General features: G+C 43.7%; 86 protein-coding genes, 1 tRNA gene, 2 pseudogenes and 1 riboswitch. Of the genes and pseudogenes, 47 read left to right on the top strand and 42 right to left on the bottom strand.

Going from position 1 to position 96,739, the window contains the following annotated elements; translation table 11 throughout:
* Positions 1-493: 493 nt before the first annotated feature.
* Positions 494-1,003 (top strand): DUF4124 domain-containing protein, encoded by a 510-nt coding sequence (locus L2729_RS16355; protein ID WP_248989215.1) that lies wholly within the window; start codon positions 494-496, stop codon positions 1,001-1,003.
* 61 nt (positions 1,004-1,064) lie between these two features.
* Here L2729_RS16355 and L2729_RS16360 read toward each other — a convergent pair whose 3' ends face one another.
* The 4 genes from L2729_RS16360 to rluD all read right to left on the bottom strand — a co-directional run bounded on the left by L2729_RS16360 (position 1,065) and on the right by rluD (position 6,162).
* On the bottom strand, positions 1,065-1,388 hold the full coding sequence (locus L2729_RS16360) for a hypothetical protein (protein WP_248989216.1): 324 nt from the start codon (positions 1,386-1,388) through the stop codon (positions 1,065-1,067).
* 296 nt (positions 1,389-1,684) lie between these two features.
* Positions 1,685-4,258 (bottom strand): ATP-dependent chaperone ClpB, encoded by a 2,574-nt coding sequence (clpB, locus tag L2729_RS16365; protein ID WP_248989217.1) that lies wholly within the window; start codon positions 4,256-4,258, stop codon positions 1,685-1,687.
* Positions 4,259-4,444: 186 nt separating this feature from the next.
* On the bottom strand, positions 4,445-5,191 hold the full coding sequence (gene pgeF / locus L2729_RS16370) for a peptidoglycan editing factor PgeF (protein WP_248989218.1): 747 nt from the start codon (positions 5,189-5,191) through the stop codon (positions 4,445-4,447).
* A complete protein-coding gene (gene rluD / locus L2729_RS16375; protein WP_248989219.1) occupies positions 5,191-6,162 on the bottom strand; it encodes a 23S rRNA pseudouridine(1911/1915/1917) synthase RluD in 972 nt (323 codons plus the stop codon). The genes pgeF and rluD overlap by 1 nt, the downstream gene beginning before the upstream one ends.
* Before the next feature lie 122 nt (positions 6,163-6,284).
* On the opposite strand from rluD, the gene L2729_RS16380 reads away from it, so the two are divergent.
* A complete protein-coding gene (locus L2729_RS16380) occupies positions 6,285-7,049 on the top strand; it encodes an outer membrane protein assembly factor BamD (RefSeq protein WP_248989290.1) in 765 nt (254 codons plus the stop codon).
* A gap of 73 nt (positions 7,050-7,122) precedes the next feature.
* On the opposite strand, the gene L2729_RS16385 is transcribed toward L2729_RS16380, so the two are convergent.
* From L2729_RS16385 to L2729_RS16395, 3 genes are read right to left on the bottom strand one after another with little or no spacing between them, the layout of a single operon-like run.
* Complete coding sequence (locus L2729_RS16385) at positions 7,123-8,184, bottom strand: 3-oxoacyl-ACP synthase III family protein (RefSeq protein WP_248989220.1); 1,062 nt, start codon at positions 8,182-8,184, stop codon at positions 7,123-7,125.
* Entirely contained in the window at positions 8,175-8,894 is a 720-nt protein-coding gene (locus L2729_RS16390; RefSeq protein WP_248989221.1) for a hypothetical protein, read from the bottom strand. Before L2729_RS16390 ends, L2729_RS16385 begins: the two co-directional genes overlap by 10 nt.
* The gene (locus L2729_RS16395) at positions 8,884-11,061 is read right to left on the bottom strand and encodes an efflux RND transporter permease subunit (RefSeq protein ID WP_248989222.1); all 2,178 of its coding nucleotides are present in this window, start codon (positions 11,059-11,061) and stop codon (positions 8,884-8,886) included. The genes L2729_RS16390 and L2729_RS16395 overlap by 11 nt, the downstream gene beginning before the upstream one ends.
* 234 nt (positions 11,062-11,295) lie before the next feature.
* On the opposite strand from L2729_RS16395, the gene L2729_RS16400 reads away from it, so the two are divergent.
* Positions 11,296-11,371: transfer RNA gene (locus tag L2729_RS16400), tRNA-Phe, on the top strand.
* Between the two features lie 259 nt (positions 11,372-11,630).
* On the opposite strand, the gene L2729_RS16405 is transcribed toward L2729_RS16400, so the two are convergent.
* The 7 genes from L2729_RS16405 to L2729_RS16435 form a co-directional block, all read right to left on the bottom strand.
* A complete protein-coding gene (locus tag L2729_RS16405) occupies positions 11,631-13,481 on the bottom strand; it encodes a TonB-dependent receptor domain-containing protein (RefSeq protein WP_248989223.1) in 1,851 nt (616 codons plus the stop codon).
* A gap of 120 nt (positions 13,482-13,601) precedes the next feature.
* A riboswitch (cobalamin riboswitch) is annotated at positions 13,602-13,800 on the bottom strand.
* Positions 13,801-14,109: 309 nt separating this feature from the next.
* Positions 14,110-14,757 (bottom strand): hypothetical protein, encoded by a 648-nt coding sequence (locus tag L2729_RS16410; protein ID WP_248989224.1) that lies wholly within the window; start codon positions 14,755-14,757, stop codon positions 14,110-14,112.
* Between the two features lie 309 nt (positions 14,758-15,066).
* On the bottom strand, positions 15,067-16,116 hold the full coding sequence (aroG, locus tag L2729_RS16415) for a 3-deoxy-7-phosphoheptulonate synthase AroG (RefSeq protein WP_248989225.1): 1,050 nt from the start codon (positions 16,114-16,116) through the stop codon (positions 15,067-15,069).
* A 410-nt stretch (positions 16,117-16,526) separates the two neighbouring features.
* On the bottom strand, positions 16,527-17,696 hold the full coding sequence (locus tag L2729_RS16420; protein WP_248989226.1) for a tetratricopeptide repeat protein: 1,170 nt from the start codon (positions 17,694-17,696) through the stop codon (positions 16,527-16,529).
* 130 nt (positions 17,697-17,826) lie between these two features.
* Positions 17,827-18,150, bottom strand: a complete 324-nt coding sequence (locus L2729_RS16425; RefSeq protein WP_248989227.1) for a hypothetical protein — start codon at positions 18,148-18,150, stop codon at positions 17,827-17,829.
* A 178-nt stretch (positions 18,151-18,328) separates the two neighbouring features.
* Positions 18,329-19,579 (bottom strand): ammonium transporter, encoded by a 1,251-nt coding sequence (locus L2729_RS16430; protein ID WP_248989228.1) that lies wholly within the window; start codon positions 19,577-19,579, stop codon positions 18,329-18,331.
* A gap of 14 nt (positions 19,580-19,593) precedes the next feature.
* Positions 19,594-19,932, bottom strand: a complete 339-nt coding sequence (locus L2729_RS16435) for a P-II family nitrogen regulator (RefSeq protein ID WP_101091448.1) — start codon at positions 19,930-19,932, stop codon at positions 19,594-19,596.
* A gap of 260 nt (positions 19,933-20,192) precedes the next feature.
* Between L2729_RS16435 and L2729_RS16440 the strand changes: the two genes are divergently transcribed.
* Complete coding sequence (locus L2729_RS16440; RefSeq protein ID WP_101091447.1) at positions 20,193-20,735, top strand: isochorismatase family protein; 543 nt, start codon at positions 20,193-20,195, stop codon at positions 20,733-20,735.
* A 93-nt stretch (positions 20,736-20,828) separates the two neighbouring features.
* Here L2729_RS16440 and nrfA read toward each other — a convergent pair whose 3' ends face one another.
* Positions 20,829-22,232, bottom strand: a complete 1,404-nt coding sequence (gene nrfA / locus L2729_RS16445; RefSeq protein ID WP_248989229.1) for an ammonia-forming nitrite reductase cytochrome c552 subunit — start codon at positions 22,230-22,232, stop codon at positions 20,829-20,831.
* Between the two features lie 245 nt (positions 22,233-22,477).
* Here nrfA and narQ point away from each other — a divergent pair, with 245 nt between their 5' ends.
* Positions 22,478-24,181: a nitrate/nitrite two-component system sensor histidine kinase NarQ gene (narQ, locus tag L2729_RS16450; protein ID WP_248989230.1), complete on the top strand. Its 1,704-nt coding sequence runs from the start codon at positions 22,478-22,480 to the stop codon at positions 24,179-24,181.
* Between the two features lie 85 nt (positions 24,182-24,266).
* Positions 24,267-24,896, top strand: coding sequence for a response regulator (locus tag L2729_RS16455; RefSeq protein WP_101091444.1), 630 nt, complete (start codon positions 24,267-24,269; stop codon positions 24,894-24,896).
* A 91-nt stretch (positions 24,897-24,987) separates the two neighbouring features.
* On the opposite strand, the gene L2729_RS16460 is transcribed toward L2729_RS16455, so the two are convergent.
* Positions 24,988-25,365 carry a YacL family protein gene (locus L2729_RS16460; protein WP_101091443.1) on the bottom strand — a complete coding sequence of 126 codons (378 nt, stop codon included), beginning with the start codon at positions 25,363-25,365 and terminating at the stop codon, positions 24,988-24,990.
* A gap of 350 nt (positions 25,366-25,715) precedes the next feature.
* Here L2729_RS16460 and L2729_RS16465 point away from each other — a divergent pair, with 350 nt between their 5' ends.
* The 3 genes from L2729_RS16465 to L2729_RS16475 all read left to right on the top strand — a co-directional run bounded on the left by L2729_RS16465 (position 25,716) and on the right by L2729_RS16475 (position 30,626).
* Positions 25,716-27,176 (top strand): sigma-54 interaction domain-containing protein, encoded by a 1,461-nt coding sequence (locus L2729_RS16465; RefSeq protein ID WP_248989231.1) that lies wholly within the window; start codon positions 25,716-25,718, stop codon positions 27,174-27,176.
* Between the two features lie 168 nt (positions 27,177-27,344).
* Complete coding sequence (gene ccoG, locus L2729_RS16470; protein ID WP_248989232.1) at positions 27,345-28,763, top strand: cytochrome c oxidase accessory protein CcoG; 1,419 nt, start codon at positions 27,345-27,347, stop codon at positions 28,761-28,763.
* Between the two features lie 264 nt (positions 28,764-29,027).
* Positions 29,028-30,626, top strand: coding sequence for an AMP-binding protein (locus tag L2729_RS16475; RefSeq protein ID WP_248989233.1), 1,599 nt, complete (start codon positions 29,028-29,030; stop codon positions 30,624-30,626).
* A gap of 168 nt (positions 30,627-30,794) precedes the next feature.
* Here the strand turns inward: L2729_RS16475 and L2729_RS16480 are convergent, their stop codons facing one another.
* The 8 genes from L2729_RS16480 to L2729_RS16515 form a co-directional block, all read right to left on the bottom strand.
* A complete protein-coding gene (locus tag L2729_RS16480; protein ID WP_248989234.1) occupies positions 30,795-31,055 on the bottom strand; it encodes a hypothetical protein in 261 nt (86 codons plus the stop codon).
* 52 nt (positions 31,056-31,107) lie between these two features.
* Positions 31,108-31,560, bottom strand: a complete 453-nt coding sequence (locus L2729_RS16485) for a hypothetical protein (protein ID WP_248989235.1) — start codon at positions 31,558-31,560, stop codon at positions 31,108-31,110.
* A gap of 122 nt (positions 31,561-31,682) precedes the next feature.
* Positions 31,683-32,132 (bottom strand): hypothetical protein, encoded by a 450-nt coding sequence (locus tag L2729_RS16490; protein WP_248989236.1) that lies wholly within the window; start codon positions 32,130-32,132, stop codon positions 31,683-31,685.
* Between the two features lie 2,067 nt (positions 32,133-34,199).
* Positions 34,200-34,712, bottom strand: coding sequence for a lipocalin family protein (locus tag L2729_RS16495; protein WP_248989237.1), 513 nt, complete (start codon positions 34,710-34,712; stop codon positions 34,200-34,202).
* Positions 34,713-34,831: 119 nt separating this feature from the next.
* Positions 34,832-36,652 (bottom strand): ABC transporter transmembrane domain-containing protein, encoded by a 1,821-nt coding sequence (locus tag L2729_RS16500; RefSeq protein ID WP_248989291.1) that lies wholly within the window; start codon positions 36,650-36,652, stop codon positions 34,832-34,834.
* Between the two features lie 214 nt (positions 36,653-36,866).
* On the bottom strand, positions 36,867-37,415 hold the full coding sequence (gene hutZ / locus L2729_RS16505; RefSeq protein ID WP_248989238.1) for a heme utilization protein HutZ: 549 nt from the start codon (positions 37,413-37,415) through the stop codon (positions 36,867-36,869).
* Between the two features lie 90 nt (positions 37,416-37,505).
* Positions 37,506-38,018 carry a heme utilization cystosolic carrier protein HutX gene (gene hutX, locus L2729_RS16510; protein WP_248989239.1) on the bottom strand — a complete coding sequence of 171 codons (513 nt, stop codon included), beginning with the start codon at positions 38,016-38,018 and terminating at the stop codon, positions 37,506-37,508.
* A 79-nt stretch (positions 38,019-38,097) separates the two neighbouring features.
* Positions 38,098-40,149 (bottom strand): TonB-dependent hemoglobin/transferrin/lactoferrin family receptor, encoded by a 2,052-nt coding sequence (locus L2729_RS16515; RefSeq protein WP_248989240.1) that lies wholly within the window; start codon positions 40,147-40,149, stop codon positions 38,098-38,100.
* Between the two features lie 303 nt (positions 40,150-40,452).
* On the opposite strand from L2729_RS16515, the gene L2729_RS16520 reads away from it, so the two are divergent.
* The 7 genes from L2729_RS16520 to L2729_RS16550 all read left to right on the top strand — a co-directional run bounded on the left by L2729_RS16520 (position 40,453) and on the right by L2729_RS16550 (position 46,168).
* On the top strand, positions 40,453-41,157 hold the full coding sequence (locus tag L2729_RS16520) for an energy transducer TonB (RefSeq protein WP_248989241.1): 705 nt from the start codon (positions 40,453-40,455) through the stop codon (positions 41,155-41,157).
* Between the two features lie 186 nt (positions 41,158-41,343).
* Positions 41,344-42,117, top strand: a complete 774-nt coding sequence (locus tag L2729_RS16525; RefSeq protein WP_374702318.1) for a MotA/TolQ/ExbB proton channel family protein — start codon at positions 41,344-41,346, stop codon at positions 42,115-42,117.
* Positions 42,117-42,530 (top strand): ExbD/TolR family protein, encoded by a 414-nt coding sequence (locus L2729_RS16530; protein ID WP_248989242.1) that lies wholly within the window; start codon positions 42,117-42,119, stop codon positions 42,528-42,530. The genes L2729_RS16525 and L2729_RS16530 overlap by 1 nt, the downstream gene beginning before the upstream one ends.
* Before the next feature lie 64 nt (positions 42,531-42,594).
* A complete protein-coding gene (locus L2729_RS16535; protein ID WP_428848257.1) occupies positions 42,595-43,551 on the top strand; it encodes a heme/hemin ABC transporter substrate-binding protein in 957 nt (318 codons plus the stop codon).
* A gap of 37 nt (positions 43,552-43,588) precedes the next feature.
* Entirely contained in the window at positions 43,589-44,605 is a 1,017-nt protein-coding gene (locus L2729_RS16540; protein ID WP_248989243.1) for a FecCD family ABC transporter permease, read from the top strand.
* A 2-nt stretch (positions 44,606-44,607) separates the two neighbouring features.
* Complete coding sequence (locus L2729_RS16545; protein WP_248989244.1) at positions 44,608-45,441, top strand: heme ABC transporter ATP-binding protein; 834 nt, start codon at positions 44,608-44,610, stop codon at positions 45,439-45,441.
* A gap of 166 nt (positions 45,442-45,607) precedes the next feature.
* Positions 45,608-46,168 (top strand): GNAT family N-acetyltransferase, encoded by a 561-nt coding sequence (locus tag L2729_RS16550; RefSeq protein WP_248989245.1) that lies wholly within the window; start codon positions 45,608-45,610, stop codon positions 46,166-46,168.
* A 162-nt stretch (positions 46,169-46,330) separates the two neighbouring features.
* On the opposite strand, the gene L2729_RS16555 is transcribed toward L2729_RS16550, so the two are convergent.
* On the bottom strand, positions 46,331-47,275 hold the full coding sequence (locus tag L2729_RS16555) for a carbon-nitrogen hydrolase family protein (protein WP_248989246.1): 945 nt from the start codon (positions 47,273-47,275) through the stop codon (positions 46,331-46,333).
* A 363-nt stretch (positions 47,276-47,638) separates the two neighbouring features.
* Between L2729_RS16555 and L2729_RS16560 the strand changes: the two genes are divergently transcribed.
* The 14 genes from L2729_RS16560 to L2729_RS16625 all read left to right on the top strand — a co-directional run bounded on the left by L2729_RS16560 (position 47,639) and on the right by L2729_RS16625 (position 59,210).
* Positions 47,639-48,172 carry a dihydrofolate reductase family protein gene (locus L2729_RS16560; RefSeq protein ID WP_248989247.1) on the top strand — a complete coding sequence of 178 codons (534 nt, stop codon included), beginning with the start codon at positions 47,639-47,641 and terminating at the stop codon, positions 48,170-48,172.
* Between the two features lie 131 nt (positions 48,173-48,303).
* A complete protein-coding gene (gene hutW / locus L2729_RS16565; protein ID WP_248989248.1) occupies positions 48,304-49,671 on the top strand; it encodes a heme anaerobic degradation radical SAM methyltransferase ChuW/HutW in 1,368 nt (455 codons plus the stop codon).
* 45 nt (positions 49,672-49,716) lie between these two features.
* Positions 49,717-50,046 (top strand): DUF2956 domain-containing protein, encoded by a 330-nt coding sequence (locus tag L2729_RS16570; RefSeq protein WP_248989249.1) that lies wholly within the window; start codon positions 49,717-49,719, stop codon positions 50,044-50,046.
* Between the two features lie 309 nt (positions 50,047-50,355).
* Positions 50,356-50,526: a trimethylamine N-oxide reductase system protein TorE gene (torE, locus tag L2729_RS16575; RefSeq protein ID WP_248989250.1), complete on the top strand. Its 171-nt coding sequence runs from the start codon at positions 50,356-50,358 to the stop codon at positions 50,524-50,526.
* 41 nt (positions 50,527-50,567) lie between these two features.
* Positions 50,568-51,746 (top strand): pentaheme c-type cytochrome TorC, encoded by a 1,179-nt coding sequence (gene torC / locus L2729_RS16580; RefSeq protein ID WP_248989251.1) that lies wholly within the window; start codon positions 50,568-50,570, stop codon positions 51,744-51,746.
* A gap of 14 nt (positions 51,747-51,760) precedes the next feature.
* Positions 51,761-54,253, top strand: coding sequence for a trimethylamine-N-oxide reductase TorA (gene torA, locus L2729_RS16585; RefSeq protein ID WP_248989252.1), 2,493 nt, complete (start codon positions 51,761-51,763; stop codon positions 54,251-54,253).
* Positions 54,250-54,903 (top strand): molecular chaperone TorD, encoded by a 654-nt coding sequence (gene torD, locus L2729_RS16590; protein WP_248989253.1) that lies wholly within the window; start codon positions 54,250-54,252, stop codon positions 54,901-54,903. The genes torA and torD overlap by 4 nt, the downstream gene beginning before the upstream one ends.
* Positions 54,904-55,157: 254 nt before the next feature.
* Positions 55,158-55,463, top strand: a complete 306-nt coding sequence (locus L2729_RS16595; RefSeq protein WP_248989254.1) for a hypothetical protein — start codon at positions 55,158-55,160, stop codon at positions 55,461-55,463.
* A gap of 93 nt (positions 55,464-55,556) precedes the next feature.
* The gene (locus tag L2729_RS16600) at positions 55,557-56,096 is read left to right on the top strand and encodes a type II secretion system protein (RefSeq protein ID WP_283104262.1); all 540 of its coding nucleotides are present in this window, start codon (positions 55,557-55,559) and stop codon (positions 56,094-56,096) included.
* Positions 56,097-56,169: 73 nt separating this feature from the next.
* Positions 56,170-56,802: a type B chloramphenicol O-acetyltransferase gene (gene catB, locus L2729_RS16605; protein ID WP_248989255.1), complete on the top strand. Its 633-nt coding sequence runs from the start codon at positions 56,170-56,172 to the stop codon at positions 56,800-56,802.
* Between the two features lie 387 nt (positions 56,803-57,189).
* Positions 57,190-57,831, top strand: a complete 642-nt coding sequence (locus L2729_RS16610; protein WP_248989256.1) for a DUF1707 SHOCT-like domain-containing protein — start codon at positions 57,190-57,192, stop codon at positions 57,829-57,831.
* A 249-nt stretch (positions 57,832-58,080) separates the two neighbouring features.
* Complete coding sequence (locus tag L2729_RS16615) at positions 58,081-58,326, top strand: HP1242/YdcH family protein (protein ID WP_248989257.1); 246 nt, start codon at positions 58,081-58,083, stop codon at positions 58,324-58,326.
* A 378-nt stretch (positions 58,327-58,704) separates the two neighbouring features.
* Positions 58,705-59,049, top strand: coding sequence for a TM2 domain-containing protein (locus tag L2729_RS16620; RefSeq protein WP_248989258.1), 345 nt, complete (start codon positions 58,705-58,707; stop codon positions 59,047-59,049).
* Between the two features lie 14 nt (positions 59,050-59,063).
* A complete protein-coding gene (locus L2729_RS16625; RefSeq protein ID WP_248989259.1) occupies positions 59,064-59,210 on the top strand; it encodes a hypothetical protein in 147 nt (48 codons plus the stop codon).
* Positions 59,211-59,292: 82 nt separating this feature from the next.
* Here L2729_RS16625 and L2729_RS16630 read toward each other — a convergent pair whose 3' ends face one another.
* Entirely contained in the window at positions 59,293-59,670 is a 378-nt protein-coding gene (locus L2729_RS16630) for a 2OG-Fe(II) oxygenase (RefSeq protein ID WP_346347766.1), read from the bottom strand.
* A gap of 260 nt (positions 59,671-59,930) precedes the next feature.
* Between L2729_RS16630 and L2729_RS16635 the strand changes: the two genes are divergently transcribed.
* Positions 59,931-60,410 (top strand): aminoacyl-tRNA deacylase, encoded by a 480-nt coding sequence (locus tag L2729_RS16635; RefSeq protein WP_248989260.1) that lies wholly within the window; start codon positions 59,931-59,933, stop codon positions 60,408-60,410.
* Positions 60,411-60,510: 100 nt separating this feature from the next.
* On the opposite strand, the gene L2729_RS16640 is transcribed toward L2729_RS16635, so the two are convergent.
* Together L2729_RS16640 and L2729_RS16645 are read right to left on the bottom strand one after the other, a co-directional pair.
* On the bottom strand, positions 60,511-61,188 hold the full coding sequence (locus L2729_RS16640) for a 2OG-Fe(II) oxygenase (RefSeq protein ID WP_248989261.1): 678 nt from the start codon (positions 61,186-61,188) through the stop codon (positions 60,511-60,513).
* A 181-nt stretch (positions 61,189-61,369) separates the two neighbouring features.
* The gene (locus L2729_RS16645) at positions 61,370-62,596 is read right to left on the bottom strand and encodes a hypothetical protein (protein WP_248989262.1); all 1,227 of its coding nucleotides are present in this window, start codon (positions 62,594-62,596) and stop codon (positions 61,370-61,372) included.
* 203 nt (positions 62,597-62,799) lie between these two features.
* On the opposite strand from L2729_RS16645, the gene L2729_RS16650 reads away from it, so the two are divergent.
* Both L2729_RS16650 and L2729_RS16655 read left to right on the top strand, forming a co-directional pair.
* Positions 62,800-63,486, top strand: a complete 687-nt coding sequence (locus tag L2729_RS16650) for a response regulator (RefSeq protein ID WP_248989263.1) — start codon at positions 62,800-62,802, stop codon at positions 63,484-63,486.
* On the top strand, positions 63,479-64,879 hold the full coding sequence (locus L2729_RS16655; RefSeq protein WP_248989264.1) for an ATP-binding protein: 1,401 nt from the start codon (positions 63,479-63,481) through the stop codon (positions 64,877-64,879). Before L2729_RS16650 ends, L2729_RS16655 begins: the two co-directional genes overlap by 8 nt.
* Here L2729_RS16655 and L2729_RS16660 read toward each other — a convergent pair.
* A complete protein-coding gene (locus L2729_RS16660) occupies positions 64,876-65,082 on the bottom strand; it encodes an AbrB/MazE/SpoVT family DNA-binding domain-containing protein (protein WP_248989265.1) in 207 nt (68 codons plus the stop codon). The genes L2729_RS16655 and L2729_RS16660 overlap by 4 nt on opposite strands.
* Before the next feature lie 108 nt (positions 65,083-65,190).
* Here L2729_RS16660 and L2729_RS16665 point away from each other — a divergent pair, with 108 nt between their 5' ends.
* Positions 65,191-65,457, top strand: a complete 267-nt coding sequence (locus tag L2729_RS16665) for a hypothetical protein (RefSeq protein ID WP_248989266.1) — start codon at positions 65,191-65,193, stop codon at positions 65,455-65,457.
* Between the two features lie 90 nt (positions 65,458-65,547).
* On the opposite strand, the gene L2729_RS16670 is transcribed toward L2729_RS16665, so the two are convergent.
* Both L2729_RS16670 and L2729_RS16675 read right to left on the bottom strand, forming a co-directional pair.
* The gene (locus tag L2729_RS16670; protein ID WP_248989267.1) at positions 65,548-67,029 is read right to left on the bottom strand and encodes a protein adenylyltransferase SelO; all 1,482 of its coding nucleotides are present in this window, start codon (positions 67,027-67,029) and stop codon (positions 65,548-65,550) included.
* Positions 67,030-67,159: 130 nt separating this feature from the next.
* On the bottom strand, positions 67,160-68,461 hold the full coding sequence (locus tag L2729_RS16675; protein WP_346347765.1) for an NAD(P)/FAD-dependent oxidoreductase: 1,302 nt from the start codon (positions 68,459-68,461) through the stop codon (positions 67,160-67,162).
* Between the two features lie 291 nt (positions 68,462-68,752).
* Here L2729_RS16675 and L2729_RS16680 point away from each other — a divergent pair, with 291 nt between their 5' ends.
* Positions 68,753-69,046, top strand: a complete 294-nt coding sequence (locus L2729_RS16680) for a DUF6482 family protein (protein WP_248989269.1) — start codon at positions 68,753-68,755, stop codon at positions 69,044-69,046.
* 26 nt (positions 69,047-69,072) lie between these two features.
* Here L2729_RS16680 and L2729_RS16685 read toward each other — a convergent pair whose 3' ends face one another.
* Complete coding sequence (locus L2729_RS16685; protein WP_248989295.1) at positions 69,073-69,789, bottom strand: AraC family transcriptional regulator; 717 nt, start codon at positions 69,787-69,789, stop codon at positions 69,073-69,075.
* Between the two features lie 187 nt (positions 69,790-69,976).
* Here L2729_RS16685 and L2729_RS16690 point away from each other — a divergent pair, with 187 nt between their 5' ends.
* The 4 genes and pseudogenes from L2729_RS16690 (at position 69,977) to L2729_RS21840 (ending at position 73,640) form a co-directional block, all read left to right on the top strand.
* On the top strand, positions 69,977-71,221 hold the full coding sequence (locus L2729_RS16690) for an MFS transporter (protein ID WP_248989270.1): 1,245 nt from the start codon (positions 69,977-69,979) through the stop codon (positions 71,219-71,221).
* 139 nt (positions 71,222-71,360) lie between these two features.
* Complete coding sequence (locus L2729_RS16695) at positions 71,361-72,059, top strand: DUF3313 family protein (protein WP_248989271.1); 699 nt, start codon at positions 71,361-71,363, stop codon at positions 72,057-72,059.
* Between the two features lie 338 nt (positions 72,060-72,397).
* A complete protein-coding gene (locus tag L2729_RS16700) occupies positions 72,398-72,997 on the top strand; it encodes a Crp/Fnr family transcriptional regulator (protein WP_248989272.1) in 600 nt (199 codons plus the stop codon).
* A gap of 122 nt (positions 72,998-73,119) precedes the next feature.
* Positions 73,120-73,640 (top strand): annotated as a pseudogene (locus tag L2729_RS21840) (YgjV family protein).
* Between the two features lie 78 nt (positions 73,641-73,718).
* On the opposite strand, the gene L2729_RS16710 reads toward L2729_RS21840, so the two are convergent.
* From L2729_RS16710 to L2729_RS16720, 3 genes are all read right to left on the bottom strand, one after another.
* Complete coding sequence (locus tag L2729_RS16710) at positions 73,719-76,556, bottom strand: TonB-dependent receptor domain-containing protein (RefSeq protein ID WP_248989273.1); 2,838 nt, start codon at positions 76,554-76,556, stop codon at positions 73,719-73,721.
* Between the two features lie 590 nt (positions 76,557-77,146).
* Positions 77,147-78,529, bottom strand: a complete 1,383-nt coding sequence (locus L2729_RS16715) for a Na+/H+ antiporter NhaC family protein (protein ID WP_248989274.1) — start codon at positions 78,527-78,529, stop codon at positions 77,147-77,149.
* A 278-nt stretch (positions 78,530-78,807) separates the two neighbouring features.
* A complete protein-coding gene (locus tag L2729_RS16720; protein WP_248989275.1) occupies positions 78,808-79,740 on the bottom strand; it encodes a hypothetical protein in 933 nt (310 codons plus the stop codon).
* 457 nt (positions 79,741-80,197) lie between these two features.
* On the opposite strand from L2729_RS16720, the gene L2729_RS16725 reads away from it, so the two are divergent.
* The 3 genes from L2729_RS16725 (at position 80,198) to L2729_RS16735 (ending at position 83,057) form a co-directional block, all read left to right on the top strand.
* Entirely contained in the window at positions 80,198-81,313 is a 1,116-nt protein-coding gene (locus tag L2729_RS16725) for a permease (protein WP_248989276.1), read from the top strand.
* Between the two features lie 180 nt (positions 81,314-81,493).
* A complete protein-coding gene (locus tag L2729_RS16730; protein ID WP_248989277.1) occupies positions 81,494-81,727 on the top strand; it encodes a ribosome alternative rescue factor ArfA in 234 nt (77 codons plus the stop codon).
* 403 nt (positions 81,728-82,130) lie between these two features.
* Entirely contained in the window at positions 82,131-83,057 is a 927-nt protein-coding gene (locus L2729_RS16735; protein ID WP_248989278.1) for a DMT family transporter, read from the top strand.
* Positions 83,058-83,107: 50 nt separating this feature from the next.
* Here L2729_RS16735 and L2729_RS16740 read toward each other — a convergent pair whose 3' ends face one another.
* Positions 83,108-83,896: a DUF3465 domain-containing protein gene (locus L2729_RS16740; RefSeq protein WP_248989279.1), complete on the bottom strand. Its 789-nt coding sequence runs from the start codon at positions 83,894-83,896 to the stop codon at positions 83,108-83,110.
* 13 nt (positions 83,897-83,909) lie between these two features.
* Positions 83,910-84,776: a 3'-5' exonuclease gene (locus tag L2729_RS16745; RefSeq protein ID WP_248989280.1), complete on the bottom strand. Its 867-nt coding sequence runs from the start codon at positions 84,774-84,776 to the stop codon at positions 83,910-83,912.
* 145 nt (positions 84,777-84,921) lie between these two features.
* On the opposite strand from L2729_RS16745, the gene L2729_RS16750 reads away from it, so the two are divergent.
* Positions 84,922-86,589, top strand: coding sequence for an amidohydrolase (locus L2729_RS16750; protein ID WP_248989281.1), 1,668 nt, complete (start codon positions 84,922-84,924; stop codon positions 86,587-86,589).
* A 69-nt stretch (positions 86,590-86,658) separates the two neighbouring features.
* On the opposite strand, the gene L2729_RS16755 is transcribed toward L2729_RS16750, so the two are convergent.
* Both L2729_RS16755 and L2729_RS16760 read right to left on the bottom strand, forming a co-directional pair.
* Positions 86,659-87,513: a pirin family protein gene (locus L2729_RS16755; RefSeq protein ID WP_248989282.1), complete on the bottom strand. Its 855-nt coding sequence runs from the start codon at positions 87,511-87,513 to the stop codon at positions 86,659-86,661.
* Positions 87,514-87,647: 134 nt separating this feature from the next.
* Complete coding sequence (locus L2729_RS16760) at positions 87,648-88,976, bottom strand: BamA/TamA family outer membrane protein (RefSeq protein WP_248989283.1); 1,329 nt, start codon at positions 88,974-88,976, stop codon at positions 87,648-87,650.
* 342 nt (positions 88,977-89,318) lie between these two features.
* Between L2729_RS16760 and L2729_RS16765 the strand changes: the two genes are divergently transcribed.
* Both L2729_RS16765 and L2729_RS16770 read left to right on the top strand, forming a co-directional pair.
* Positions 89,319-89,717, top strand: coding sequence for a hypothetical protein (locus L2729_RS16765; protein ID WP_248989284.1), 399 nt, complete (start codon positions 89,319-89,321; stop codon positions 89,715-89,717).
* Between the two features lie 290 nt (positions 89,718-90,007).
* Positions 90,008-91,273 (top strand): MATE family efflux transporter, encoded by a 1,266-nt coding sequence (locus tag L2729_RS16770; protein WP_248989285.1) that lies wholly within the window; start codon positions 90,008-90,010, stop codon positions 91,271-91,273.
* 22 nt (positions 91,274-91,295) lie between these two features.
* Here the strand turns inward: L2729_RS16770 and L2729_RS16775 are convergent, their stop codons facing one another.
* Positions 91,296-92,174: a LysR family transcriptional regulator gene (locus L2729_RS16775; RefSeq protein ID WP_248989286.1), complete on the bottom strand. Its 879-nt coding sequence runs from the start codon at positions 92,172-92,174 to the stop codon at positions 91,296-91,298.
* Positions 92,175-92,315: 141 nt separating this feature from the next.
* On the opposite strand from L2729_RS16775, the pseudogene L2729_RS16780 reads away from it, so the two are divergent.
* Positions 92,316-92,877 (top strand): annotated as a pseudogene (locus L2729_RS16780) (lactoylglutathione lyase family protein).
* Between the two features lie 54 nt (positions 92,878-92,931).
* Here L2729_RS16780 and L2729_RS16785 read toward each other — a convergent pair.
* Positions 92,932-94,542 (bottom strand): diguanylate cyclase domain-containing protein, encoded by a 1,611-nt coding sequence (locus L2729_RS16785; RefSeq protein ID WP_248989287.1) that lies wholly within the window; start codon positions 94,540-94,542, stop codon positions 92,932-92,934.
* Between the two features lie 72 nt (positions 94,543-94,614).
* Positions 94,615-95,451 (bottom strand): hypothetical protein, encoded by an 837-nt coding sequence (locus L2729_RS16790; protein ID WP_428848258.1) that lies wholly within the window; start codon positions 95,449-95,451, stop codon positions 94,615-94,617.
* Between the two features lie 482 nt (positions 95,452-95,933).
* Between L2729_RS16790 and L2729_RS16795 the strand changes: the two genes are divergently transcribed.
* A complete protein-coding gene (locus L2729_RS16795) occupies positions 95,934-96,587 on the top strand; it encodes a thiol:disulfide interchange protein DsbA/DsbL (RefSeq protein ID WP_248989289.1) in 654 nt (217 codons plus the stop codon).
* Positions 96,588-96,739: the final 152 nt, after the last annotated feature.

Here is a 96,739-nt window from a genome sequence, read left to right on the forward strand (position 1 = left end):
TTCGAGTGATGATTTCTTAATCAGAAGTCAAACTCGAAGCCCTTAAAGCGCTTGTCACCTGAATCAAATCTCCGAAGAGTTTTAACTCTCTAACACTGCTGCAAGTCCCGTACTACCTAGCGTTTGCTAAGAGCGATTGGCCTGCTGTGCCGTGTCAGTGGATGCGTATTATAGGGAAATACTGATGGAGCACAAGAGGCTTTCTGCATAAAAAGTAAATAAACCTACTGCCCGTCCAAAATCCATTCAAAACGAGCATATATCATGCAAAACAGGTCGGGGATTAGCATTTACTTTAATACACAGCCTTATTACTGTGGTTGCTTTTCGTCTTGATAGGTATTTTAATGGCGAATATAGTAAGGAAGCATTAATTTCATCTATATAAAGGTAAAACTTGCTCAGTTGCTATTAATCTCGTTATCACGCTAGCATGAGTGATGCTGCTTGCATCGTCGACACTAATCATAGATAAAGCTATGGAAGGTAAAAAATGATATTAGATCCAACAAACGATCTTACTAGAGGCGGACATACTCAAGGTATATTCGCTCAATCGCTTTGGATAACACTTTGTGGTGTATTACTGTTCGCGAGCCTATTTAGCACTCATTCATATGCTAGCGAAATTTATACATGGGTTGATGAACAAGGCGTAACTCACTTTAGTCAGGAACCTCCCGAGCAAAAAGAAGCTAAAAAGATCTATAGCGAAGACATTCAGCCAGCTAAAATAGGCAGTGTCGCACCAACAGTCTCGGCCCCATTAGTAAAAGTCCCTACTGAGTTAGAGAAGTCGGCACTCGCAATAAAGAAATCAGATAAAGCACAAGCGAAAACAATTTGTGAAAGTGCTAAGCACAGCCTGAACGTATTAAGCAGTCATTCAAAACTTAATAGAAAGAGTGCAGATACAGGCAAAACGATAGCAATGACAGAAGAGCAGCGACAAGCCGCTATTACCGAACAAAAGGAACGTGTCTCTTTATTTTGCGAGAACTAACGAATATTGAATGAGCAAATATAGAAACAGACTCCGTTTGAGTCTGTTTCAAGTCCACTAGCTACTTGCTAGCCGTAAGGTTATACATTGAACGCGTCACACCATCTTCACATGCTTTAAGACCCGCTTTCCAACCATCATCAAATTTTTCAAGCCCATCAAGAGCTGTATCTTTCGCTACTGAGTCATAAAGTTCTGCTTGTTGTTTCTTCATTACATAAGCATTTTTACAACCACGATAATATCCATAATGATACAGGCTTTCATATTCTTGATTGCCTTCACCAATATAAGGTGCCGATGTTTGCTCTTTCTCATGGCTTGAGTCTGCACAACCTACGATTGTCATTGACGCTAAAACGATAATTGCTAACTGACGTTTCATATTATTGCTTCCCTGTAATCAAATTAAATGCCGCCAATAACCGTGGTACTTGAACACTGCTACTGACCGCTATTTATATTATTTTAATAACATTAAGTATTGTTGAATAATTGGATAATACAAACATATAGTCAATATGATGCTGAAGTCGCTCTATTCGGTAGGCTTAACACTACAAGGGGAGTAAAGGTGTCACTAGCGGTAGAATATAAATGGCTGGCGATACATAAAAAAGTGGCATCAACTTTCGTTGATGCCACTATAAAACGAACTGAATTACCGACTAAACGACAGCGCTACTGCGTAAAGCTGAGTTGTCCCGCGACAACTGAAACTAGGATCGGCGTTCCAGGCTGAAGTTGTCCACTTAAGATCTTTTGAGCGAGTGGATTTTCAACCTCTTGCTGTAGAGCTCGTTTTAGTGGCCTTGCACCATAAATAGGATCGTATCCCGCATCCGCAATAACGGCTAATGCTTCAGCACTGATCTTAAGCTCGTAGTCTTTTTCAGCCAACCTAAGCTGTAACGCCTCTATCTGAATCGCAGCAATATGGGCAATGTTAGCTTTATCCAGCGGATGAAAAACCACGGACTCGTCAATACGGTTTAAAAACTCCGGTCTAAAGTGCTGCGTCACGACCTCCATCACATTAGACTTCATCTCTTCATAGCTTTGTGCACCAAAGCCTGCTTGAATAACATCAGAACCGAGATTTGAGGTCATGATCACTACCGTATTACGAAAATCGACAGTTCGACCTTGGCCATCAGTTAAGCGGCCATCATCTAATACCTGCAATAAGATATTAAACACATCGGGATGTGCCTTTTCGACCTCATCAAGCAAAATAACTGAATAAGGTTTACGTCTTACCGCTTCAGTTAAATAGCCGCCTTCTTCATAACCTACATATCCAGGAGGCGCTCCAACCAAACGCGATACAGAGTGCTTCTCCATAAACTCAGACATATCAATTCGTACTAGTGAAGATTCAGTATCAAATAGAAACTTGGCCAGTGACTTACAAAGCTCTGTTTTCCCCACACCCGTCGGACCTAAAAATAGAAAAGAACCGATAGGGCGACTCGGATCGGAAAGGCCTGCTCTACTGCGACGAATCGCATTGGATACAGAATCAACTGCTTCGTTCTGACCGATGACGCGTTCATGTAACGCATCTTCCATCTGCAATAACTTTTCCCGCTCGCCTTCAAGCATCTTTGACACTGGGATCCCGGTCGCTTTAGATAACACTTCAGCGATCTCAACGTCTGTCACTTTATTACGCAGTAAGGTCATATCTTGCATTTCAGCTTGGGCTGCCAAGTCGAGCTGTTTTTCAAGCGCCGGGATACGGCCATACTGTAACTCTGACATGCGCGTTAAATCGCCGGCACGCCTCGCGACCTCTAAATCCATTCTAGCCTGCTCTAAATCAGCCTTGATATGCTGAGTCCCAGCAAGCGCGGCTTTTTCGGTGTGCCAAATCTCATTTAGCTCAGCCGCTTTTGCCTCAACCTCTTTAAGCTCAGTGCGAAGTACCTCTAAACGACGTAAACTCGCTTCATCTTCCTCTTTCCTTACCGCTTGCTCTTCAAGTTTTAACTGAATTGCACGACGTTCGAGTCGATCGAGAGATTCGGGCTTTGAATCTATTTGGATTCTGATGCTCGACGCGGCTTCATCAATCAGGTCGATCGCTTTGTCAGGTAGCTTTCGGTCTGAAATATAGCGATTAGACATGGTCGCAGCCGCGACAATTGCAGGGTCTGTAATTTCAACATGATGATGCAGCTCGTAACGCTCTTTGAGACCACGTAAAATAGCAATGGTATCTTCAACGTTAGGCTCATCCACCAGCACTTTTTGAAAACGCCGCTCTAACGCAGCATCCTTTTCAATATATTTTCTGTACTCATCTAATGTTGTCGCACCGACACAATGCAAATCACCACGTGCCAATGCTGGTTTAAGCATATTCCCCGCATCCATTGCACCATCGCCTTTACCAGCACCGACCATAGTGTGCAGTTCATCAATAAAGAGGATAACTTGACCCTCTTCTTGAGAAAGCTCATTAAGAACCGCTTTTAGACGTTCTTCAAATTCACCACGATATTTAGCGCCAGCAATCAATGCGCCCATATCCAAAGATAGTACCCGCTTATTTTTAATGCCTTCAGGTACTTCATTGTTAATAATCCGCTGCGCTAACCCTTCAACAATGGCCGTCTTACCGACCCCGGGATCACCAATCAATACAGGATTGTTTTTACTACGACGTTGCAATACTTGGATCGTACGACGAATTTCGTCATCACGACCAATAACGGGGTCTAACTTGCCCTGCTCTGCTCGCTCAGTGAGATCAACAGTGAACTTTTTCAACGCTTGACGCTGATCTTCAGCGTTAGGATCATCAACCTTTTGGCCATTACGCATCTGTTCTATGGTCGACTCCATTAACGCTTTTGTTGCACCAGACTTCTTTAACGCCTGTGCTAGGGCATCACTGCCTTCGAGCGCGGCTAATACAAATAGCTCACTTGAAATAAATTTGTCTTTGCGCTTTTGCGCTAATTTATCGCACAAATTCAGCACACGGATTAGCGCTTGAGATAACTGAACATCTCCGCCCGTGCCTTCAACTTGTGGTCGTTGTTCTAACTCTTGGCTCAATAACGAGCGCAGAGTACTCACCTTAATACCCGCTTGGGTCAATAATGGGTGAATGGAACCGCCGTCTTGATTCAGCAATGCCATCATCAAATGGGCTGGTTCTATAAATTGGTGGTCTCGGCCTAATGCCAATGATTGAGCATCCGAGATAGCAATTTGGAATTTATTTGTCATACGGTCGAGTCGCATCATTCCTCCGATAACTCAGTTAGATTTGTAGTTGGGACATGCATGGTGCACCGAGTTGGATACTCTTAATTGGAGTACTTAATCCATTCACGCTTTGATACAAACAAGAATAGGTTTGCTCTACAAGACAGTAAAGCTTCTGATAACTAAAATATGGGGGTTAATCAAGAAAATTCAAGTTATTTTTTAAGCATCAAGCCAAATAAATGATGCCATTCTGCCAGTAACACCGTCACGGCGATAAGAAAAAAATGATTCATTATCCGTTACCGTGCAACGCGTATCAGCAAAAAGGGTTTTCACCCCAGCTTTGGCTAATCTGAGTTTTGCCAATCCCTGAAGATCAGCTAGGTATTTATGGCTAAGATGTTCTCTTACGGGGACAAAAAAGTGCTGAGCCTCTGGGTGCTTTGCTTCGAATTGTTGTTTGACTTCAGAGCCAACTTCAAAAGCTTTAGGCCCAATTGCAGGTCCTAAGTAAGCCACGAGTTCTTGTGGAGAGTGAGAAAATTTGTTGATTGCCGCTTCAATAATACCGTCACACAACCCGCGCCACCCAGCATGAACCGCTGCGACCTCGGTTCCGTTTTTATCACACAGTAAAATAGGCAGACAATCAGCAGTCATCACCACACACACTTGGTTGCTGTTATTACAGTAGCTCCCATCTGCATGATGGACTTCGCTGTTATCGGCATTAACAAGCTTAATACTGTGAGTTTGCTCAAGCCAAGCAGGAGTTACAGGAAGGTTTAGGCGTTGCAAAATTATTTGCCGGTTACCGTTGACGCGAGTGATATTATCACCAACATGGGCACCGAGGTTGAGACTATCAAAAGGGGGTAAGCTTATGCCACCTTGTCGAGTCGAAAAAGCTAAGTTTACCCCCGGAGGAATAAACCAAGCTTGTTTCTCATCGAAAACATCTGTCATTAAATAACAGGTGGATTATCAATCGTATCTTGACGAAGAGCTTTAGTCAGCTTCACCATATCAGCAGGGATCGGCGCTCGCCAGCTCATCACTTCACAAGTGAAAGGATGTGCTAGTTCAAGTCGAACCGCATGCAATGCTTGTCGTCTGAAAGCCATATAGGTTTCAAAAAAGTCTGGCGCTGCCCCTTTTGGAGGACGCGGTCGACCTGCATAAACAGGATCACCGACCAATACATGGCCGATATAAGCCATATGCACACGAATTTGGTGTGTACGACCAGATTCTAGGCGAAGGCGTAAACGCGTATGCAGTCTGAACTTTTCAGCCACACGATAATGCGTCATCGCCGGCTTGCCATTGTGCACTACAGCCATATGTGTACGTTTGCTTGGGTGACGATCGATAGGCTCATCGACTGTACCGCCCGCAATAATCCCACCGAGAACAATCGCTTCGTATTCACGAGTGATCTCACGAGCTTGCAGTGCCGTAACCAAATGGGTTTGCGCTTCAACCGTTTTAGCCACAACCATTAAACCGGAGGTGTCTTTATCTAAACGATGCACAATACCTGCTCGCGGTACCAACTCGATACCAGGGCAATGATGCAGTAATGCATTCATTAGCGTACCGTCTTGATTACCAGCACCAGGATGTACTACTAGACCTGCTTGCTTATTGATAACCAAAATATGATCATCTTCATAAATAATATCAAGATCGATCGCTTCGGCTTTTGCGGATGTTTCCTCTTCCAGTGTTGCATCTACGACGACGTCCTGACCTTCCAGAACTTTCACTCTGGGTTTATCAGCAACTGTACCGTCGATGTATACTGCACCGGACAGAATCCACTCTTTAATGCGTGTTCGCGAGTAATCAGGGAACAAATCAGCCAGAGTCTGGTCCAATCTTTGGCCTGATTGTGTTGATGTTATCTCGCTTTTTAGTTTAATCTCTTGAGTCATATGAACCGTACCCACGTTTCGGGGTCCAAAAATGTTTACTATCTGTTACAATCGGATTGTTTCTATTTTATCGTGAAATGGAAAAATTCATAACTATAACTTTAAAAGAATCGAATTCAAGTATGCATAAATTTGCCAAAAGTGTTGCTGTAGTGCTAATTTCGCTTGCTGCTACGGCCTGTAGTAGTAAACAGGGCGAAGACCCTGCAATGATCAAAAGTTCACCTGAAGTGCTTTATTCTCAAGCAAGAACCTCTATGGAGCTGGGAAATTACAGCAAAGCAGTTCGTTCTTTAGAAGCTTTAGATTCCCGTTTCCCGTTTGGACCTCATAAAACACAAGTCCAACTCGATTTAATATTTGCTTACTACAAGCTTGATGACCCAGCTTCAGGCATTGCTAACATCGACCGTTTTATTAGATTAAATCCAACACATAAAGACATTGATTACGTTTATTATATGCGCGGTCTTGTCAATATGCAGTCTGATCGCTACCTGTTCCACGACATGTTAAATATCGATAGATCTGATCGTGATCCTAAAGCAGCACAAGATGCATTTAAGGATTTTGACAGACTGGTTAAGTCTTATCCAAACAGTAAGTATGCAGCAGATGCGCAAAAACGCATGCAACACTTAAAAAATAGACTAGCACTTTACTCGATCAAGGTAGCTGAATACTACATAAAAATGAATGCATGGAGTGCAGCAGCTATTCGCGCCCAGCTAGTTATGGAAGGTTATCCAGGTACACCGTCCACCGAAAGAGCATTAGAGATCATGTCTAAAGCATACGGTGAGTTAGGACAAGATAAGCTTAAAGAGCATGCACTTATGGTCATGCAAGCCAACTTCCCAAGCAATAAGTTAGTCGCAAAACAGTAATTAATAACCGTGTTTTATCACGGGTTATAAAAAATAAAGGCCTCAAATGAGGCCTTTATTTTTTTTAATAGATTTACGAATGTTGGTAAACAAATCCACCATATAAGTATTTAGTTGCCTCTGCGCCTAATATCATCACTTTGTCACCCGCTTCTAATACGCCAGAATTGATCAGTCTAGAGAGGCTGACCCATATTGCCGCTGAGCCTAAATTACCCAGCCATTTAGCATCGTTAATAACACAACTAGGTTCAATGCTCAGCGCTTCAGCTAACAGAGTATCAATATGACCGTTCGCTTGGTGAGGTAAAATAAAACGAAAGTCATCAAGATGGTGTCCATGAGACTGCAAAGCCGCTAATCCAAGTTCAAATAATTGGCTACCCTGCTTCCTGACGGCTGCCGTATTATGATGAAACCTCGCCATCTGCTTATTAGCAACATCATTAGAACCACCATCAAGATAAAAGCCAGCATCTTTACCAACGCCGATATGACCTAAATAGATATCAGAAATAATCCCAGAGGCACCGTTTGCTTGCTCAATAGGCGCTAACACTACCGCTGCAGCACCATCTCCCATTTGCACATAATTGACTAACTGCTCAGTATCGATAAATTGATTATCCATATCAAAGAAGACCGAACCGGTTTCACAACCCACTATTGCTACCGGCTGCTGATTAACAGCACAAAAGGCAGACGCTATCTGCAGACCATTGGCAAAACCGGTGCAGGCTTGGCGTAATTCTAAATAAGGACCATGGTATGCCTGTTTATCTGCTATCCACGCAGCATTTGGAGGCACCTGAGTATGGGGGGTGCATGTATGGGAAAGCAGATAGTCGAGCTGTTCCATTTCAACGTTTGCCGCGGCAAGTGCCGCCTTTAACGCTTGTACACTCAGCTCTATACTCGTCGGTGACGGTGTGCTGGTTGCCACATTAAGATTGCGAGTTAAATGCCGTCCCTGTATCCCCATTCTGCGAGCAATTGCTTTGGCTTTTCTCGCGGTCAGTGAGCCACATTGATGCTTGAGCTTTTCAAGCAGCAGTTCATTACTAATGTTGGTATGAGGCAAAGCGTGAGCGATCCCTTTTAAACAAAGCGAATGCTTTGCAAATTTTACCGCCATTTAGCCTCCAGTTTTTGATTAAGTCTATCCAAACAGACCCCCATTGACTCAAATGCATCGCCTTGAGTCTGCAGTAACGTCATCAAGTCACCCACGACATACTCATGCTGATGGGAAAATTGATTCAACGTTGCTCCTAGTGCTATCGCGTGTTTACGACTAACGTAGACGTGCTTTGCTTCATCTTTCTTAATGAGGCCACACAATTGAGAAAAACGATGTTCATCACCTAAATCACAATGCTCAAACGCTTGCATGATATGAGTAACACAGGTATCTAATATGGCAATTCTGACAAAATGTTCACTGTAGCTATCCACTCGGCCTAAGTGGGCATAAAAGCGTTTTGCTTTTCTCTGCACTTGAGTGAACTCAGGACGTGAGCTTAATGACAAAGCCACATGCTGCAGAGCAATGTCATGACGATGCTCATCGGCTTCTACAGCTTGCAAACAAGCCCGCAGCGAGTGTTGTTCTGTCGCTAAACGCTGGATCTCAGTATTAAAAACGAGTTGTGCTGATTGTTCGCCACATAACAACAGCGGTAATAAACGGCTCATGGCCTCCGTTTGAGTGTCGGTGAACTGCACTGGACGCTGTTGAGCCTCAGCGAGCCAATGCATGATACGTTGGCTATTAGCGGGCAATGCTGTTTGAGGCGCCGTTATGGTTTTAAGCGGAAAACAGCGAGTAAGCACTTTAGTCTGCATCTATTCTCCTTAACATCCAACGCTGATAAAGCACAGGTAACATCAATACATCAAAGCCCCAAGCAAATAGAACCACTAAGCAAGAGAGCAAACTCAATTGCGAGATAGGGGCAAAGTCGGACATTAATCCAATAGAAAAACCTAAAGAGATGGTCAGTGTGGTGAATGTAATCACAGGCAAAACCTGACTGAATGCATCCCACATACTAGTGGTATTGCTGTGACTGCAATCTTTGCTGGGCAATCTAAGCATCAAATGCAATGTATCATCAACAATAATGCCCAGCATCATCCCCAATACAACCGCGGTACCGAGGCTGATAAAGCCGCCATTGAGCTGCCATAAAGCAAATACCCACAACAGTGGTAAAAAATTAAGCAATAACCCCATAAAGCCAAAGGCTAATGAGCGTTTCAACATACTCAGTAGCACTGCTAACGCCAGTAACGCCACACCGAATGAAATCAGCATATTGTTAGCATTGTCGATACTGAGATGGGCAAACAATAAATTACTGCCAAGAGACGGGCTGACATCAATATTTTGGGCATTGCTTGCTAACCAAGTATTCACTTTCGTTTCAAATGCCACCAATTCCATCGCCGTCATTGGCACTAGGTACAAGGTCACTAAACTAGCATTCTTGTGCTTATTTAGTTCGCTTTGTAAGCGTAATTGCACGACTGATTTTTCAGTTAATAAACGCTTAAACTGGGTCTGCCCCATACCGGTACTTTTAATCCAATCGCCCAGATGCTGAACCTTATTAACCTCAGGTTGTACTTTTAGATAACGGGCGAATTTATATATAAAAGCCAATTCAACTTTATCAATCTGAGCACCTTTTTTACTACTAACAACATAGTGTTGTAAGTTAATCCCCGCAAAGTACTGTCGCATTTTTTGACTAGATACTGTGAAGGAGTTATTCGATTCGAAGTAACCTAAAGGGTCATCATTGAGGGTTAACTTGGATACGCTTATCAGCGAGAGAACACTAAGCAATACAATCCCAAGTATTACAGCATTGGGTCTTTTTACATTATATTTGGCGAATAAAAGCACTAAACCAAAGTGCATCCCCTGCTCTTTTATCGGCTTAGAAAATCCAGCAAAGTAGATTAATGTGGTCAAACTTAATAAGTAATTACATAAAACGGCAAATGCCACCAACAAACCAAAACTTTGGATTGGCGGCGAAGGGCTAAACATTAATAAGCTAAAACCCAATATGGTCGTCAGCGTCGAATAGAACAGCGGGGCTTGATTAACACTGACGCTATGCTCAAGCGCTTGGGTATTTGACTTACCTAAGTTGATTGCACGCCGCCAAGCAAAATAGAGATGAGATGCATACGCCAAAGCCAGTGTCACAATAATCACCGGTACAAAGGCGCTTATCGCGGCCAATGTCAGCTTTAACCAAGCCGCGATGCCTAAGGTTAAAATAAGGGTTACAACGCTATTAAGACATAACGCAGTGATCCACACTTTTTGCCTGATAAAAAGCGCTGCCATCAAAAAGATAATACCCAATAACGAGGGTGCAAACCAAAGTAAGTCATGACGTAGCACTTTGGCATATTGCCAATTTAAGGCATGCGTGCCATTGAGATAACTATTTACATTCATTGGCAGCCAGAAAGCACTTGTTGCAGCATCGATTTCATCGAGCGTGCTCATCAACCACACACTACGCGTCGCAAAGGATTTAGACTGTGCCTCGTTTAGTTTTAGCTGTAATAGTATGGCTTGGCCATTTTCCGATAAAACAGACGCTAGGCGTGGATGTTTTTTATAATTAAGTATCTTATCCGCGCTAACATCACCTTGAAGAAACTGATTATAGCCCTGAACACTTATTACATTTGGATTGCCTTTCAGCTGTTCTATAAAGGTGAGAAGAGGTTCAGCAAGCTCCGCTTCTCGCCAATGTTGCTTACTTTCAAGTAGTAGCCATAATTGGTCGTGGCGTTCGAAACTATCGTTCATCTGGTTAAACGCTACAAACCGAGGATCTGTTGGTGAGAAGTAATCACTAAAGTTAACATCGAGGTTGAGTCTATGCAGACCTAACAAAGAAAGCAGGATCAACAAAATGATACTGACAAACAGTCCTAAAGGATGGCGCTGAATAGTCCAAACAGTTCGAATGTGAAGCCCCAAGCAATTTCTCCTCGTCGATCTTTTTCTCTGTATAAAGACAAGACCGTGGAAAGGCCTAATAAATTCACACAACTTTAACATTACTCCATGGTAACGCTACCAAAGTGATCCATTGCAATGAATCGCTTAGTTCTGCAGCTAAACGCTGGATAATTCAACGTGCGAACAAAAGAAAGCACCATTTAGCAAAAAATAGTTGACTCAAATCAGTAAAAGCCTTTTAATAGCGCCGTTGCCCGAATAGCTCAGTCGGTAGAGCAGAGGATTGAAAATCCTCGTGTCCCTGGTTCGATTCCGGGTTCGGGCACCAATATTTAGTTTAGGTGTAGCAACATTTAAACCAGAGTCTAAGGCAAGTTAAGACCTTAAGCACTCAACATGAAACCTCGCCTAGCGAGGTTTTTTTGTATCTGCTATTTAAAACACTATCAACACAGCTTCGAACTCTGTATGCCGGACTCAGCAGGTACCGCTAGACTTACCACCAGCTGCAGATACAAAAAAGCCAATCACCTTAATGACTGGCTTTATTTTACTTAGCGTTGGCAGAGCTTCTACTGCACGCTCTATTACAGCGCGTTGTAGCTCACACTGAAGAAGACTTCTCTTCCAGGGCTGAAGTAGTTTGCCACTGAAATGATCTCTTCATCAAACACATTATTGGCTTTTAAGCGCAGCTGCCAATTGTCAGTCACCTTATATCCTAGTCCCAGATCTAACTGATGATATGCGTCTAAGTATTGGTCGTAACCTGCGTATCGTTTGCCTTGATAATGGTAGTTAGCCAACAGATCAAAATCTTGCCACTGATAACTCAACGAATAGTTAAACTCATTCTCGCTACGGCCAGTAAGTGCCTTTTCAGTCGCTTTATCTTCAGTATCTAAATAGGTATACGCTAACTGATGCTCTAGGCCAAACAAGCCAAACTTAGTAAAAAATTCAGCGCCGGTGATTTCGGCATTGTTAACATTAGCAGGTTTCCAAATCTCCCAACCATTATCGCCAATGATCCCCGTAGGAGCCCAAGCAATGAGATTATCGATGTCGTTCTTGAATAGGCTGACATAAGCTTGAACATCATTACGTCGATAGTTTAAGGTCATATCGTAACTTTCAGATGTTTCTGACAACAGTTCAGGATTACCTGAGCCTGGCCAGTACAAGTCATTAAAAGTTGGTACCTTAAACGCTGTACCGGTTGTCGCCGACAAACGCCATTGTTCATTGAACTGGTAAGCCAGACTTAGGTTATAAGTCGTTTCGCTATCAACATTTTCTACGTCGTCATAACGAACTGCGACTTCAGCAAGTAGCTTTTGCCATTGCTTCTCAACCAACAGATAAGCACCAACGATGTCACGGTCATTTTGCGCATAATCGCCAAGTACGGCTTCATTTGACCAATCAATACCACCGCTTAAGTTTAAGCCATTTCCAACGAGGTATTGATTGCTCCAATTCACTTGCTTACGCTTAGTTTCATATTTGGCAATTCCGGCTGCCGCGTTATCACCACGGAAGTTCTCGTTATAATCTCGAGACTGGCTATATGCCAATTTACTCGTGTATTTTCCGCCAGTATATTGCGTACCTAAATTCCAAAGGTAATTAGCATAATCAGACTCATCCACACCACCACTGCCATAAATATCATCAAATTGATTGTTGCCTCTGTCGTATTGACCACTCCAGAGTGCCTGCCACTGCTGGCTAAGTAACTGTGAACCTTTAAGTGATATAGAGGTACGGTCGTAACCATCAGCATCATTTTCAGATTCTGCACCGTCATAAACATCATAGCCATTTGATTGCTCACGACTTACAACGAGTGTACTACTGCCCTCTCCGTGCTCCATTCCAAAACCAGCAGAGCCACGAAGATAATCATTAGTACCGTACTCTGCACCAACAAAGCCTTCGCCGCTTTTAAGTTGGCGAGTAAATATTTGAATCACGCCGCCGATGGCATCACTGCCCCAAACAGAGGCTCTAGGACCTTTTAAGACCTCTATACGCTCAATATTTTCTGGCGATATGCTGTTGAAGCTAACCGAGCCAAGTGTCGCGGAGCCCACTTTTACGCCATCAACAATAACTAAGACATGACTTGAGTTACTACCACGAATGCTAACTGAAGTAGTTTGACCCGCCCCACCATTACGCGTGACGCTTACGCCAGGCAGAATTTCTAAAACGTCTGCAATGGATTTGGGATTCAGACGCTCTATCTCTTCACGTTCAATGGTGTTGATGACGGTAAGCTGCTGATCAGTCGTTCTGTCAAAACGTGCACCGGTAACAGTGATAGTTTCGTCAACGACAAGTTGTTGGCTGGATTCTGCGGCCAGTACAGGCAAAGCAGATAAGCTGAGCACGCTGCTGATAAGCAACGCGATTTTTGAAGGTTGTGTACCCATTTACCCTTGACTCCTGAAGGAAAACGGGGCAATGCGTCACGGAATGACAAATAGTTAAGCGCTAAAATTCCATCGCTACATTTGCACACTGCCGCACTTCGAGATCTGCCCGCCGAAATCATCGAAATCACTTTACGGGCCGGTCTCCGGACTTAGGTTCTATATCGATTTAAGTATCGATATGCGAATACAAGCTTTAATGCGCCTGTCTCTCACCATTCACCGTTGCGGGGGCAGTGTCAGAATTTAACTGACTTCCCGATTATCCTTACTCAACATTTAAGCTGAAAGTTAAGGCACCAATAAAGTTGACTAGTTTGTTATTGTTAATCGTTGTTACACTGCAATAACCTTAGGTTACCGCTTTGTGCGCGCATTATAGGCGTCTATACGGTTAAATGTCTAACTTATCAAAAAGCGATTTGTTCTAGCTTAGATTACAAATATTCAACAGAGGATATCTGCAGATAACGAAAAGGGGCGGGCTTAACCAGAAATGTTCACTAATACTTTAGTCAGAGCCATTCATACTGAAGTCGAAAAGCGACAAATGGCTCAAACATCAGGTGGGACCTGATAATTGAAAAGCTAACCCCCAGCACAAAAGTACTACTGAGCACCTAATGCGTTAGTTTAACTTGAAAGGCGTTATCGCAGACATAAACTCACGATAGTTAGCTCTTTCAACTGGTGCAGATTTTGAAGTGAACTCCTCCCCTCTCATCGACTTATGAATAAGGTACAGGTCATTTTCGCCTTTTACCGCAGTGTAATGGCCAATTTCACCTAAGTGTTCTAGCGCTTTATAAGCGTTAGCTTGTAACCCATTAAGATGCGTGTTGGGCATTCGAGTGCAGCCCATAATGGCACTTGCCGTCTGATGACCATCAATGAATTCGTCATCTACACGTTCATATAACACGTCACCATAGCAGTTATCTCGATAAGCCTCCGCCATCGTATCGAGAAAATCGCTAGGCTCAATATTGGCAGACAAATCTTTAAAACCTTGAATACATACCATAGATGACCAGTTTCGTAGCTGTTCATTTTTGGGTAAAAATTCAGCTGTAAACATGCCATCTTCTGACTGAGAAAAAGCTAATTTCCAATCGTGTGGTAGGTAAAAACTCAGTTTTTGGCTAAAAATAGGCAGGCGTTTGGCTATTTTGTCGATCGCCACATCCACATCGTCGGATGCATAAAGACTTTGCGAAAAACTGAAATAGAAAAGTACTGAATAGGAAACCCAGCACCGAAGCTGACTTGCTTTCATACCTTTACAATCCTTGTTTAGGGTATTAATTGCGCAACAGTCTATCGTTACTCAACGTAAAGTGGTACATAAAAGATGATTTTTCAACAAAAATAATCTATCGATAGCATCACCGTCAGTAACTCTGCCGTTATGAACACTGCTGGTTAAGCGCACTACAACCCATTATCAGCCTAAATAGCAACGTCACCCTCATAGCTAACATCGCCCAATAGCGATAAGCATGATTTAACCATGCCAAAAGCCAGCCATAAAAAAACCTAGTGCGAACACTAGGCTTATATCTGCGATAAAAAATTAACCCACACGTTATCGGCGGTTGATAACACTCTGATTCAATACACTGAGCATTTTTTCGGTATCATCCCAACCAATGCAAGCATCTGTGACGCTCTGACCATAACAAAGCGGTTGGCCTGCTACTGGATCTTGACGACCTTCAACCAAGTTACTTTCAACCATCACACCAAATATTGACGTTTCACCCGCACTGACTTGGCCGGCGACATCGTCAGCGACCGACATCTGCAATGCAAACTGCTTACAGCTATTAGCATGGCTAAAGTCGATCATTATATTGTTAGGTAGACCGGCTTTATCTAACTGCTTATTTATTTCAACCACATGTGCAGCACTATAATTTGGCTCTTTACCACCGCGCAAAATGATATGGCAATCTGGGTTACCCTTAGTTTCAACAATCGCTGAGTGACCGAATTTAGTCACCGATAAAAAATGGTGCGGAGCATTGGCTGCACCAATCGCATCAATAGCAACTTTAATCGTGCCATCGGTGCCATTTTTAAATCCAACAGGGCTTGAAAGACCAGAAGCTAGCTCTCTATGTACCTGTGATTCCGTGGTACGTGCGCCAATGGCGCCCCAACACATCAGATCTGCCACATACTGTGGCGTGATCATGTCAAGAAACTCACCCGCTGCAGGTAAGCCCATATCATTCAAGTCGAGCAATAACTTGCGTGCTGTGCGCAGGCCATCATTTAACTTAAAGCTGTTATCCATGTTTGGATCGTTGATGAGACCTTTCCAGCCGACGGTAGTACGAGGCTTTTCAAAATAGACTCGCATAACGATCTCTAATTGATCTTTATATTGCTTACGTAACTCCACAAGCCGTTTGCCATATTCAACCGCAGCAATAGGATCATGAATAGAGCACGGGCCAATAACCACAAGTAAGCGGTCATCTTTTTTAGCCAGAATATTGTGGATGCTTTCACGCGCATTAAATACGGTCGCTGATGCGTTCTCTGTTGCTGGAAATCGCTCCAAAATAGCAATTGGAGGTAACAACTCTTTAATCTTATTAATTCGAACATCATCATTTTTGTAATACATGGTAATACTGCGCTCCGTCTAGCGTGTGATATATGAAAACATAACTCTCAATTGCGATACTGAGTTCAATTTATCCCAGTATCTACTCACATTGCAATCAAGTTAGTAAAAATAACAATAAATAAATTTAAACTATTGTTTTAATTTAATTTATCAAAAATAATTCACACTAACTTCAGATGCGCAATCAGCATTTAACACTGAGTAAACATTATATAACTTATTCCTATTCGCAATAATGCATTCAAATGCAGCAGACCAACTCCACGGTCTGTAGAATGATGACATCGCTTAAAGTGCTATGATTGACAAAAGTAAGCAAAAAAAGCCCGTATGGTTGCGGCTGATAGCAGTTTGCATCGATAAATTTATAGCAATACGTTTATGTGCATGCATACAACGGGCTCAGTTTAGTCGTGCCCTTGAATAGCGTGCAGCTTTGATTGATAGCGGCGCTTATTATTACTGTCATTACTCAAGGCTAACGCTTTTTTCATGTTAGCTTCAGCTCTACGCTCGTCCCCCGTAGCCCAATAGGTTCTTGACAGTCCGAAGTAGAATTCATGGCGATAATCCGCTTTCTCAATCGCACGTTGATACCAGTTCAATGCCGCTTGATACTCTTTATCAAAATACGCTTGTTGCGCCATACCATAGTAATAATACGGGTTACGAATACGAGCAAGTTCCAAGACTTTGTGTACTCCAGCCCACTCATCAAGCCTGTCTTGCTCGGCCAAAATAATCGCGTAGTTATACAGCGCATTCATATCATCAGGGTTGATGTTCAACGCTAACTTATACAATGCTTCAGCTTGCGCATTTAACCCTTTATATCGGTACAAAACGGCCAAAGTGTTGATAGCAGGTAAAAACTGATTATCCTGCTGTAAGCTTAATTTAAGTAGGCCGTAAGCTTTGTCATAATCCCCTTGCACCAGCGCTTCAGCAGCCACATTATTATAAAACATTGAGGCGACCATAGATTGGCTCACTCGACGTTTATCGTAGCCTTGCATGGCACGTTCGGGTAAAAAATCTATCTGAATAGCACCTGCAGAAACATTCAGTACATTACCTCTTTCTTGCGGCAGCAGTTTCAAATTAATGTGTCCATTCACCAGATAGAATCCCCCTTGCTTATCCCAAACAGGCGGAATATCAATCTCCTGATATTCGACTCTAATATCCAGTTCCTGCGCAATCGCCGCGGTTAATAACACCAAAGATAAGCAGTTGCCCTCTCGGTCGCCAAATGTATCACTTGCTGAACGAGTCAGATTATCGGCATAACGAAAGCCACCATCTTGGGCATTAATATAATTAGCTAACCACTGGTGGCGCATGACATTGCTCGATTTTGACAATCTCGCCCTATTGAGGTCATTGCGTACACTGGTAATATCACTAACAGATAAGGCAAATAGGCTTTCTACAGCAGGAAGATCGTTAACTTGCGTAAAATGCTCATCATAATAATAGCTTTCAAGCGCATATTGATGGCTTGGCTCATTGGTCGAACTGCAACCTTGCAGCAACATCAGGAGGGAGAACAATAGTGCTAAAGAAATGAATTTCATAACGCTCTCAACGCAAAAAATCATACCTTTAAGCATAGTTGGAAAAAAGAGCCAGTTCGGCAAAAAACGTTACAAAGCGTAAATCAAAAGTACCACTCATTCAGTAAAGCAATCTACAGTCCCTGTAAGCTTAGGGGGTAACCTTTTGCGGCTGTTCTATTTCAATGTAGAGATGTTTATTTTGATATTCATAAGGCCTGTAGAACTGGCCACGACAAGTGAAATGACGATAAGGAATAGCCACAGGCAAGCACCCCATAGGCAGTGCTTGTAAGATTTGGATTTGCTGTTGAAATCTGAGCGCTTCTTGCCACTCATGGTCAGCCAGCACTTGATCGCGCACTGCAAATGCATCAAATGGCTCGCTAGATTTACGCACTACAACCTGTCCAGCTGCCGCTGGTAAGCTGGTGGTAAATAGTAGCAATAGACTAATGCTGAACACTTTATTCATCCGATAACGGCCCAATAATAGTAGAAACCAGTATTAGCTCATCGTATACCGTTAACCAGCCCAATTCCATTAAGTCTCAGACATTAATCGCAGAACATGAAATCGCTTAGGGGGTTCATGTTTATCTCAAATAAAAAACAGGGCATAAGCCCTGCTTGTTAGCAATTTCATCACTGCATTAGTTAGCACTTTTCACTGAGACAAATTCAGGGTACGCATCAATACCGCAATCTGATGCATCCATGCCGTTATACTCTTCCTCTTCAGTCACGCGGATCCCCATCGTCACTTTGAGTCCAAACCAAACAACTGAAGAGGCCGCAAATACCCAACCAAATATCACTGCAGCACCATAAAGCTGAGTGCCAAAAGACGCATCGGCATTAGACACTGGCACCAATATTAAGCCGAGGAGTCCGGCCACACCATGGACAGAGATTGCCCCAACGGGATCATCAATTTTGATTCGGTCAAATGCAACAATCGAGAATATAACCACGCCGCCAGCCACAAGACCAATCACACCAGCCATCGCTAAAGAGGGAGATAGAGGGTCAGCGGTAATCGCCACAAGCCCTGCTAATGCTCCATTTAAGATCATAGTTAAATCGGCTTTACCCCAAATCAATCGACATAGCATCAACGCAGAAAGCGCACCAAACGCCGCCGCAGAGTTGGTATTAACAAATATTTTGGCCACCGCGCTAGCATTTTCAACATCCGAGACTAAAAGCTGTGAACCACCGTTAAAACCAAACCAACCCATCCACAAGATGAACATACCCAATGTCGCCATCGGTAAGTTAGAACCTGGAATCGGGTTTACTTGTCCGTTAGCGCCATACTTTCCCTTTCTTGCCCCTAACAATAACACCCCAGAAACAGCCGCTGCAGCACCGGCCATATGTACAATGCCGCTGCCCGCAAAGTCAACGAAGCCAGCTTCAGATAAGAATCCACCACCCCATGTCCAGTAGCCTTCAACGGGGTATATCACCGCCGTCATAAACACTGAAAATGCCAAAAACGCCCATAATTTCATCCTTTCAGCGACGGCACCAGACACAATCGACATTGCCGTTGCAACGAACACCACTTGGAAAAAGAAGTCGGACTCAAGCGCATGGTCTGCTCCATCAGCTTGCGATCCAATCAATGATCCCAGCGAGGGTAACCAACCACCTTCGGCGTTATCAACGTACATAATGTTGTAACCAACGATTAGATACATGACACAGGCGATTGAATATAAGCAGACGTTTTTAGTTAAAATTTCAGTGGTGTTTTTTGAACGAACAAGGCCTGCTTCTAACATCGCAAATCCGGCGGCCATCCACATCACTAGCGCACCTGAGATAAGAAAATAAAACGTATCAAGGGCAAAGCGAAGCTCAGTGACCGTTAATCCTAGTTTGGTTAATTCATCCATTTTCCAATCCCCCTTTAAAGTGCTTCGTTGTCGAGTTCGCCAGTTCGTATTCTGGTGGCTTGTTCTAGGTTGGTAACAAATATCTTGCCATCACCAATCTTACCTGTACGCGCGGCACTCGTAATCGCCTCAACTAGCATCTCCACGTTTTCAGCTTTAGTTGCAATTTCAAGCTTCACCTTAGGTAAGAAATCAACCTGATACTCAGCACCTCGATAAAGTTCGGTATGGCCTTTTTGACGACCAAAGCCTTTTACTTCAGTCACCGTCATCCCCTCAATGCCCACATTGGCGATAGCTTCTCTTACATCATCTAACTTAAATGGCTTAATAATGGCACTGACCAATTTCATGGCGATCTCCTTGAAGACTATTTTTAATTCTAATAAAGACTCTTCAAGCATCAGGCCAACAAATTAAAAGTTATAAAAACAAATAGATAGGATAAAACAGGTGTTGTAAAGTGAATATAAACGCACCAAAAAAGTGCAGTTATTCAATAACTGCACACTCATAAGGCAAAGATGTCGCGACTTAGACTTATCGCCTATTGGTTAAAAGCGACTTTTGAGGTGTACTAGTAACCTTTGCAACAAGCACTAGGAACATTAAAATGTTGAAGCCAGAAGATTGCGTATTAGTCATTGTTGACGTGCAAGGGCAACTCGCACGAGTCATGCATCAAAGTGAAGAGTTACACCATAAATTAGCGCTATTAATTAAAGGCATTCAGTTATTCGACATTCCGATCCTATGGCTCGAGCAACTACCCGATAAGTTGGGTGCCACTAGTGACGTATTGGCCACAGAGCTAATCAAAACCACGGAGCCCATTGCAAAACAACATTTTAGCGGCTGGCAATGTCCTAAGTTCAGGGCTAAATTGTCAGCAATGGGGCAAAAAAATATCCTTGTCGCAGGCATTGAAACCCATGTTTGCGTGTACCAAACCTGTATGGATCTATTAGATAATGCTTACCCGACTTACCTCGTTGTAGATGCTATGTCTTCGCGAGATCCTGTTAATAAAAAACTCGGCATAGAGATGATGCAGGCCCATGGTGCATTACAAACCAATGTAGAGTCATTGCTGTTTGAACTGCAACATGAAGCGATAGGGGAAAGGTTTAAGGCCTTACTGGCACTGATTAAGTAGACCGACATTAAGTTCAAGCGAGTTAATTAAAGACAAAAAAAAGCCCTCATCAATGAGGGCTTTTCTATATAGAGCTAGGTAGAAACAATAGACTTACTTGTAAGTTGCTTCGCGCTTTTCAGCTTCAGCTTCCCACTGTGGTACTAAAGTTTTCTTGAATTCAGCTTTATCAGCATTCATCTTCTTCATATCCATACCTAGAGCAGCTTGTGCTTTAGCTTTGGTTGAAGTGTCAGGGTAAGCAATTGGTTGCTTAACACCTTTAACAGCAAGTAGTTGAGCTAGCTTGATACGAGCATCAGCCGCTTTGTCTACCGCAGTACCTAGTACACGAAGTGCTTCATCAGCTGCGTGAGCAGCAACACCATGTGATGCAGTTGCATAGTCCCAACGCCACTGTGAATGACGGATATCCATAAGGATAGGCTTCATTTCAGTTTCAGTTGCACCCGCATCCCAAGCAGCTTTTGCTTCGAAGTGAGCTTTCACTAGCTGAGCTTCAGCACGTGCTTTAAGATCAGCAACTTTATGCTTACGGTCTTCAGTTAAGTTAACCATGAACTCTTTGCTTTGCTCGTGACAACTTCCACAAGTTTCTTCAAAGCGATCGAATGGGTTACCGACTTTATGGTCAGTAAACTTACGACCTTTTTCGCTTTTCACTTTAGGCATGTGACAGTCAGTACAACTTACGTTGTTCTTACCATGAACACCTAGCTGCCAAGTTTCATAACCTGGGTGCTGTGCTTTAAGCATTGGAGTCTTAGAAACAGCGTGAGTCCAGTCAGAGAACTCGATGTTGTCATAGTAGACTTCCATCTGTTCAACTGTTGTACCGTTATCCCAAGGGAATTTAACAAAGCCTTTCTTATCTTTAGTCTTCTCGAAGTAGTACTCAACGTGACACTGACCACAAACCATTGATTGCTTGTCTTTCTTAGACGCTTTATCAAATGGTGTACCCAATGTTTCCATTGCACGTTCAGCAAATGGACGAGACATACGTAACTTAGAAGAACCTTTTACGTGACAATCAGCACAGCCAAGAGCGTTAACAATTTCTGGACCGCCTTTAGACCATTTACCTGCAAAATATCCGTCTTCACCCTGCTCTTCGATCATACGAGGTACATCTGGGCTCTTACAAGACCAACATGCCATTGGCATTGGACCGTCATCAGCAGACTTAGGGGCACCGGTACGTAAGGTGTTTCTTAAGTCAGTGATTACATACATGTGACCACGTGGAGCGTTATAATCTTTCGCAAAACCATAACCCGCCCAAAGCACAACTAAACTTGGAACCTGCTCAAGCATATCAACAACTTCTTTACTTTCTGAAGTTTCATGCCAAGTTTCATATTGATTCTTGAACTTATCTTTGTACACTTCGTTACGCGGTTCAGTTTTTTCACTTGCGAATGCGCTACCAGCAATTAAACTTGCTGCAACCATTGCACTCAGTGCAAAAGCCTTTTTAGTTAATGTTCTCACCATCTCATCTCCATTTTACTTTATAATATTTATAGTATAGTCCCACCTATTCCAAGGTCGAAGTTAGCCTCTTGCACCTAACAAAAACATACCCCATTAGGGGTATCCTACTTAAAACTTGCGTTAGATCAACTTGTAAACGTGTTGTTGCTCACACTTTATGTTTTTAGTAACATATTGCAGTATGCAATAATGAATAAATGCTATTAATAAAATAGTCTATAACCCCAATAAATGAGAACTCTTGAATGAAAAAAGGCAGACTTACATCAGCGATATGGGGATTCATGTTAACGCTGATATTGCTGTCCAGTGGACTGGCTATTTTTGCCATCGTTAACTTGTCCTATAGCTTAGGAGATGCCAGAGCAATTAATGCGTCAGGATCACTGAGAATGCAGAGTTATCGACTTATGTTTTATGCCAATTCAGGCAGTGAATCGGCGGCAGAAAAAATTGAAGAATTTGAAAACACCCTCAATTCTCAAGCGCTTAAAGCATCTCTAACCTGGTATACCCCACAGGAGATGAAGGATAAGTACTTTACCGTTATCGATAAGTGGCAAGTGATGCGTTATTACATTGAATCTGAGAACTCACGCCTGTATGCCGCAGCACTAAAAGATTTTGTCGATACCATTGATCTTTTCGTATTAGAAACAGAGCAACATGCCGCCTTTAAACTTAAGTTGCTGGCGATTAGTCAGATAGTCGGTTTGGGCATAATGCTGTTGATTGCCTTCGTCACGGTAAGAATCGCCAAACGTAAAGTTGTTAAACCATTGCAACAATTAATGCAGGCTGCTGATACAATTTCACAAGGCGACTTTAATGTAGTAATGCCTAAAACAGAGTATATCGAATTGAGTGCATTAAGCAGCGCTCTCGATAGTACAATAAAAAAACTGGCCAGCGTCTATCAAGGGTTAGAATCTCAGGTACAAGAAAAGACGATCGCATTAACTCGTGCCAATAATGAGCTAAAATTACTCTATGACAATGTCGTCATGCTGCACTCGAGTAAATTAGACATCAATACGCTGACCGACGCCATTAACCAGCTGCAAACCCATGAACCTAACATCAGCCTAAGATTAGTTGTAGTAGAAGATGAACAAGTCCAATACATCATCGATGGTCGAGGTGAGTGGCCGCATGACGTTAAGAATTCACAGAAATTTGCACTACAGTTTGAGCAAAATAACCTAGGTTATTTAGAAGTCATCTCAGAGCGACCTTACACAACTGCACTTTATAGTAACTTTGCCATCATGCTGGCACGCTCAATGGTGATCCACAACGCAGGTGAGCAACGACAGCAACTCGCACTTATGGAAGAGCGCGGGGTTATCGCGCGTGAATTGCATGACTCCTTGGGTCAATTACTGTCATTTTTAAAAATCCAAGTTAATTTGCTCTCCAAAGAGTTAGACAAAACATCAAAAAGTCCGCGAGCAGCAGAGCAGTTGCAAGAGATAAATGAAGGCGTCAATACCGCCTATGCGCAGCTCAGAGAGTTGCTATCTACCTTCAGACTGACAATTAAAGATCCCAACTTAGGACACGCTATAGAAGCAATGGTTGAGCAATTACGCAGTCAAAGTGATGCTAACATCACACTCGATTATAAACTGCCAGTACAACTACTCGGTGCCCACCAACATATCCATATTTTACAGCTCACTCGCGAAGCCACACTCAACGCGATTAAGCATGCTAGTGCCCAGCATATTCATATCAGCTGTCAAAAAATATCTGATGCAAAAGTGATTATTAGTATCAGTGACGATGGGCTCGGAATAGAAAAACTCAAAGAAAGAGATCAACATTTTGGTTTAGGGATCATGCATGAGCGCGCAAGTCGTCTATCAGGTGTGGTAGAATTTAGCCAAAATGAGGAAGGTGGTGCCACAGTGACGTTAACCTTCCCACCTCAACAAGAACCAGTGTGATTTTTGCTATATAAAACAGATATTAAAGCAAAAATGACATCTTTAACTTTTGAATTGCGAGTTAACCTCAGCAGGAGGCCATTAAATGGGTAAGCCTTATTCAGTACTAGTTATCGACGATCACCCGCTATTACGGCGCGGGATCTGTCAGCTTATTACCTCAGACTCCGATTTCACTCTTTTTGGTGAAGCGGGAAGTGGGCTAGACGCACTTTCTGCCGTCGCTGAAAATGAGCCTGATATAGTGTTACTTGATCTCAATATGAAAGGGATGACAGGCCTCGATACGCTCAATGCTTTACGACAAGAGGGCGTCACCTCCCGTATTGTTATTTTGACCGTTTCGGATGCTAAACAAGATGTGATTAGACTGGTTCGAGCGGGCGCTGATGGTTACCTACTTAAAGATACCGAGCCAGATCTGCTGCTAGAGATGCTAAAGAATGCCATGTTAGGACATCGTATTATTAGCGAGAATGTTAAAGACTACTTATCTGAGTTAAATACCTCAGTTAATGAGCAGGACTGGATTGAGAACCTAACACCAAGGGAGCTAGAGATATTAAAGCACCTTGCTGAAGGGCAAAGTAACCGCGTAGTCGCTGAGCAGTTACATATAAGCGAAGGCACCGTTAAAGTGCATGTGAAAAACCTACTTCGTAAAGCCAATGCTAAGTCACGTACAGAGATGGCTGTTAGATACCTAAACCAATAACTGATATCGCTTATCGCTTATCGCTTATCGTGGATAGTTAAACAGCAAAAAGGCAGCCTAGGCTGCCTTTTTTAATAGGGTCTATAGCGAACTAGTATTCATCCAAAAACTTACGCCAGTTAACCAATACCGCATAGAAATCCTCTAAACCACAAAACGCTTCAGACTCTCCATTATAGAATGACATCGATTCATCCATCTCAGCGTCCTCTTCCTCGCCCTCTTCAATATTATTGGCAAACACTCTGACCTGTTCACAATCAAACTCTATCGACAGTGCCTTACCAATTAAGCGCCAATCACTTAGCTGGCCAGTTTGTAGCTTTTCAAGCTGCTGACAGATCTCGACATGCTTCTCTGGATTGTCACCAAGCTCCTCCGACAACCAAAAACCCATCGCTTCATGATCCATACTGAACCGCGCAAATGCAGTACCGGTCATTGTATTGCGTAAAAAATCGTATTCCATAATCAGGCTCAAAATTCAGTAAGACTTCAACTAACCTCATTTTAACTTAATAAACGTCTACTTGCCCTATTCTGTTCATATACTGCAGCTTGGATGGATAACGAACTCTCCATTCAAATGTTCACCATTCAACCCAGAGTGGATTAAACATAAAAAAACCGAGTCATCAGAGCCATAAAAACGCGAGACCCATGTTCAAGACAAACAGCAGCCATGACTCGATGAGTTAAAAATATTGAGCGATTACTCTGCATATTTTAATTCACCACCAAGGCACGTTATATCGTGACCCTACTGTTTAACGTATACTTACGCTAGCTTTGTCACTTCATATCGCGACAGGAACCATCATGACAGCTATCAATCTTAAACAAATAACCGCTCATGCAGACTTTCTGCCAGAGAACCAATTGATACTAAATGCGGTCAGCGAAGGTATTTATGGATTTGATCTCGACGGCAATGCCGTGTTCATTAATCCAGCCGCTGAGAAGATGACGGGTTGGCAAACCCAAGAGTTGTTAGGCAAGAATATTCATGACTGCCATCACCATAGCCATAACGATGGTAGCCATTATCCTAAAGAGGACTGCCCCATCTACAACACGCTCAGAGATGGCACTGCAAGAGAGATCACCCATGAAGTGTTTTGGCGCAAAGATGGCTCTAGCTTTCCAGTGCATTACACCTCAACCCCGGTGTATAAAGATGGAGTGCTTATGGGCGTTGTCGCGATATTTCGTGATATAAGTATTCAAAAGCAAACAGAACAGTCACTCCGCCAAGCGTTAGAGCAAGTTCAAGCCCTGTCAGAGAAGCTATCATTCGAAAATCAGTATTTGCAATTAGAGCTTGCAGATCGTACAGGAGACGTTGGTATATCAGGTGGAAGCCAACAAATTAACCAGTTGATTCAGCAAATTAAACTCGTTGCCAATACAGAAAGCACGGTGTTAATTAGTGGCGAGAATGGCACGGGTAAAGAACTCGTCGCCCGTAACCTGCACCGCTTAAGTAACCGTGCAGATAAGCCATTAGTGAGTGTCAATTGCGCTGCATTTTCAACATCTTTACTTGAAAGTGAGTTGTTTGGCCATGAAAAAGGCGCGTACACTGGCGCGACAAACCGTCGAAAAGGCCGTTTCGAACTCGCAAATAATGGCACTCTATTTCTCGATGAGGTGGCTGAACTGAGTCTAGAAGCCCAGTCAAAACTGCTCAGAGTCATTCAAGAACAAGAGTTTGAGCGCGTTGGCAGTAGCCAAACAATTAAAGTTGATATCAGACTTATTACCGCTACCCATCACGATCTGTTAAAGCGGGTTGAACAAGGTCTATTTAGAATGGATCTCTATTATCGGCTTAATGTTTTTCCCATTATCGTGCCGCCATTGCGCAGTCGCCTGTCGGATATTCCAGAACTCGTGAGCCACCTTATTCAGGAGTTAAACCGTAAATTAGGTAAAAAAATCAGCAAGGTTAGCCAACGAGGTATGCAAAATTTAGCCAAGCATAGCTGGCCTGGTAATGTGCGTGAACTGCAGAACGTACTTGAAAGAGAGATGATCTTATCCACGGGGCCCGTGCTCGAGTTTGGCCAATTAGCATCAGAGCCTCAAGCTAGAACATCTACTGCGGCAACCAATGCTAAGCAGACATTAGCTGAAATAGAAAAAGCACATATTTTAAAAATATTAAAACAGAGTCAATGGCGGATCTCAGGGCCAATCGGTGCTGCAGCAATACTAGGAATGCCGCCCAGCACCTTGCGCTCCCGTATGAGTAAACTCGCTATTGCTCGGCCAATATAGCAAGCATTCATCAACGCCAAGACACGATATACGGTGGATTCGTGATATATCGCGATCTAAACCTATGATTAAAAAGTCAATACTACGTAAAAACAATAACTTAAAACATGGCCTAGAGCTTGCTATATAGGCACTGAGTGAACAATGTCAGTGCCTATAGAGAAGCCAATGTTAAATAAAAACAATAGCAACGTAATAGAAAACACCCATAGCCAACGACCGAATAATCGCATTCCCATTAAGCAGGTCGACAGCCCGCCTAGCGGTAAGATCCATATTCGAGAGCAAAAAGGATATTTTCAACGCATTCGAACTGGGATGAATAGCTTATTGGTTGCGCTATTTTTTCTACTACCGTTTGTCTCTTATCAAGGTCGACAAGCCATTCTGTTTAATATTAGCGACCAACAATTCATTTTCTTTGGCACCACGCTTTGGCCTCAAGATTTCACTATTCTTGCTTGGGTACTTATCGCCGCTGCGTTTTTACTGTTTTTTGCCACTGTATTTTGGGGCCGAGTTTGGTGTGGATACCTGTGCCCACAAACCGCTTGGACATTCATGTTCGTATGGGTTGAAGAGCAAATTGAAGGCAGCCGCAACAAGCGTATTGCCTTAGACAAAGCCCCCATGAGTTTAAATAAGATTTTAAAACGAACCAGCAAACATCTGGCGTGGGGCGCAATTGCCCTGCTCACTGGTTGTGGCTTTATCGCTTATTTTATTCCAGCCAGAGCGCTATATCTGGATATTTTCACTTTTGATGCCAGCTTTTGGATCAGCACCTGGGTCTGGTTCTTTGCCATCTGTACTTACCTTAATGCAGGTTGGATGCGTGAGCAGATGTGTTTACATTGCTGCCCTTATTCCCGCTTTCAGTCAGTGATGTTTGACGCCAATACCAAGACAGTGACCTATGACGCAACTCGTGGCGAAAGCCGTGGCCCTCGTAAACGCAAACAAGAAACCAGTTTAGGTGATTGCGTTGACTGCAACCTCTGTGTGGATGTTTGCCCCACGGGTATCGATATCCGTAACGGTTTGCAATATGAATGCATTAACTGCGGCGCGTGCGTCGATGCATGTAACCAGACCATGGCGCAGTTCGGCTACAAACCTGACTTAATTAGTTACAGCAGTGAGAATGAATTAGTCGACAAAGCCGTGCCTTTTTATGAATCGTACAAATTTCTTGGCTACGGTATTGCAGCCTTGATCATGCTCACCGTGATTGGGATTGATATCAGTAATCGTTCTGCTATTGAGCTAAACATCATTCGTGATAGACAAACGCTGTACCGTGAAACCTTAACCGATGAAGTTGAAAATAGCTTTACGCTAAAAATCCGTAATAAAACCCAGCAAGCTCGTCACTATCAAATCTATGTGTCAGGTAACAGTAGCTATCAACTCGAAGGAAATACCCGTTTGTTAATTAATGCGGGTGAGCTACTCGATTACCCGGTAACCGTCTCGGCAGATCTCAATGAACTTGAAAGTAGCCGCAGCGAAATAATCTTTACCGTGTCAGAGCAGCACAGCCACAACCAAGTGACGCAGCAATCTAATTTCTTTAGCCCGCTATAACCGTCATCAATCAAGCTTGAGTTAACAGGCAAAGCAACCGCTGCTTTGCCTGTTAATCTAAGGGGTTAATCTCGCCTGCAATAAGTAGAGTAAAAAATCTAATTGTTACAGACTGATAGCCATTACTCAGTTCTGCAGGTATGAAACAATTTATTTCATTGTTGACCATTGACCTAGAGGTGACAATCGCACTAATCTAAACGCCTGTTTGATTCACCAATCAACCCCAAAAACAATCAAAAACTGGCTAACGAAGGTATCTCCATGGCATATGATTCAGACTCAACACTCGATCTCTCCCGATACGCCTCACTCAATGATCTGATTGACCTTGCAAGTGCCCGATACGGTGATAAAGCCGCTTATTCCTGTTTAGGGAAAGAAACCACATTCAACGAGATTAACCATTCTTCACGCCAGTTTGCCGCTTACCTGCAACAAGAAACAAATTTAGTACAGGGCGATAGAATTGCGATTCAACTGCCCAATATCACTCAGTTTGTGATTGCCGCTTATGGCGCCATTAAAGCAGGTATGGTGTTAGTTAATACCAACCCTTTGTATACCCCACGGGAGCTAATCCACCAATTCAATGACTCAGGCGCAAAAGCCCTAGTGGTGCTATCGGATCTGTTGCCAACATTGACTGAAGTGATTGCCAAAACAAGTATTGAAACGGTTATCTCCACCCATGCAATGGACTTGATTGCACCGCAACCGCAACCAGAAGTCCCCTTTGCAACCATCGCCTTTTGCGATGTGCTAAAAGCGGGTGAGTTACTGACATATGTGCCAGTGATTAGCGTGCCAGAACAGATTGCCGCGCTGCAATATACCGGCGGGACCACCGGATTATCAAAAGGGGCAATGTTAACCCACGGTAATTTACTCGCCAACGCCATGCAGATAAAATCGCGTATTGGCAGTCGCCTAGTTGAAGGTGAAGAGATTTTTGTCGCGCCGCTACCTGTGTACCATATCTACGCCTTCATGGTGAATTTAGTGCTTTATTACGAGCGTGGCGGTTGTTCTATATTGATCCCAAATCCACGCGACATTTCAGGATTGATCTCAGCACTGGCACAATATCCATTCACTGGGTTTGCGGGGCTCAACACCCTGTTTGTTGGGCTATGTCACCAACCGGAATTTAGGGCATTGGATTTTAGCCACTTAAAAGTAACCATCTCAGGAGGCACTGCGTTAACTCAAGCAGCGGCTTCGGTTTGGCAGCAAACCACCGGCTGCACAATCTCTGAAGGTTACGGCTTATCGGAAACGTCACCGGTGGTGTCGCTCAATGCACCTGGACTCGAACAGCTCGGCACGATTGGCAAACCCGTCCTTGGCACCTTGGTAAAAATTCTCGACATGGATGATAACGAAGTCGCCACAGGAGAAACCGGCGAACTTGCCGTCTTTGGCCCACAGGTGATGTTAGGTTATTGGAATAACCCAGAGGAAACGGCAAAAGTCATGACCAGCGAGGGTTACTTTAAAACCGGTGACATCGCCATTGCCACTGAAGACGGCTTCCATAAAATTGTTGACCGTAAGAAAGACATGATTATCGTCTCTGGCTTTAACGTTTATCCAAACGAAGTCGAAGATGTACTGTCGAACCACGAAGCAATATTAGAATGCGCCGTGATTGGTATTGAAGACGATCATAGCGGTGAAGCGGTTAAAGCGGTTATCGTATTAAACGATATTCATGCCGATCATGAACAAGCTAAAGCCGCAATCGACAGTTACTGCCGCGAGCAGCTAACCGCCTATAAGATCCCAAAAGTGGTTATCTTTGTCGATGCACTGCCTAAATCTACAGTGGGTAAGATATTACGCAGAGAATTGCGTAAGTAATTCTGAGTTTGGTTCAGGTGATTTAAATTACAGTAGCGAGTGATACGAGGGAGCCGAAGGCTCCCTTTTTGTTATGATTGCTACTTGCAATTCTATAGTACCTAACCTCAGTAACAGTCGGCACACCCTCTGATAATTCTAGGTTCACTGACAACGCTGCCAATATATTTAGCTATCAATTTTCTCGCAACACACATAGCAGTTGTCAGTTGGTAAACGATACTTAAAAAAACCAAGCATTATTTGGTGCTTTCCACAGTTTGGGCAGGCATAAACAATCGCCTTTAATATCAAGTAAGCCCCTAGCGCCATGCCTACGATAAAAAATGAATTCATATAGTATGTGAGTTCGATAGGAATCATTTTGTACATTACAGTGACAATTAATTGAACAATCAGCAGTAACTTAAATTTTTTAGCTCTGGTCATTCCTTTGCCTTACTATGTAGAATTTACGCCAGTTAGGCTAAACTTATTGCTTCTAGCGGCAACTCCTTGCTTCTCTATTAGGATCATGTGGCCGACTATTGTTATATGCATATGCCACATGATGCTTACCATTATCATCTAAGATATCGCACTTTGCCTTATATGGTTTGCCCAGTCCGGAGCGCCAATAATGATGCTTCTTTTCATATTCAGTTTCAAATAGCACGGTGAGTTCCACAGAAACTAGCCAAGCTTTGGGGATAGAGCCAGTGGTTAGGTGTGAGTCCAATCTATCTCGATAGGACTCAATTAGTGAATCAAACTCGTCTGTTTGAGGACTGATATTCCCAGAAAGAAGATCAATCATAATCTCTTTTTTAGCATTATTCTCAACAAACCTGTGTAATGTTCCGATCCCCCAATAACCACCAATATCATTATTTCGGCTGCTAAATGAACCTATTAATCCACTAGCTATACTTCCTAGTTCATTTCTCCGAGCCATATTATCTAGAAGACCTTAACACCCATTTAAGAGGTTGATGACAGTTTGATAAAATGATGTGGCACTACTGCGAAACAACGTAAAATGTTCGCAGTCCCACTAGAAATTAGCCTTGGTGAATCTTAGTTCGGAGGCTCGTTTTGCATTTTAAGTAAAACCCACTTTATGGGGCTTCGAATAAATACCCAGCAGATAAATGCTACTAGTAGGCCAGAAAAGTAAGCACTTAGTGCTATCTGCTCATGGTAGTTAGCACCATCGACCTCAAGCTTTTTCAATAGGTTATTACCTTTAAGGTACTCCCCTTTTATTGATTTACCACGTATTTCATCACTGTACAATTCGCAAAAATTGTATTTTTTAGTCATTAAATAGTAAGTGCCATTTTTTGAAAATTGAACTGAATAGGTACTAAATTTTCCATTGAGTTCACATGATATAACGCTATTACTTAAATCTATTTCTTCGAAATTCTCACCTGACCAAATATGGACAAACCAAGCCGATACACTTAAAAGTATTACAGCTAAAATGACAATATCAATTTTATGAGTAAGCCAAAATTTGTTCATTTACCCACTCAGCATAACCGCTTATTCATTTATCGCTCGATAACGCACTCAGAAACAGTGTTAATTTCGTTCAACTTATCACTGCTAAGATATTGTTGTAAATATTTTATTTATGATGACACTCTCGATAACATAAGCTATTCCAGGCTAAAAAAGAGCTGGTTTTGAGTTATTTAGTGAGAACTACATTTATATGTAGTCTTTCAATAAACAACAAAATAATTGAATACATCACCTTCCTCGTTGGAAATGTCGCTTTCCAGAAATTTCGCCGGGGCACCGATGGTTTGACTCTAATGAAATCATGAGCAGGTACACGCGCTTTCCCCCTTGGCTCTATTCTTGATTACAAGAATGGGCGAAGCGCCACGACCTTGGTCAAGCGCAGCTTGATGCACTTTTGGTTCCAATTGCCTGCGGCAAGCGTATGTGCAGACACTACTGAGGCTCGCTTTTCGCCATCCATGGCCGCTCTGCGGTTTCATCCCTGAAATCGAAGGCCTCAGCCGTATCTACACTGGTTTATAAAAGCGTAAGCTCTCAGCATTTGAGTTTTCCATTTAAAACATAAAAGCCAACCGACTGCAGAAATAACAGAAAACACCAATTCCCCATCGAAGTTGCCGCAATGCGTTGGAAACTATTTATAAACCAGAGTCGCGTAAGTCCAGACATGGATGTCTGGCTAGCTTTCCGGGGCAGGCCGTTTCTTGGCATCCAGCCATCACGGCATTCTTAAATCCATATACATCAGATGTCCCATCGGAAGCGTTAGGCTATTTCAAATAAGTACGAGGAAGACAACTTCGTCGGGGCGTCATGGTGGATGCTAGGAGGATAGGACGAGCAGCCCTTCTTGCTCGACTCTTTACAACAGAATGGGCGAAGCGCCACGACCTTGGTCAAGCGCAGCTTGATGCACTTGTGGTTCCAATTGCCTGCGGCAAGCGTATGTGCAGACGCAACTGAGGCTCGCTGCTAGTACGTCCATGTAAGCTCAACGATGGCATCCATGCCATCGAAGGCCTCAGCCGTATCTACACCGGGTTAGAAAAGCACAATATTTCAGCTTCAATGCCCTTAATTTAAAAACACAAAAAGTCACAGTTCCGTAAAGCTAACAGAAAACACTAATCCCCATCGAAGTTGCCGAAATGCGTTGGAAACTCTTTATAAACCAGAGTCGTGTAAGTCCAGACATGGATGTCTGGCTAGCTTTCGGGGGGCAGGTCGTTCCTTGGCATCCATGCCACCACGACATTCGTAAGTCCATTTACATCAGATGCCCCATCGGAAGCGTTAGCGATTTATCCATAAGTATGAGGCCCGTATCTAATGCATGTAACTTCGTCGGGGCGTCATGGTGGATGCAAGGAGGATAGGACGAGCAGTCCTTCTTGCTCGACTCTTTACAACAGAATGGGCGAAGCGCCACGACCTTGGTCAAGTGCAGCTTGATGCACTTGTGGTTCCAATTGCCTGCGGCAGGCGTATGTACAGACGCAACGAAGGCTCGCTGGGACTATTTATCAAAGAAAGGGCCCATGTAAGCTCAACGAAGACATCTGACCTCCAAGGACGGAGGAAATGCCAAATTCTGTATGGAACAGAATTGGCACTGTTTTCGAAGGCCTCAGCCGCATCTACACTGGGTTATAAAAGCGCAAACTCTCAGCATTTGAGTTTTCAATATTCAGATACTAAAGCCAACAACCAATTCAGAGCTGATTGGTTACACCAACTCCCCATCGGAGTTGCCGAAGTACGTTGAAGAAATAGCCGTAATGCCCACACAGACGTGGGCATAGCTTTCGCGGGACAGGCCGTTCCTTGGCATCCATGCCATCACGGCATTCGTAAATCCATTTACATCAGATGTCCCATCGGAAGCATTAGGCTATTTCGAATAAGTATGAGGAAGACAACTTCGTCTGGGGCGCTGAGGGATTGACTCTTATGAAATCAAGAGCGGGGACAAGCGCTTGCCCCCTTGGCTCCGGTGTGGGCGAAGCGCCACGACTTTGACTTTTTTAAAAGCAGAGTAATTTCATGCACGCTTGCATAAACCTAAACCTGTTTAACCCAAATAATCTGCTCAACGCTAAACCCAAGCTGTTTAGCCTGCTCAGTAAACTGCTGTTTGAGCGCATCACTCACCTCTGGTGTACGTGACAGAAACCAAAGATAATCACGGTTATAACTGGTAATAAAGGCATATTGGTAACCCTCTTTATCAAGCTCATACACCACGTATGAACCATAAAATGGCCCAAAGAAAGACACTTTTAAATAACCAATACTCTCATCATCAACAAAGAATGCTTTACCGTCAGCGCTATTCCAAATCTGCTCTTCGGTTTTAAACCCTCGATTGGTGACTTTAACGCCACCATCTTCACGCATCTCGTAGTTAGCGGTAACTTGCTCCATACCACGCTCAAAACTATGGTCAAGCCGCGCGATCTCATACCAAGTGCCTAAGTATTTAGGCAGTTCAAACTCACCGACAGGCTCAATGCCTTTTGGCAGACTAGTACACGCAGATAATAAAAAGACCGTTAACACTAACCATAATCGCATAAATGAGTTCCTTTAAATTTGAGCAATAAACGCGTTAAAAACCAGTACGTTCATCGCTAGCGTAAAGTTCACTGTGATGGTAATAATCGGCCGCAATAGAAGATTAATGCTAGAGCGTATTAACTCGATAACCCCACAGCATCATCTGTAAGTAGCTGTAGACTGGCAAACTCACGATAAAGCTCACTGCTTTGCATTAACTCTTTATGGGTGCCACTTGCCACTACCAGTCCCTTCTCTAGCACTAAAATACGATCAGCATTGATAACCGTTGCCAATCGATGGGCAATAATCAAAGTGGTTTTATTCACCATTAGCCTGTCTAGCGCTTGTTTTACTTTTTGCTCACTGATGGCGTCGAGTGCACTCGTGGCTTCGTCCAGCAGTAAAATCGGTCGGTCAGCAAGAATAGCGCGAGCAATAGCGATGCGTTGCTTTTGTCCACCAGACAAACGAACACCCCGCTCACCTAAATAGGTTTGATAGCCGTCGGTAAACTCAGCTATAAACTCATCGGCTCTGGCGGCAATACAGGCTTGTTTCACTTCAGCTTCGGTGGCATCCAAACGTCCATAACGCACATTTTCCAGTACACTGCTGGCAAAAATAACCGACTCTTGTGGCACCAAGGCATATTGCTGGCGCAAGGATTGAGGGCTTAACTTAGCGATATCAACACCGTCTAATTCAATGCTACCGCTTTTTAACACATAGAAACGTTGCAGTAGTTCGAACAAAGTACTTTTACCGGCACCGCTCGCCCCGACCAATGCAACCCGTTCGGCTGGCTTGATGTGAATGTCTAAGCCTTGGATGACATCACTCTCTCCGTCTTGCTCAATGCCGCCCTCGCGAATATTGCTGTAAGCAAATCGCACTTGCTTTAACTGCAGTTCGCCGCGCACCAACGCTGGTAACGACAGCGGTTCGGCCACAGTCGGAATATCAATCGGAGTTTCCACTAACTCAATAAGGCGCTCAGTTGCACCTGCAGCGCGTTGAATTTCGCCGATCACTTCGCTAATGGTTGCCACAGAACCTGCCACCATCACCGCATAAAACATAAAGGCTGATAGCTCACCGCTGGTGATACTGCCATTCATCACATCGTGTGCGCCAACCCAGGTGACTAACGCTATCGCCAAGATGCTCAAAAACATCACTAACGAAATTAAAATAGAGCGATACTTTATTCGCCCTTTGGCGGCGTCCATAATCGCTTCGACCCGATCATTGAATAGCGCTCGATCTCTGTCTTCATGGGAATAGGCCTGCACGGTGTGGATCTCATGTAGCGTTTCATCGACATAAGCGCCTAAGTCACCCACTTTGTCTTGGCTTTTACGCGACAAGTCGCGCACCTTACGGCCGAAAAAGAAGATAGGGCCCAACACCATAGGGACTGCGAGTAGCACTAATCCTGTCATTTTAAGACTGGTTATTGCCATCATGACAATGCCACCAATCACAGTCACGCTGGCTCTCAGTGCCATCGACAAACTTTGACCGACCACCGATTGCAACAACGTAGAATCGGCCGTAAAGCGTGAAATAACCTCACCGGTGCGCAGTTTTGCGTAAAATCCAGGCGAGAGTTTGAGTAGATGGTCATACACTTTCAAACGAATATCGGCGCTAACGCGTTCACCTAACCAAGTCATTAAGTAGAAACGGCAAAAAATGGCGCTACTGCTGAGCGCGGTGATCCCAACCACCAGTAAAATAATTTCATTAAGGCGTGAACCATTGTCTTGCAAAAAGCCTTCATCGACCATTAAGCGCACGCCTTGTCCCAGCGACAGCCAAGCGAGTGAACCAATAAAGAGGAAGATAATGGCGGCTATCACCTTAACGCGATAGGGTTTTAAAAAAGCACCAATCCATGGCAAAACGGCGCGATGGCTAACATGTGGCTTATTCGTCGCAGTGTTTTCAAGCAGCGCTTTACTTGGCGCAGTGGTCTCGGCGGTCTTTGATGAGACAGAAGATACTGATTGGCTCAATGAAGTGTCCTAAATTTTAATGTAAACAACATTAGAATAACAAAACCCGCATGAGAGCGGGCAATGTTTATAGAAAAGCTTTGTATGAGAGTATGTTCCTCTAAACTTGCGCTTAAGGCTTATCTCTGCACGGCATTTGCCGCATTCGTCATTAACTTATCGTGTCAGCAAGTTCCGCTTTAGGCGTGCCATGGTGGCCGTCACGTTTCCAATTTACATCTAAAAGCTCTGAACCAGAAAGACTAAAGGCTTGGCCAAATCCCTTTACATATAATCCATGATGAGGGTTAAGTTTAAACAAGTTAAAGTCGGTCAGGGCCGCTAAATTATCAATCATCTCGCCAAAGCGGGCAGACAATGCCGCTACGCCTTTAGTAAAGGTCTCGCTATCTCGTGCAACAAGCTCTGCAGTGGCATCAAAGGTGAGTCGCTTACGGGCAAATACTGACTTTGCTTCTGATTCATCTTCAAGCAACATAACAGACAGCTTATTAGATGCTTTAAGGTTAGTGCCATGGCGTGCAAGTTCACTGACCAGAATATAAAAACCATCGTCAGCCAAGGCAAAAGGCGCATAGCTGGCATTGGGCACGCCATTGGCATCTTGGGTGGCTAGCTGCAGGGTTGAACGGGCAGCTTTAAACGCTTCTATTTCAGGTAATAGCTTCTCACGTAATCTTTGTTCTTTTACAGTCGTCATTGCTCGGCTCTCTTATTTTTTAAGTGGCTAGATGCCACATATCAGGTGCTAGGTCGTATTGACGACCAGCGAGGTTATAGGCATGAGTCGCTAGGCGGTCGCGGTTTGTAGCTCTGCTTTTAGCGCATTAAAACGGGCGACTTGCTCAGGTAGTAACACTCGCTTCTTATCTCGGCCTAAATACACCTTGAACACCACTTCGCCTTGTCCGCCGAAGAAGTTAATGGAATGGCTCTCGCTGCCTCTAAACGGTTTGCTTATCAGTGCTATTGCACTAATGTCATCCAGCTTTAAATGCCCGTGTAGTCCCTCGCCTTTAGTGATGAGATTATAATAACCATGGGCATACTTCCCTTTCGGGAAAGCACCTTTAAACTCAAAGATACTGCCAGAGACTGACACAATCGTGGTCATGTTGCCCCACTCTGGCAGCGACGTTAATAAGCTGTCTTTTTCAGTGATAGGCAGTAGCGCAAGCTGATCAACCGGCAATGCTGACACCACTTCAAACTCACTAATCTTGAGTTCTACGGCAATTTGGCTGGGCATTGCCGCGGGGTTATCGATTAAATGCTGGCGAATGGTTTCAATGGTCGTTGACATGGAATATCTCCAAAATATTAAAATGGCAAAGAGGCTAATCATTACTGACTTAGCCTCCGGGTTAATTGTTTAGCTTTGTTTAGAAGCTATAACGCGCCGACAATTTATAGTTCCGTCCCTGTTCATACAGAGTTTGCCACGCTTGTTGATATTCCTCATCACCGATATTTTCTACTGCAAAGTCGACTCTTAGCCCTTCAAAAGTGCCCATAGCAGGTTCCCATGCCACGTATAGATCCCACAGTTTGTAAGAATCGTATGACTCGGTGTAATCGCTAGGTAACTGATCTTGCTCTGCTACGTAGGTAAAACGAGTACCAAACTTCATGTCACCTTCCATGATGGCTTGCGACACATCGAAGCCGAGCTTTTTAGCTGGAACGTTGGTGAGGTAATCTCCTTCGGTCTTATCTTTGCCTTCTGTTTGGCCGTAATTAAAGCTAACTCGCGTCTGCTCATAGCGGTAACGAGTACTAAATTCAAAACCAGTGAGTTTAGCTTCATCAACGTTGTCCCATGAGGTTGTTTGCTCAAAGCCAGGAATGCCCATTAGTGGGTTAGAGACTGATTGTTCGATAAAATCATCAACATCATTTCTAAACACGTTTAAGGTAATCGCTAACTCATCATCACCGGCAAGTTCAGAGAAACGAAGATCAGCTTTAATCTCCTTGTTTTGGGCTTTTTCAGCTTGCAAATCTGGATTGATTTCAAAGGTATTACAGAGCCCACCGGGCAAGAATCCCGGAATAGGAGGAATACAGTAATGCGTACCTGTTGAGTACATCTCTTCAATGCTTGGGGCACGGAACGCTTGGTCAAATCGCGCGCTTAGGGTTAACCATTCCGTGGTGGTCCAAACCAATCCTATTGACGGCGAAAATGCATTGTCATCAGATTGCGCGTTAAGGTTGTTACTTTCATTTTTAAACGCGTCGTAACGCACAGCGGCGTCAACAGACCAGTTTTCACTTAAGCTGATATCGGCGCGGGTAAAGGCGCCCCAGACCGTGGTTTCGCCGTCAATATCGTCAGGGCGTTGGCCAGTTTGACCGCTGTCATCACGTACCGTTTTAATTGAATCTTTGTAGCCATCAATACCATAGGTCAGCACAGTATTGGAAAATTTAGAGCTATTATTGATACTAAATCCAAGCGTGTCGTATTCGGTGCTATCAACTTGGTTTTTAGTGACCCTGTCTTCATCGTAATCGGTACCATTCCAATAGAAGGTAGCATTAAGATCGAGATAGTGATTATCCGTTGGGTTTAAGCTGTAATCCAAGGTCACATTTTGATCATTGGTTTTGCGCTTAACCAAAGGCACTGAACTGCCAACATTAGTCGTCGGATTACTCGGTACCAGCTCATCAATTTTAGAAAAACGGGTAGACAGTTGCAGACGTTGATCATCTGTCGGTTGCCAACCAAATTTCGCTAAGCCGCTGGTTCCCTCTGAAGCACTGTTTTCAAGCGTCTGATCATTACCCACTTTGATGTTGTTACTGTCGTAATAACTACCGTTTAGCAGCCAATCAACGCTTCCAGCATCAGCGGTATCTGCTAAGCCGTAGATTGCACCACTGGTTTTAGCGCGATCGCCGTTGGTTTCGAAACCTTGCTTAATGTAGCCACCAAAGGTGTCTTCCTCTTCCAGAAAGTCCTGCGCAGATTTGGTGTTTTGCGCCACGACGCCGCCTATAGCGCCACTGCCCCAAAGGCTACTGGCTGGACCACGCACCACTTCAATAGAACTCAGTAGTTCAGGGTCCATAAAGTAAGTGCCGCGATGGCCAGAACTGGTATTTTGACGCGCGCCGTCAATCGTTTGCAATACTCGCTGACCGCCTAAACCACGAATTTCAACCCCTTGAGATGATGCGCGAGGGCCATTTGAGACATTAACATTGGCTACATTCTTAAGCGCCTGCGCAACCGATGCAGGTTGTTGTTCCTGCAACTGCTCTTCAGAGATCACTGCGACAGAGCGGCTGGTTTCAGACACTTTTTCACTCACGCGAGTGGCCGAGACCAATACTTCATCAAATTCGGTAACTTGCTTTACTGGCTCTGCATATACACTGGAGCTAAGAGCCATTGCCATAGCGACGACGAGCGGCTTCTTGTTCATGTTTCAATCCTCAAGGTAAGTTTATGGGGTAGCGACAACAACTCATTTAGTCCATTAATTGTGCAGATTCGAACACCCTATCTATTATTTTTGGCACTTTACCTGAGAAAAAAACATAGATCAAATGAAAATCATTATCATTTGCGATCCTCTTACGATTCGTATATCGTATTGGTAACTTGTTGAGACTATGACATGTAACCTTTTGTAAATTATGTATATTGTAAGCTTTGTAAAGTTTACTGCAGCATAAAAAAACACTTAGGGATATTGCTGTAGTGATGATTGAAAAAGAAAACGGCCATGACTCCTAAACGATATTTTGCTTTTGGTTGCTTAACCCTATTGATCCAAGGGGGGGTACTCGCCTCGCAAAATAGTGAAGCAACAATCCAGCTAAGCTCAGGCTCTGCTATGGGTTCCAATCAGGCGGTTAATCTGTCTATTGCGATGCAAGCCAGCCAAGCGCCAGCAAGTGAAACGGCTACACCTAAGGCTAAGGCGGTTAAAAAGCTTGAGCCAAAGCCCGTCGTAAAGAAGGCTGCAAAACCGATAGCAGAAATCGCGGCTAAGCCTAAACCCGTTGCCAAGCAACTGCCGACGGAGACCGCAAAAACGCTAGCCAGCAAGGTGGAAAAGGTTGTTGAAAAGCAGCCGCAAAAGCCGAGCAGCCAGCAATTGGCTCACAATCAAGCTCAAGCAAAAGCTAAGCAAGGGGTAAGTAAGCAATCCGTTGCGCTAAACCAGCCGACTTTTGCTGCCCCGCCCGCTCAGCCTCACTACCCTAAGAAAGCCCGTAAACGCGGTTTTCAAGGCACTGCGACTATCGAAGTGATGTTCAATCAGGTCGGCGAGCAAATATCACTCACCTTGGTGGATAGTTCAGGTTACCGATTACTCGATAAAGCTGCGCTTAACGCTGTAGAAAAGTGGCAGTTTTCTGCGCCCTCACCGCAAACCGCTTACGCCTATACCGTGCGAGTGCCGGTTAAATTTGAGCTGAACTAAATCTGAATTCAAGCCGAGCGTGTAAACCCATCGCGCTAGGCACAGCTTATTCCAACTGCCCTTCTAGGAGTGAGAGGCCGCTTAACTTCAATCGCAGTGTGATTAAAGTTAACCCGTGCGTTTTAGGGACATGCCACCAACACCGTTAATACCAGGCGATAAATGCTTATCGCAGAGGAAAAGTAAATGTCTCAACCGCTAACGCCATCACTATCTCAAGGGTTGTCTCAGCCTTTATACCAACAACTTTCAGAACAACTTGGCTACCTAACTTGGCCGCTGTTTATCTGCGCTTTTGTAGCCTTAATGATCATTCTCGAACGACTCGCGCTTGTGCTATATGAGTTGCCTAAACGGGATAGTTGGTTGACTCAACTACGCCAACAAGCTCGCAGTGCGACCCCAGAGCAGCGCCAACAATTAATGGCACAGATAAGCCAAGGCCGCAGCATGCTGGCTAAAGGCACCGCGCTACTGCTAAGCCATAGCGATCAAAACCGCCTAATGCGCGAAGAGATCGTCAGTCTCTGGCTCGTGAAGCAAAAAAGTAAACTATTGTCTGGCCTAAAAATATTACAGGTTATCGGAATTATCACCCCGCTACTTGGGCTGTTAGGGACGGTTCTCGGGCTGATTGAGATGTTCAACCAGCTTGGGTTATCGGACGGTCCAGTCACTCCATCGCAGCTTGCATCAGGTCTTGGCTTAGCGATGAACACCACCGCTGCTGGTCTTATTATTGCGGTTCCGGCGATCACTATGGCGCACCTATTGACCCTTTGGGCCGAGAGACGCTGCAATAAAATCACTCATGTATTGAACCTACTCAATTTGTGGCTTGAGGGCTTTGATCAAGCCTTAAGTATCGGCAGCGATACCGCCGCGCAGCTATGCAGCAAAGCGGCTACCTGTAAAGAAGCCAGCTGCCAATCAGCGACAACGCTGGCGGAGCCAAGCTGATGATGGGTTGTGACACGAATGACAGCGTTGCACTTTCTGGCCTAGATCTAACGCCGCTGATTGACATCATTTTTATCGTACTGGTATTTCTTTTACTCACCGCCAATACGCAATTATTGAGCCTGCCTGTGGATGTTCCCACCGAAGCAGATTCCAGTTTAAATGCCCTTTCGCAAGATAAACATGTCGCGATAAATATCATGACAGATCAGCCACACTGGGCGATTGATGGTGTGAGTTATCTGAAGTTTGATGATTTTGAGGTGGCATTTATTAGCGCCTTGAAAGCCAGCCCGAAAGCTAAAGTCATTGTTGCTGCCGACAAAGCCGCGCCAGTGCAACCGCTGATGAATGTGTTAGCGCTAATGCAACGACAACAGATCAGCAATACCCAGATTTTGATGGAACCCTAACAACCTTAAACGAGCAATATCGACTTGCTTACGGCATTCCTTTTTATTATTTTGGAGCTTTTTAATGTTCAACTGTACAACTCATTTAAAAACTAAATTATCAACCCGCTTTAAAACCACTTCTAAGATGGGCGCCACAGCCATCTTCAGTATCTTGGCGCTAATCAGTTCTTCGGCCTACGCCCATGATGGCGAGCACGTTAATGGGCATGAACAATCATCAACACCGCGGGTTATCAGCGCTGGCGCGGGTATGACCGAGCTGGTTTTTGCCCTCGATGCGGGTGACGAACTGGTGGCAGTCGATTCCACCAGCCAACTGCCTAAAGACAAAGAAGACATTGCCAAGCTTGGCTACCATCGCATGCTTTCAGCTGAAGGGATCTTAGCGCTTAGCCCAAGCCTAGTGCTGGGTTCTGACGCTATGGGGCCTAAAGCGACCTTAGATGTTTTAAGTTCAGCCAAGATTAATGTCGTGCAGCTGCCTCATGCCAATACTCAAACTCAACTGTTTAGCAATATCGATGCTATGGGCCAGCTACTACAGCGTGAAACACAAGCTAAGCAACTTAAAACCGAACTACAGCAATCATTTACCGACATTGAGCGCAAGCAACAACGGATTGCTAGCAAAGGCGATGCCCCTAAAGTGTTGTTTCTACTGTTACAGGCCGACAGACCAGCGCGTGTTGGTGGCGATGATACCGCCGCCGATATCATTATCAAATTGGCTGGTGGCAACAACATCGCTGGTTTCTCTGGCTATAAAAGTGTCTCTCAAGAGGGCATTCTTGCCCTACAACCAGACGTCATTTTGATCTCAAACCGCGCTGATAAAGCGACTGAAGACCCAGTGCGTTCGCTACTGAAGAAAATGCCACTGCTGGCACATACTCCCGCAGGCAAAAACGAGCAGATCCAAAACCTTAACCCGCAAGCGCTGATCGGCGGCCTTGGAATTAGTGCTATCGAAGCGGCTGATAAACTTGCTAGCGATTTTATTAGCGTAAAACGCTACTAAACCTTGTCCCTACGCCATTATTTAACAGGATTCGTAAATGGATAATCGTCGTTGGCTTTGGCCCTGTTTGTTGACCGCTTTGGTCATCACTAGCCTGATGTCTGTCAGCATAGGTCCACTGCAAATTAGCCCTAGCGTGAGTTTCAGTGCCGTCATTAACTGGGCGACTCAAATTGACATAGGCAGTGTTGCCCCACACGAACAGTTAGTGATCGACCAAGTCCGCCTACCGCGTACATTGTTGGCGTTAGCAGTGGGTGCGGTACTGGCTCAGTGTGGCGCGGTGATGCAGGGGTTGTTTAGAAACCCACTGGCAGATCCCGGTATCATTGGAGTGTCGTCAGGTGCCGCCTTTGGCGCCGCTATCTGCATTGTGCTGTTTCCTCAAGGCGGTGAATACGCCGTGGCAATCAGTGCCTTTCTAGCTGGGTTAGTAACCACCTTAGTGGTTTACCGTTTAGCCAGTAGCCCTAGCGGAACCTCGGTTGTATTACTGCTGCTATCTGGCGTAGCCGTGGCAGCGCTTGCAGGCGCGGGCATCGGTCTACTCACCTATATGGCCGACGATATGGCATTGAGGGATCTCACCCTGTGGCAGCTCGGTTCTATCGCCGGCGCGCAGTGGCATTACGTCATATTAAGCTTGATCGCCTTAGCGGTGGTTAGTTGGCAGTTTAACCGCTCAGCTAAGGCGCTTAATGCGTTATTACTGGGTGAAGCTGAAGCGCGTCACTTAGGCTTAGATGTTGATAAATTAAAACTCAAGCTCATCGTGCTTTGCGCTATTGGGGTGGGAATATCGGTTGCCGCCACTGGCATCATTGGTTTTATCGGCCTAGTCGTGCCGCATTTGGTACGGATGATGGTGGGGCCAGATCATAAACAGCTACTGCCACTCAGTGCCATACTCGGCGCTGCATTGCTTGCGCTGGCCGATATCGGTGCTCGCGCCATTGTTGCGCCATCAGAGCTACCCGTAGGGTTGGTCACAGCGCTTATCGGTGCGCCGTTCTTCATCGTGTTATTACTCAAACAACGCAGTAAGTTGGTCTAGCCATGAATAATTCAACCCAGTCACAGCCAGCGGCTATAGCGGCTCATCTATCGAATGTAAGTAGAACGACAGTCATAGAGCTAGAGCACCTTTCAGTGCGTATTGGTCAAAAACCAGTACTAACCGACATAAACCTCAAGTTAAAAGCCGGTGAAGTCACCGCACTTTTAGGGCCAAATGGGGCCGGTAAATCAACCTTGCTAAAAAGTTTATGTCAGGAAATCGAGCTTGAAGCAGGCCGGATTAACATTCACCAGCAACCACTGACGCAATGGGATAGGCAAAATCTAGCAAAATCGTTAGCGGTACTGCCACAACACGCCTCACTGACGTTTCCATTTCAAGTTCATCAAGTGGTCGAAATGGGGCTATATCCGTTAACGCTCAGCCAACAACAAGGTGAGCAGTTGATTGATTCGCAGTTAGAACAGGTGGCCTTAAGCCACTTAAAATACCGCAGCTACCCGACACTGTCTGGCGGCGAGAAACAGCGAGTGCAATTAGCCCGGGTATTAACCCAGCTAGCTCAATCGGATAAGCCACCAATATTACTGTTGGATGAACCCACCTCAGCACTGGATTTAGCCCAGCAGCACAGGGTATTAAAGCTGGTAAAATCCTTAGCTCATGAACAAAATTACGCCGTCGTAGTGGTACTTCATGACCTTAATCAAGCATCACGCTATGCCGACAGGTTGGTGATTTTACAACAAGGAGAAGTTGTCAGTGATGGGCCACCACACGAGGCGTTAACCCCTGCAACCATTAGGCAGGTTTGGCAATACGATCCTATTGTAGTGAATGAGCCTGGACAGCTGACACCACTATTGTTTTAAACTACGCTTCCTAAAAAGGTTAAAGTCGCTTTATAGCGTCGGTATTTTAAAACCTCTTTATAATCCGTATTTAAAGTATTGTTATCAACAATACTTCAGAGTTTGTTCTAGAATCAATATCAGCAACTTATAGGTCTTTATTGATATTGAACTAAATGGGTGGATGATGACGCTCTATAAATTTAATCGGACAACCAATAACATCAACGCTGAAAAGCTCATGCGGATCAATTATCGCAAAGAGTGCGAATCCGATATCGACGCCATTGATACGTTGACTCAGCTCGCTTTTGTCAATGTCGAGCATTCAACACATACCGAGCACTTTATTGTTCGCCGCCTAAGAGACGCAAGCGCATTAAGCGTGTCTTTGGTTGCAGAAACCAACGGCGAGATTATTGGTCATGTCGCGCTATCGCCAGTAACTATTTCCGACGGCAGCATAAACTGGTATGGTCTTGGCCCTATTTCGGTCAGGCCTGATTACCAAGATAAAGCCATCGGTTCAAGCTTGATAAGTGAAGCATTGAGCGAACTAAAAAAGCTCGGTGCTGCAGGCTGCGTATTGCTAGGCCAGCCCAGTTTTTACAGCCGTTTTGGCTTTACGGCAAATACTTCAATCGTACTTGAGGGCGTGCCAGCAGCCTATTTTCTGCAACTGACCTTCTCCGATAAAGCGCCTAGCGGCATCGTAAACTACCACAGCGCTTTCTCAGCAACTCGTTAGGCCGAGCTTAAAATGATAACAGTAGCCATAGATAAGCAAGGCTAGTTTTGAGCTGGTCAAACGCACCGACTCGGCGCGTTTGAGATTTAGCAAACGAGTAATAGATAAAACAGACGGAAGTATATGAAGTAGCAATAAGGCCAGTCCAGCTGCAGCACCTTGTTAACGATTGTTTTTAAAGTGAATGGGTGATTGCCTAGTCTTGTCTACTTGCAGTTTAAATACATCAGGCCTTGAGTAATGCCCAGCGACATCCAAAGCACGCTTAGAAGTTGAGGCCAAATCAACATCAATATCCAAAATGATATAGCCTTTCTCTTTAGATAATGGCCCTGACACTATTTCACCGCTAGGCGATACCACAAGCGAACCTCCGGGGTTAATCCATTCTTCATCAGCCGGGTAAATTTCATCTATATTTGGAAAGTCTTTAGGTAAATCTTTTCGCTCTAAAGCAACACCACAAGATAAAACCCAACACTTACCTTCCCGAGCAATGTGCTGCATAGTGCCAGTCCAAGCATCACCACTGTCATAGGTTGGTGCAATATATATTTCTATCCCTTGCGAATATAGAGAGTACCTTGCCAGAGGCATATAATTTTCCCAGCATATTAAGCTACCAATTCTACCGACTGGAGTATCAATAACATTTAAACCATGCCCATCTCCAAACCCCCATACCATTCGCTCTGGGTTTGTGGGCATGAGTTTTCGATGATGATTGATAATTTGACCTTGAGTATCAATGGTGATTACTGAGTTATATATTGTGGATTGGCTATTAGCATTATCTCGTTCGTTAATACCACATACGACTGTAACGCTGTTGTCTTTGGCTGCTTCGAGCATAGGGTTGAGATCGTCCGAACTTAAATCAATCGCATTTTTAAGTAATCTAACATGTAGCTCTTCACTGATCCCCCAGTCACCACCAGGTCTAAGCCGCCATATCCAGGCAGGGTATCCTGCTATGAATGCCTCTGGAAAAACAATCAGTTCAGCCCCTTTGGCGGAGACGGAATTAATGATCTCTACAGCTTTTTCTATGGTACGTTTTTTATCAAGAACGTAAGGAGACTCTTGAATAAGTGCGATTTTTTTCATCATTAACTCCCTTTCGATAAGTCGTTTAATTAGCGCTCAAAACTTCGAAAAAAGAGTAAGTCCAGAACGTTAGCTGGCAATGATTGTTAAATAACACCGCTGAGAATTGCCATTACAATCATTAAGTGCACTTAAATAATAGAAGCCTTTAAGTTTCTTTGGTGACTCATCTTAAAAAACAAATTAAGCTAAAAATCATCATCCATGACGATGAAGTACCAGGATAGGAAGTCTGAAAAATGAATTTGCCACGCATAAACCAGAACAACATCATTAATGGCACTCTCTTACAGCATCAATTTTTACCTTCATCTATAATACTTTTCAGCTCAAAGCGTTAGCTTTCTATACCGAGGACATACCATGACCAATATCGTTTTTATCGCCACCAGTCTCGATGGTTTCATTGCAGACAAAGACAATAAAGTCGATTGGCTCCATGAAACCCCAAACCCTGATAATTCTGATCTCGGTTACAACGCTTTTATCGAGCGAGTAGAGGCGTTAGTCATGGGCCGAAACACCCTAGAAATCGTTCTCAGCTTCGGTATTGACTGGCCCTATACTAAACCCGTATTTGTGCTCAGCAATACCATGAAGGCGGTACCTGCAGGACTCGAAGATAAAGTGTTTTTAGTGAAAGGCCCACTGACAGAGATCATGACAAAAATACACGGTCAAGGTTACAACAACCTCTATATTGATGGGGGTTTGACCATACAAAACTTCTTAAAAGAAGATTTGATTGATGAGCTGATTATCACCACTATTCCAGTACTCTTGGGCGGCGGGATCCCATTATTTGGCGGGTTGGTCGCACCACTTAAGTTTAAGCATGTAAAGTCAGAAAGCTTTATTGATTGCTTGGTACAAAATAGCTTTATTAGAGTTCGATAACTTCTACTCGCAAACACAATATCCAAAGCTTAGATTTACAATGCAAAGCAACAGATATTGATCCATCGCACCACAGCACTATTTGATAATGATTATCATTACCTTTGAATTGATTTTACTATTTGAGAGTAATGATGATCCTAACGCCAACCATGACTGGCATAGCAAGTCCTGAACCATTGCAAAATGCCTTTAAAGTTAAAAGTGCTCCCCATGCCGGTCGCAGTGGCAGTCGCCCAGTCAACTTAACAACGGCACTTTGGCATCAATGGTGGCAACAACCCAGCAAAAGTGACCAGCGGGCACTGTATATCCATATTCCCTTTTGCCGTAAGCGCTGTAGCTTCTGTAATTTCTTTGAAAATGGCACTAATCCTGAGCGAATTAGCCGCTATGTTAGCCGCCTATGCGAACAATTAAGGATTGCTGCAGACACGCCTTTCGCCCAAAGTCAGCCATTTGATACCGTCTATGTTGGCGGCGGTACGCCTACCGATATGCAGGCCGATGAGATCGCGATGTTAGGCGCAGCGATAAGCAAATTCCCATTGATAAAGAATGCCGAAGTGTCGCTCGAAGGCCGTCTCAATGGCTTTGATGATGACAAATGGCACAGTGCGTTAGATAACGGATTTAACCGCTTCTCGTTTGGAGTGCAAAGCTTCGATACTCATGTACGCCAAGCCGCCGGACGCTTTGATGATAAAGACACCTTACTCAGCCGCCTTAATGAGTTGAGCCAACATCCGAGCGCCAGTATCGTCATCGATCTTATTTTTGGCCTACCCGGTCAGACCTTAGATATTTGGCAACAAGATCTGCAAGCCGTTATCGACAGTGGTGTACATGGGGTCGATCTCTATCAATTGATAGGCCTCGGCGGCACGCGCATCGACCGGGCTAGCGAGAAAGGCAAAATACTTGGCACCGACGAAAGTGAATTTCAGGCCGATAGCCAAACGCGGGCACAGATGTACGCCTATGGCGCCAACTTACTCGAATCAAACCAGTGGCAACGGTTATCCAGCTGCCACTGGCGCCGCGACAATCGTGAACGCAGCCTCTATAACTCACTTGCCAAAAGCGGTATCGAAATACTGCCGTTTGGCGCTGGTGCTGGCGGCAGTATCCATGGCCATGGGGTAATGAATGCCCGCAGCTTAACCGACTGGCACCAAGCCCATTCACAACCCACTGACGTTATAGATGGGGCAACCCCCACTAAAGTGCCCGGAATGGCACTAAGCCCTAATCCATCGGCGGAACTCGATGCGATTTTTAAACGCGGCCTAGACGGCGGAACACTGCAATTTTCACAACTAGAGGCCAGCTTACTTCAGCAGTTACAGCCACTCTTTCATGCATGGCAAACCAATGGTCTGGCGCAGCTTAATAACCACGCCCTTACTTTGACCTTGGCTGGGCGCTTTTGGAACGTGAATATGCAAACGGGTTTGTTTGAATTTTTGGCTGAAAATAAGTCAGTAAATGATAAATGAGCTCATGTTATAGTGAGCTTATTCTTAGCTAAGCATTCATAAAATATGGCACAGCCAATCTCAGACGAAACTAAAAACGAAGCCGTAAAAGTGGCAAAATCAATTCAAAAACCAGGGCAAACTAAAGAGCAAACGAAGCTCATTGCGCTAGGGATTGAAAAAGGCATTGCGGAGTATAAAAAGCAGCAAAAAGGCAAAGCACGCATTCGCGACAAACAGAAAAAACAGCAAGTGCGTGCTAAAGCCCGTACCACTGAAAACGAACATGATCTCGAGGATAATATAGAAGATCGCGCTGCTAGTCCTTATCTACCCTGGGGATTATTAACCCTCAGCTGGATTGGCTTTATCAGCTATATCGTCATCAGCAAGTAGTCCACAATACTGTCGATTAATCATCACCGTTTAGCCGCGCACTTTTCAGCGCGGCGCTATTATTGAGCCATCATCCTGTTTTATACCCATCCTCGACATTCACGCCTAAAAACCGGATTTACACCAACCGACACAAACAGGTAAGCACCTGATATTAAGCAACAAAAACCCAAAACGATACTACGCCGCAATTCTATTCATATTTTGTCATAACTTGTCTTAACTTGTTCATTGTTACCCACATCGCTGTTCATAACCTCTCCCTATAATGGCCTCATCAAAGAAAGGGTTAGCTGGAGCTAAACGGTCATGACGAATCAACATCCCCAAAAAAAGCACACGAGTAACAAGAAGGATGAGCTTAAAGCCTTATGTTTTATCATCTTTATTCTATTCCCTGCGTTAAGTATCACTTTTGTTAGCATTTACGGCTTCATCATTTGGATGATCCAAGCATTTGGTGGCGTTGTCGCTCACTAATCCCCTTTTACACTTTTTAAACTTATTACGAGGATGCGATTATGAGATGGTTGCTTAACATCTGGCGCACATTAAACAAACCGACACAATACCTCACACTGGGCTCAGTCAGTGTTTCAGCCTTTATTATGGGCATTATCTTTTGGGGTGGTTTTAACACTGCACTTCAAGCAACAAATACTGAAGAGTTTTGTATTAGCTGCCACAGCATGGAAAGCATGCCTTATAAAGAGCTGCAAGAGACAGTGCATTGGTCAAATCATTCCGGCGTTCGCGCAACCTGCCCTGATTGCCACGTACCACATGATTGGAGCCGTAAAATTGGCCGTAAAATTGAAGCCTCTCACGATATGTGGGGCTGGTTACTACAAACCGTCAATACACCTGAAAAGTTCGAAGACAAACGTCTAGAGATGGCCAGCCGTGAGTGGAAACGATTCGACCGTGATAACTCTCTCGCGTGTAAAAACTGCCACAACTACGACTCAATGAAATGGGACAGCATGTCTAAGCTAGCGCAAAAGCAGATGAAACGCGCAGCTAAACTCGACCAGAGCTGTGTTGATTGTCATAAAGGTATCGCCCACAAGCTACCCGATATGGGCACCGCTCGAGCACCAGAATTGATTGCAGAAGTCGGTTCAGGCGTTAACGGCTTAGAGGTTGACCAAACCTATTTCTCAGCACTGACTAAACCTGTTTATTTCAACGAAAAAACCGATGTTGAAGCGGGCACATTAAACATCGCCACTAAAGTGAAAGTGTTAGCACTTAAAGGCAACCGCGCCAAGATTGGTATTAGCGGCTGGAGAAAGAAAATTGGTGCAGGTCGCGTTATCTACTACGATTTCGGCTTAAATATTCTATCGGCTCAACTAACCAAAGACGCTGCACTTGAAGAGGGTGTCATCAGCACCTTTGAAGAGAAAGAAGACCCAATGACAGGCCTTAAATGGCAACGTGTAGAAACCGTTATCTGGACAGATACCGACTACCTACTCAACGACTTACAGCCACTTTGGGATTATGCGCGTAGCACATATAGCACCAGCTGTAGCGTATGCCATACCCAACCGGACGAGAGTCACTTTGACGCCAACACATGGCCAGGTATGTTCCAAGGCATGATCGCCTTCGTCAACATGGACCAAGATACTCAAGCTTTAGTGCAAAAGTACTTACAAGAGCATTCATCAACTTTCAATAAGTCGGCTCACTAATAGGACATCACATTATGAAAAGAAGAGACTTTTTAAAAGGCTTAGTCGGCACATCTTATGTTGTACTTAGCGGGTCGTCAGTCCTTGCGCCATTGAATGCGTTAGCCGCCTCAGCAGCCAAAACTAACGAAGGTTGGCTCACCACAGGATCGCACTTTGGTGCTTTCAAAATGAAGCGCAAAAATGGCGTGATAGATCAAGTCATTCCATTTGAAAGAGACAAGTATCCAACTGACATGATTAACGGTGTCAAAGGCTTAGTCTACAACCCGTCACGTGTTCGCTATCCAATGGTGCGCTTAGACTTTTTACTCAAGGGTCATAAGAGCGACACCACCCAACGGGGCGACTTCCGCTTTGTGCGAGTGACTTGGGATAAAGCCCTGTCTTTGTTTAAAGATTCGCTTGATGAAGTACAAACAAAATATGGTCCGTCAGGACTACACGCTGGCCAAACGGGCTGGCGCGCTACTGGTCAGTTGCACTCAAGCACGAGCCATATGCAACGCGCTGTTGGCATGCACGGTAACTTCGTTAAAAAAGTCGGTGACTACTCAACGGGTGCAGGCCAAACCATTTTGCCTTACATCTTAGGTTCTACCGAAGTGTATGCCCAAGGCACTTCATGGCCGCTTATTCTTGAACATTCTAAGACCATTATTTTATGGTCAAACGATCCGTACAAGAACTTACAAGTGGGCTGGAACGCTGAAACTCATGAGTCATACGCTTACCTTGCGCAGCTAAAAGAGAAAGTGGCTAAGGGTGAAATACGCGTTATCAGTATCGATCCTGTGGTCACCAAGACGCAGCAGTATTTAGGCTGTGAGCAGCTTTACGTTAACCCGCAAACTGACGTGGCATTGATGCTCGGCATCGCCCACGAAATGGTCGCTAAAAACCTGCATTACACTCAGTTTATTGAAGGTTACAGCTTAGGTTTCGATAAATTCCTGCCTTATCTCCAAGGCGAAACAGACGGTGTTGAGAAGACACCTGAATGGGCTGCTGAGATCACTGGCGTATCGGCTGAGATCATCCGCGATCTCGCAAAAGTCATGACCAAAGGTCGTACTCAAATGCTCATGGGCTGGTGTATTCAACGTCAGCAGCACGGCGAACAACCTTATTGGATGGCGGCCGTACTTGCCACTATGACAGGCCAAATTGGTCTGCCTGGCGGCGGGATAAGCTACGGTCATCACTACTCAAGCATTGGTGTTCCATCATCGGGTGCCGCGGCGCCGGGCGCGTTCCCACGCAATTTAGATGAAGACCAAAAGCCGCTGTTTGATAACAACGACTTTAAAGGCACCAGCAGCACTATTCCGGTCGCGCGTTGGATTGATGCGATTCTTGAGCCGGGTAAAACCATTGATTCAAACGGTTCAAAAGTCACCTTCCCAGATATCAAGATGATGGTTTTTTCCGGCAATAACCCTTGGAACCATCACCAAGATCGTAACCGCATGAAGCAAGCGTTCCAAAAGCTTGAGTGTGTGGTCACCATCGATATGAACTGGACTGCGACCTGTCGCTTCTCAGATATCGTATTGCCAGCGTGTACCACTTTTGAGCGTAACGACATCGATGTATACGGCAGTTATGCTAACCGCGGTGTACTGGCGATGCAGAAGATGGTTGAACCGCTGTTTGATAGCTTGTCAGATTTCGAGATTTTTACCCGCTTCGCGCGTCTAATGGGTAAAGAGAAAGAGTACACTCGCGGCATGACTGAGCGTGACTGGCTCAATAAGCTCTACACCGATTGTAAGAATGCCAACGCGGGCAAGTTTGAAATGCCTGAATTCGATGAATTCTGGAAAGAGGGTTATGTTCATTTTGGTGAAGGGAAACCTTGGACTCGCCACGCGGCATTTAGAGAAGATCCTGAGATCAATCCATTGGGAACGCCTTCTGGCTTAATTGAGATATACAGCCGTAAAATAGCTCAGTACCAGTACGATGACTGTCCAGGTCACCCGACTTGGATGGAAAAATCAGAACGTAGCCATGGCGGTCCAGGTTCAGACAAGTTCCCCGTCTGGATGCAATCTTGTCACCCCGATAAGCGTTTGCATTCACAGATGTGTGAATCAGAAGAGTTCCGTGGCACTTACACCGTCAAAGACCGTGAGCCCGTCTACCTCAACCCTGAAGATGCTAAAGCGCGTGGCATTAACGCCGGTGATGTGGTGCGGGTGTTTAACGGCCGTGGTCAGTTACTTGCTGGCGCAGTGGTATCTGATAACTTCCCTAAAGGCGTTATCCGTATCCATGAAGGCGCTTGGTATGGTCCTGTCGGTGAAGACGGTAGCAAAGAGGGCGGTGCAGAAATCGGTGCACTATGCAGCTATGGCGACCCGAATACGCTAACGCAAGACATTGGTACTTCAAAGCTTGCTCAAGCTTGCTCGGCTTACACTTGTTTAGTTGAATTTGAGAAGTATAAAGGTAAAGTACCTGCTGTAAGTTCATTTAGCGGACCCGTTGAGATAACACTATGAGCGCAGCAACAACTAACCCCGTAAATCAAGTCAGAAGCACGATTTATCAGCTACTTTCATCATTGTTTGCGAAAGAGGTAGATCATAAAACATTGCATGAATTGACCTGTACTCAAGCACAAGAATTTTGGTCTCAACTTGCTAATGAGCCCGATTTTAAAGCAGATGTTGATGTGCTGGTAGCAGAGCTAGCAAAGCTTAATAGCGACAAAGCGCTGCTCGAGCTTGCGGCTGATTATTGTGGTTTGTTTTTAGTCGGCACCAAACACAGTGCCTCGCCATACGCTAGCCTCTATTTAAATAAAAGCTCGAGTGATAAAGCTGCCACAAAAGGCAATGAGCCATTACTGTTTGGTCAGCAGCACCAGCAGATGACGCAGTTTTTAAAACAGAGTCAGTTGCAGGTGCAAAGCGAGTTCCCTGAGCCCGCAGATCATCTCGCGGTGATATTGGCCTATGTAGCACATATCAGCATGCATAGCAGTCACCAAGAGCAACTGCTGTTTATCCGCGATTATCTTGCAAACTGGTTACCAAAGCTTGTCGCTAAAGTCGCCAAGGTCGATACCGGCAAGTTCTATATTGCGTTAGCGCAGCTCACATTAGCTTGGGTGGAGTCAGATATTGAATGGCTTGCAAGCGAAAGCTAATACAGACTGAACCACTGGCACTCTGAAAGACAACCGTAAAAAAGCCGATAATGATTATGTCATTATCGGCTTTTTTGTATCATGAATGTGAGACAACACACTTGTTGTAAACACATTACATTTGTAGACTCAATGAGTTAATATCAACCAATATAAGATGTTATATACACGGCTTATCAATAAGAATAAAAAGAGCACTTTACTGCTTTACTCTCTTTAACGAGAGTGCGATACCACAACGGAGATTTTCTATCATGGACGAATTATTCATTACAGTTGGCTTATTCATACTGATTGTTAGCATCCACACACAGAGGTCAACCGACAAACGGTTGAGAGTCATCGAACACAAAATTGACTCCTTGTTAAAAAACAACGGTATTTTTTTTCATAACAACATCAATGTATCTAAAGAAGTATTAACTGCCATTACTCTAGGTAAAAAACTAACCGCTATCAGGCTTTATCGCAAAGATACCGGTGCAAGCTTGAAAGAAGCGCACGGCATAATCAACAGACTCGTCGAAAAAACAGCGTCACCATTGAGACAAAGCGACTAATGCAGTATCGGCACTGCCACACTCTTTCAACATCAGGCGATAGCTATTCAGCTAATCGGCAAACGTGTAAATAATAACCAGGCATGACTCAAAATGAATATGAATAAACAAAATGCATCACTTTCCCACCATTCAGGCTTCACCCTCATAGAGTTGGTTGTCGTGATTATTATTTTAGGCATTTTGTCTGTTACGGCATTACCTAAATTTATTAATATGAAATCAGACGCAAACATTGCAGTGATAAAAGGCGCCAAAGGCTCGATAAAAACAGCTGTTTCACTCTTTAAAGCTAAAACCATGACTTCAGGTAATAGCTTGACTGATGTGGTCGAGTTTTCTGGTGTTAAAGGCAGTCATTACCAACCTTGGGCAGCGACAGCTACTGCAAATGGCTTTTCTGCAGATTACTCCTCTCCTCCTGAAATATTTGAGGCGGCAGGGCTAGATGTTAACGACTGGTCTTACAAAATTTATGTACCCACTAGCTATGCTGTGGTTGCTGCGCCCAAAAGCGTACTCGATAAAAGCCAGCCTAGCGCTACAGAGGTAAAAGCAACTAACTGCTATTTTGAATATCACTGGCAATCAGCTGGCGAGCCGACAATCACCACGGTGATGACCGACTGTTAGAAGGCTTAAATGCTGACAACAACTGATCATATCAGTCTTTAACTAGGCTAACTCTGCATAAAGGATATGTAGTTTGAACAATTATTTTGAGAGCCCTTTTGTTGGAAAGTCACTGCGAGAGCAAGTGACGAATCCTAATATTATTGTGGGTAAGAACAGCTATTACTCTGGTTATTACCACAATCATAGTTTCGATGATTGCGCTCGTTACCTACTTGCCGATAGAACCGATATTGATAAGCTCATTATTGGTAGCTACTGCTCCATTGGCTCTGGTGCTGTATTTATGATGGCGGGTAACCAAGGACACCAAAATAATTGGGTGAGCACTTTTCCGTTTTTCTACCAAGAAAACGAACACTTTACTGACGCTAAAGACGGTTTTAAGCGAGCTGGAGATACCGTTATAGGCAATGATGTATGGATTGGCACTGAAGCTATGATTATGAGTGGCGTTAAGGTTGGTGATGGCGCCATTATCGCCAGCCGTGCTGTGGTCACTAAAGATGTGGCACCCTACTCTATTGTCGGTTCAAATCCTGCAAAACATATTCGTTTTCGCTTTACTGAAACAGAAATAGCTCAGTTACTCAAGATGCAATGGTGGCTATGGAGTGATGAACAGCTCAAAGGTGCAATGGCATTAATGTGTTCATCTGATATCAATGGCCTATACCACTATTGGCTGCACTTGAATCAAGAATAAGTATTACTATATTAATTCGTTAGGGGGTTAAGTCGGCTTACTCATAAACAGCCGATCCTCTTTTTCCTCTCGCTTTACCTCACAAATTTAATTCTACTGGCTTCTCTTCCATATAATGAATCAACCAGCCTAAATCTTATCTTCGTGATTCGTATAATTCACTGTCCTTGCGGTTAAAGTCACCACATTTTGGTGCTATGTTTGACTATATATAGCGAGTGTTAAACAATCAGTCACTGTAACAAACCAGTAACAACCTGATTAGGCAGGTTTTTACTTAAGCGGCATAAAAAGTGCTTACTTTGTTGCTCATTAGTTTTCACTTAATCGCTTTAGCAAAACTAACTTACATTGCTAAACATTCAGATAAAGTCAAAGGAGCGACAGATGTCAGTCACGCTAGAAGATAGACCCATTGAGCAAGTTCGTGAGCAGGTTATCGATAAACTGATTGTTAACTATAGCCATGGGATAATATCAGCGGAGGCATTTGAGCGTCGCCTCGATGACGCCATGGCCAGTGAATCACATCAAGAGTTACTCGACCTCGTGGCCGATCTGTCGATATCCACTGATGATGAATATAGCAGTAAAAAAGATCAGCAATTTACGCCCAATTACGCCAGTAAGCAGGCTGAGGACACTCTCATCATCAGCTGCATTTTAGGTAACAATGAGCGTAGTGGTCAGTGGGTTGTGCCTAGCGAGATCAAGCTCAACAATGTGTTAGGTGAAACCACGCTCGATTTTACTGATGCTATTTTTCAGCATCAAGATATTACCATCAAGCTCAACTGCATTCTTGGCAGCTGTAAAATTTTTATCCCCGAAAACATCAATGTGATATGTAAAACTTACTGCGCTGGAAGCAGCATTGAAAACTGCGCCCCTTCGATGGCAAATCGCCAAGCACCAGTTATCACCATTGAGGGTAAAGTGGTACTCGGTAGCCTTTCGATATCGGTAAAGCGCACTGTTAAAGAAAAGTTTATCGCCTTCGCCAATCAGCTAAAAAACGCCTTTAACTAATCGATATTAACAAGGCAATGCAGCCCTATGGTGGCTGCCATTGCTGCGGTGTTAATTAAAAATGAAGCCTAGTCAGCTTAGTGCTTTACACGTTAACTCGGCTCTCAGCGCTTAAAACAAGTAGAATCTGCGATTTTTTGTTAACTAGATCGCTAAAATACCTAAATATACCCCTTTGTTAAAATCCATAATGCTGTAGTGTTGGTAGTACAAACATAATAAATTTCAGTTCACCATTCAGGGGTACCTATGCTAAATGAGAATCATGCACTTATTTTTGACTTCCCAGAATTTAAACAAGATATTGTTTATTTGAATCATAAAGACGAAGCATTCCAAGAGCTGTCCAAACAGTATCATTTATTAGATTATGAAATTCGTCAGCTAGAAATTGACGGTAGTCCCACCGACGACGAACACATGCATCAACTAAAAGTACAGCGCGCTAATCTAAAAGACGTCTTATTCCAAAAATTAAAAGAGCACCACGCCTAACAATCATGTGCTAAAAACTGGCCAGTCATGAGTATACTCAGTCTGGCCAACAGCTTGCAAAAGAGTTCAACAGGAGAACATCGCTCCTCCCCTTTTAGCTAACTCTTTTATAAAAAAGCAGAATATCTCGAACAAGATGGCTATTCCTGCACTTCATTAAGAATCATCTCACCGTTCAAATGGAAAACTATGCTTCCGTTAGCTTCACAGTGAAGCGAAATAATCTTACTCAGTACTGAGTATTCACCACACTTCCCATGATATGGCAGCCCTACTAACGTTTGGGTTTATTTTAATTATGTGAACTATGCACCTATGTTTCAGCGCACACTTGTACGCATAATGGCTCATTAGCAATATTGACTATTGGAGTTTGCGATGCAAGAAATAGATTGCCCACAGTGCAGCCTAAAAATCGACATTAATCTGGTGACCTGCCCCCAATGTCATGCCGCTCAAGGGTTAGAGGCACTCTCTGGTGTTGATCCCGATATTCGTATTAAAAATCAAAAGCTCGCAGTCTGGTTTAGCGTGTTATTTGGCGGATTAGGCTTACATAAGTTCTATTTAGGTCAACACTTAAAAGGCAGTTTGTACTTAGTCTTTAGCTGGACCTTAGTGCCAATGGTTGTTGGTTGGGTCGATGCGGTGCGTACCTTAAAAATGAGTCCTTTTAATTTTCAGCAACGTTATTGTCGAAAAGTGAATCACTACTACGTTTAAGGTTAGGCGGCTGTTTGAAGAGGGTGCTTGGTATAGAACGTTATACACTTTATTTTGCTCAGGCACCGTTTGATGCATTAGGGTCTGCACGCTTACAATGGCTCGCTGCAAACTCATCTATAGCGCTATCGGCAATGTCGAATGGTGTCGAACAGAATTAGCTATCTTTATGATGGCCTCTGCCGCATCTGTATCGGCTTATAAAAGCGGAGCAACTTGGTGCTCAAGCAAACCAAGATGACGTTAATAAAAAGCGGATAAAGGCATACCGCTAGAGTCAATGGGAGCCTCCACGTTAGCTTGGAGGGTCGATATTATTGGTAATACTGCTATTGAGCCTAAACCAACCCGCGATAGAAAAACGATAGGTTTTGCCGCTAACACTTCATGAGGAAACTCTTCATTTAAAAAGACCACTACGCTGCCAAAGTCTGGCGTAACGCTAATGGTATGGTCATCAATAACTGCGGAAGTTGATTGTTGATTGTTGTATATCACCAACTCCCCGCCATGCTCTTTAGACCGATATTGGTAGAGATAAACCACCACAGAAAGAATTCGGTTACTTTCACCGATAACAGCATCTTTGTGCTTTTTATAAAAGTCACCTCTGCATAATATGCAAAATGGCTTTCGAACGAAACCGTCCTAAAAAGAGTCTTCTATTCAAAAAATCTTGCAGTGCCTGCGTCCAAGCGAGCCAAGCTTTAGCTGCCAGATCCATACCGACTCCAGTCAACTCCGGTCAACTACAGGAGTAAAGTCTAGCGCTGCTTCAATCAATAAAATACAGCATATGACACGCTTAGCTGTTACCAACACAAATAAGGTGTTTGCACTATAATTAGTAGCACATCACATCAGTGGAAAGAGGTAGCACTATGACAATTTCAAACCGATTGAATCAGTATCTGCATGATAATAAGGTGAAATATGATCTGCTGGTCCATCCCCACAGATTAGATTCGCTTAGTTCAGCCATTGCAGCCCATGTATCACCAACACAACTCGCCAAAGCGGTGATATTAGAAGATCATGAAGGCCGTAAGATTATGGCTGTGTTACCTGCCGACCATAAAATTAGTTTACGGTCCCTCGGTGACAAACTAAATCGCGACCTGCACCTGCTCAAGGAACAAGCCGTGCACTCTATGTTTGATGACTGCGAGAATGGTGCGATCCCCTCCCTAGGTGGTGCTTATAACTTGGATGCTGTTTATGACGACTTGCTGGTCGAAGCCAAAGATATTTACCTCGAAGCGGGTGATCATAGTAGCCTAGTACATATAAGCCGAGATGATTTTTTCAGGCTAATTAAAGACGCGAAACACTTACGATTTAGCCATCAAAATGTCCATTAAAATACAATGGAAAGACAGTGATAAAAAAGACCCGTTATCACTTAGAGATGTTATTACTAGCGCCTCGCTAACAGTCTGTTTCAGCCAGTGCCCATTAAGGTTAGCTCGGCGGATCAATACTGTTAGCGATACTGCAGTTGAGCCTAAACCAACCCGCAATAGAAAAACGATCACGTTTTGCAGCTAACACTTCATGAGGAAACTCTTCACTTAAAAAGACCACTACGGTGCCAAAGCCTGGCGTAACGCTAATCGTATGCTCATCAATAACTGCGGAAGTTGATTGTTGATTGTTGTATATCACCAACCCACCACCATCGTCTTTAGACCAATATTGGTTGAGATAAACCACCACAGAAAGAATTCGATTACCTTCACCGATAAAAGCGTCTTTGTGCTTTTTATAAAAGTCACCTTCTGCATAATGTGCAAAGTGGCTTTCGAATGAAAACAGTCCTAAAAAGAGTCTTCTATTCAAAAATGCTTGCAGTGCCTGCGTCCAAGAAAGCCAAGCTTTACCCGCTTCAGTGTCGCCATTAATCCAGCTAATCACGTCTGTACGCACAGAGTCGTTGATCTTAAGATCAACCGAGCGACCAATGCCAGCACGCTTAAAATTGGCCTTGGGCATATTGGCAATGTGAGATGTTAATAAATGGGCTAAATCCTGTGGCAGTGCTGCAGAATTAATACTGTAGCCTTTGCTTGCGATGTCATTTGCAATTGAGGAAAAAAGCGAGGAATCGTCACCTGTTTGAGAGGTGCGAGATAAGATCAACTACATCCAGTCTTAGGGGTTAAAATTAACATTAGTGAGTTACTTTTATAAACAGAGACCACCAGCATACACCTATAGCAATCAATATAGTCATATATATAGGTTCACGACAAAAGCGGTGATAAGTGACAAAAAAGCCGCTTCGATAAGCAGCTTAAATGTTAAACGTATTGGTGACTATTTATAGTGTGACATTACTATCACTAAATAGCGCACTCTCAATCCCACTCAGAATGTTAACGCCATCTCGATTATTCACCATATCGGTAATGATAGTTGCACCATTGTCTTGATTTTCGATGCTGTACTCCGATGAGTTCCCAGTAAACTTCACCTCATTTTGACCACTATTCCCGGTAATATTATTATCAAGCTGATTAACCACCACATTGCTGTCGAGGCTACCCGTTAGCGTAATATCCTTAAGGTATTGAGAATGATGAGTGTAGCTAAGTTTAGGGTTGAATTTAAGGCTGAAGTCACCGGTAAATGTCGCATCGATGCGAGCATTATAAGTCAAGTACGAATGAAAGAACTTATTATCTAATAGCGCTGCACCTAAGGGATCTTCACTGCTCATTTCTGCACGTGTTTTTGCAATATAGCCTCCCCACATACTGTGAGTTGCACTGCCACTCCATGCGCCCCACAAACCATAATATGCATCGATAACTGACGCTAGGTATTCTTGAGTTAAACTATTCTCAGCCGTGAGTTCAGTGATCCAACTTGCATCACCTCCCCATAACTTATCATTCAGAGCCGTTATTTGAGCGCTCCTAATTTCAGCTTGATAGTCTGGTAAAGCACCTATGAACTCGCTGTTTTGGTCCACGCCTATACCATAGTCGTGCACCATATGTAGGATCTCTTCAAAACTAGCATCTCGATGATCATCAAAGTTCTGGCTGATATACCACGCCCCACCTTCAACTTGCATTTCGCCTCGATAAAGCGGCTGACCATTCAGGTTTGATGCTGGATTTGTACCATCATCACTGCCATTGAGGAGTAATAATATAGCCCCATTATCTGCCATCTTATTTGTGATTTGCGACTTATCGCTACCATATTCCGATCCGGGTAAATTAGTTAGGTAATGCTTCAAAATAGAGCGTGCACGAACGATCTGATTATCGCTAATTTTATCTTGAGCAAGAATATGGATAGGTTTGCCATTAGGTGCTTTTATTTGAGTGTAGCGATTAAATTTAAGTGCAGCGCTATACGTCGTTGACAGCGATGCAGGTACAGCCTCGATACTGAGTGCTTTTGTTGCTGCTGACAAGCCAGAGCTGGCATTATTGTTGTTACTGTCTGAAGATGTGCTTGAAGAGTCTGAATTACAGGCCGCTAAGGCCATTAAGCTTATTGTAACAACTCCAGCTAATACTACTTTTGCCACCATAGTTCACTCCTAATATTCCAACGATTTGAGCAATTAAATTAACATGATGATCGCGCTCATGGGGTAAGAGAAAGTAAGCAGTGTAGGCGCTATGTAAGCGCATGTAAGTGGGCTGTTATTAGCGCCAATTGTCTGTAGAATTAGACTAATCAAGTAGGGTTTTCTATTATGTATTGATAGACTTAACATTAAGGTAAATAGTTGTGAGTAAAGCAAATATACTCATTATTGAAGACGATAAAGAGATCTCACGTCTAACCGCTATGTATCTCGAAGCTGAAGATTACAACACGCATATTATTGCTGATGGCTTGCAAGCGTTAAGCGCTGTAAGGTTAGAGGAGCCCGACTTAATTACTCTTGATTTAATGCTACCAGGATTAGATGGAGTATCAGTTTGCAAGCAAGTACGCAAATTTTATCATGGCCCTATCTTGGTATTAACCGCCAGTGCCGATGATATCAGCGAGGTGAGCCTACTTAAACTAGGGGCTGACGATTACCTCACTAAACCAGTACGTCCACATGTGATGCTTGCCAGAATTGAAGCTTTACTGAGGCGCAGCCGACCGGCAAAGCTTGGCCATAATCAATTGCAAGTTGGACAACTCAATATTGATACCTGTAAGCAAATTGTTACCTATAACAATCTGACCCCAGCGCTTACGACAGCAGAGTACGAGATGCTACTGCTACTGGCCTCCCATGCTGGCAACATTGTGTCTAGAGAAGATTGTTGCCGATCGCTAAGGGGGATAGATTATGATTTTAATGATCGTTCAGTTGATATGCGGATCTCAGGGCTAAGAAAAAAACTGAATGATGACACGCCCCCCTACAAAACCATATTAACGATACGCAACAAAGGGTATATGCTAATTAATGGCTAACTATCTTCCACCACTTTTTACACGCCTTTACCTGAGTTTGCTGACTGCACTGTTTGCCAGTATTGTCCTGACTCTATACTTAAGTGAACAGTTTTTAGAACAAAGTGATGTGGTAGATTTTTATGATGATAGCTATCAAACTTTCATTGAAGTCACCTCAGGCGTATCGCGTACGCACTTATCTGCACCACAATATATTACGAGCGTTCAAGGGCTACACCCTCAGTTCGATATCAATTGGCAAGCTAATTGGAATGCCAAGCAAGACTGCTCTGAATGTACCTTGTTGAGTAATATAGGGGGGATATCGATATACCAACTGTCTGAAGCGCAACTTTTAGCGATTTATCCACTTGATCGAACTAATGGCGCCATCTTGATCTCCGATAGGTTGCCGAACAGCTTACTGTTTGATGAATCCAATAGACAACATCGCAGCAGTTTCATGGCGTTATTGCGTGACGATCCTTCAGAGCTAATCCCCTATTTACTGTTGCTAGTGGTCATTATCACTATAGGTACCACGTTGTACTTTTCAGTCAGACGATTACAGAAACAGATTAACCAACTGGTCGATACCAATAAAAAGTTTGGTCAGGGTGATCTCAATATTCGTGCTCGTCAAACCTATTCTGAGCCCGTTAATGAGTTAGCAGACAGCTTTAACAGAATGGCTGATGCCATCACTGAAACGGTAAAAGAGAATCAAGTTTTCGCCCAAGCAGTGCCCCATGAAATGCGTACACCACTGAGCAGAATTCAGCTGGCGACAGGGTTACTGCGTCAGCGCAGCCTTCAAACCGAGGAGCTGGATTTACTTGATGATATCGATAACTACATTGATGACATCGAAAAGTTAACTCGCCAAGTTCTCACATTCTCTAAGCTAAACTCAGTATTAAATCAAAAAGACAATCAAACAAAGCAGTGGATAAAACTTGATGAGTATTTGCAAAGTCGAATTAAGCTGCTAGCCACCGATAATCGAATAATGGTTAATTCAAATCTGCCGTCACTTCAGCTTGAATGTGACCCCGCATACTTACGTTTAATGTTTGATAATCTCTTTAAAAATGCGCTCATGTACGCAAGTTCTCAAGTCGAAGTCACACTCAGCTTTAGCCGCAAAGAGAGCAAAACACGCCTACTGATTATTAGTGTTGACGACGATGGCCCTGGCATTGATAGCCAGCAGTTTGAAACCATCTTTTTACCCTTTGCGCGATTGGATAAAAGCCGCAGCCAACAAACGGGTGGATTAGGATTGGGCTTGGCGATTGCTAAGGCGGCGGCAAGGCGAATGCAAGGCACATTAGTTGTCAGTCGCAGCCTCTTAGGCGGTGCTAACTTTAGCTGCCAGCTGCCCTATCATCCTAATCAACAACAAGACTAAGCATCTTCTTCATGCATATAACCTTCAATTAGCGCAATCTCCTCTGCCATTACATCACTTTTAGAGGTGAGTCGATAACAGCCTTGTGCCATTCTTTCCAAGCTAATATTATCTCCCGCGCCAAGATGCAGCTGTTCGACTATCTCTTGTGGTAACTCTAGTCCTAACCCTTTGCCGACATTTTTAACCTTAAGTTCTGTCATAATCATTACCTATGCATGCGTCTTACATTCAGCTTGCGGCACAATTGACCTAGATGTAAGAGTGAACCAATTAGCTCAAATTATAGTAGATCTGACGAGTGCTGGATTATGCTTGGTAATGTCATCGGTAAGCTACTGAGTGAACAGCGGTTGGTTATTGATAGCGGCCTCGATATCCACCGCCCCAGGCATCAGGTCAACCATTCAAATTGTATTGAAAATGAAGAGTGTACTCTGGCTGTCACTGAAGCGACTTCTGGGATCTACAATTTAGAGTTGGATGCCGTTGATTGGAAAGGTGCTGTTGAAAAATATCGCGTTGCGGTAGAGGTCAAAGGTGAAAAATCCCATTACGCGTTAGCATTTTTAGATTGATGCCGTCACCCAAATAATAGATAGGCAATCAATATTCTACAGCCACGCAATGATAATTCATTGCGTGGTTTTTTTAGTTTCACACTTAAATTACGTACCACAGTAAGTGGTGAACTTGCCGAAACTTGCGGGGGCTGAAAGGCTAAAATCTTCTTTACCCTCTTGCAATGTATAAGGGGTTGCAAGCACCGAGATTAACGCCTCAAATGGTTGATAATCGCTACGATCTTCAGCGGCCTCTATTACAGCTTCAACCAGATGATTTCGCGGGATATAAATAGGGTTAACCGCATTCATCATAGTGACGCGTTCAGCAGTGGCTAACGGCTCTTTTTTCAGCCTTTCATGCCACAGGGCTTTCCACAGAATGAATAAACTCGGGTCGGAAAATAGCGTTTCAGCATCAGCGCTATCAGAGCTTAAATCTAGCGCGAGTTGACGAAATAACTGAGTGTAATCTACTGCTTGAGCTTGCATTGACTCAAGCAACTGCTCACAAAGTGCATAATCACCTTCAACCTCAGTTGTCATGCCCAGTTTTGCGCGCATTCCCAGCTGCCAATGAGACTTAAATACATCCCAAAACCCTTTTATCGCATCGGTTGCTTGCGCTATCGCATCGTCTGAATCTTCGTTGATAAAGGGCAGCAGTGTTTCGGCTAATCGCGCCAGATCCCATTGCGCCATTGCGGGTTGATTGCTATAGGCATAGCGACCATCTTGATCGATAGAACTAAACAAAGCATTGGCGTCATAGTTGTCCATAAACGCGCAAGGGCCGTAGTCAATCGTCTCGCCACTGATGGTCATGTTGTCAGTATTCATTACGCCATGCACAAAGCCGGCTAACATCCATTTGGCAACTAATTCGGCTTGCTTATCTCGCACCGCACAAATGAGATCTAAGTATGGTTGTTGGCTTTGCTTTAGCTCAGGGTAATGGCGTGCAATAGCATAATCGGCCAGCTGCTTGAGTTTATCTTCTTCGCCTTGAGCGGCAAAATATTGAAAAGTCCCCACCCGTAAATGGCTTGCAGCCACTCGGGTTAATACTGCACCGGGCAAATAACGCGTTCTATAGATGGGCTCGCCGGTGGTCACCACTGCCAGCGCACGCGTGGTGGCAATACCAAGTGCATGCATCGCTTCGCACAGTATATATTCACGTAAAATAGCGCCGAGAACCGCTTTACCATCACCACCGCGAGAAAACTGCGTACGACCAGACCCCTTAAGTTGAATATCGAGGCGTTGACCTGACTCATCTAGCACCTCTCCTAACAGTAAGGCACGACCGTCACCCAGTTGCGGGCTAAAACCACCGAACTGATGACCGGCATAAACTTGGGCTAGTGGCGCAGAGCCAAGAGGCGCTTCGCTTCCAGAAAATACATCGGCCAGTTGCTCTGCATTGCGATTACTGATCCCTAGCTGCTCAGCTAATGCCTGATTGAACTTTACCAGCACCGGAGTTGGCGCTTTATCTCCCTCGCAGGATACGTAAAACCCTTTGAGTTCATTTGCATAGCTGTTGTCGAAACTTACGCCTAAGTCAATCTCAGTGCTGCTCATCGAATTTCCATCTGGTTGCGAAAAATAACAAATTCCTATTGTGTTTACTTTACCCTAGTCGAGCTTAGAACGGTAACCTGCGACCTGATACAACACCTAATACCCGAGCCACTTAGCGTAGCTGTCACGGCTAATGCAGCTTCATTCTCGGCCGCACGACTCGCATCAGCTTTTCAGCGAGCCACAGTGCTATCGTTTTGAACGTGCCATGAATTGCTTGTTGATGCATTCGGTACAGGGATATATACACAAAGCGGGCAATTTTCCCTTCAACAAACATGCTGCTTTTGGTCAAATTCCCCATCAAGCTACCCACGGTACTGTAACGAGATAGATTAACCAAGGATCCATGGTCCACATAAACATAATCGACCAACGGCTCAGCATTCATCTCTTTAATAATATTTTTCTCGACACATTGCGCCATTTGATGAGCAGACTGGGCTCTTGGCGGCACAAAGATACCGTCGGCTTGCTCAAACGCACAGCAATCACCAATGACATAAATATCATTGTTAACGGTACTTTTAAGATTAGATTGAACCTTAATTTGATTAGCTCGATTGAGCTCAAAAAACTGCAGTTCTTTAATAAAGTCTGCCGCTTTTACCCCGGCAGCCCATAACATTAAGTTCGCTGCGATAAGCTGACCTTCTGAGGTCACAAAACCTGCTGCTGTCGCTTCACTAATGCGGGTGTTTTCCATCACCGACACACCTAACTTGCTCAGCTCGTGTCGAGCCGACGATGCTATACGCTCAGTTAATGCTGGTAAGATCCGCGGACCGGCCTCTATTAGATGAATATTGAGTTTGTCTGCTGTCATCTTACTTAAGCCATACACTTTTAATAGATCGGTCACATGGTAAAGCTCGGCTGACAACTCCACACCAGTGGCACCGCCGCCCACGATGGCGATATTGAGTTCATTGATAGAGTCGGATTGATGCACCCGAGTGAAACTATCAAGCAGTGCATTATGAAAACGATTTGCCTGCTGGTGTGAATCGAGAAAAAAGCAGTTTTCCTGAACGCCTGGCGTATTAAAGTCATTACTGACACTGCCAATAGCAATCACCAATTTGTCGTACTGTATTTGACGTTCAGGAAGCAACACCTTACCCATATCATCGGTTATTGGCGCGACTGATATCGACTTCTCGTCACTGTTAAGCCCACAAAAAGTCCCTAGCTGAAATTGGTAGCCCTGCTTTGCCGCGTGGGCTGAATAGACAACGCCGTCAAGATCCGAATCCAACGAGCCCGTTGCGACTTCGTGCAGTAGCGGTTTCCAAATATGAGTGCGGTTTCTATCAACAAGTATGATGTGTGCTAAGTTTTTCTTACCCAGTTTACGACCGAGTTGAGTGGCAAGCTCAAGTCCGCCCGCTCCTCCGCCAATAATCACAATTTTCGGACATGATGACATCACAACTTCCCCTTACGCTTGATTGAATGAGCAGTCCTTATAAGTAAACACTTAATTTCAGAGTGCTTATTTACCACTTCACTATACTGACTGAGTTCCAAAACAAAGTCACGGTCACAACGGTTGAATTAGCCATTCGAAACAGTTGATAAAACCAACTTTGATTTGGATAGCAGTGTCATGACCATGCAAAAGCAGAAACACTTATGCTGATGCTCTACCGACTATAACGACAAAAGTGAACTCTTTTACTGCTTTGAGCGTAATGCAAATACAACTAACAAGGAGTTAACTATGGGCGCTGTTAATACCGTTGAAAACGTAAACCTTAGCCAGCTGATAAATCAGCCAAAGATTATTGGCGTGGCTGATTCAACCCACTATTTGGTCGGGTCGACCGATGCAGACAACAACTTTACCGAATTAACCGAAGAGAGTTGCGTTGTCTGCGTACACTCTCTCGCCCAAGCAAAACAGCTTTTACGCACCCACAAATATCAGGTTGCGCAACTCGAATACCAAACGGCATACGATGAGATGTGTGGGCTGTCGAGCTGTGGTAACTATAAAGAAATGATCAGACTGTAGACTTATGAAAGAGCTAAATCTTCAAACTACAGATCTTGTTGCTTAATATATTGCTTGGGTGACTTGCCTAAGGTCTTCTTGAAAAAGGTGATAAAAGCACTCGCCGATTCATAGCCTAATTCATCAGCTATGCGCTGTACCGATACACCACTGGATAGCTTTTGCAGTGCTAAAACAATATGTAGCTGGCCTCGCCAACGGCCAAACGAGAGCCCGACCTCCTGTTTGACCAACCGCGTTAGTGTTCGCTCACTCATGGCATAATCCTTGGCCCACGTAGCTATCGACCGCCTATCATCTGGTGTTAACAGTAATTGCGAAGCTATCGCCTTTAAACGCGGCTCCACTGGCGTCGGGAAGTCATAATGCTGTGTCGGCATCTGTTTGAGCTGGTCAATTAACACCTCTACTAACCTCGCGGTTGCAGTATTAGGCAGATAGTTTTGCTCTAAGCTGGTCAAATGTACTGTTAACTCCCTTATCAGTGGAGAGATTGATAAGGTGCAACTTTTTTCAGGCATACCTTGAACGTCAGGATCAATAAACAGCATGCACACGTTGGCGTTGCTAGAGATCAAATTCTGGTGCACGTTCTGACTAGGGATCCATACAGCACAATTAGGCGGCACCATCCAAATCGCATCTGCTATCTTACACTTAATGTAACCACTTAATGCCATCACCAACTGGCACTTATGGTGCTGGTGCTGCGGGGTTTCCGCATCGCGTTCCCCGCCCGTCATTTTCAACGCCACCACTTTCTGTGGGAAAGCATCAGAATCAAATACCGGGAAAAAATGACTGTTTAACAAAACACTTGACCGTTTTAAGCAATAAAAAGTCACTATAGCTCAATTCAGTAAGCACAATGAAGCGTAAGCTGCGCACTTTACTGTAAAGCAGTTATCTTTTTTGCTCGAGGACAACACAATGGCAAAGCTCAAATCTCCCTTTCTGGCCAGTGGCACCTTTTTAATGTTCGGCGTTTTACTGATCTCAGTGAGTTTACGCAGCCCCATTACAGGAATCGGCCCTTTACTCGATGCCATTCGAGCAGAGCTCAATCTATCCGCTACTCAAGCAGGCATGCTCACGACCTTACCACTGCTTGCATTTGCCTTTTTCTCTCCTATCGCGGCAAGACTTGGACGCAAACGTGGCCTTGAACAAGCCCTGATGTTATCGCTGTTATTAATCACGTTAGGCTTGGTTATACGCTCACTGGGCAATACCTTGGGCCTCTTTAGCGGCACGGTTATCATAGGTGCCGGCATTGCCATTGCCAATGTGCTGTTACCAAGCTTGATGAAACGAGATTTCCCAAATAAAATTGCCACCATGACTTCAATCTACGTATTGATGATGGGAGCGGGTTCGGCACTCAGTGCGGGCTCGGCAATACCACTGGCAGAATTCGCTGATTCACTCTCTATTAGTTTTATCCCCAATTGGGCCTTTTCGTTAGTCAGTCTGATTTTATTTCCCCTCATTGCGATGTTGATATGGTTACCTCAACTTGGTAACCATACTGCACCAAACAAAGATGCAATGGAGCTTGATAGCCATAGTTACCTTTGGCGTAATGCTGACGCTTGGCACATCACCCTATTTTTAGCCATGAACTCATTTTTGATGTACATCTTCATCAGCTGGTTACCCACAATCTTGGTCGAACAGGGCTACAGCCATCATGAGGCGGGGGTTATTCATGGCATGTTACAGCTGTTCACCGCAGTGCCCGCCGTACTACTTATCCCGTTAATGGCTAAAATCGACGATAAGCGACTCTTGAGTTTCGGCTTAACCCTCATGGCATTTATTGGGATTTTAGGTTTGATCCTTGCGCCCGCCCACGCAATGATTTGGGGAATGATGTTTGGTTTTGGCGCTGGCGGTGGTTTCATTGTCGCTTTAGCGCTGATCAGTTTGCGTACCTCTAGTGCCCATCAAGCGGCTACATTGTCAGGAATGGCGCAGTTTCTGGGTTATCTTTTTGCAGCAACGGGTCCCATTATTATGGGCGCCATTCATGAAGATACTGGCAGTTGGCAGCAACCATTAATCGTCTGTGCAGCCGTGGCGCTTGTTTGGAGTACATTCTCCGTTCTCGCCTCGAAGAGCAAGCTGATAACCCCAGCAACATTACCTTTAGTGTCGCAAGTCATCAGTAAATAATCAGCCTATATAACGCTAAATATATATCGTTTATATAAAGCTTATCTCGATTTGATAACGCCACTCATGTAAGTCAATACACTGCAGAGACTGAAGCTAAGTACACTTGTATTTAGCGCTTTCTTAAAGGTAACGACTGATGAACTTTTCTCGCGCTCCTATATTGTGCACAAGTCTAGTATTACTACTGAGCGCATGCGCTAGCAATGCCCCGACTTCGGCAGATTATTCCACTGCAGATTTACCGACTAACCGCCAGTTTCATGAAGTTGATTACGGCAATAGTAATAAAGGGGTGCAATGGGTCTCTAACAAAATAGAGCCTCATTACTACCACTCACTTATAGTGTCCCGAGTTGAGCTAACACCTGATACCCATTATGACGCGCAGATCCCGCTGTCGGTACTCAATGATTTAGCGATTAACGTCACCAGCAAGCTAGGTGATTACATATCGCCATCGATAGATGTGGTTGATAAAGCCGGTGAACACGTCGCGGTGTTATCAATCAGAGTAAGTCGTGCCACTGTGGTCAATGCCGATCTAAAACTCAGACAACTAATGCCAGTTGGCGCTGCACTTAGCGTGTTAAAAGGCGTCACCGGAAACGAGAGTAAAACAGCTAAAATCATCATTGAAGCCAAGATTAAGGACAGTGTTTCAAAAGAGCTATTAGCGCAGCGGATCTCAATCATCGAAGCCAATGGGGCGATAAAAGGTGACTATGCTGAGCTTAATTACACTCAAATCCAATATGATGTCGCCAGATTAGAAGGTGAAATCCGTACTTTTATTCAGTCTGCAGCCTATGAAGCGCGCCAATCGCCTGCCCATTAACGATGGTAAATGGTTGTGACTAAAAGTAAGTGAACAGTGAGAGTGATCTGACCATGACATCATCCTGACTCATTTAGGTTGGGTCATTCTCTGGGTCATTGAGTGCTGTCTAAGGTGAAATCGTGCCTTAGAATTTCGCACTGGCTCACCTTCACAATCTTATGGCACTATTTCCAAGCTTTAATGACGGGCACTGCTGGCTAGTTGAAGATACGTTTTGAGTCGTATCACTGACGTTGGGACATAATTCTCTCAATACATTTTAGTGGGAGTAGCTTCGGAGATATTAGCCATGTAACCTTGGCTAGGGGCAGTGTAATAATTAATTGAAGAACGCTATGAATATTGATTCAAAATCTATCCAATTTGATAAGCGTCTAAAGGCGTTCTCCACCGTGCTAAACACATTGGGCCTCGATCAAAGCGCTATCGATGAAACATTACTTCAATGTCAGTGTTTCAATGCCAGTAGCGGCGATATTTTATTACGCCAAGGTCAACTGCAGAATAACGCCTACTTTATCGTTTCTGGGATCCTTAAAGCTTGTCATTATAGTGGTAGTGGCGCTGACTTATCTAAGGAGTTCTATTTTACCCACGAGCTTTGCTTCCTTTACGCCAGTTGGTTAACCGGCCATGTAGCTGAATATCAAATAGAGGTAGTAGAAACCGCACAACTACTGCAAATACCTTTAAGTTTGTTGTCTCAACCACAATGGCAAACGGGTAAAATAGCATTACTTAGCCAGCAGCTAATTTATAAAGAACAAAAAGAAGCTTTCTTGTTACTTAATACCCCAGAGCAGCGTTATCAATTCTTAATCGAACATAGGCCTATTTGGGTTGAAAAACTCAATAATATTCAATTAGCCAGCTACATTGGTATCAGTCCTGTGAGTTTGTCTCGGTTAAAGTCACGACTTTCCGAGCAAATCTAAATTTAATCCCCCTAATGAACTTGGGTTAATTACTACCGCAGCGGTTCAATATAGCCTTAAAAAAATGAAAGGCTTGCAACCCGCAAGCCTTATAATATTAAGGCTGCAGTATGTCTGCTTTTATGCTGTCACAATGCTTAATTGCTATCGCAATTGTGTTCGATATTCTTTCATTTCAATTTAAACAAAAACAAAAAATAGTGGCCTGTCTATCTGTTTCCGGCGTACTCATCACCAGCCATTTCGCACTACTTGAGCAATGGACGGCCACGGCGTTAATGTTGCTCGCAACCATTAGATATTTCGTCACTATTTTTAGTCACTCAAAACGCTTAATGTTCATTTTTTTATCCTTAAACACACTCGTAATGATGCTAACTTTTCCGGAATGTTGAGCTTATTGAGCTTTGCCGGCAGCTCAATTCAAACCATGGCAGCTTTTTGTCAAAGTGACCGACGTCTGCGGCAACTCATGCTCATAGGCACCAGTATATGGCTTATCAATAATACGCTCGTTGGTTCACCCGCTGCAGTGTTAATGGAGTTGCTCTTTATTGGGAGTAATCTTATTGCTTACCATCGCTACTATGGTTTGGTTGTTAAAAATAAAAAACGACTGAGCAAAGGTTGTAATAAAACATAAAAAAGCCAGTAGTGATTAACTACTGGCTTTTAATTAATTTGCAATGTCCATTTAGGGCATTGCTATCTTAAGTTACTACTAAATCTTATAGTTAGCACCTAGGAAGAAAGCACGACCTGTAGTGTCATACAAACCAGCACCATCATAAACATATGGGTTACGTGGTGGCGCTAAGTCGAACGCATTCTTCACACCAAAGCGTACAGAAAGTGAATCAGTGAAAGCATACGAACCAGTAAAGTCCCAAACTGTAGACGATGGAATATCGTTATAGTTGTTGTTCTCTGGCTGCCAATCATTACTAGCAACTGAAGAATGACGATAGTTTGCTCTTGCTTCTAGATTAAGTGCATCTAAGTTCCAACCAAGGCTAAACATAGCTTTCCAGCGAGGGTCGGTATACTCACCAACATCATTCTGTAAATCTTCAGCAAAACCAGTCGGGTTAGTTTGCCACTCTTCTAGATACGTTGCGATAACGTGAACTTTAAAGTCACCAAAGCTGTCAGTTGGGATATCGTACTGACTTTCAATATCAACACCTTTAACATCAAACGAAGCTGAGTTTACAGGGCTCTGGACGAAATCAACGATATCGCCAGTCGAACCATCACGGGTAAATCGGCCACAATAAACGTTATCTAGCGACTCAGAGTCATAGCAGTAACGTACTGCAGTACTCACATCAATGTATTCAATCGCATCAGAAATTTCAAAAGCCCAGTAATCAACTGTGATAGAGAAACCTTCAAGATAGCTAGGCGTATAAACAGCACCGACAGTGTAATCGTTTGAAGTTTCAGCTTTTAGATCTTCGTTACCCGCATTGGATCCTGGGGTATTACTCTGGTAAAACGAATCACTTGGATTCCAACCTTCAGGTAAGCCACTAGCCTGACAGTTTGTTTTACGATTGTCATTTGGACCTAACTCGACGTTGATTTTGTCACAAACGTCAGTAAAGCTTTCAAATGTCTGTCCAGCAGGGCTAAATAGCTCACCAATGTTTGGTGCGCGTACAGATTTTGACTTTGTTGCACGAATACGTAGATCTTCAATTGGTGCCCAGTTAAGGCCTATTTTCCAAGCGTCGTCATTACCCGCTGTGCTGTAATCCATCCAGCGGTAAGCAAGGTCAATTCCTAAGTCATGTGCAAGGAACATATCTGACAATAGTGGAATGCTAAATTCAGCGGCAAACTCGGTTACATCATATTCACCCTTCATAGGGTTAGCATTGTTACCAAAAATAGTGCCATCGACTAGCTCTTGATCTGGGTTAGTTTCTGACTCTTCCTTACGGTAATCAGCACTGAACGCAGCACTAACATAACCCGCTGGTAAATCAAATAATGCACCACTAACCACTAAACCAGCAGTTGTTTGAGTTGTTTTAGCAGTCTGGCCTGCGCTAGTACTAACCCAGTCGACAGCTGCTTGACTTGCTTGGTTTTCACCAAAAAGATTTAAAGGAACACAACCTGCCGCTTGCGCATCGGCATCACGACAAACGATACTGCCATCAGCTGCAAAGACTGCATCTTTAGCTTGATTATAACGGTCACCCCAAATCTCACCACCCCATACAGTGGTTTCATCTAACTGACCACGTTGAGCATGAAAAGAGTAATCCCAATCATCGCTGATAACACCTTCGATACCGATTAGGAATCGCATTGTTTCGCGGTCTTGGTTATAAGTACGATTACCAAACTCTCTATCCATACGATAAAGGTTAAAGCCAGTCATTCCGGTGTCAGTCATTAGCTGACGCGTATCATCAGGAAGGAAAGCATTATCTGCTGCGATAGGGTTGTTAGTATGGAATACTGGTGAGCTTTCACCGTTAGACTGATAATCAACATAAGTAATCTCAGTGAAAATCTTATGATCGTCATTGATTTCATAATCAGTATTTAAGGTAAATACCATACGTTCTAGCGGCGTACGCACTAAACCGTAGTTTACAGGATCATAACCTTCACAGCTTGGACCACAGTAATTACCATTGTTACCCGGACCTTCGATTAGACCTTCGCCGTAATCAAATACCTTCATATTGCCATCTTTATCGAAAGTGTATTGACCACCATCATTAGCAAAGAAAGTACCAGCTTCATTAATCCAAGATAGCGGCTTACGCCCTTCATAAGGAATACGTGCTGGAGCACCATCAGATGTGTCTGGATTATAAATACTATTAACTGGGTTATCTAAGAAATCTCTATCTGATTTACGTAGCTCTTCTTGCTCTGCATAGGTAAAGTTAAATACCGTAGAAAGCTTATCATCAATGAAGCTACCGCCTGCTGTAAGAGAGAACTGGCTTTCTTCACCGCCACTTTGCTCAGGCTGAATATAAGAAACATCAAGCTCAACGCCTTCAACGTCGGTACGAGTAATAATGTTAATAACACCCGCTATGGCATCAGAACCATATACTGCAGATGCACCACCGGTAATCACTTCGATTCTTGAAACCATTGCTGTTGGAATAGTGTTTAAATCGACAGCTGAACTACCATTTGAACCAGCAACAAAGCGACGACCGTTAACTAACACTAGAGTACGGTCAGAACCTAAACCACGTAGGTTTGTTTGGTTCAGTCCGTTTGCAAAAATCGTATTATTTGATGTTTCAGGAGAGATACCAACAGTCGATGACGGAAGTTTATTCAAGATATCGGCAACGTTAGTAATACCCATATCCATCATATCCGCACCAGTAATGATAGTTACTGGAGTTGGAGACAATTGACCAATACGCTTAATTTTTGAACCTGTTACTTCAATACGTTCTATTTTGTTTTCATCTTGCTCTTCAGCATAAACTGCCGTGCTTGCAAGTAACGCTGCACTCGTAGTTGCAAGTAACGCAACTCGTACTGCTTTAGTTAAACTGCTTATTGACGTCATATTCAACATTCCCTTGGTTAGTTATGTACTCAATTTTTTTAATCTTATTGAGTTTTATAATTTTCAACGTGAAACCTTCAACATTTACAGCCATCAATTTACATGTTCAACACATTTAGTCAACAACAAGCATGACATTAATTAAATAAACGTGAGTAAAGTTAAACTTACAACAATATAGAAACAAAATGAAACAAAAAAATAACATTCAAAATAAAGAGTATCCAGCAATGGTGTACGTTTAGTGAACTCTACTTAACAACTGGAGGGGATAGGCTCAAGCCTCATTTAAATGTTATAACTCAAAAAATCAGTGTTATTTAGTAGGATAAAAATATAGTTAATTGGATTGATGAGAGGCTATTTATATATAAGTAATTTAGTGGTTTCTTAAGAAAATATATGACAACCGCTTCCGCGACTCTAATCCTGTTTGACTAAGATTAATAAGGCTCACTTTGGGTTATAAATATGATTAATAAACTAACGCCTATACTTTTAAGAGTGCTCTAACCTTTCAACGGAGACGTATCAGATATAAAAAAGGGCTGCACTTTAAAGTGCGGCCCTTATCTATATACGGTAAATATTTACGCTAACAGTAAAAAACCAACAAAAGTAAAGCTGGCCGCGATTAACGCATAAGGAAGTTGCGTGACTGCGTGGCTCACGAGATTACACCCCGAACCCTGAGCGGCCAATACTGTTGAGTCAGAGTAAAAACAAGCCTGACTGCCAAAAGAGGATGCTGATAATAAAGCGCCAATAACCAGTGGAATATTGGCATCCACCGACTGTGCTAACGGCATAACAATTGGAATCGAGACTGCGAATATCCCCCAGCTAGAACCCGTTGCAAACGCTAGCACTGACATCGTTAAAAACACCACTGCGGGCAGTAACTCTGGGGTCATATACGGGCTCAAGCTGCCAATAACAAACTCAGGCAACATCAACTTGTCGCAAACATCTTTAAAGATAAACGCCGCTATCACAGTACCGATAGCGGGAAGCATGTTCTTAAAGCCATCAATCATCTGTTCCATCATCTCTGACAGTGGCATCAATTTTTGTATGCCGTAATAAGGCAAGGTGAGCGCTAATGTCGCAATCAACCCTTTAAGTACATCAATATCAAAATAAAGGGTAAAGCCAACCAACAACAAAATCGGCACAAAGAAATTATGCAGTTTCCCGCCGTCATCGGCATGTTTAAATTCATCTTCAATCGCTTTAAGCGCATATTCATCAGAGGTTTGCACCGCATCTAAATCCATCTGCTTGATGGCAGGTTTACCCTGCATCGCAGCGAGCTGCGCTTTTTTCATCGGCCCAAATACCGGCACGATCCCTAAAATAACCAGCAGTACCATTAGAACGGCTAACCACGCATAAAGCATGTACGGAATTGCCTGCATATAAACCGCAATCCCCTGGCCTTCGCTCGCGATACCGTTGTCGACCAACAAGCCGCCAAAAAATACCGCCCAAGTAGATAAGGGTACCAGCACACAGATGGGGGCTGCGGTTGAATCAACCACATAAGCCAGCATTTCACGCGATACTTTAAATTTATCAGTCACCCGCTTCATGGTTGAACCCACCGTGAGCGCATTAAGGTAATCATCAATAAAGATGACCACGCCTAAAATGAAGGTCATAAAAAGTGATGACTTCTGCCCTGTGGCCAATTTTAAAGCGTGACGACCGAATGCCATTGAGCCGCCGGTTTTCACCAGTAGTGCAATTAAAGCACCGAAGCCACCACACACTAAAATAAGCCAACTAATGGTTTCATCGGCCATAACAGATAACGAAGTATCAGCGAAATTGGTCAGCAGATTAGCGCTGTCATACATCGCTAAGCCCACTAATGCGCCAATAATCAAAGAAAGGATTGGGCGGCGTAGCACGATGGCTAACACCAATACCACCACAGGTGGGACAAGACTTAAGGCTGTCGGCTCAGACATGCGCTAAGGTCCTTATATAAAGTGCCAAAATGGCAAGGTTATTCACCAAACTCATACCGTTAAATGTCGAGTTCAATTGCTGCTTTGTCCTTGAGGAGCCTGCCTTTTACCGGTCTTTAATGGAACCCTCAGAAAAACATCGCGCCGAAAATAATCCTCAATGGCTTTTGAGTCAACAAAAATTATTCTTCGGTGGCCGTTTTTATTGCAAATTCATAGGTAAATGAGCTAAAAGCCTCATAAGAGAGAGAATTAAATACTCGGATTACGACTCATGTCTAGTCGTTGTCGTCAGCCTTAGAGATAAACAGACGACTAACGTCATTGCTCCATAGCTGGATGATTTTACGGCTTTTGGCTTTATTCCAAAAACATTTACCAAACAAAATAATCCCTGCGCCTTCAAAGTCGCGGCGCTCCTCTAAACCAAAGCGAGAGATCAGTGAACTGGCAAACATATCAATAGGGATCCCCACATCTTTAGTCTCGGCCGGATTCAACCACAAACGCTCTTTATCGGTATGAGAGATGGTGCCCCAATACAGACGCGGTGCACCGTTTTCAGTCGGCTCGGCATCGGCGAAATTTACAAATAGGTTTTTAGCACGCCAGCGATATTTATCATCGGTATATACCCAAAGATCCGATGTTGCCAGATCGCTGCCGCGCAATAAGCTATGCAATACCTTTTCCAGCCCTTGGGTAGCGACCCGCTTTTTAGTGCTAGTTTCATCTTCTATTTTAACGGCAGCAGGCCCAGTGAGCTCAGGTTTTAATAGCTCAACTGTTGATAAGTCTGCTGGCATTGAGGTTGTGGTTGCAGTGCTGTTAGATTGGGTTTCATTTTCGATAAGCACTTTGGTAACCGTTGACGGCGTTTTGGCTTTAGTCATTTTTGGCGCACGACTAAAATCGATAATCATCGCATCGCTATCAACGAGCAGCTGATTAACTTCAATCGCATGTTGTTCTTCACGCTCTTTGGCGGCAAAAGGTTTAAACTCAGCGCAATCTGCTTGATGATAGCGCGAGCCAAAGCATGCGGCTTTACCATCTTTTGATGCTTTACGATAATAGGCTTTACCTGCACACGCGGGGCACAAAAGTGCTTGCCGATATTTTTCAATATCAGCATCAGATAACTTTTGAAACTTAAATACCGAATAGGTTATCGGCTTGGTTTCGTCATATTGGCAAACAGCATCAAGCATGGTTTTTCCTTTAAGCCTTTGAAAAGACTGTTACCATCATAAGCATTTGCTCTATTTTAACAATCAAATTATCACTAATGATTCGCCGACATTGAGCTTTTATGGTTATTTTGGTCGTAGGTCAGGCAAGACGAAAGCGATGCCGCGACAACACAGTGAAAATGGCAAGTTAGCCCCCTTGTGTTAGCTGAGAGTTATCAGTCAAATCGGCATGGGTCTTCTGGTGATTCTTAACCCCTTGCCTTAAGGATCAATGTGGCTACAACCAACATGCGACCGTCATTTCAACAATCATACAACCTTTTACTTTGTATCGTTCTCAACACCTACCCCTATAATTATTTCGATAAAAGTCGAAATATAAATTGACTAACTTTTAAATACGTTTATTATCAGCCCATCTTAATTATTTCGGCAATTCCAGAAATAACAAACAATCATTAGTAAGGTCAATATTATGAGTCCTGAAATCATCACAATGGCAAAAGAAACAGCGAATATGTTCCTGTTTTTAGCCGCTGAATTAACGGTGCTATTTCTCGCTATTAGCTACATTGTCGGTATTTTGCAGGAGTATATCCCGCCTGAAAAAATACAATCGATTTTGAGCTCTAAAAAAGGTAAAGGCTACATCATCGCCGCTCTGCTTGGCGCCATTACACCATTTTGTTCATGCTCAACGATCCCCTTTTTAAAAGGGCTGCTCAGAGCAAAAGCCGGTTTTGGCCCAATGATGGTTTTCTTGTTCGCAAGCCCATTACTGAACCCTATCATCATTGGCCTATTTGTGATGACGTTTGGCATTAAAGTCGCGGTATTCTATTTCTTAGTCGCTATGGTTGTGTCTGTTACCGCTGGCTATGTTTTAGAAAAACTTGGATTTGAGCGTTATGTGAAACCTGAAGCTTATGAAGCGGTAACGCCCTCTAGTTGTGGGACCAGTTGCTCAACGGCGGACAAAAAGCCAGTAACAGAGACCGTAAAAACAACCTCTAGCGGCTGCGTACCTAAGCAAGAAGTGCAAGCGGTAATGCAGAGCAGTTGCAACGCAGAGCCTGCACTTGCAACGGCAGGGACTTGTAGCCCAGCACCGCAAAGTGGTTGTGGAACACGTTCTAATGCAGCAAGTTCATCTGCTGTCAGTGACACCGTTAAACAAGACAATCGCTGGATCCGTGTATGGCGCTCAACGTGGAAAGACTTTAAACAAGTGCTACCTTACTTAATGCTAGGTATTTCACTTGGCTCATTCATCTACGGATTTATGCCAACTGAACTGATTGCTAAATATGCTGGTGAGGGTATGTGGTATGCCATTCCTATTGCGGCGATAATTGGTATCCCTCTATATATACGTGCAGAAGCGGTGATCCCTTTAAGCTCAGCATTAGTAGCCAAAGGTATGGCGCTGGGTTCGGTTATGGCATTGATTATCGGTAGTGCTGGTGCCAGCTTAACTGAAGTGATCTTGCTCAAGTCTATTTTTAAGAACCAGATGATAGCGGCATTTTTGGTGGTGATCCTCGGTATGGCGATAACAGCAGGCTATCTTTACAGCTTCATTTTTGCCTAAGCTTTACTTTATGTAACGGCTAAAGCAAAAAGCATTCGCGCGTACAATTAATAAGCGTATAATTGCACTGTGGTTAAGACTCTATTAAACTAGGAAGCTTAACTGCAGTGCTTTCTATCGTTAGCAAGCACTCACCAATCATAAGTTAAAAATGAGTACATTAGTTAGAGGAGTCACGTGATGGCAAAACATCGCCAGCAACAACCGCAGATTGAGCATGAAAGTGGTCGCGGCGTCATTAGAGATAATGCGCTAAAGGCAATAGTCACCAGTACCTTGTTTAGAACACGGACTGAGAAGCCTAGAAAGGGCAAAGGGTCTTACAACCGCAAACAACAAAAGGGGCAAAAGCTGAAGGGCTTAGCCCCTTTTGACTTTCTAGTTAAGCTACTTTTTTGCAAAATCACGCCGTAACTCTCCTCTTATCTCACCAAGCTTATTAACGCCTTTGCTAAAGGCGCGATTTGGTCAATTTAGTGATTGACTATCAACTTCAACATATAGACTATTAAGCCTTCGAAACACGATATTCCATTTGGTAAAATGACACTTTTATTCTCCACTATTTGTACGCAAGTTAATTGCCTGACACTACGACTCTTCGCCAGTGTGATATGGCCATCAGGCAGTACGGAAAATGGGGAATGTAATAACGAGTAATACCACTAATTCTCGATTCCACACCCCAAAGAGTCTGCAACGCGGTGATGGATACTCCCCTCTTTGCTAGCCTTGCTCTCCTGCGGTTCTAAATTAATCAGTATCATTAGCGCGAGTCATGATTGATGACCCCGCGATAAGCGCAAGGAGTGTTGAAATGTCAGCAACAGCATTACCCAAGATGGTTCCAGCGGCATTTTTGTCGGTGGTATTAATTTGGTCGACAACGCCGCTAGGTATCGTCTGGAGCAGTGAGTCAGTGCATCCAACGATGGCGGTATTACTGAGAATGCTAATTGCGCTGACGTTAGGTGCACTGATCATACTGATTGCACGTATTCGACTGCCATGGAGTGCAACCGCAAGAAAGCTATATGCCGTTTCTTCGATTGGGATTGTTGGCGGAATGCTACTTAGCTATTTTGCCGCCCGTTATATCCCCTCTGGTGTCATGTCGCTGATCTTTGGTTTATCACCACTGATCTCAGGCCTATTAGCGCAAAAAATACTTAATGAACCCAAATTTGGCCCAATGCGATTAGTCGCTTTAGTCATGGCATTCATCGGACTTGGTATTGTATGTTCATCAAAGCTTTCACTTGCGAGTGATAGCTGGATTGGACTGCTATTGATCCTATCTGCGGTGAGTTTGTTTAGCTTGAGCGGGGTATTAATAAAGACGGTTAAGATCAATATCCACCCCATTGCCAGTACAGTGGGCGCACTTATTTATTCGACGCCAATGTTTGTATTAGCCTGGTTATTATTTGATGGTACATTGCCGATTGATACTTGGCAGCCGCGTTCACTGTTAGCGATTACTTACTTGGGTATTTTCGGTTCACTTATTGGTTTTATCAGCTATTTCTATATTTTGCAGCATCTCAATGCCAGCACTGTTGCGTTAGTCACGTTGATTACTCCGGTATTTGCCATGATGTTAGGCGCGCAGCTCAATGGTGAAGCCATTACCCAAGCCTTAGCGATAGGTGCTTGTTTTGTGTTAACCGGTTTAGCCTTGTATCAGTTTGGCGATCCCTTGCTGAATAAGCTGTCTAAAAAGAGAGCCAGTCGCAAACGTTAACTGCAATGTAAAAACGGCGAATCATACACGCCGTTTATCGATAGCGACCACTATTGATACGTTTGCCCATGATGCTTTAACCAGCCAGCAACATGCCGATCTTTAGGATCATGATGGGTCCAGTGCACCACACCGCCACGATCGTTATATTCATATTCGCCCTTAAACAAGACGCGATCGCCGATCTTCAAACTGTCGATCTTCGCTGCCAAATCTATATTATGCGCAATCAGCAGAGTTTGGCCGCTTGAAAGAGTAATAATAAACCTCTGGTGACGGCTGCCTTTATTGTCGTCCGGTAACAGTCGGCTCACAACCCCAGCACTTTGCACCTGTATGCCACTTTGCTGTTGAGAAAAGGCTTGGCATATCTGCTGCTCATGCTGCTCATCCGCAGCAACAACACTCGATATATACGCGGAAGAGCTATAAGCACCAGAACTATTAGGCGGTGACACTCGGTTATAGACAAAGCTAGCAATTGCCAATACGACAAGCATTATCGCAATACGATATAACATGCCTTTTATCGATTTAGCAGGTTCAACTTGATTATTGAGGGCTTTTTTATCGTTAATTTTTATCGGTTCAGTACCATCTTCACTAGTGTCAAGATTGCTTTCAACGCCTTCAATCCGTACCGAAAATGCGCGTTGTTTAGCATCGGCTTGGATCTCTATTTGAAAATACAAGATATCGCCAACCAATGGTCGCCTAGCCATATGTTGTAGTGCTGACATATGAATAAACACATCACTGCCCTCTTCTGCATTCTCTACCCGGATAAAACCATAGCCTTTGCTGTCATTCCAGCGAACTAATTGTCCCTTATTTATCACAGCAATCCCTCGTCTAAAAACGTTGTTGTATTGATTTTGGCCACAAGGCTTTATAAGCACTGAGTTGCTCAAACAATGCATGAAAAATATCCAGTGCAGCCAGCGCGTCGCCTGCGGCGTAATTGATCTGCTCTGGTGATAATGGCTTATCAAGTGGAATAGCCCAGTTAGATAATGTCACCCGCTTACTTTTAGGTAATTTAAGCGCCAATACCGTGGCCGCTATTTGCACGGTGCCCATCTGTTTTGCTGCACCCAGTTGGTTCATCAACCCATTGAGATCGAGTATAGGATTGAGCGCAATACCAAAGTCACGCTTCATCGCATTAACGTCACTGCGAAGGCCGATGCCAATCTTAACGATATTCGAATCCTCACCTAACACCTCAGTAAGTGCCGTTTTAAAAGGCACTATATTGCTGCCAACCATTCTAAACAGATAACAATGACTGCTCGTCGCGATTTGAATCAAGGAAATAGGATTGGTATTACGACGACCTTTTTCAAAAGTTGCCGCCGTTTCAGTATCAAAACCAACCCATTGCTGCGCCTTAATATCATCAATAACAGCCGCTAAAGTGTCGACGTTTACGATGACGATTTGACGCGATGAGCCGTTTAAATGCTCTGTTACCTTTTGAATTTTATCGATACGGTAATCGCTCAAACGGGCGATATCTCTATCACTCATACGGCAGATTAAATTCGTACGCAGCAGCAGCCAATCAAGTTTTTGCTGATTTTGTTCGTTAGTAATAGAACTCAAGAATGCTTGTTCAGCGCTTTCCATTGCCGCGAAGTAAGCATCTGCTTCCGCGCCAAGTGCTTGCCTCAGCAATACCGACTTGTCTGCTGCCAATCCAAATTTATATAAGCTCATACTGTGTTTCTCAACGGTTTTAATCGCTATTAAGCAATGACTTTTCGCATCGAATCATAACGCGAAATCACACCTTATTGCTTAATAAAACCCAACTGTTAATATCGAATCAGTCTAAAACAATAAGAATAAGATGCCGATAGTCATGAAAAAGATGAATAAATGGATTTATCCAGCCCTATTAGCGCTTAGCTGCAGCGCTCACGCACAAACCACTTTAATCAAAAATGTGAATGGCTACACCATAGATAAAGGACAACTTGTTAGCTTTCATTCAATTGAGTTAAGTGATGACACTGTCACTCGCTTTTATAGTGAGCAGCAACAACCCACTATTATCAGCTCGATGCGCACTATCGATGCCGATGGTAAAACCATGCTACCAGGGTTAATTGATGCTCATGGGCACGTGCTTGGTTGGGGCCTCAACTTAATGCGCACGAACCTTCGTGGCAGCTTGTCAGAAGCTGAAGCAGTAAAGCGAACGCTGGCGTTTCGTCAACTCAATCCACAGCTGACTTGGGTGCAAGGACGGGGTTGGAACCAGGTTTTATGGCCAAGTAAAACATTCCCGACCGCTGCCGCTCTCGATAAGCACTTTCCGAATACGCCGGTATGGTTAAGACGAGTTGACGGACATGCAGGTTGGGCTAATAGCGCGGCAATGAAGTTAGCCGGGATAACTAAAGACAGTAAGGCGCCTGCTGGCGGAGAGATCATTCGCACCCAAAACGGTGAGCCCAGTGGCGTATTTATCGATAACGCTATGGCGCTTGTTAGTCAAGCCATTCCAGAATTGAGTATTGCCGAGCAAGAGACCGTACTTAAAGCCGCAATGCACGATTTAGCCCGGTTAGGACTCACCAGTGTACATGACGCTGGTGTAGGCAGCGATACTATGAATGCCTATAAAAATTTGGCCGATAAAGATGACATGCCAATACGGGTATATGGCATGGTCGCGGCCGGAGACAAACAATTCAGCAGCATTATGAGTAAGGGGCCATATCACCATAAATCACAAAAGCTGGATTTTAGCAGCGTTAAAATCTCCGCGGATGGTGCTTTAGGTAGCCGAGGTGCTGCATTAATCGAAGATTACTCCGATCTCCACGGACACAAAGGCCTGCTACTGCATAGCGAAAAGCAGCTTAAAAGCTATATGTTAGCGGCCATGCAAGCCGGATTTCAGGTCAACACTCACGCTATAGGCGATCATGCAAATAAGCTGGTACTGGATGATTATGAGGCACTTATAAAGCAAACCAATAGCAAAAAACTACGCCATCGCGTGGAGCATGCACAGATATTGCGTCTTGAGGATATCCCACGTTTTGCTCAGCTAGGAGTTGTAGCATCAATGCAGGCAACGCACGCCACCAGCGATAAAAACATGGCTGAAGATAGAGTGGGCCCCGACCGTATAAAAGGGGCTTATGCTTGGCAAAAACTGCTGGAATCCAATGCCATTATCGCCGCAGGCTCAGACTTCCCCGTAGAGTCTGCTAACCCTTTCTATGGCCTGCATGCCTCAGTCACACGCCAAGATCATGACAACAAACCACTGCAAGGTTGGTATCCAGATCAAAGTATGAGTATGATCCAAGCACTCACCAGCTTTACTTCTGCAGCCGCGTATTCAGCCCATCAAGAGAATACCATTGGCCGTTTAGCGCCGGGCATGAAAGCTGACTTTATCTTAATCGATCGCGATATTATCAACGACGATGCTAGCCTGATATGGCAAACACAAGTGCTACAAACTTGGGTCGATGGCAAAGTGGTCTTTAATATAGAAGATAATCAAGGCTAACCCGCCATGAACTCACCCATAAGGCGAGCATTATGGGTGAGTTATTTTCGGGACTGTCGATCAATCCGCTTACGCTGGTGGAATATCACCAAAACGGCCATTTTTATAATCATCAATAGCCTGACGGATCTCAGCTTGGCTATTCATCACAAAAGGCCCCATGTGCACGATATCCTCTTTGATGGGTGTCCCCACTAATAACAACACCCCAGCCCCTAAAGCCGTAGCCCTAAGCGTTAAAACGGCTTTAGCATCGAGCAGCAATAATTGCTGCGCGTTATAGAGCTCTCCAGTGTCATTCGTTAGCTGCCCCGCATAGATATAAACCCCTACAAATGGGTGTTTATCCAGTCTCAGCTCGGCACTGCCATTGGCATCGAATATCAAGTCTGCTATTTCTGCTTTTCCGGCAAGCTCTTGAATGGGTGCAGTCACTGTTTGCCCTGCAAAGTCCCAATGACCAGTCAATGCTCTTAGCTTAACACCATGTGAATTACTCACCTCAGGGATGGGCGTATTGGTGGTGTCTTGATAGCGTGCTGGACGCATCTTTTCGCTGGCAGGCATATTGAGCCAAATTTGAAAACCATGTAAGCCAGTATCAGCATCAGCTAAGGGCATCTCAGAATGGATAACCCCGCTTCCTGTGCTCATCCATTGTACATCACCCGCCTGTATCGCTTTGACGTTACCGAGCTGATCTTTATGCTCCATACCGCCTTTGAGAATATAGGAAAAGGTTTCGATACCACGATGTGGGTGTGGCGGAAAGCCGCCAATATAATCCGCTTTATCATCTGACTTTAGCTCATCAATCATAAGAAAAGGGTCAAAGTGACCGTGAGTAAAATCGGCGACGCGAGAGATATTAACGCCGTCACCATCCATGGTGCGCAGCGCTTTATGTTGACTGATTATGTTCATTTACTTTGCCTTAATAGTTATCTACAAGGCTAGATTAACAACCAATGATTAGAATGAATAACGCGAAATATAGCGATATTCATTCTAATAATGCGAAAGATATGGGTATTGCATAACGAAAATAGAGCTTGTGTCTAGAATGGGTGATCCACCATAACCCAACCGTTAGTCGCTTCATCGGAATGAGCGATATCAAAGCGGATCACAATACCGGCGGTTAATGCTCTTAACGACAAGCCGTAATCAACTTTAAGATCCGACAGTAACGTGCTGGCGGTATATTCTGGTGCCACTCTACCCGCTTCAACAAAACCAACCACTTGAAACCAATCTAACCTTAAGAACTTCAACCAATTAATGTCTTCTATCGGGTTATATTTCAAAGTATAGCGATATTCAGCACTGCTATAGATAGCCGCTTTGTCATGAAAACGATTTTGGTCGAAGCCTCTCATACGATAAAAGCCACCTAAAGTCGCACCTTCATTGTAAGGCGCATTGTTGGTGACTTGTCGCCCGCCAAGTGCGTCATACTCAAGTTCCCATGATGGTGAGTAACCAGTCCAAAAGTTGAGTGCGAGTATTCGCTGACTGGCATAATCTGACTCTCCAAATGAAAAATACTTACTCATATCGAGGTTCATAAAGGTCCACTCATTATCAGAGTCTAACCATGCAGCATCGTGAGAAACTGAAAAGTACTGACTGCTACCACTTGATGGGTTAACCGAAAAATCAGTGTTGTCGTATAAGATCCCCAATTCTATGGCATGGATGGTGCCATCAAGCTCGCCATCGACAAATTCAAAACTTTGATAACGGTTAAACTGGCGTAACACTACAACGGTTGCACCGCTTTCAAGCGGATCCCAACTTTTTCCACCACTTGGCTCAGACACTAATAAGCCATTTTTAAGCTTGTATTCAACCATGCCCTTATCTTTGGTCGCACCGATTGGCAATGCATACTCAAGCTTTATATCAAACCAGTTTGATGAACCATTGGCTTCTAAGAATTGTAAATTGGTTGAATCATTACTTCCTGGAAGCGGCGTACCCGCAGGAATTAACTCTTGACCCCCTCCAGCATAAGCACGTTGATCAGGATAATAACCGAGGAAACCGTAGGTACTTAAGAAAAAGCGTTCTGTTTTTGGCAGTTTAAAATTCCACACACCGAGTCCGATACCTTGGCTCACATCACCGCCAAATACGGTGCCACCAATGGTCATCTGATCTTGGAAGTAGCCACTGAGCATGCCACCTAAACCAATGTTAAGGCCCATAGATTCAGAGTTGAAAAAATAAGGTAAAAGCAGCTTTTCTTTAACATTGTCGGGCGTCTCAGCTCGGTCAATTGAGGTTTTAACATTAGCCGCTGGCGTTGCAAGTGTGCACATAGGTAACAACGCGAGAGCGAAGATACCGCTATTAAAGACGTTAATATTGGTTTTTAAACCCATTTAATTCCCCAATTCAATTATGCGTTAAATACGCCAAAATTCAGCACCGCTAATTAACGTCAATATAAGTTTTCTTTTACCCACAATACACATACCAACCAAGTAAACACAACGGTATCAATAAAATAGTACCAACAAAATAACAACATCTGATATCTTACGAGTAAATAAATAACATACGCATTTAATTGATGCGAGATTCAATTAAGAGTTCATGTGAAGCTAGTCGTAGACTAGGTTATCGAAAATAGAGTGACGACTTCATCATTAAATGACAGTCAGGTTTCGAAGCCAATAATGGCAACTATACTCATAGAGCCTTTAATAAATGGAGCAAGATTGATGGCTAAAAAAATATTAATACCAATCACACTGCTTTGCTGCGTGCTACTGACACTAACGAGTGCAACCGCCGCAACGCCAGCGGTTGGCACCCATAATGGTCAATTGGTCATTCAATCAGGTCAGGCTATGGCGTGGGAACAGTCGAGTAAGCAATGGCTTACGGTTGAAGTTTTTTGGAAAAACTGGGTCAACACTCGTGGTGGCCTCACTTGGAAAAGTAGCGAACAGTACCCAACCTATGAGCAAGTTAAAGAGCAAGATACCTTCCTCGTCGAATTAAATGGCGGCACTTGCATGATGGAGTTTTGGCACGGCCGCTGGCGCCGAGCAAACGATGTTCGCCGCTGGGACGATGCTTTTAATGACTACTCCGCCTGCCCACGGGTGTTCGACTAGTTTTTGCTATTGGTTGTGTGCTCCGCAATGCGACCTCTGCACCCTAAGTTCACTTTAGGGGGATGTCGCTATTGCAGAATGCAGATAATGATTATTCCCCTGACAAAATAAATCGCACAAATCAATCACACAAATCAAGGCACTGTAAAAGGTTCAGCTAGTATTTGATTTAACTTAGTTGTTTCTAACAAGCTCACACCTTAAGCCGAAACTTCTGACGCCGTTTCGATTGTCACGTAATATTTCTTACTACGAATACTTCGTTATTAATATCCGAGTTAACCTTCATCATGTCAGAAACTTCATTTGAACGGGCTAAGCGCTCATTTATTGCAGCAATATGGGCGACGCTAGCGAGCATATCCCTTGGATTAGCCTTTAAAATTTGGCTAGCACAATGGGTCGCCAAAAGTGATCTTGCGCTTTATCACACCGTTGTCGACATTATTTCCTTATCCTTGATCCTCTTAAGCGGTTTTAGAAGCTCAATGGTCGTGAGTTTTTCCCAAACAAAAAACGCGCAGGATATTACCAATATTTTTCGCTACTCACTCATATTAATGGTGCTGCTGACATGGGGGATAGTGCTGCCTTATATCAAACATCAACTCAAGATTGATGTCGAATATGTTCAGTTGGTGGGTATTATTCTTGGTATGGGCTTTAAGGTGTATTTCACTAATCAAATTGGTATGTATCGACTTTATCATATTGCCAATAAAGCGATTTGGATTGAGCCATTAGTGCAAATACTGCTGTTCTTAGTGTGTTACTACGCCCTGCACCAAAGCGCGATATCCTCGCTGTTTTTCAGCCTAATGCTCTCTAGTATAGCCGTTGCCTGCTACATGTTTATTCAACGTCGCAAAGAGATTGCTACCACCCCTTTCGCCCCCGTTCAACTCGACCCTGAGATGCGTAATTTTGTGAAAAAAAGCATGCTGTCTTCTTTAGAGGTCGGTGCTAGTATTTTGATGATCTACATTACTGTTCTACTGACCGTTGGTTACTTTACTGTGGATGAACTCGGAGACTTCCAAGTTGTTGTTAGACCCTTGTTTGCTTATATGACACTGCTATTTATCTTTCCTGTTTATCGCTATATTCTACCTGAAATAGCCCAGTGTCTCCGTGAAGGGGAGTATGAACAGATAGCCAAAATGCGACGCTGGTTTTATACCTTAGGCGTCACCATAAGCTGTTTATTTTTACTGAGCATGATATTTTTCAGTGAAGAACTCGTCACGCTGATCTTCCCTGCCACTTACGCTTCTGCAGCGCCAGTATTGATGCATTTCTCACTGTTCTTTGGTTTTATGATGTTAAATGCCTTTCAGATAGCCTATATAAAAGCCCACGGCCACTTTATGCAGAGTTTATCGATTCGTATCGCTGGTATCGTCACTTTAGTTGCTATGTTTTATATTTTACGGGCTTTCACTGATAACGTGGTCGCAGTTATCCTCGCGATGGGGTGTGGCTACGTACTGATGTTTATCATTTCGAGTGTGATGGAATATCGCCTAGTCAGACAACATAAACTGGCCTCTAACTAAAGCGATAATCTGTTCAATGTCCCTAAGGCTTAAGCTGCTGACAGATCGTATCAATAAACCATTGATAACGACTGGGCAGCTGCCGCTGTTTCTTGGTCACCATATAAAGCTCTTCAGCAACGTCTGACAAGGTGTTCGCAACAAAGAGTGGCTCAGGATATTCATCCACCACTATCTGCGGTAGAACGGTAAAACCTAAGCCTTTAGAGACGGGTAACAAAATTTGATTCAACTGATTGATATAACCCCGTTGCTTGAGTTTATTCATCCCTGAAAATTCATTGCCAAAATGGGCGCTCAACAGTTGCTCGGCATAATAATGGCCGTCTGGATGATTGATAAAGCCTATCTTCTCCAATAAAGACAGGGTTACGTTAGCCCCGCTATAGCTTGGCGGTAACACTAAGCATAGTGCCTGCTTGCCTAAATATTGTTGCTTAAGCTCCAACGACGATTGCTGCTGCGTCACAATACCAACGTCCACACTATTATCTAAAATACTATTAATGATGGCGCTGTTCGGCGCTGCCTCTAGAGAAACTTGAAGCTGTTCATGCTGTAATTGATATTGCACAAAACGAGGGTAAAAGTGCATGGCTAATGCGCCAGAGCAAGCAATGCGGCAGATCCCACTATGAGGTTCATCGACTTGGAGTTGCTGCAGTAGATGCTCCTCCTCTGCGATTTTTCCTTTGGCATAAGCCAGTAATTGCAGGCCCGCATCCGTCAGTTCAAAACTTTTGCCCTTTCGGGTTAATAACAAGGTGCCAACTTGATTTTCAAGCTTATTAATATGCTGACTCACGCCAGGCTGAGTCATAAATAATTGCTCTGCAGTGCGAGTAAAATGTCCTACCTCGGCGAGAGTCACAAACGTTATTAGCCATTGTTGATTCAGCATTAATACTCCTTTCAAATTTTAAAGCCATCAACATGATAACAAGTAATTATTAAAATACTAGTTATTGATAACTCAGCCTAATTCCCATGTCTAATTATACTGAATGCACTGAAACAACAACTCGCTGACAAAGGTACTCAAATGACAAAAGCATATCCACGCACGTTTCACATATTGGTATTTCCGTTCCCGATATCGAGGCAGCGGTAAAATTCTACACTGAAGTGCTTGGTTGGTATTTAATCATGGAGCCTAACGATGTCATTGAAGATGATGGCGCTATTGGTGTGATGTGATGGTAGACGTATTTGGTGCGGGCTGAGGGTCTTTTAAGATAGCGCACATGTCAACGGGTGACAGAATTAGAGTTGAGTTATTCCAATTCAAAAACCAAGAAAATCCTGAAAACAACTTCGAGTATTGGAAAATAGGTGTGTTCCATTTTTGCGTCCAAGATCCTGACGTTGAAGGCCTAACAGAGAAGGTTGTGGCAGCGGGAGGTAAAAAGCGTATGAAGGCTCCTAGATACTATTACCCTGGTGAAAAGCCATACCGTATGATCTACATGGAAGATCCGTTCGGCAATATTCTCGAGCTCTACAGCCACAGTTACGAGCTGCACTACGCTAGCATTGGCCAAGCGAATATAAAATGCTTATCTTCGCTAACATTAAGCATTGCATTGATGACCAAAAGGGGCTGAATTATCAGCCCCTTTTGTCGTTTCATCCTCAAAACCGATGCGTTTAGCCCGTTTCTAACCCACCAATTCTGCTTTAGGCTTAATATTTTCTGCATCAATAAAGACTTGATTACGGCCATTATCTTTCGCTTTATAGAGCGCAATGTCTGCAACTGCCGCAAACTTAATCATATCGTCATGTTCTGTAGGAATGATACTTGCCACCCCTACACTTACCGTCACATAAGGGCCAGTAAAGGAGCTGGCATGCGGAATATTTAGGACTTCGACATTACTACAGCAACGTTGTGCTGGAGAGAAACAATCACGTGTATGGGGTAATAACACCACAAACTCCTCTCCGCCGTAACGAGCAACGACATCACTTGGACGATGCAATGCTTCAGCAATAGCTTGGGCAACTTCGATTAAACACTGATCGCCAGCAAGATGGCCATAGGAATCGTTGTAGCTCTTAAAGTTATCAATATCGATCATCAATAACGCCAATCGCGTTTTATTTTTTATGGCTAATTGCCACTCTCTTTGAAATGCCTCATCAAAAAAACGTCGATTACCAATTCGAGTCAAACTGTCGGTCATTGATAATGCTTCGAGCTTCTTCTTAGCAAGATTAAGATCTCGCGTACGCTCCTTTACTTGTATATCAATCATATGTGTATGACGCATGATAAAAAACACATAAATGGCTAAAGCAAGCGTCGCCGATATCCCAAAAGCACCGACTAAATAGGGGAAAGCGGTACGCCGTTCTGCAATATAACCTTCACTTGGCATCGCATGAATTTGCCATTGGCGTCCACTAAAACGCGTTAGTGGCCGCTGATAAACGATTTCACTGTTATTTTGGTGAAAGTTAACCGACTCATTGTCGCGTAAATTACTGTATAACGCCTGATGCTTATCATTAGTGATATCTTCGAGCGTGTAGTCAATCCCTTGTACCCAGGTGCGCTTAATGGCGCTATCGAACATATCTGCAATACGAAAAACACCGCCAATAAAGCCTAACAGTCGTTGTTGGCGTTTAATCAGTGTATTGGGCTCACCTTGGTAGATCGGTAGAAATATAAATACACCAGTTTGATCATTTGCCTGCACAAGCTTGACCCCAGCAGAGGCCATTGAGGTGCCGATATCCCGAGACTTATTGAGTACTTTCATAAACTCAATTTCCGATCCAAAATCAAAGCCTAATGCATTTTCATTACCCGCGAATGGCTCTAAATACAAAACAGGAAAATGCTGGGAGCGAGACGTGGCCGTCACCAAGTTTTGATTCGTGGTTCTTTCGGTGAATTCAAAGTCTGGATAAAACGTATGTTGGCGAGTTTCCATTGCCACTCGGTCTAGCGCATCAACCCTTGGGATCCACTCTAACGCTTGAATATTGCGATGACGCATAAGAAAACTGGTAGCAACCTGCTTAAACTCTCCACGGCTCACGTTATCGGAGCTAATAAAAACCCCTTTTAGCGCATGCAGCACCTCAATATTAAGCATTATTTCTTGCTCTAAAACTCGCGCTTTATCGTCAATATCTTGAGTAAACTCCACTTCAATAGCGCGAGTTTCTTCAACATAAAGCCGCATGCCAATAGCGACGGAGATAACAATGCTCACTAGTGTAGTAAACAATAAAACGGATAAAGATAAGGTTTTCATAGCGCCCAAATTTCACTTTAAAAGGCCATGTTATTCATGGCTCTCAATATTATTTAATCTTTAAAAATCAACCTATCCCCACGGCATATCGACGTAGAGCCTCACTAAAGTGTCTTTATCCCAAGGTAAAATAGCCAGATAGTCGGGAGCATTTTTATCTCGGTTATCAAAAGGATCAAGATTATATTCGGTATGTTCAACACTGAGTTTGATTAAGCTATCTTCAATCCAGCTATCAGAATGATAACTAAATACAGCTGAGTATTTATTCTCTAACCAGTCGCTTCCATCGTTCCATGTTTGCGCGCCGGCATAAATATCAAATGACTCACCCAGCATAATTCGAGTGTCTGCCGCGACGGAGTAAGCGCCAGTTTTGTTCTGGAAGTCTTCTCGGTCATAGCCACGTTCTCTTGGCACATCATCATCGATTTCGAGCATATAATGACCACCAGCAAGCGTTAATCCTGCATAGACTTTGTCACTGTTATAGCGAGCGACAATACCTGGGAATAGCTTTGACTGTTTCTCAACGGAGCTCACGGTATTACGCTTACCGTCGAGTGTGACTTGCCATTGCAGGTTCATGGTGGGAGAAAAACGATACAAGTTGCCGTCTACAGACCAAGCCGTTTCAAACCAAATAGGGATATGGTCGGGATCAAGCTTATCTTTATCATCATCAATAAAGATATCTATATTGCCTTTCCAACTAATATTGGACTGAGTGATATGTTCTACAAAAAAGCCCGCATGCGCGCCTAATGTATGCGAATCAACTTGCTCAACAATAGTGTTGTGACCGCCAAATGCGATACGCCAATCAGTACCTTCCGCTTTAGCGGTAACGCTCATTGCAGCGCACACGACTGAACCTATAATTAAATATGATGGTATATTCAAATCCATTTCCCCCAACATGACGTTTAAGTTTTAAAGTTGAACCAATTGAAATTCAATCATAAAAACTAAATAATTGACTAAAATTTAGCACAAGTCACGCGCTTAATCTGTTTAATCTTAGCTCTGATGTCGCTGAAAAGCTTAAATTAATGGGAAAAAATGACGCGCTGACTCAAACCAATGTTCATCAGACCTATTTCAAGTAGTACACAAACGTCTATTAGTTCCATCAAAAACAAAAAATAAGCACTAATTCAATTCAGTTTGTGAAGCACTACAAACTTTAAAATGAAAAGTCACTTTTCTCATCGAAAGCACCATATAAGTCACACTCTAGTGCATGTCAGAAAGTAAAATTTAAGTCATAATTAAGCATATTGTTTTATTCTTAATAACTATAAATTAAAGTCGCGAAATCTTAATAGCTGTATTTTTCGTTACGATTACACCTTGTCTAAAAAGACAAAGGTCACTTTGAGGGCATTAGCTTGATTAAACATATCGCTTTAGCATTAACACTTGTCGTTGCTCCAATGAGCAGCTTTGCGGCGCAATTCATTGAAGGTACGCACTTTACCCAAGTATCAGACAAAGCGCCTAGCAGTGAGCCTAAACTGACTGAGTTTTACTCTCTGTACTGCCATAACTGCTATAACATGGAAAAACAGTATTTAGGTGATATTAAAGCCAGCTTAGATAAGTCTGTTAGCTTCGACAGCAAGCACGTCGATTTCATGAACAGTGATATTGGTACAGAAGTCATGCGATCTTTAGCGGTGATTCAAACCGTGGGTCAAAAAGATCAGCTGACTAATGCAATGTTCGCAGCAATCCAAGGAAACGAAGGTGGTCACGACCATAGTGCTGAAGGCCACGAGCATGAGCAAAAGATCAATAACCGCGATGACATCAAGCAAGTCTTCGCACAGTTTGGTGTTGATGCCGCGCAGTACGACAAAGCCGCAGACAGCAAAGAAACCAATACTAAACTCGCTTTATGGCGTGCACAGCAACAAGAATTTCAAATTCAAAGCGTTCCAGCATTCGTGGTTAACGACAAGTATGCCGTTAACATGAACTCGGTACGTACTTTAGGTGAACTTATCAACCTTATTAACTACCTAGCGGTAGAACATAAGTAAAACAGCATAAGTTTATTTAGATGATAAAAGGTGCCTAATGGCTAATGCCGATCAGTTAGTCAATATTTGATCGGTTGACCGATCTTCTCAGCATGCGAAAATCCGAATGTATTCCTTACATTCGGATTTTTTATGGACGTATCTCAAGCACT

The sequence above is a fragment of the Shewanella gelidimarina genome (genome assembly GCF_023283945.1).
Classification (GTDB): domain Bacteria; phylum Pseudomonadota; class Gammaproteobacteria; order Enterobacterales; family Shewanellaceae; genus Shewanella; species Shewanella gelidimarina.

Excerpts from the sequence above, each read along its gene's own strand:
- L2729_RS16355 (WP_248989215.1), top strand. The coding sequence starts at position 494 with ATGATATTAGATCCAACAAACGATCTTACTAGAGGCGGACATACTCAA.
- L2729_RS16360 (WP_248989216.1), bottom strand. The coding sequence starts at position 1,388 with ATGAAACGTCAGTTAGCAATTATCGTTTTAGCGTCAATGACAATCGTA.
- clpB (WP_248989217.1), bottom strand. The coding sequence starts at position 4,258 with ATGCGACTCGACCGTATGACAAATAAATTCCAAATTGCTATCTCGGAT.
- pgeF (WP_248989218.1), bottom strand. The coding sequence starts at position 5,191 with ATGACAGATGTTTTCGATGAGAAACAAGCTTGGTTTATTCCTCCGGGG.
- rluD (WP_248989219.1), bottom strand. The coding sequence starts at position 6,162 with ATGACTCAAGAGATTAAACTAAAAAGCGAGATAACATCAACACAATCA.
- L2729_RS16380 (WP_248989290.1), top strand. The coding sequence starts at position 6,285 with ATGCATAAATTTGCCAAAAGTGTTGCTGTAGTGCTAATTTCGCTTGCT.
- L2729_RS16385 (WP_248989220.1), bottom strand. The coding sequence starts at position 8,184 with ATGGCGGTAAAATTTGCAAAGCATTCGCTTTGTTTAAAAGGGATCGCT.
- L2729_RS16390 (WP_248989221.1), bottom strand. The coding sequence starts at position 8,894 with ATGCAGACTAAAGTGCTTACTCGCTGTTTTCCGCTTAAAACCATAACG.
- L2729_RS16405 (WP_248989223.1), bottom strand. The coding sequence starts at position 13,481 with ATGGGTACACAACCTTCAAAAATCGCGTTGCTTATCAGCAGCGTGCTC.
- L2729_RS16410 (WP_248989224.1), bottom strand. The coding sequence starts at position 14,757 with ATGAAAGCAAGTCAGCTTCGGTGCTGGGTTTCCTATTCAGTACTTTTC.
- aroG (WP_248989225.1), bottom strand. The coding sequence starts at position 16,116 with ATGTATTACAAAAATGATGATGTTCGAATTAATAAGATTAAAGAGTTG.
- L2729_RS16420 (WP_248989226.1), bottom strand. The coding sequence starts at position 17,696 with ATGAAATTCATTTCTTTAGCACTATTGTTCTCCCTCCTGATGTTGCTG.
- L2729_RS16425 (WP_248989227.1), bottom strand. The coding sequence starts at position 18,150 with ATGAATAAAGTGTTCAGCATTAGTCTATTGCTACTATTTACCACCAGC.
- L2729_RS16430 (WP_248989228.1), bottom strand. The coding sequence starts at position 19,579 with ATGGATGAATTAACCAAACTAGGATTAACGGTCACTGAGCTTCGCTTT.
- L2729_RS16435 (WP_101091448.1), bottom strand. The coding sequence starts at position 19,932 with ATGAAATTGGTCAGTGCCATTATTAAGCCATTTAAGTTAGATGATGTA.
- L2729_RS16440 (WP_101091447.1), top strand. The coding sequence starts at position 20,193 with ATGTTGAAGCCAGAAGATTGCGTATTAGTCATTGTTGACGTGCAAGGG.
- nrfA (WP_248989229.1), bottom strand. The coding sequence starts at position 22,232 with ATGGTGAGAACATTAACTAAAAAGGCTTTTGCACTGAGTGCAATGGTT.
- narQ (WP_248989230.1), top strand. The coding sequence starts at position 22,478 with ATGAAAAAAGGCAGACTTACATCAGCGATATGGGGATTCATGTTAACG.
- L2729_RS16455 (WP_101091444.1), top strand. The coding sequence starts at position 24,267 with ATGGGTAAGCCTTATTCAGTACTAGTTATCGACGATCACCCGCTATTA.
- L2729_RS16460 (WP_101091443.1), bottom strand. The coding sequence starts at position 25,365 with ATGGAATACGATTTTTTACGCAATACAATGACCGGTACTGCATTTGCG.
- L2729_RS16465 (WP_248989231.1), top strand. The coding sequence starts at position 25,716 with ATGACAGCTATCAATCTTAAACAAATAACCGCTCATGCAGACTTTCTG.
- ccoG (WP_248989232.1), top strand. The coding sequence starts at position 27,345 with ATGTTAAATAAAAACAATAGCAACGTAATAGAAAACACCCATAGCCAA.
- L2729_RS16475 (WP_248989233.1), top strand. The coding sequence starts at position 29,028 with ATGGCATATGATTCAGACTCAACACTCGATCTCTCCCGATACGCCTCA.
- L2729_RS16480 (WP_248989234.1), bottom strand. The coding sequence starts at position 31,055 with ATGACCAGAGCTAAAAAATTTAAGTTACTGCTGATTGTTCAATTAATT.
- L2729_RS16485 (WP_248989235.1), bottom strand. The coding sequence starts at position 31,560 with ATGGCTCGGAGAAATGAACTAGGAAGTATAGCTAGTGGATTAATAGGT.
- L2729_RS16490 (WP_248989236.1), bottom strand. The coding sequence starts at position 32,132 with ATGAACAAATTTTGGCTTACTCATAAAATTGATATTGTCATTTTAGCT.
- L2729_RS16495 (WP_248989237.1), bottom strand. The coding sequence starts at position 34,712 with ATGCGATTATGGTTAGTGTTAACGGTCTTTTTATTATCTGCGTGTACT.
- hutZ (WP_248989238.1), bottom strand. The coding sequence starts at position 37,415 with ATGACGACTGTAAAAGAACAAAGATTACGTGAGAAGCTATTACCTGAA.
- hutX (WP_248989239.1), bottom strand. The coding sequence starts at position 38,018 with ATGTCAACGACCATTGAAACCATTCGCCAGCATTTAATCGATAACCCC.
- L2729_RS16515 (WP_248989240.1), bottom strand. The coding sequence starts at position 40,149 with ATGAACAAGAAGCCGCTCGTCGTCGCTATGGCAATGGCTCTTAGCTCC.
- L2729_RS16520 (WP_248989241.1), top strand. The coding sequence starts at position 40,453 with ATGACTCCTAAACGATATTTTGCTTTTGGTTGCTTAACCCTATTGATC.
- L2729_RS16525 (WP_374702318.1), top strand. The coding sequence starts at position 41,344 with ATGTCTCAACCGCTAACGCCATCACTATCTCAAGGGTTGTCTCAGCCT.
- L2729_RS16530 (WP_248989242.1), top strand. The coding sequence starts at position 42,117 with ATGATGGGTTGTGACACGAATGACAGCGTTGCACTTTCTGGCCTAGAT.
- L2729_RS16535 (WP_428848257.1), top strand. The coding sequence starts at position 42,595 with ATGTTCAACTGTACAACTCATTTAAAAACTAAATTATCAACCCGCTTT.
- L2729_RS16540 (WP_248989243.1), top strand. The coding sequence starts at position 43,589 with ATGGATAATCGTCGTTGGCTTTGGCCCTGTTTGTTGACCGCTTTGGTC.
- L2729_RS16545 (WP_248989244.1), top strand. The coding sequence starts at position 44,608 with ATGAATAATTCAACCCAGTCACAGCCAGCGGCTATAGCGGCTCATCTA.
- L2729_RS16550 (WP_248989245.1), top strand. The coding sequence starts at position 45,608 with ATGACGCTCTATAAATTTAATCGGACAACCAATAACATCAACGCTGAA.
- L2729_RS16555 (WP_248989246.1), bottom strand. The coding sequence starts at position 47,275 with ATGAAAAAAATCGCACTTATTCAAGAGTCTCCTTACGTTCTTGATAAA.
- L2729_RS16560 (WP_248989247.1), top strand. The coding sequence starts at position 47,639 with ATGACCAATATCGTTTTTATCGCCACCAGTCTCGATGGTTTCATTGCA.
- hutW (WP_248989248.1), top strand. The coding sequence starts at position 48,304 with ATGATGATCCTAACGCCAACCATGACTGGCATAGCAAGTCCTGAACCA.
- L2729_RS16570 (WP_248989249.1), top strand. The coding sequence starts at position 49,717 with ATGGCACAGCCAATCTCAGACGAAACTAAAAACGAAGCCGTAAAAGTG.
- torE (WP_248989250.1), top strand. The coding sequence starts at position 50,356 with ATGACGAATCAACATCCCCAAAAAAAGCACACGAGTAACAAGAAGGAT.
- torC (WP_248989251.1), top strand. The coding sequence starts at position 50,568 with ATGAGATGGTTGCTTAACATCTGGCGCACATTAAACAAACCGACACAA.
- torA (WP_248989252.1), top strand. The coding sequence starts at position 51,761 with ATGAAAAGAAGAGACTTTTTAAAAGGCTTAGTCGGCACATCTTATGTT.
- torD (WP_248989253.1), top strand. The coding sequence starts at position 54,250 with ATGAGCGCAGCAACAACTAACCCCGTAAATCAAGTCAGAAGCACGATT.
- L2729_RS16595 (WP_248989254.1), top strand. The coding sequence starts at position 55,158 with ATGGACGAATTATTCATTACAGTTGGCTTATTCATACTGATTGTTAGC.
- L2729_RS16600 (WP_283104262.1), top strand. The coding sequence starts at position 55,557 with ATGAATATGAATAAACAAAATGCATCACTTTCCCACCATTCAGGCTTC.
- L2729_RS16610 (WP_248989256.1), top strand. The coding sequence starts at position 57,190 with ATGTCAGTCACGCTAGAAGATAGACCCATTGAGCAAGTTCGTGAGCAG.
- L2729_RS16615 (WP_248989257.1), top strand. The coding sequence starts at position 58,081 with ATGCTAAATGAGAATCATGCACTTATTTTTGACTTCCCAGAATTTAAA.
- L2729_RS16620 (WP_248989258.1), top strand. The coding sequence starts at position 58,705 with ATGCAAGAAATAGATTGCCCACAGTGCAGCCTAAAAATCGACATTAAT.
- L2729_RS16635 (WP_248989260.1), top strand. The coding sequence starts at position 59,931 with ATGACAATTTCAAACCGATTGAATCAGTATCTGCATGATAATAAGGTG.
- L2729_RS16645 (WP_248989262.1), bottom strand. The coding sequence starts at position 62,596 with ATGGTGGCAAAAGTAGTATTAGCTGGAGTTGTTACAATAAGCTTAATG.
- L2729_RS16655 (WP_248989264.1), top strand. The coding sequence starts at position 63,479 with ATGGCTAACTATCTTCCACCACTTTTTACACGCCTTTACCTGAGTTTG.
- L2729_RS16660 (WP_248989265.1), bottom strand. The coding sequence starts at position 65,082 with ATGACAGAACTTAAGGTTAAAAATGTCGGCAAAGGGTTAGGACTAGAG.
- L2729_RS16665 (WP_248989266.1), top strand. The coding sequence starts at position 65,191 with ATGCTTGGTAATGTCATCGGTAAGCTACTGAGTGAACAGCGGTTGGTT.
- L2729_RS16670 (WP_248989267.1), bottom strand. The coding sequence starts at position 67,029 with ATGAGCAGCACTGAGATTGACTTAGGCGTAAGTTTCGACAACAGCTAT.
- L2729_RS16680 (WP_248989269.1), top strand. The coding sequence starts at position 68,753 with ATGGGCGCTGTTAATACCGTTGAAAACGTAAACCTTAGCCAGCTGATA.
- L2729_RS16685 (WP_248989295.1), bottom strand. The coding sequence starts at position 69,789 with ATGACGGGCGGGGAACGCGATGCGGAAACCCCGCAGCACCAGCACCAT.
- L2729_RS16690 (WP_248989270.1), top strand. The coding sequence starts at position 69,977 with ATGGCAAAGCTCAAATCTCCCTTTCTGGCCAGTGGCACCTTTTTAATG.
- L2729_RS16695 (WP_248989271.1), top strand. The coding sequence starts at position 71,361 with ATGAACTTTTCTCGCGCTCCTATATTGTGCACAAGTCTAGTATTACTA.
- L2729_RS16700 (WP_248989272.1), top strand. The coding sequence starts at position 72,398 with ATGAATATTGATTCAAAATCTATCCAATTTGATAAGCGTCTAAAGGCG.
- L2729_RS16710 (WP_248989273.1), bottom strand. The coding sequence starts at position 76,556 with ATGACGTCAATAAGCAGTTTAACTAAAGCAGTACGAGTTGCGTTACTT.
- L2729_RS16715 (WP_248989274.1), bottom strand. The coding sequence starts at position 78,529 with ATGTCTGAGCCGACAGCCTTAAGTCTTGTCCCACCTGTGGTGGTATTG.
- L2729_RS16720 (WP_248989275.1), bottom strand. The coding sequence starts at position 79,740 with ATGCTTGATGCTGTTTGCCAATATGACGAAACCAAGCCGATAACCTAT.
- L2729_RS16725 (WP_248989276.1), top strand. The coding sequence starts at position 80,198 with ATGAGTCCTGAAATCATCACAATGGCAAAAGAAACAGCGAATATGTTC.
- L2729_RS16730 (WP_248989277.1), top strand. The coding sequence starts at position 81,494 with ATGGCAAAACATCGCCAGCAACAACCGCAGATTGAGCATGAAAGTGGT.
- L2729_RS16735 (WP_248989278.1), top strand. The coding sequence starts at position 82,131 with ATGTCAGCAACAGCATTACCCAAGATGGTTCCAGCGGCATTTTTGTCG.
- L2729_RS16745 (WP_248989280.1), bottom strand. The coding sequence starts at position 84,776 with ATGAGCTTATATAAATTTGGATTGGCAGCAGACAAGTCGGTATTGCTG.
- L2729_RS16750 (WP_248989281.1), top strand. The coding sequence starts at position 84,922 with ATGAAAAAGATGAATAAATGGATTTATCCAGCCCTATTAGCGCTTAGC.
- L2729_RS16755 (WP_248989282.1), bottom strand. The coding sequence starts at position 87,513 with ATGAACATAATCAGTCAACATAAAGCGCTGCGCACCATGGATGGTGAC.
- L2729_RS16760 (WP_248989283.1), bottom strand. The coding sequence starts at position 88,976 with ATGGGTTTAAAAACCAATATTAACGTCTTTAATAGCGGTATCTTCGCT.
- L2729_RS16765 (WP_248989284.1), top strand. The coding sequence starts at position 89,319 with ATGGCTAAAAAAATATTAATACCAATCACACTGCTTTGCTGCGTGCTA.
- L2729_RS16770 (WP_248989285.1), top strand. The coding sequence starts at position 90,008 with ATGTCAGAAACTTCATTTGAACGGGCTAAGCGCTCATTTATTGCAGCA.
- L2729_RS16775 (WP_248989286.1), bottom strand. The coding sequence starts at position 92,174 with ATGCTGAATCAACAATGGCTAATAACGTTTGTGACTCTCGCCGAGGTA.
- L2729_RS16785 (WP_248989287.1), bottom strand. The coding sequence starts at position 94,542 with ATGAAAACCTTATCTTTATCCGTTTTATTGTTTACTACACTAGTGAGC.
- L2729_RS16790 (WP_428848258.1), bottom strand. The coding sequence starts at position 95,451 with ATGGATTTGAATATACCATCATATTTAATTATAGGTTCAGTCGTGTGC.